General features: G+C 70.1%; 97 protein-coding genes, 1 tRNA gene and 1 pseudogene. 53 read left to right on the forward strand and 46 right to left on the reverse strand.

Annotated elements, in window-relative coordinates:
• Positions 1–105: 105 nt before the first annotated feature.
• The 5 genes from ACFVYE_RS11270 to ACFVYE_RS11290 all read right to left on the reverse strand — a co-directional run bounded on the left by ACFVYE_RS11270 (position 106) and on the right by ACFVYE_RS11290 (position 6,096).
• Positions 106–1,281, reverse strand: a complete 1,176-nt coding sequence (locus ACFVYE_RS11270) for an NlpC/P60 family protein (protein WP_389605153.1) — start codon at positions 1,279–1,281, stop codon at positions 106–108.
• Between the two features lie 164 nt (positions 1,282–1,445).
• On the reverse strand, positions 1,446–3,992 hold the full coding sequence (locus ACFVYE_RS11275; RefSeq protein ID WP_389605155.1) for a PQQ-binding-like beta-propeller repeat protein: 2,547 nt from the start codon (positions 3,990–3,992) through the stop codon (positions 1,446–1,448).
• Positions 3,993–4,073: 81 nt separating this feature from the next.
• On the reverse strand, positions 4,074–4,340 hold the full coding sequence (locus ACFVYE_RS11280) for a hypothetical protein (protein ID WP_351202691.1): 267 nt from the start codon (positions 4,338–4,340) through the stop codon (positions 4,074–4,076).
• Between the two features lie 17 nt (positions 4,341–4,357).
• The gene (locus ACFVYE_RS11285; RefSeq protein ID WP_389605157.1) at positions 4,358–5,113 is read right to left on the reverse strand and encodes a TetR/AcrR family transcriptional regulator; all 756 of its coding nucleotides are present in this window, start codon (positions 5,111–5,113) and stop codon (positions 4,358–4,360) included.
• 47 nt (positions 5,114–5,160) lie between these two features.
• Entirely contained in the window at positions 5,161–6,096 is a 936-nt protein-coding gene (locus ACFVYE_RS11290; RefSeq protein WP_389605159.1) for a diiron oxygenase, read from the reverse strand.
• A gap of 180 nt (positions 6,097–6,276) precedes the next feature.
• On the opposite strand from ACFVYE_RS11290, the gene ACFVYE_RS11295 reads away from it, so the two are divergent.
• Positions 6,277–7,407 (forward strand): ferritin-like domain-containing protein, encoded by a 1,131-nt coding sequence (locus ACFVYE_RS11295; RefSeq protein ID WP_383959730.1) that lies wholly within the window; start codon positions 6,277–6,279, stop codon positions 7,405–7,407.
• A gap of 32 nt (positions 7,408–7,439) precedes the next feature.
• Here the strand turns inward: ACFVYE_RS11295 and ACFVYE_RS11300 are convergent, their stop codons facing one another.
• Complete coding sequence (locus tag ACFVYE_RS11300) at positions 7,440–8,324, reverse strand: alpha/beta fold hydrolase (protein WP_389605161.1); 885 nt, start codon at positions 8,322–8,324, stop codon at positions 7,440–7,442.
• A 118-nt stretch (positions 8,325–8,442) separates the two neighbouring features.
• Here ACFVYE_RS11300 and ACFVYE_RS11305 point away from each other — a divergent pair, with 118 nt between their 5' ends.
• A complete protein-coding gene (locus tag ACFVYE_RS11305; protein ID WP_389605163.1) occupies positions 8,443–9,339 on the forward strand; it encodes an ADP-ribosylglycohydrolase family protein in 897 nt (298 codons plus the stop codon).
• A gap of 4 nt (positions 9,340–9,343) precedes the next feature.
• Here ACFVYE_RS11305 and ACFVYE_RS11310 read toward each other — a convergent pair.
• From ACFVYE_RS11310 to ligD, 9 genes and pseudogenes are all read right to left on the reverse strand, one after another.
• Positions 9,344–9,475, reverse strand: a pseudogene (locus ACFVYE_RS11310) (DUF3291 domain-containing protein); the annotation flags it as partial.
• Positions 9,476–9,505: 30 nt separating this feature from the next.
• Positions 9,506–10,573 (reverse strand): amidase family protein, encoded by a 1,068-nt coding sequence (locus ACFVYE_RS11315; protein WP_389605165.1) that lies wholly within the window; start codon positions 10,571–10,573, stop codon positions 9,506–9,508.
• Between the two features lie 4 nt (positions 10,574–10,577).
• A complete protein-coding gene (locus tag ACFVYE_RS11320) occupies positions 10,578–12,035 on the reverse strand; it encodes a peptidoglycan D,D-transpeptidase FtsI family protein (protein WP_383959722.1) in 1,458 nt (485 codons plus the stop codon).
• Between the two features lie 55 nt (positions 12,036–12,090).
• The gene (locus ACFVYE_RS11325; RefSeq protein ID WP_389605167.1) at positions 12,091–13,470 is read right to left on the reverse strand and encodes an FtsW/RodA/SpoVE family cell cycle protein; all 1,380 of its coding nucleotides are present in this window, start codon (positions 13,468–13,470) and stop codon (positions 12,091–12,093) included.
• Between the two features lie 121 nt (positions 13,471–13,591).
• The gene (locus ACFVYE_RS11330) at positions 13,592–14,959 is read right to left on the reverse strand and encodes an ATP-binding protein (RefSeq protein WP_389605169.1); all 1,368 of its coding nucleotides are present in this window, start codon (positions 14,957–14,959) and stop codon (positions 13,592–13,594) included.
• Positions 14,956–15,732 (reverse strand): hypothetical protein, encoded by a 777-nt coding sequence (locus ACFVYE_RS11335; protein ID WP_389605171.1) that lies wholly within the window; start codon positions 15,730–15,732, stop codon positions 14,956–14,958. The genes ACFVYE_RS11330 and ACFVYE_RS11335 overlap by 4 nt, the downstream gene beginning before the upstream one ends.
• Positions 15,733–15,833: 101 nt before the next feature.
• On the reverse strand, positions 15,834–16,163 hold the full coding sequence (locus ACFVYE_RS11340; RefSeq protein ID WP_383959714.1) for a zinc-ribbon domain-containing protein: 330 nt from the start codon (positions 16,161–16,163) through the stop codon (positions 15,834–15,836).
• Positions 16,160–18,340, reverse strand: coding sequence for a HEAT repeat domain-containing protein (locus tag ACFVYE_RS11345; protein WP_383959712.1), 2,181 nt, complete (start codon positions 18,338–18,340; stop codon positions 16,160–16,162). The genes ACFVYE_RS11340 and ACFVYE_RS11345 overlap by 4 nt, the downstream gene beginning before the upstream one ends.
• Before the next feature lie 240 nt (positions 18,341–18,580).
• On the reverse strand, positions 18,581–19,477 hold the full coding sequence (ligD, locus tag ACFVYE_RS11350) for a non-homologous end-joining DNA ligase (RefSeq protein ID WP_383959710.1): 897 nt from the start codon (positions 19,475–19,477) through the stop codon (positions 18,581–18,583).
• Between the two features lie 61 nt (positions 19,478–19,538).
• Here ligD and ACFVYE_RS11355 point away from each other — a divergent pair, with 61 nt between their 5' ends.
• Entirely contained in the window at positions 19,539–20,606 is a 1,068-nt protein-coding gene (locus ACFVYE_RS11355) for a Ku protein (protein WP_383959708.1), read from the forward strand.
• A gap of 273 nt (positions 20,607–20,879) precedes the next feature.
• Here the strand turns inward: ACFVYE_RS11355 and ACFVYE_RS11360 are convergent, their stop codons facing one another.
• Both ACFVYE_RS11360 and ACFVYE_RS11365 read right to left on the reverse strand, forming a co-directional pair.
• Positions 20,880–22,739, reverse strand: coding sequence for a DUF262 domain-containing protein (locus tag ACFVYE_RS11360; RefSeq protein ID WP_383959706.1), 1,860 nt, complete (start codon positions 22,737–22,739; stop codon positions 20,880–20,882).
• A gap of 222 nt (positions 22,740–22,961) precedes the next feature.
• Positions 22,962–24,911 (reverse strand): protease pro-enzyme activation domain-containing protein, encoded by a 1,950-nt coding sequence (locus ACFVYE_RS11365; protein ID WP_383959704.1) that lies wholly within the window; start codon positions 24,909–24,911, stop codon positions 22,962–22,964.
• A 426-nt stretch (positions 24,912–25,337) separates the two neighbouring features.
• On the opposite strand from ACFVYE_RS11365, the gene glyA (ACFVYE_RS11370) reads away from it, so the two are divergent.
• On the forward strand, positions 25,338–26,621 hold the full coding sequence (gene glyA / locus ACFVYE_RS11370; RefSeq protein WP_383959702.1) for a serine hydroxymethyltransferase: 1,284 nt from the start codon (positions 25,338–25,340) through the stop codon (positions 26,619–26,621).
• Between the two features lie 60 nt (positions 26,622–26,681).
• On the opposite strand, the gene ACFVYE_RS11375 is transcribed toward glyA (ACFVYE_RS11370), so the two are convergent.
• Positions 26,682–27,176, reverse strand: a complete 495-nt coding sequence (locus tag ACFVYE_RS11375; RefSeq protein ID WP_389605176.1) for a hypothetical protein — start codon at positions 27,174–27,176, stop codon at positions 26,682–26,684.
• Between the two features lie 125 nt (positions 27,177–27,301).
• Positions 27,302–27,502 carry a superinfection immunity protein gene (locus tag ACFVYE_RS11380; RefSeq protein ID WP_383959698.1) on the reverse strand — a complete coding sequence of 67 codons (201 nt, stop codon included), beginning with the start codon at positions 27,500–27,502 and terminating at the stop codon, positions 27,302–27,304.
• Between the two features lie 197 nt (positions 27,503–27,699).
• On the opposite strand from ACFVYE_RS11380, the gene ACFVYE_RS11385 reads away from it, so the two are divergent.
• Positions 27,700–28,077, forward strand: coding sequence for a hypothetical protein (locus tag ACFVYE_RS11385; RefSeq protein WP_383959696.1), 378 nt, complete (start codon positions 27,700–27,702; stop codon positions 28,075–28,077).
• A gap of 97 nt (positions 28,078–28,174) precedes the next feature.
• Here the strand turns inward: ACFVYE_RS11385 and ACFVYE_RS11390 are convergent, their stop codons facing one another.
• From ACFVYE_RS11390 to ACFVYE_RS11400, 3 genes are all read right to left on the reverse strand, one after another.
• Entirely contained in the window at positions 28,175–29,899 is a 1,725-nt protein-coding gene (locus ACFVYE_RS11390) for an SWIM zinc finger domain-containing protein (RefSeq protein ID WP_383959694.1), read from the reverse strand.
• A 279-nt stretch (positions 29,900–30,178) separates the two neighbouring features.
• Positions 30,179–30,649 (reverse strand): GNAT family N-acetyltransferase, encoded by a 471-nt coding sequence (locus ACFVYE_RS11395; RefSeq protein WP_383959692.1) that lies wholly within the window; start codon positions 30,647–30,649, stop codon positions 30,179–30,181.
• A 341-nt stretch (positions 30,650–30,990) separates the two neighbouring features.
• Positions 30,991–31,062, reverse strand: a tRNA-Arg gene (locus ACFVYE_RS11400).
• 219 nt (positions 31,063–31,281) lie between these two features.
• Here ACFVYE_RS11400 and ACFVYE_RS11405 point away from each other — a divergent pair.
• The 25 genes from ACFVYE_RS11405 (at position 31,282) to ACFVYE_RS11525 (ending at position 57,235) form a co-directional block, all read left to right on the forward strand.
• Entirely contained in the window at positions 31,282–31,716 is a 435-nt protein-coding gene (locus tag ACFVYE_RS11405) for a response regulator (RefSeq protein ID WP_389605179.1), read from the forward strand.
• Between the two features lie 55 nt (positions 31,717–31,771).
• Positions 31,772–32,767, forward strand: coding sequence for an ArgS-related anticodon-binding protein NrtL (gene nrtL / locus ACFVYE_RS11410; RefSeq protein WP_389605181.1), 996 nt, complete (start codon positions 31,772–31,774; stop codon positions 32,765–32,767).
• 26 nt (positions 32,768–32,793) lie between these two features.
• On the forward strand, positions 32,794–34,185 hold the full coding sequence (lysA, locus tag ACFVYE_RS11415; protein ID WP_383959686.1) for a diaminopimelate decarboxylase: 1,392 nt from the start codon (positions 32,794–32,796) through the stop codon (positions 34,183–34,185).
• A 98-nt stretch (positions 34,186–34,283) separates the two neighbouring features.
• A complete protein-coding gene (locus ACFVYE_RS11420) occupies positions 34,284–35,573 on the forward strand; it encodes a homoserine dehydrogenase (protein WP_383959779.1) in 1,290 nt (429 codons plus the stop codon).
• A 6-nt stretch (positions 35,574–35,579) separates the two neighbouring features.
• Positions 35,580–36,650, forward strand: a complete 1,071-nt coding sequence (gene thrC / locus ACFVYE_RS11425; protein WP_383073059.1) for a threonine synthase — start codon at positions 35,580–35,582, stop codon at positions 36,648–36,650.
• Positions 36,651–37,030: 380 nt separating this feature from the next.
• Positions 37,031–37,948, forward strand: a complete 918-nt coding sequence (gene thrB / locus ACFVYE_RS11430; protein ID WP_383959684.1) for a homoserine kinase — start codon at positions 37,031–37,033, stop codon at positions 37,946–37,948.
• Positions 37,949–38,341: 393 nt separating this feature from the next.
• Positions 38,342–40,375, forward strand: coding sequence for a transcription termination factor Rho (rho, locus tag ACFVYE_RS11435; protein WP_383959682.1), 2,034 nt, complete (start codon positions 38,342–38,344; stop codon positions 40,373–40,375).
• 423 nt (positions 40,376–40,798) lie between these two features.
• Positions 40,799–41,902, forward strand: coding sequence for an LCP family protein (locus tag ACFVYE_RS11440; protein WP_383959680.1), 1,104 nt, complete (start codon positions 40,799–40,801; stop codon positions 41,900–41,902).
• 142 nt (positions 41,903–42,044) lie between these two features.
• Positions 42,045–42,269, forward strand: coding sequence for a 50S ribosomal protein L31 (gene rpmE / locus ACFVYE_RS11445; RefSeq protein ID WP_073214489.1), 225 nt, complete (start codon positions 42,045–42,047; stop codon positions 42,267–42,269).
• 155 nt (positions 42,270–42,424) lie between these two features.
• Positions 42,425–43,501, forward strand: a complete 1,077-nt coding sequence (gene prfA, locus ACFVYE_RS11450; protein WP_383959678.1) for a peptide chain release factor 1 — start codon at positions 42,425–42,427, stop codon at positions 43,499–43,501.
• Positions 43,502–43,543: 42 nt separating this feature from the next.
• The gene (gene prmC / locus ACFVYE_RS11455) at positions 43,544–44,389 is read left to right on the forward strand and encodes a peptide chain release factor N(5)-glutamine methyltransferase (RefSeq protein ID WP_114246669.1); all 846 of its coding nucleotides are present in this window, start codon (positions 43,544–43,546) and stop codon (positions 44,387–44,389) included.
• Positions 44,390–44,453: 64 nt separating this feature from the next.
• Positions 44,454–45,101, forward strand: a complete 648-nt coding sequence (locus tag ACFVYE_RS11460; RefSeq protein ID WP_383959676.1) for an L-threonylcarbamoyladenylate synthase — start codon at positions 44,454–44,456, stop codon at positions 45,099–45,101.
• Positions 45,098–45,739, forward strand: a complete 642-nt coding sequence (locus ACFVYE_RS11465) for a protein-tyrosine-phosphatase (RefSeq protein ID WP_383959674.1) — start codon at positions 45,098–45,100, stop codon at positions 45,737–45,739. Before ACFVYE_RS11460 ends, ACFVYE_RS11465 begins: the two co-directional genes overlap by 4 nt.
• Positions 45,740–45,895: 156 nt before the next feature.
• Positions 45,896–47,161, forward strand: coding sequence for a serine hydroxymethyltransferase (gene glyA, locus ACFVYE_RS11470; RefSeq protein WP_383959672.1), 1,266 nt, complete (start codon positions 45,896–45,898; stop codon positions 47,159–47,161).
• Positions 47,162–47,253: 92 nt separating this feature from the next.
• On the forward strand, positions 47,254–48,639 hold the full coding sequence (locus ACFVYE_RS11475) for an MraY family glycosyltransferase (RefSeq protein WP_389605186.1): 1,386 nt from the start codon (positions 47,254–47,256) through the stop codon (positions 48,637–48,639).
• A gap of 262 nt (positions 48,640–48,901) precedes the next feature.
• Positions 48,902–49,339: a hypothetical protein gene (locus tag ACFVYE_RS11480; protein WP_383959668.1), complete on the forward strand. Its 438-nt coding sequence runs from the start codon at positions 48,902–48,904 to the stop codon at positions 49,337–49,339.
• A gap of 210 nt (positions 49,340–49,549) precedes the next feature.
• Positions 49,550–50,386 carry a F0F1 ATP synthase subunit A gene (gene atpB, locus ACFVYE_RS11485; protein ID WP_383959777.1) on the forward strand — a complete coding sequence of 279 codons (837 nt, stop codon included), beginning with the start codon at positions 49,550–49,552 and terminating at the stop codon, positions 50,384–50,386.
• A 71-nt stretch (positions 50,387–50,457) separates the two neighbouring features.
• Positions 50,458–50,697 (forward strand): F0F1 ATP synthase subunit C, encoded by a 240-nt coding sequence (locus ACFVYE_RS11490; protein WP_383959666.1) that lies wholly within the window; start codon positions 50,458–50,460, stop codon positions 50,695–50,697.
• Positions 50,698–50,740: 43 nt separating this feature from the next.
• A complete protein-coding gene (locus ACFVYE_RS11495) occupies positions 50,741–51,286 on the forward strand; it encodes a F0F1 ATP synthase subunit B (RefSeq protein WP_383959664.1) in 546 nt (181 codons plus the stop codon).
• Entirely contained in the window at positions 51,283–52,098 is an 816-nt protein-coding gene (locus ACFVYE_RS11500) for a F0F1 ATP synthase subunit delta (RefSeq protein WP_383959662.1), read from the forward strand. Before ACFVYE_RS11495 ends, ACFVYE_RS11500 begins: the two co-directional genes overlap by 4 nt.
• Before the next feature lie 138 nt (positions 52,099–52,236).
• Entirely contained in the window at positions 52,237–53,808 is a 1,572-nt protein-coding gene (atpA, locus tag ACFVYE_RS11505) for a F0F1 ATP synthase subunit alpha (protein ID WP_383959660.1), read from the forward strand.
• Between the two features lie 3 nt (positions 53,809–53,811).
• Positions 53,812–54,726: a F0F1 ATP synthase subunit gamma gene (locus ACFVYE_RS11510; protein WP_388734444.1), complete on the forward strand. Its 915-nt coding sequence runs from the start codon at positions 53,812–53,814 to the stop codon at positions 54,724–54,726.
• On the forward strand, positions 54,726–56,168 hold the full coding sequence (gene atpD, locus ACFVYE_RS11515; protein ID WP_383959656.1) for a F0F1 ATP synthase subunit beta: 1,443 nt from the start codon (positions 54,726–54,728) through the stop codon (positions 56,166–56,168). Before ACFVYE_RS11510 ends, atpD begins: the two co-directional genes overlap by 1 nt.
• Positions 56,169–56,278: 110 nt before the next feature.
• Positions 56,279–56,653 carry a F0F1 ATP synthase subunit epsilon gene (locus ACFVYE_RS11520; RefSeq protein ID WP_093898532.1) on the forward strand — a complete coding sequence of 125 codons (375 nt, stop codon included), beginning with the start codon at positions 56,279–56,281 and terminating at the stop codon, positions 56,651–56,653.
• 135 nt (positions 56,654–56,788) lie between these two features.
• A complete protein-coding gene (locus tag ACFVYE_RS11525; protein ID WP_383959775.1) occupies positions 56,789–57,235 on the forward strand; it encodes a DUF2550 domain-containing protein in 447 nt (148 codons plus the stop codon).
• 122 nt (positions 57,236–57,357) lie between these two features.
• Here the strand turns inward: ACFVYE_RS11525 and ACFVYE_RS11530 are convergent, their stop codons facing one another.
• The 3 genes from ACFVYE_RS11530 to ACFVYE_RS11540 form a co-directional block, all read right to left on the reverse strand.
• Positions 57,358–59,235 carry a glycosyl hydrolase family 18 protein gene (locus tag ACFVYE_RS11530; RefSeq protein WP_389605190.1) on the reverse strand — a complete coding sequence of 626 codons (1,878 nt, stop codon included), beginning with the start codon at positions 59,233–59,235 and terminating at the stop codon, positions 57,358–57,360.
• 169 nt (positions 59,236–59,404) lie between these two features.
• Positions 59,405–60,055: a response regulator gene (locus ACFVYE_RS11535; protein WP_383959652.1), complete on the reverse strand. Its 651-nt coding sequence runs from the start codon at positions 60,053–60,055 to the stop codon at positions 59,405–59,407.
• Entirely contained in the window at positions 60,052–61,248 is a 1,197-nt protein-coding gene (locus ACFVYE_RS11540) for a sensor histidine kinase (protein WP_389605304.1), read from the reverse strand. Before ACFVYE_RS11540 ends, ACFVYE_RS11535 begins: the two co-directional genes overlap by 4 nt.
• A 151-nt stretch (positions 61,249–61,399) precedes the next feature.
• Between ACFVYE_RS11540 and ACFVYE_RS11545 the strand changes: the two genes are divergently transcribed.
• Positions 61,400–61,942, forward strand: coding sequence for a hypothetical protein (locus ACFVYE_RS11545; RefSeq protein WP_389605193.1), 543 nt, complete (start codon positions 61,400–61,402; stop codon positions 61,940–61,942).
• Between the two features lie 55 nt (positions 61,943–61,997).
• Here ACFVYE_RS11545 and ACFVYE_RS11550 read toward each other — a convergent pair whose 3' ends face one another.
• Genes ACFVYE_RS11550 through ACFVYE_RS11560 form a run of 3 tightly spaced genes read right to left on the reverse strand, consistent with a single transcriptional unit; the run spans position 61,998 to position 64,129 of the window.
• Positions 61,998–62,570 carry a cob(I)yrinic acid a,c-diamide adenosyltransferase gene (locus tag ACFVYE_RS11550; protein WP_114246685.1) on the reverse strand — a complete coding sequence of 191 codons (573 nt, stop codon included), beginning with the start codon at positions 62,568–62,570 and terminating at the stop codon, positions 61,998–62,000.
• 13 nt (positions 62,571–62,583) lie between these two features.
• A complete protein-coding gene (locus ACFVYE_RS11555; protein ID WP_383959648.1) occupies positions 62,584–63,333 on the reverse strand; it encodes an ABC transporter permease in 750 nt (249 codons plus the stop codon).
• A 13-nt stretch (positions 63,334–63,346) separates the two neighbouring features.
• Positions 63,347–64,129, reverse strand: a complete 783-nt coding sequence (locus tag ACFVYE_RS11560) for an ABC transporter ATP-binding protein (RefSeq protein WP_389605195.1) — start codon at positions 64,127–64,129, stop codon at positions 63,347–63,349.
• 90 nt (positions 64,130–64,219) lie between these two features.
• Between ACFVYE_RS11560 and ACFVYE_RS11565 the strand changes: the two genes are divergently transcribed.
• The 4 genes from ACFVYE_RS11565 to ACFVYE_RS11580 all read left to right on the forward strand — a co-directional run bounded on the left by ACFVYE_RS11565 (position 64,220) and on the right by ACFVYE_RS11580 (position 69,267).
• Positions 64,220–64,861 (forward strand): TetR/AcrR family transcriptional regulator, encoded by a 642-nt coding sequence (locus ACFVYE_RS11565; RefSeq protein ID WP_383959644.1) that lies wholly within the window; start codon positions 64,220–64,222, stop codon positions 64,859–64,861.
• A gap of 185 nt (positions 64,862–65,046) precedes the next feature.
• Complete coding sequence (locus ACFVYE_RS11570) at positions 65,047–65,895, forward strand: 3-hydroxyacyl-CoA dehydrogenase family protein (protein ID WP_389605197.1); 849 nt, start codon at positions 65,047–65,049, stop codon at positions 65,893–65,895.
• 236 nt (positions 65,896–66,131) lie between these two features.
• Positions 66,132–66,455 (forward strand): STAS domain-containing protein, encoded by a 324-nt coding sequence (locus ACFVYE_RS11575; protein ID WP_093898542.1) that lies wholly within the window; start codon positions 66,132–66,134, stop codon positions 66,453–66,455.
• 250 nt (positions 66,456–66,705) lie between these two features.
• Positions 66,706–69,267, forward strand: coding sequence for an ATP-binding protein (locus tag ACFVYE_RS11580; RefSeq protein ID WP_389605199.1), 2,562 nt, complete (start codon positions 66,706–66,708; stop codon positions 69,265–69,267).
• 53 nt (positions 69,268–69,320) lie between these two features.
• On the opposite strand, the gene nucS is transcribed toward ACFVYE_RS11580, so the two are convergent.
• A complete protein-coding gene (gene nucS, locus ACFVYE_RS11585) occupies positions 69,321–69,992 on the reverse strand; it encodes an endonuclease NucS (RefSeq protein WP_093898543.1) in 672 nt (223 codons plus the stop codon).
• Positions 69,993–70,254: 262 nt separating this feature from the next.
• Here nucS and ACFVYE_RS11590 point away from each other — a divergent pair, with 262 nt between their 5' ends.
• Positions 70,255–70,647, forward strand: coding sequence for an SCO5389 family protein (locus tag ACFVYE_RS11590; protein WP_030971516.1), 393 nt, complete (start codon positions 70,255–70,257; stop codon positions 70,645–70,647).
• A 77-nt stretch (positions 70,648–70,724) separates the two neighbouring features.
• Here ACFVYE_RS11590 and ACFVYE_RS11595 read toward each other — a convergent pair whose 3' ends face one another.
• Positions 70,725–71,768: an LLM class flavin-dependent oxidoreductase gene (locus ACFVYE_RS11595; RefSeq protein WP_383968180.1), complete on the reverse strand. Its 1,044-nt coding sequence runs from the start codon at positions 71,766–71,768 to the stop codon at positions 70,725–70,727.
• Between the two features lie 210 nt (positions 71,769–71,978).
• Here ACFVYE_RS11595 and ACFVYE_RS11600 point away from each other — a divergent pair, with 210 nt between their 5' ends.
• A complete protein-coding gene (locus tag ACFVYE_RS11600; RefSeq protein ID WP_383968177.1) occupies positions 71,979–72,308 on the forward strand; it encodes an ATP/GTP-binding protein in 330 nt (109 codons plus the stop codon).
• A 42-nt stretch (positions 72,309–72,350) separates the two neighbouring features.
• Here the strand turns inward: ACFVYE_RS11600 and ACFVYE_RS11605 are convergent, their stop codons facing one another.
• The 7 genes from ACFVYE_RS11605 to mce all read right to left on the reverse strand — a co-directional run bounded on the left by ACFVYE_RS11605 (position 72,351) and on the right by mce (position 82,021).
• Positions 72,351–73,223 carry an ABC transporter permease subunit gene (locus ACFVYE_RS11605; RefSeq protein WP_383968174.1) on the reverse strand — a complete coding sequence of 291 codons (873 nt, stop codon included), beginning with the start codon at positions 73,221–73,223 and terminating at the stop codon, positions 72,351–72,353.
• Complete coding sequence (locus tag ACFVYE_RS11610) at positions 73,220–74,392, reverse strand: ATP-binding cassette domain-containing protein (RefSeq protein ID WP_383968170.1); 1,173 nt, start codon at positions 74,390–74,392, stop codon at positions 73,220–73,222. The genes ACFVYE_RS11605 and ACFVYE_RS11610 overlap by 4 nt, the downstream gene beginning before the upstream one ends.
• 185 nt (positions 74,393–74,577) lie before the next feature.
• On the reverse strand, positions 74,578–75,357 hold the full coding sequence (locus tag ACFVYE_RS11615; RefSeq protein ID WP_389605202.1) for an ABC transporter permease subunit: 780 nt from the start codon (positions 75,355–75,357) through the stop codon (positions 74,578–74,580).
• Between the two features lie 5 nt (positions 75,358–75,362).
• On the reverse strand, positions 75,363–76,388 hold the full coding sequence (locus tag ACFVYE_RS11620; protein WP_383968165.1) for an ABC transporter ATP-binding protein: 1,026 nt from the start codon (positions 76,386–76,388) through the stop codon (positions 75,363–75,365).
• An 86-nt stretch (positions 76,389–76,474) separates the two neighbouring features.
• Complete coding sequence (locus tag ACFVYE_RS11625; RefSeq protein WP_383968162.1) at positions 76,475–77,413, reverse strand: cellulose-binding protein; 939 nt, start codon at positions 77,411–77,413, stop codon at positions 76,475–76,477.
• 184 nt (positions 77,414–77,597) lie between these two features.
• Complete coding sequence (gene scy, locus ACFVYE_RS11630; protein ID WP_389605205.1) at positions 77,598–81,428, reverse strand: polarized growth protein Scy; 3,831 nt, start codon at positions 81,426–81,428, stop codon at positions 77,598–77,600.
• A 164-nt stretch (positions 81,429–81,592) separates the two neighbouring features.
• Positions 81,593–82,021, reverse strand: coding sequence for a methylmalonyl-CoA epimerase (mce, locus tag ACFVYE_RS11635; RefSeq protein ID WP_114246697.1), 429 nt, complete (start codon positions 82,019–82,021; stop codon positions 81,593–81,595).
• A gap of 135 nt (positions 82,022–82,156) precedes the next feature.
• Here mce and ACFVYE_RS11640 point away from each other — a divergent pair, with 135 nt between their 5' ends.
• The 4 genes from ACFVYE_RS11640 to ACFVYE_RS11655 all read left to right on the forward strand — a co-directional run bounded on the left by ACFVYE_RS11640 (position 82,157) and on the right by ACFVYE_RS11655 (position 89,436).
• Entirely contained in the window at positions 82,157–83,356 is a 1,200-nt protein-coding gene (locus ACFVYE_RS11640) for an acetyl-CoA C-acetyltransferase (protein ID WP_389605207.1), read from the forward strand.
• Positions 83,357–83,417: 61 nt separating this feature from the next.
• Entirely contained in the window at positions 83,418–84,374 is a 957-nt protein-coding gene (meaB, locus tag ACFVYE_RS11645; protein ID WP_383968152.1) for a methylmalonyl Co-A mutase-associated GTPase MeaB, read from the forward strand.
• Between the two features lie 255 nt (positions 84,375–84,629).
• A complete protein-coding gene (locus tag ACFVYE_RS11650) occupies positions 84,630–87,104 on the forward strand; it encodes a protein kinase (protein WP_389605209.1) in 2,475 nt (824 codons plus the stop codon).
• A gap of 31 nt (positions 87,105–87,135) precedes the next feature.
• Positions 87,136–89,436 carry a protein kinase gene (locus ACFVYE_RS11655; RefSeq protein ID WP_383968145.1) on the forward strand — a complete coding sequence of 767 codons (2,301 nt, stop codon included), beginning with the start codon at positions 87,136–87,138 and terminating at the stop codon, positions 89,434–89,436.
• A gap of 21 nt (positions 89,437–89,457) precedes the next feature.
• On the opposite strand, the gene ACFVYE_RS11660 is transcribed toward ACFVYE_RS11655, so the two are convergent.
• Positions 89,458–90,078, reverse strand: a complete 621-nt coding sequence (locus tag ACFVYE_RS11660) for a PepSY domain-containing protein (RefSeq protein WP_389605211.1) — start codon at positions 90,076–90,078, stop codon at positions 89,458–89,460.
• Positions 90,079–90,197: 119 nt separating this feature from the next.
• On the opposite strand from ACFVYE_RS11660, the gene ACFVYE_RS11665 reads away from it, so the two are divergent.
• Both ACFVYE_RS11665 and ACFVYE_RS11670 read left to right on the forward strand, forming a co-directional pair.
• Complete coding sequence (locus tag ACFVYE_RS11665; RefSeq protein ID WP_383968139.1) at positions 90,198–90,860, forward strand: response regulator transcription factor; 663 nt, start codon at positions 90,198–90,200, stop codon at positions 90,858–90,860.
• The gene (locus ACFVYE_RS11670; RefSeq protein WP_389605213.1) at positions 90,857–92,326 is read left to right on the forward strand and encodes a sensor histidine kinase; all 1,470 of its coding nucleotides are present in this window, start codon (positions 90,857–90,859) and stop codon (positions 92,324–92,326) included. Before ACFVYE_RS11665 ends, ACFVYE_RS11670 begins: the two co-directional genes overlap by 4 nt.
• 21 nt (positions 92,327–92,347) lie before the next feature.
• Here ACFVYE_RS11670 and ACFVYE_RS11675 read toward each other — a convergent pair whose 3' ends face one another.
• The 4 genes from ACFVYE_RS11675 to ACFVYE_RS11690 form a co-directional block, all read right to left on the reverse strand.
• Positions 92,348–92,824 carry a MarR family winged helix-turn-helix transcriptional regulator gene (locus ACFVYE_RS11675; protein WP_383968134.1) on the reverse strand — a complete coding sequence of 159 codons (477 nt, stop codon included), beginning with the start codon at positions 92,822–92,824 and terminating at the stop codon, positions 92,348–92,350.
• A gap of 126 nt (positions 92,825–92,950) precedes the next feature.
• Complete coding sequence (locus ACFVYE_RS11680; RefSeq protein ID WP_093898561.1) at positions 92,951–93,715, reverse strand: AIM24 family protein; 765 nt, start codon at positions 93,713–93,715, stop codon at positions 92,951–92,953.
• Positions 93,712–94,362, reverse strand: coding sequence for an AIM24 family protein (locus ACFVYE_RS11685; protein WP_383968131.1), 651 nt, complete (start codon positions 94,360–94,362; stop codon positions 93,712–93,714). The genes ACFVYE_RS11680 and ACFVYE_RS11685 overlap by 4 nt, the downstream gene beginning before the upstream one ends.
• A complete protein-coding gene (locus tag ACFVYE_RS11690) occupies positions 94,362–94,994 on the reverse strand; it encodes an AIM24 family protein (RefSeq protein WP_383968183.1) in 633 nt (210 codons plus the stop codon). The genes ACFVYE_RS11685 and ACFVYE_RS11690 overlap by 1 nt, the downstream gene beginning before the upstream one ends.
• Before the next feature lie 305 nt (positions 94,995–95,299).
• Between ACFVYE_RS11690 and ACFVYE_RS11695 the strand changes: the two genes are divergently transcribed.
• Positions 95,300–95,650, forward strand: coding sequence for a DUF3817 domain-containing protein (locus tag ACFVYE_RS11695; protein WP_093898564.1), 351 nt, complete (start codon positions 95,300–95,302; stop codon positions 95,648–95,650).
• On the forward strand, positions 95,647–95,940 hold the full coding sequence (locus tag ACFVYE_RS11700) for an MTH1187 family thiamine-binding protein (protein ID WP_389605216.1): 294 nt from the start codon (positions 95,647–95,649) through the stop codon (positions 95,938–95,940). The genes ACFVYE_RS11695 and ACFVYE_RS11700 overlap by 4 nt, the downstream gene beginning before the upstream one ends.
• A gap of 59 nt (positions 95,941–95,999) precedes the next feature.
• On the opposite strand, the gene ACFVYE_RS11705 is transcribed toward ACFVYE_RS11700, so the two are convergent.
• Positions 96,000–96,998, reverse strand: a complete 999-nt coding sequence (locus ACFVYE_RS11705) for a DUF5937 family protein (protein WP_389605218.1) — start codon at positions 96,996–96,998, stop codon at positions 96,000–96,002.
• Between the two features lie 77 nt (positions 96,999–97,075).
• Here ACFVYE_RS11705 and ACFVYE_RS11710 point away from each other — a divergent pair, with 77 nt between their 5' ends.
• The 5 genes from ACFVYE_RS11710 (at position 97,076) to ACFVYE_RS11730 (ending at position 101,376) form a co-directional block, all read left to right on the forward strand.
• On the forward strand, positions 97,076–98,416 hold the full coding sequence (locus tag ACFVYE_RS11710) for an MFS transporter (protein WP_389605220.1): 1,341 nt from the start codon (positions 97,076–97,078) through the stop codon (positions 98,414–98,416).
• A 10-nt stretch (positions 98,417–98,426) separates the two neighbouring features.
• Positions 98,427–98,936: a MarR family winged helix-turn-helix transcriptional regulator gene (locus ACFVYE_RS11715; protein WP_383968120.1), complete on the forward strand. Its 510-nt coding sequence runs from the start codon at positions 98,427–98,429 to the stop codon at positions 98,934–98,936.
• A 64-nt stretch (positions 98,937–99,000) separates the two neighbouring features.
• On the forward strand, positions 99,001–99,333 hold the full coding sequence (locus ACFVYE_RS11720; RefSeq protein WP_383968117.1) for a DUF3817 domain-containing protein: 333 nt from the start codon (positions 99,001–99,003) through the stop codon (positions 99,331–99,333).
• Positions 99,334–99,440: 107 nt separating this feature from the next.
• A complete protein-coding gene (locus ACFVYE_RS11725) occupies positions 99,441–101,141 on the forward strand; it encodes a methylmalonyl-CoA mutase (RefSeq protein WP_383968113.1) in 1,701 nt (566 codons plus the stop codon).
• Positions 101,142–101,232: 91 nt separating this feature from the next.
• Entirely contained in the window at positions 101,233–101,376 is a 144-nt protein-coding gene (locus tag ACFVYE_RS11730; protein WP_383968110.1) for a hypothetical protein, read from the forward strand.
• 129 nt (positions 101,377–101,505) lie between these two features.
• On the opposite strand, the gene ACFVYE_RS11735 is transcribed toward ACFVYE_RS11730, so the two are convergent.
• Together ACFVYE_RS11735 and ACFVYE_RS11740 are read right to left on the reverse strand one after the other, a co-directional pair.
• The gene (locus ACFVYE_RS11735) at positions 101,506–102,933 is read right to left on the reverse strand and encodes a sensor histidine kinase (RefSeq protein WP_389605223.1); all 1,428 of its coding nucleotides are present in this window, start codon (positions 102,931–102,933) and stop codon (positions 101,506–101,508) included.
• A complete protein-coding gene (locus ACFVYE_RS11740; RefSeq protein ID WP_389605225.1) occupies positions 102,930–103,607 on the reverse strand; it encodes a response regulator transcription factor in 678 nt (225 codons plus the stop codon). Before ACFVYE_RS11740 ends, ACFVYE_RS11735 begins: the two co-directional genes overlap by 4 nt.
• A gap of 64 nt (positions 103,608–103,671) precedes the next feature.
• Here ACFVYE_RS11740 and ACFVYE_RS11745 point away from each other — a divergent pair, with 64 nt between their 5' ends.
• Entirely contained in the window at positions 103,672–104,820 is a 1,149-nt protein-coding gene (locus ACFVYE_RS11745; RefSeq protein WP_383968104.1) for a glycosyltransferase, read from the forward strand.
• Entirely contained in the window at positions 104,817–105,815 is a 999-nt protein-coding gene (locus tag ACFVYE_RS11750) for an SDR family NAD(P)-dependent oxidoreductase (protein ID WP_383968101.1), read from the forward strand. The genes ACFVYE_RS11745 and ACFVYE_RS11750 overlap by 4 nt, the downstream gene beginning before the upstream one ends.
• Before the next feature lie 40 nt (positions 105,816–105,855).
• Here ACFVYE_RS11750 and ACFVYE_RS11755 read toward each other — a convergent pair whose 3' ends face one another.
• Positions 105,856–106,482, reverse strand: a complete 627-nt coding sequence (locus ACFVYE_RS11755) for a TetR/AcrR family transcriptional regulator (protein WP_389605228.1) — start codon at positions 106,480–106,482, stop codon at positions 105,856–105,858.
• A gap of 317 nt (positions 106,483–106,799) precedes the next feature.
• Here ACFVYE_RS11755 and ACFVYE_RS11760 point away from each other — a divergent pair, with 317 nt between their 5' ends.
• Positions 106,800–107,780 (forward strand): tetratricopeptide repeat protein, encoded by a 981-nt coding sequence (locus tag ACFVYE_RS11760; protein WP_383968095.1) that lies wholly within the window; start codon positions 106,800–106,802, stop codon positions 107,778–107,780.
• Positions 107,781–107,871: the final 91 nt, after the last annotated feature.

A 107,871-nucleotide genomic window follows, 5' to 3' on the forward strand; every position in this document is an offset into this window, starting at 1 on the left:
GGGGCGGCGCCGGCCCCCGCCCCCCCGCTGGGGCCCGCCGCCGCGGGCGCCCCCCCCGGCCCCCCCCCCCGACTGTCATGTGCGGACGTCACGGCCCCCGGCTGCCTACCCCTCGGGCGCCGACGACGAGCTGTATCCCGCGTCCGAGCCCGAGGACGCCCCCTGCGGGAGCTGCGGCGGCTTGAACGCGGACAACGGCGCGCCCTGCGGATCCGGCCGTACGGCACCCAGCAACGGATTCGATGCCACCGGCGAGACCTTCACCTGCGAGCCCGGCCGGGGCGCCTGCACCACCTGGCCGTTGCCGATGTACAGCGCCACATGAGTGGCCTTCGGGAAGTAGATCACCAGGTCGCCCGGGCGCAGTGCGTTGAGCGGCACCTTCGGCAGCTGCCGCCACTGCTCCTGCGAGGTCCGCGGAATGACGCGGCCGGCCTTCGCCCAGGCCTGCGAGGTGAGCCCCGAGCAGTCGAACGAGTCCGGCCCCTCCGCGCCCCACACATACGGCTTGCCGACCTGCCCGATCGCGTACTTCACCGCCTCGCCGCCCGCCCGGGACGGCGACCTGGTCGAGGACAGGGCGCCCGAGGCGGCCAGGGCGCCCTGAGCCTTCGCCATGCCCTGCTGTTCCAGCCGGGACAGTTCGGCGAGCTGTGAGCCGGAGAGCGTGGCCAGTCTCGCCTCGACGGCCTTGAGCCGCGACTGCACCGCGTCCCGCTGCTTCTTCTGCTTCGTGGCCAGGACCTGCTGCCGGTCCAGCACCTTGCGGGACTCGGCCGCCAGGTCGTCGGCGCGCTTCTCGGCGCCGGTCAGCCGCTTCACGGTGGCCGCCCGCCCGGCCGCCGCACGCCGGACCACATGCTCCTGGTCCAGGAAGTGCTCGGGATCACGGGCCAGCAGGAGCTGCATGTACGAGGAGATGTCGGACTGCCCCTGGTACTGCTCACGGGCCAGCTGCCCCGCCTCGTCGCGGCTGTCGGACAGCGCCATCCGGGCGGCGACGAGGGAGGCGTGGAGCTTTTTCGCCTGCGCCTTGCGCTTCTTCAGCTCCGCCGCGGTCCCGTTGTACGTCTCGGTGGCCTCCTCGGCCTGCTGGTACAGCTTCTGCAGCTCGGTCAGCAGCTGGGCGACGCTCTTGTTCGTGGCCGCGGGGGCGGCGGGCGACTTCGCGGTGGGGCCCGCGGCGGGGCTCGGGTCCACGGGTGCGGCGGCTGCCGGCGAGGTTGCGACTAGCGTGGTCAGGGTCGCGGTGCAGACCGCACGCAGGATTCCGCCTGACACGACATCACCTCCGGTGACGGGGCGAGTCATGGGACTTCCCCATGAGTGAGCGCAGGAACCAAGTACGGTCACTCGGTGTCACGAGATGCAAGAACCGCGCGGTGTGGCGGCAGGCGGGTTCGCCCGGAAGGCGGCGGGCGGGTGGGGGGCTCCTGGGCCTTCGCTCAGGCGACCGGGAAGGCGTAGAAGATCCGGTCGCGCTGGACGACGGCGGTCTTTCCGGCGGCCAGCACCCGGTACGGAGCGGTGACCGTGGGCCCCTTCGGATCCTGCGACCCGATGTCCTGGAACTTCCACAGCCGTCGCCCGTCCTCCGCCGCGAACGCGGTGACCTGGGCGCCGTCCGCGGCCAACAGCGTCCTGCCGGTCGTGCTGAGCGTCACCGCGGGGGCGGCGGTGCCGGGTGCCGCCTCCGTCGAGCGCCGCCAGCGCAGCCGCCCCGTCTCCCGCTCGACCGCGCCCACTTCCTGGTTGCGGTTGGTGGTGTGCAGAAGCGTTCCGGTGGCGACGGGGCTCCCGTACGGGGTCCCGGTGGTGCCGTTCAGCGTCCACTTCGGCTTGCCTGCGGGGATCTCGAAGGCCTGGAGATCGTCGCCCACCGCCGCGTACAGCAGGCCCCGGTCGTCACCCATGGCCGCTCCGTCCGGTGCGATCGTCCCGAACGACCTGCTCCAGAGCAGCTTTCCGGCCTTCTGGTCGAAGCCCCGGAAGACGGCTTTGCCCTTGGCGGCCTTCACGTCGCCGGGTGTCAATGTGCCTGTGCTCTGACGTACGACGAAGTCGTCCTGCCCGACAGCGACCAGCCGGTAGACGGGGGCGGCCGGTCCGCGCCCGGTGGGTACGGGGGTCCGCCACAGCTCCTTGCGCTGCATGACGTCGTAGGCGAAGAGGTACGACTTGACGACCTGGGTGTCCTTGCCGCGCTTCTTGCCCTTCTTCGGAGCCGGGGCCTTGACTGTGACCTTGTTGGAGCCGGTGAACCAGACCACCGGTCCGAACGAGCCGACGACCCCCGACACCGCGAGGTTCGGCGCCCCGGTGAATCCGTCCGCGTATCCCGCCCGGTGCGCGACCTTGCCGTCCTTCGGCGACAGCCACAGGAACTCGGACGGACCGGCGACGAAACAGAGATCCTCCCCGGCCGGCAGCGCGGCCCGCCCCTTGGCGGCGTCCTTGTTCTCCCAGACCCGGCGCCCGGTACGCAGATCGATGCCGGCCGCCCCGCTCTCGCTGGTCAGCACCAGCAGCCGGTCGTTCCAGAGGGCGGCGGTGAGCGGCGGCGGTTCGGTCGCCGGGTGCGTGTACACCCAACGCGGCTGAGGCGGCAGTCCCGCGACGGTGGGGCCGCTGCGGCTCGGCGCGGGCTTGGGATCGTCCGTCGTCCCCCCGTCACCGGACCCGAGTGCGAGCCCCCCGCCCCCGCCGATCACCAGCCCGGCGGCTCCGGCGGCGAGTCCGATGAAGAGGCTGCGCCGGCCGACGTCGGGGGAGGAGGGGGCGGCCGGGGAGGGGGCGGGAGCCGCGGGGACCGGCAGCGGACGGGGCGGCAGCGCAGCGACGGGCGGGAGCACGGCAGGAAGCCCGGCGGCGGGCGCGGCAGGGGGCGCGGTGAGTTCGCGCGGTACGGACAGCTGGGTCGTGGGCCGGTCGGTCCTCGGGACTTGACGCCCGATGTTCCCCAGCTGAGTGGTACTGGTGTCCCCGGCAGGGGCGAGTTCGCTGCCGGGCGCGTCCGGTGCGCCCGGCGGTGTGGCGTCCACAGGTTCGTCGGCGGGCCCGTCGACCGGCACATCCACCGAATGACCCGCCGAGACCAACTCCTGGACCCTCACGCCCTGTTCCGTCACCGCAGCCGCCAACTGCTCCGGCAGCCAATCGCCCTTTGCCAGGCCCGCCGCCCCCTCGAGGGCCAGCTCCGCCGCCACCGTTCCCGCACTCGGCCGGTCGGCCGGGTCCTTCGCGAGGCAGCGGGCGATCAGGTCACGCAACATTTCCGGGACCGCGTCGAGTTCGGGGTCCGTGCGGGCGATCCGTTCGGCGCCCTCGGCGGCCGGGCCGTCGGCGAGCGGGGTCGTGCCGGTCGCCGCGTATGCCAGCAGCAGGCCCAGCACGAAGAGATCCGAGGCCGGTCCGGGCTCCTCTCCCGCAACTTGTTCCGGGGTGAGATAGCCGAGCCGTACGGACAGCTGCCCGCCGGGCCGGGCCTCGGCGGCGGCAGCAGCGCCCAGCGGGCCGAACGCGGTGAGCCGTGGCCCGTCCTCGGCCAGCAGCACCGTCCCGGGAGCCAGGCCCTGGAGCACGGCCCCGGTGGCATGCACGCGGGAGAGGGTCTCGGCGATGCCCGCGCCCAGTATCCGCACGGCACGCTCGGGAAGCGGCCCCATGACGTCGATCGCCTCGGAGAGCGTCATCGCGGGTACGTAGGGGCCGGCTGTCCACGGCAGGTCGTCGTCCGTGTCGTCGGCCGGGGTGTCGAGCTGCGGCTGGACCCAGCCGCCGGCCAGCCGGTCCGCGGTGCGGGCCTCCGCCTGGAAGCGGCGCCGGAAGGCGGGGAGCGCGGCGAGTTCGGGGCGGGCGGCGGTGACCATCACGGCTCTGTCCGCGGCCGTGTCGTGCGCGAGGTACTGCACGGCGCTCGCGGTCTCGCGGCACCGCGCCAGCACGGCGTACGGACCGATGCGGCGTGGATCGTCCTGACGCAGCGCCTCCATGGCGCACCCCCTTGCTGACCGTGCCCGGCACCAGAGCGTCGATCTTAGACCGATCCCTCCGGCCCGGCGGGTGCCGCACCCTCAGTCCGGCTTCGACCAGGGCCACTTGGGGCTGTGCCGCTCACGGCCCTCGGGGGCGTACTCGTACACCCAGCCCCGCGGAATCCCCAGCCGCTTGGAGTGACCGGCCGGCACCCGGCGGTACGCGTACACGGTGGCGGGCCCGCCGTCGGCGGCCGGCACCGGGACCTCGTACCACTTGGGCGGATGGCCGGTCGGGCCGACGAGTACGGGCAGGACCCGCCCGTCCAGGGGTCCGCCGGTGAAGGGGGTGTTCTCGCTTCTCACCGCCCCAGTCTGACCGATCAGCCCTCGGGCAGCAGATGGGCCGCCCCGCCGATCACCGGGATCAGCCGTTCCGCCAGCCGCCCGGCCGGACCTGCGGCGTTCTCCAGAGGCAGCAGCTCCGCCACCGCCGACGCGGTCGCCGGGTCCGTCGCCGCCGTCGCGGCCAGCAGCGCGATCAGCTGGTCGACCAGCCAGTCGCGCAGATCGGCCGCGGCGGGCTGCTTCCCCTCGTCCAGCCATATCAGGGACGCCGCTTCGACGGCCGCGATCCAGGTGCGCACCATCATCCGCAGCCGTGGCCCGGGCTCGGCCCCCGCATCCGCGCCGCCCCGGCCCAGGTGCAGCAGGATCTGCTCGGCCGCCGCCCGCCGCACCTCGTCGACGATCGCGGTCGTACGGGAGGTCTCGACGACGCTCCCGCCGCGCAGCAGCGCGCTGAAGCCGGCGTCGTGCTCGTCCACGAAGGCGAGATAACGGTCGAGCACCCGCAGCACCCGCTCGGTGGGCGGCCCGACGGGCGGCTCGCTGAAGCACAGGATCAGTTTCTCGGCGGCCGACCTCAGCGCCGCCTCGTACAACTGCTGGCGCCCGCCCGGGAAGTAGCGGTACACGAGCGGGCGGGAGACCCCGGCGACCGTCGCCACCTCGTCGAGCGAGACCTCGTCGGGAGCCCGGTGCGCGAACAGGGTGAGCGCCGCGCCGAGGAGCTGGGTGCGGCGCTCCTCGACGCTGAGCCTTCGGTACGCACGGGTCGGCGGCGCGGCAGCGGTCATGCCATGAAGCCTAAGCGCTCCGCCCGAACGGGCAACGGGGCGTCGGCTCAGGCGAGCAGGCCGGAGCTCTTCCACAGCCTGCGTCCCACCCCGTTGAGCACCCCGATGTCGTCCAGGAAGTCCGTCAGCCGCTTCGCGCCACTCTGCATGATCTCCGCCCGGTGGCCGCTCGCCTTCACCTGGGCGACGGCCTCACGGCGGTCCAGGCCGACGTTCTCGTACACCAGCGGGTTGATGAAGCAGACGGAGAAGACACGGGCCGCCTCGCCGCAGCTCACCCGGGTGAACTCGCGCTCCCAGCGCGGGGCGGTCACCATCTGGCGGCGCAGTTCCTCGCGGGCGTACCGGACGTGCCGTGCCTCCTCGACGACATGGATGCGGGTCACACCGCGCACCAGCGTCTGGACGCGCTCGTCCGGGAACGTCAGCCGCTGCATCCAGTCGAGGATCTCCTCGCCGAGCAGGGTCGCGGCGAACGAACCAGGTGTGGTGGAAACGGTCTTCAGTACGCGTGCGAGGTTGTGATAGACGCGCGGTACCGGGTAGTCGGGCGAACCGCTCCACTTGATCATGCGGGCGAACATCATCGAGTGCCGGCACTCGTCGGCTATCTCGGTGAGCGCGTAGCGGACGTGGTTGCTGGTCACCCGCTTGTCGTAGATGTGCCGGACGAGCAGCTGCATGAGGATGATCTCGAACCAGATGCCCAGTGAGGCCAGCGAGGCCGCCTCGTGCCTGGCCAGGTCCATTCGCTGCTCCTCGGACATCCTCCGCCAGAGCGGGGTGTCGTAGAGCGAGACGAGTTCGGGCGGCCAGAACCACTTGCCGTCCTCGATCGCCGAGTCCCAGTCGAGTTCCTTGTCCGGATCGAAGGAGTGCTTGGCCGAGGATTCGAGCAGCCGCTCGGCGATCTGCTCGCGGTCCCGGAGCGGGCCGAGTGCATCGCGAAGCAACTGCACATCGCGTTCGGTCACTGTCGTCATGGCTGGAGGCACCTCACACATGGGTTACCGGCGGTCACTTCTTATGAGACTCCCTGTCAGCAAGGCCGTCAATCCCTTGCGCACGACTTGTTGACCCGGCGTCTACCAACGTGTGAACCTGCCAATTGGCGCAACCACCACGGAACTTACCGGAGCACGCAAGGCGAGAAGGAGCCGTCCGTGTCGACACACGACCTCTACACCACCGCCCCCGACGCACCGCTGTGGCAGGTGCCCGCCTCCGGCGCCGCCCGCTTCAGCTGGGACTACGACGACGGCCGCGAACGCCTGCTCGCCCTCTACCAGAAGGGCAAGGACAAGCAGTGGGACGGCAACAAGCGCATCGACTGGTCCCTGGAGGTCGACCCCGCCGACCCGCTCGGCACCCCGGACGACGTCCTCACCCTGTACGACACGCCGCACTGGGCGAAGATGACCGACAAGGACCGGGGCGAGCTGCGCAAGCACTACACCGCCTGGCAGTTCAGTCAGTTCCTCCACGGTGAGCAGGGCGCCATGGTCTGCGCCGCCAGAATCGTGGAGTCCGTCCCCGACCTGGACGCGAAGTTCTACTCCGCGACCCAGACCATGGACGAGGCCCGGCATGCGGAGATTTACAGCCGGTTCCTGCACGAGAAGGTCGGGATGCTCTACCCGATCAACGACAACCTCCAGGGCCTGCTCGGCGACACCCTGCGCGACTCCCGCTGGGACATGCCCTACCTCGGCATGCAGGTCCTCATAGAGGGCCTCGCCCTGGCCGCGTTCGGCATGATCCGCGACACGACGACCAAGCCGCTGCCCAAGCAGATCCTCGCGTACGTCATGCAGGACGAGGCCCGGCACGTCGCCTTCGGGCGGATGGCGCTTCGCGACTACTACAAGCAGCTGAGCGACGCCGAACTGCGCGAACGTGAGGAGTTCGTCATCGAGGGCTGCTACCTGATGCGCGACCGGCTCAGGGGCGTCGAGGTGCTGGAGAACTTCGGCATCGGCAAGCAGGAGGCCGAGAAACTCTCCGAGCAGTCACCGTTCCTGCAGCTCTTCCGCAAGCTGCTGTTCAGCCGGATAGTGCCGTGCGTCAAGGACATCGGCCTGTGGGGCGAACGGCTCCAGAAGGCATACGTCGACATGGGCGTCTTCGAGCTCGGCGACTCCAGCCTCGACCTGCTGATGGCCCAGGACGAGGAGCTGGCCGAGCAGCTGGACCGGGACCGTTTCGCGGCGGAGGAACAGGCCAGGGTCGCCGAGGTCGAAGAGGCGATAACGCAGGGCGAATCGAGCCGGTCCGGGGACACGGACGGGGGCTGAGGACGAACGGCAGTCCGACGGGGACCCGGAACTCAGAGCCTTGAGACGAATCCCCGCACCAGCCCGGCCACCTGCTCCGGCACTTCCAGCAGCATCGCGTGTGTCGCCCCGATGCCCTGGGCCGTGATGCCCGCCCGCTCCTCTGCCAGCTCCGCCAGATCCCGGGCCAGGCCCTGCCCGTAAGCCTCCAACAGCTCGTCCAGCCACTCCGGGCCGGGCGTCGGCGCCACCCGGTGCAGGGCCCGGACCAGCAGCAACGGGCAGGGGACACGGCGGAACAGCGCGAACAGATCGAGGGCGTCCAGAGCATCCAGCATCTCCAGTGCGCACTCCCGCTCCGGCAACAACTGCCAACCGCCGTCGACGAGTCCCCGCGCACTGGCGCGGAACGACGCCGCGGCCCGCTCGTAGGGGATGCCCAGCCCCATGCTGTACGTCGCCTGCTGCTCCACGTACTCCGCAGGCATCCGCTGCCCCGCCGACGCCCGGGCCAGGCCCCCGATCTCGGCCAGCCGCCGCGCCACCTCGTCCGGGTCCAGCCCCGGGTACTGCGCGGGCGTGCCCCACCAGAAACCGTCCAGGTTCACCGCCCCCGACACCCGGTCCGGCCGCTCGGCGGCGTACAGCGCGGCGACCATCCCGCCCAGCGAATGCCCGACGGGCAGCACGGCGCCGGAGACCCCCAGGGCGGCGAGGGTCTCGTCCAGGTCGCTCAGCACCACGTCGAACGACCATGACGCGGCGGCGCTGCGGCCGTGTCCGGGCAGGTCCACGGCGAGCACCCGGTGGCCCGCGGTGAGGTGCGGGGCGACGGCGTCCCAGTCGGCGAGGGAACGCGAGGCCGCATGGAGCAGAAGAAGGACCGGCCGGCCACCGTCGTCGGGGCCGCCGTGGTCGCGTACATGAAGAACGGTCATGCAGTCACGGTAGGGCGCGAAAAGCGGCTCAAGATCGTTCGACAGCACGACGCAACGGGGCACTTTCCAGGGCCATAATGGATGTACGCCGTCCGCCGGTCCCGGAAGGATGGCGCGTATGACGACTCCGCCCCCGCGCCTCACCGCAGGCTCCGCAGCCGCCCGCCGAAGCCTTGAAGGACTGGCCCTGGGCGATGCGTTCGGCGAGCGGTGGTTCCCGCTCTTCCGCGAGCCCCGGCAGGCATTCGACGAGATCAAGGCGCGTCGTACCCCCGAGGAACCGGTCTGGCACTGGACCGACGACACCGCCCTGGCCCGCGCCCTGCTGCGCGTCATCGACGAGTACGGCCGGGTCGAACAGGACCGCCTCGCACTCTGTTTCGCGCTCGCCTTCGAGGCCGACCCGGCCCGCGGCTACGGCCACGGCATGCACATCCTGCTGCCCGAACTGCTGACCTCACCGGCCGACTGGCGCACGCTGGCGCCCGAACTCTTCGAGGGCGGCAGCCTCGGCAACGGTGCCGCGATGAGGGTCGCACCGCTCGGCGCGCACTTCCACGAGGACATCCCGCACGCCGCCGAGCAGGCCGCGCTGCAGGCGGCCGTCACCCACGCACACCCGGAGGGCATCGCGGGCGCGGTGGCCGTCGCGGTTGCGGCGGCGCTGTCGGTCCGCGGCGAGTTCACCCTGGCCGCGGTCGCCGACCGTACCCCCGAAGGGCTCGTACGCGACGGCCTGTGCCGAGCCATGGACGTGCCCTTCGCCACCGAGCCGTGGAAGGCTGCCGATCTGCTGGGCAACGGACAGCGCATCCGCGCCGACGACACGGTCCCGTTCGCCCTGTGGACCGCGGCCCGGCACCCGGACGACCTGGAAGCGGCGCTCTGGGCAACGGCCGAGGGCTTCGGTGACGTCGACACGACCTGTGCCATCACCGGCGGCGTCGTCGGCGCGGCCACGGGGGTAGACGGAGTGCCCGCACGGTGGCTGCAATGCCGGGAGCCGCTGAACTGAGCCGTCAGCCCTGCGCGGCCGGCGCCGGGAAGGGCTTCCGCAGAGTGAACGCCTGCTCCGTGGGCCCGTGTTCACGCAGATGGAGCAGGAGCTCCTCGGCGTCCCGCACCGTCGGGCGCACGCCCGCCGGCACCCATCACGGGGCCGGCCCGTCGGTCGCTGGGTGTCATGGCCGCACGGTGATCAGCGCATTCTCCACCGCAAGGGCCATTCCGAGCAGTGGGACGTCCGCCCCGCGCTCAGCGGCCAACTGCAGCCCGACCGGGCAGCCGTCCGCCGTGAACCCGGCGGGCACACTTGCGGCGGGATGCCCGCTGAGATTGAACGCCCAGGTCAGCGCGGTCGAGTAGAGATCGCCCGGACCGTCGTGGCCGTGCGGGCGGTTGGGGGTGGTCGGGGTGAGCAGCAGAGGGGTTCGGGAGAACAGGGCGTCGAGCCGGAGGTCGTTCTCGCGGCGGATCTCCGTGGCGGCCGGGGACGGCTCCCCGCTCCGGACCGCCTGCCATGCCTCTCGCGGGTCGAGCAGCTCGCACGTACGGTCCACGAGCCGCACCACCCCGCCTGCCACGAGCCGGCCCACCGCGCGTCGGACGACCGACTCGACTTCCGGGTCGACCTCCGCGTACCCCAGACCGGGGCTGAAGACAGCGGGGATCGGAAGGTCCGCCGTCGTCGGTTCGCAGCTGTCCAGGACACAGCGCAGATAGGTCTGGGCCTGGGCCGCCGAACGGGTCAGCACCCCGGCGGAAGCGAGCCCGGACCGGTCGGGGGAGGGCAGCAGGCCGTTCGTCGTCTTCAGGCCGAACACCCCGCACCACGCCGCCGGAATCCGTACCGACCCCGCCCCGTCGCTGCCGGTCGCCAGCCCCACCAGATCCGCAGCGACCGCCACCGCCGAGCCCGCCGAGGAGCCGCCGGGCGTGCGCTCGGGGTGCCACGGGTTGACCGTACGGCCGTGGGCGCCCAGCCCCCAGGTCTGCCAGGGCGTGCCGGGGCCGGGCACCGAGGTCGCGCCGACCGGGACGCCACCGGCGGCGACCAGTCGCCGGGCCGCGTACGAGCGGATGCCGGCCGGCCCCTTGACCGCGAACGGCATACCGGCCAGCGGTAGCTGACGGGCCTGCTCCTCGACGGCGAGCGCCCTCTCGGGCCACACCTCGATGAACGCGCACAGGCGCGGATCCTCCCGCCCGATCCGTTCCAGCGCCCGGCCCACCTCGCCCGCATCCGTCACGCGGTCAGTTTCCCAGAGCCGCCTGCATGACGGAACGGGCGATCGGGGCCGCGCTGCCGCCGCCGCTGATGTCGGCCCGGTTCGCGGCGGCGTCCTCGACGACCACGGCGACCGCGACGGCCGGCTGCGCCGAGTCCGGCGCCTGCGCCCAGGAGATGAACCAGGCGTAGGGCCTGCCCGAGTTGTCGATGCCGTGCTGTGCGGTGCCGGTCTTGCCACCGACCTTCACCCCGTCGATCGCGGCGTTGGACCCCGTGCCCTGCTCCACGACGTCGACCATCATCCGCCGCAACTGCACGGCCGTCCGAGGGCTCATCGCCTGGTGGTAGGTGTGCGAGCCGTTCCGGTGGACGGTCGAGCCGCTTCTCGTGGTCGTACGGTCCACCAGATACGGGTACTTGAGGTCGCCGCCGTTCGCCACGGCCGAAGCCACCATCGCCATCTGGAGCGGTGTCGCCGTCGTGTCGAACTGCCCGATCGACGAGAGCGCCAGCTGGTCGTCGGACATCTCGGTGTCGAAATTGCTCTTCGCCACCCCCGACGGGATCTTCAGCCCGGTGTCGTTGAAGCCGAACTTCCGCACCGCGTCCACCATGCCCTTCAGCCCGACCCGTACCCCCAGCTCCGCCATCACGGTGTTGCAGGAGACCCGGATCGCCTCGGCGAGCGAGGCGTTCTCGCAGCCTTCCGCCTCATTGGGGAGCGTGGTCGACGTACCCGGCAGAACATAGGGGGACGGGGTGTCGGTCTCGTCGTCGGGGTCGGTGACGACGCCGGAGTCGAGGGCGGCCGCCGCCGTCACGATCTTGAAGGCGGAGCCCGGCGGATAGGTCTGCCGGATCGCCCGGTTGAGCATCGGCTGGCTCTTCGCCGCGTTCAGCTGCTGCCAGGCGTCGGTGACCGACGAACCGGTGCCGGAGAGCCGCCCGGGATCGTACGAAGGAGTCGATACCAGCGCCAGGATCCTGCCGGTCGACGGCTCGACGGCGGCGACCGCGCCCCGCCGCCCGCCGAGCCCGTCGTAGGCGGCGCGCTGCATCGAGTCCTTGATGGTCGTGACGACATTGCCGCCGGGCTGCCGGCTGCGGGTGATCTCGTTCCACAGGGGGAACGGGGAGAGCATCGAGTCGGTGCCGGAGAGGATTCCGTCCTCGGCGTTCTCGATCAGGGTCGTGCCGTACGTCTGCGAGGCGTAGCCGGTCACCGGTGCGTACAGCGGGCCGTTCTTGTACGTGCGCTCGTACTTGAGCTGCTCGCCGGTGTCCTCGGTGCCGGTGACGGACTTGCCGCCGACCAGGATGTTGCCGCGCGGCTGGCTGTAACGGGCGATCGTGGTGCGGCGGTTGGCGGGATTGTTGTCCAGGCTGTCGGCATCGAGGACCTGGATGCGGGCGGCGTTCAGCAGCAGCGCCACCAGCAGCAGCAGACAGAGCGCGGCGGCCCGGCGGATGTAGCGGATCACGGCCTGGCCTCCGGGGTTCGCGGCGGGTGAGGGATCACGGTTCGCGGGGACGGGATCACAGCTCGTCCTCCGCCATCGGCGCGATGACTCCGGTCTCCACATGGTCGGGACGGGGCCTGCGGGCCTGGTCGCTGACCCGGATCAGCAGCGCCACGATGATCCAGTTGGTGACGACGGACGAGCCGCCCTGGGCGAGGAACGGCATCGCCATGCCCGTCAGCGGGATCAGTCCCATCACCCCGCCCGCGATCACGAACACCTGGAGCGCCAGGATCGAGGCGAGACCGATCGAAAGCAGCCGCCCGAAGGGGTCGCGCAGGGCGAGGCCGGCCCGGTAGCCGCGGGCGACGAGCAGTGCGTACAGCAGGAAGACCGCGGTCAGTCCGGTCAGGCCGAGCTCCTCGCCCGCGGTCGCCAGGATGAAGTCGGACTTGGCGGCGAAGCCGATGAGGATGGAGTGGCCGAGTCCGAGCCCGGTGCCGAGCATCCCGCCCGCGGCGAACGCGAACAGCGACTGTGCCAGCTGGCTGGGGCCCCGGCCGGCGTCGATGGACGCGAACGGGTCGAGCCAGTCCTGGACCCGGCTGTGCACATGCGGTTCGAAGGAGCCGACGACGAACGCGCCGACGGCGGCGAGCAGCAGACCCACCGCGATCCAGCCGGTCCGGCCGGTCGCCACGTACAGCATGATCACGAAGAGGCCGAAGAAGAGCAGCGAGGTGCCCAGATCGCGTTCCAGGACCAGCACACCGACGCTGAGCAGCCAGATCGCCACGATCGGGCCGAGTACCCGGCCGGTGGGGAGCTGGAGCTTCCAGATTTCGCGGCCGGTGTAGGCGAGGGCGTTGCGGTTCGCGGCGAGATACGCGGCGAAGAACACAGCGAGCAGGATCTTGGCGAACTCGCCCGGCTGGAAGGAGAATCCGCCGACCCGGATCCAGATCTTGGCGCCGTTCACCGCGGGGAAGAAGATCGGCACGATCATCAGGACCAGGGCGGCGGCGACCGAGAGATAGGCGTACCGCTGGAGCACCCGGTGGTCGCGCAGGAAGACGACCACCGCGATGAAGAGCGCCACGCCGAGCGTGGACCAGATCAGCTGGGTGGGGGCCGCCTGGTCCTTCGGGGTCTCCAGGTCGAGCCGGTAGATCAGCACCAGGCCGAGCCCGTTGAGCAGTACGGCGATGGGCAGCAGCAGCGGATCGGCGTACGGGGCACGGAAGCGGACCGCGAGATGGGCGAGGAGGGCGAGCAGCCCCAGGCCCGCGCCGTAACCGGCCACATCGGGCGGGACCGCGTCGTTCCTGGCCAGGCCGACGGCGGCGTAGCCGTAGACGGGGATGAGGACGGCCCCGACGAGGAGCAGCAGCTCGACTCCGCGCCGCTTGGGCAGACGTAGATCGGGCGGGGGTGCGTCCGCCGTCGTTGCGGTCATGCCACGCAACGTAGCAAGAGGTGGTGTCTATTTCCCTTATGTCATAGCGGGTATGTCCACAGACGTGTTCATCAGGGTCTGCCCGGCGGCAGGCGTCGGCGCGTGTCTGGCTGACGCCCCCTCACTCCTCGTGATGCGGTCCGGATTCCGGATCGCCCCGGCTCTCCGTCACCTCGCCGTCCAGCCGTACGTACTCGGGGAGCGTCAGCCGGGCCACCGCCCCGCCGTCCTGGGCGTTGGAGAAGGTGAGGTCGGCGCCGATCACCTCGGCCTGCCCGACGGCGATGGTCAGCCCGAGACCGTGTCCCTTGCCGCTGCCCTCGGTACGGAACCGCTGCGGGCCGTCGGCCAGCAGATAGTCCGGAAAACCGGGCCCGTGATCGCGTACGGTCACCACCGGCCCGTCGACCGTCAGTACCACCGGGGGGCGGCCGTGCTTGTGCGCATTGGTGATCAGATTGCCCAGCACCCGCTCCAGGCGTCGCTTGTCGGTCTCGACCTGTACATGCCCCTGCCGTCGCCCTGCGGCGGTTCTTCCGGAACGGATCTCGGTCTCCGTTCCGGATACGCGCACCACGCGTTCGACGAGCGGCGCCAGTTCGTGGACATCGAGATCGACCTGCTCCGTACGGGCGTCCAGCCGGGAGATCTCCAGCAGATCCTCCGTCAGCCCCCTCATCGTCCGGACCCGGTCCCGTACCAGTTCGGACGGCCGCCCCGGTGGCAGCAGTTCGGCGGCGGCCGAGAGGCCGGTCAGCGGGGTGCGGAGCTCGTGCGCCACATCGGCGGTGAACCGCTGCTCGGTCAGCAGCTTGCGCTGCAGCGTGGACGCCATCGTGTCCAGCGCACCGGCGACGATCGCCACCTCGTCCTGCGGGCGCGAAGGGTCCGTCGTGCGCGGATCGCCGACGCGGGCGTCGAGGTCGCCCGCACTGATCCGGCCGGCCACCCGGGCCGTCTGGTGCAGTCGCCGGGTGACCCGGGTGACGGCGAACGCGCCGACGAGCAGGGTGGCGCCGGTGGCCAGCAGGGAGGAGCCGACGATCGCCCCGTCGAGATCGTTGATCGTGCGGGCGCTCTGGCTGTAGTCCACCTCCGTGGCCAGCGCACGGCCGTCGGCCGGAGCCGCCGCCCACATGACCGGACGCCCGTTGTGACGGGCGACGAGTGTGCCGCGGTCGCCGCCCGCGGCCAGTGCGCGCAGGGAGGCGGGCAGCCCCGGCGGATCGATGCCGGAACCCGGCGGGAGCGCCTCGCCCGTCTCGTACGCGGCGGTGACGTCCTCCAGCCGGGACAGCGCCTTGTCGCGGGCCTGGTCGACGGTCTGACGGGTCACCGCGCTGTGGACCAGCACGCTCAGCAGCGCGGCGAGGGCGCAGCACATCACGGTGATGAAGACGGCCGACTTCCAGGTGAGCGTCGCGGTCCAGGCGGGCGCGCGCAGCCCGCGCCGCCTCGTTCCGTGCCGGCCGGCCCCGCGCCGCCTCATCGGCGCTCCGCGGAGACGCCGACGGACGGTGTGGCGGTGGGGCCGGCGGTGGTGGATCCGGTAGTCGGCCGGGCGGTCGTGGGGTGCGGCTGCGGGACCCGGGACGCAGGAATCCGCAGGATCTCGTCCTGGGTGGGCAGCATCGCGCGCTGCCTGCCGTCCCAGGACCAGGCGGTGCGGTACTCGTATCCGGTGATGGCCGACGGCACCCGCATGATCAGATCCCGCCCGGCCAGCTCGACGCTGATCACGGCGTCCGCGGTGGACAGGATCCGGGTCAGCCCGCCCGCCTCCGGCATGTAGACCCGCACGGAGAGCTGCCGGCCGGGCAACCGGACGCCGATCACCATCTCGTCCTTGCCGTCGCCCGTCAGATCGCGGAAGTACGGCTGCAGCACCGGACAGGAAGCCGGCTCGGTATGGCACGCGACGATGTGGCGGACCGTGTCGGCGGGGAGGTCGGCCGCGCCGCTGGACCGGTTGGGCCGGGCTTTCAGGCCCGCCTGCACCACCGCCACCGGATCCAGACGGTGCACGTCGCCGTCCGGCACCTCGATCCCCGGGATGCGTGCGGTCTCGCCCTCGCCGTAGTCGTACGGAGCGGCGGAGGCGGGCGGCAGCTCGGGCCAGAGCCGGGCGGGCCCGATGGCGGTCTGGGTCGCTCCGGCGCTCCGCAGCCCGCCGCCGGTGCCGCAGCCGGCCAGCAGCACTGCGCCGACGACGGCCCCGAGGGCCGCCGCCGTGCGGTACTGCACCCGGCGATGCGGACGCATGGCACCCTCCCTTCCCGCGGTCCATGCCTCATAGACCTTATTAGGAAGGAGGTCCTTTTTGCTTATTTAGTACCGGTTGGTGCGTTGTCTGGAATGCTGCTTCAGTGCTGGTAGGGGTTCTGTCCCTGTCCACCCGGTGCGTATCCCGGCTGTCCCTGTCCCTGCACCTGTCCGAACGGATTGCCGTCCTGCGAGGCGGCATGCTGCGCCAGCAGCTGTTCGGCCTGCTCCTTCGGGATCTGCTGCTCCCCGCCGCAGAACGTGCACTGCGTCGCAAACTTCGTCGAGAACGGGAACAGCGGCACGAAGAACAGCGTGAACTTCGTGACCCGCTTGCGCAGCGTGTGCGCGGCGGGATTGCCGCACCAGCCGCAGACCATCGTCAGGATGGCCAGTTGGTACAGATAACCCCGCGTACCAAAAATGATCATGTTGTGGGTCCCTTCCCCGTATTACCCAGAAGCGCCTGCCGGCAGAGCGCCAGCAGCTTTTCGTCCTCGTATGTGTCGTGGCTGCCGTATCCACCGTCCATCGCGTTGTGACGGCGTACGGAGGCGAGTTCTGCGCGCAGCACATGTGCCACGTCCGACCCTGCACCAGCGACACCCGTCCGCGCCAGACATTCCGCCACCCGGACCCGGACATGACGGTTCTTCTCCCAGGCCGCCAGGAGCACCGGCACGGACTCGTCGGCCCGCCCGGTCACGTCCCACAGCGCGATCGCCCCGTCCACCCGAAGCCACAGCTCCTCGTGCCCGAGCAGTGCGCGCAGCCGGGGCGCGGTCACCGCCGCCCGCGTTCCGAGCCTGCCCAGCGCGTTCACTGCGGAGCGCCGTTCGTGGGCCCGTTCCGCCTGCAGGCCCTCGATCAGTACCGGCAGCACGGCGTCGGCGTCCCCGTCGACCGCCCACAGGGCCTCCGCGGCCTCCGTCGCCGAGGCGTTCCCGGGGCGGCGCAGCAGAACACGCAGCTCCGGTACGGCACTGTGCGCCGCGGGCCCGAACGAACCGAGCGCCCGCAGCGCCGCCGTACGCAGCCACTCGCCCCGGTACTCCGGCGCGCCGCGCAGCACCCGAAGCACCTCCGGCATCGCCTCGTCCGCCCGCAGCGCGGTCAGCCCCGTGAGCAGCGGGCTCGCTTGGTCGTACGCCCTCTCGTCGAGACGGACCTCGTCGAGCCTGCGGCGCAGCAGAGTGGTCAGCGGGGCCGCGGCCGCCCCCAGACAGCCGATGGCGAACCCCACATCGTGCGGCACCTCGGGCCGCTCCAGCGCGGCGGCCAGCGCGGGCACGGCACGGGCATCGCCCAGCCTGGCCAGCGCCTTCACTGCGCTGCCGAGCCCCGGAGGCCCGCTCGGCCAGTCCTGAACCCAGGCGTCGGGGTCCGCCGCCACCCGAGCCGCCAACGCATCGGCGGCGGGCGCGGCGAGACCGAAGAGCTCCTCCAGCACATGCGCGGCGGCCTCGGCCAGCCGTGGCTCGGGGGTGGCGAGCTGCTCGCCCACCAGCCGGACCAGCTCCTCGTACGAGCCGCGCCAGGCCCGGATCAGCCCGCTGCTCATCCGGAGCGCGTCGATCCGTTGGTGGTGGTCGGGGCTGCGCAGCTGATACGTGAGCAGCGCCGTCCGCTCGGCGACCCGGTCGTCGAGCCCGACGTGCAGCGTCCGCAGCAGGTCCGCCGTCCAGGGGGTGGCGCGACCCGAAGTCTCCTCGTCGGACAGCGCGCGCAACTGCCCCACCAGGGTCACAGGTGCGGCCCGCTCCTCGACGGGCGGCTCCCCGGTCCCGGCCGCCTCCGAGTGCGCGTCGACGGCCGCGACGGCCTCTCCCGGACCGGCCTGCGCATCGGCCGCGGGCGCCGCCCCGGCCCGACGCACGGGCACCGGGCGCAGCTGCCGCAGCAGCCCCGTCACCACTCGTACGACATCGCCCGGCAGCGCATCCGGCGCGCACCGCGCCAGCTGGGCCAGCGCGGCGAGCCGCAACCCCGGCGGGAACCCCTCACCGGCCAGCCGGGTCAGCCAGCCGGCCGCCTGCCCGGCCAGCGCACGATGCCGCAGAGCGACCCGCCCCGCGGCCTCGACCAGGGCGAGCTGCACCTCCTCGGCCGGCTCCACCGGCAACCGCTCCCGCAGCAGCGCGAGGACCCGCACGGGGTGGCTGTGGAGCGTGGCGAGCGCCAGGGGCGCGGAGAGCCGCGCGCCCGGGTCCTCGTCGGCCATCAGCTCGAAGAACACCCCGGCACCCGCGGTGACGGCGGTCGCCGCCATCGCATAGTTCGCCGCGCCCTCGATCTCGTCCTCGTCGATCTCGTCCTCGTCGTCCTCGTCCAGATCGATGCCGCCGATGCTGGTGAGCAGTTCGACGATGCTGCCCCGGTCCTGAACGCCCGGATCCACGACGAGCTCGAAGAGAAACGGAATGCAGGCCAGTGTGCAGGCGTACACATCACCCTGGTGGTGAACGGCCCCGTACATGCCGTCCAGCGCCGCCTCGCGCTCCGCCGGATCGGCGGACGCGAGACCCCGCAGCATCGCCGGCACATCATCGGCAGGCCCGTAGGCATGCTCCATCGAGGCCCAGTCGACCTCGTCGATTCCTGCGAACACGCCATCGCCTCCCCACGCAATTCCACGAAGCAGTGTCTGCGAGGAGTGTGCACCACGGCTCGGACGCTCCGCCCTCCACATGCGGTCTTTTCCTGACGGACATGACAAGATCGTCCGCCGTGCGCTATGGGCTCCGGGGGCGAATTCCGGACGTGCCGATCGACCGATGAAAGCAGCCCGTCCCGCGATCGGGGGCAGGACGGCGGCCGTCCCCACCCGGTCCCGGAACCCTGCCCGCCCCTACCGCGCGGCCGGCAACCGCCCTGCCCGGTCCGGATTGATGAGCGGCCCCAGCAGATCCCCGTACCGCTCCAGCCGCGCCCCCATGTCACCGGCCAGAAAGACCAGCTTCCCCGGTGCCCGGCACTCCTCGATCTCCGCCCAGGTGACGGGCGCCGAGACGGTCGGTTCGGGCCGGGCGCGCAGCGTATAGGGCGTGGCGGTCGTCTTCGCCGCCGCGTTCTGGCTGAAGTCGACAAACACCTTTCCCGGCCGCAGGGCCCGCGTCATCCGGTGCACGACCAGCTCCGGAAGCTCCTGTTCCGCCTCGACGGCCAGCCCTTTCGCGTACGCCGACACCCGATCGGCGGGGGTGGGCTCCAGCGGTACGAGCAGATGCAGCCCCTTCGACCCCGAGGTCTTCCCGTACGCGAGCAACCCGTCCGCCGCCAGCCGCTCGCGCAGCCACAGTGCCACCGCGCAGCACTCCACCACGGTCGCCGGCGCACCGGGATCCAGATCGAACACCATCCGGTCGGCGATCCCGGGCGCGTCGGCCTGCCACTGCGGAGTGTGGAATTCCACCACCAGATTGGCCGCCCACATCAGCGAGGCCAGATCCTGCACGACCACCTGTCTGGCCTGTCTGTCCTCACGGTGCGGCACGGCGGTGGTCCGTACCCAGGACGGCGTACCCGGCGGCGGATTCTTGGTGAAGAAGCGCTGCCCGTCCGGTCCGTCCGGATAGCGCAGGAAAGACACGGGCCGGTTGCACAGATGCGCGAGCAGGGCCCCCGCCGCAGTGGCCGCGTAGTAGTGGAGCACCTCGCCCTTGGTGGTTCCGGTGGCCGGATACAGCACCTTGTCGAGATTGCTGAGCGCCAGCCGCCGCCCCTCCACCTCTGTGATCGGCGTCATACGATAAGAATCACACGTTTACCGGATCTATAGGTATCTATACGAACACAAGGGGTGAACAGTGCGGTCCATTTGGAACGGCGCCATCTCCTTCGGGTTGGTCAGCATCCCGATCAAGCTGGTCAACGCCACCGAGAGCCACTCGGTCTCCTTCCGCCAGATCCACCTCGCCGACGGCGGCCGGATCCGATACCGGAAGGTCTGCGAGATCGACGAGCAGGAGGTCACCGCCGCCGACATCGGCAAGGCGTACGAGGACGCCGACGGCTCGATGATCCCGATCACCGACGAGGACCTCAGCTCCCTCCCGCTCCCCACCGCCAAAACGATCGAGATCGTCGCCTTCGTGCCGGCCGCCTCGATCGACCCGCTCCAGATGGACGCGGCGTACTACCTCTCCGCCAACGGAGTCCCGGCGGCCAAGCCGTACACCCTGCTGCGTGAGGCGCTGAAGCGGAGCCAGAAGGTCGCCGTGGCGAAATATGCGCTGCGCGGCCGCGAACGGCTCGGCATGCTGCGGGTGGTCGACGATGTGATCGCCATGCACGGCCTGCTCTGGCCGGACGAGATCCGCAGCCCCGAGGGCGTCGCCCCGGAGACCGAGGTCACGGTCCGCGACGCCGAACTCGACCTGGCCGACGCGCTGATGGCCACCCTCGGTGAGGTCGACATGGACTCGCTCCACGACGACTACCGCGAGGCGGTCGAGGAACTCATCGCGGCGAAGGCGGACGGCCGGACCCTGGAGCCGGCGGAGGCCGACGCCTCGGGCGGCGGCAAGGTCATCGACCTGATCGCAGCGCTGGAGAACAGCGTCCGGGCCGCGAAGGAGGCTCGTGGCGAGGAGCCGGAGACCGCCGGGGAATCGGCGAACGCGCCCGTCGCCGGGGTCACCTCGCTCACCGGCCGCAAGAAGTCGGGCGGAACCGGAGCGAAGAAGAAGGCCACGGCGTCGACGAAGAAGACGGCCACGAAGAAGTCGACGCCGAGCAGGGCACCCGCCAAGAAGACCGCCGCGCGGTCGACGGCCAAGTCGTCCGCCAAGACGACGGCGAAGAAGACCACCGCGAAGTCGGACACGAAGTCGACGACGAAGAAGGCGGCCCCTCGCAAGCGCGCCTCGGCCTGAGATACGGGTTCCCCGGTTGCCGGCCCCGCCCGGCTGGACGCGCCCCTCGCCGATCAGACGGCGGAACCTCTTGCCGGACTGTTGCCCGCGTCCTGGTCGAACTCCCCGTTGCGGTCCGTGACCAGCGCGGTCCGCTCACCCGCCCGATTCACCGCAGGGATCGTCATCGATCCACAATGGATTCCACCGCTCACCGAGTGCGGTCGATACGTTGTGGAGTCGTTCGGGCCCCTCTGACGGCCGGAGATGCCTCTGAGCCGGGGCCACCCCCGCTCATGCCCCCTCCGAGGGGTCGAGCACCGCAATGGCCCGGAGTTCTGCCTCCGACGGCCAGATCCCCACAGCCAAGGAGGCGAGGTAAGCCCCGCGGGTGTGGATCCGGTGCTCGTCCCACGAGGAGCTCCAGTCGCCGAAAGCGCTGATGTCGGCCCCCGCGGGGGCGTTGAGCAGGGTGCCGTGAGTGAGCCGGAGGAGGCTGTGCTCACCGAGCCATTTCCGCTTGTCGTCCCATGCCATGTTTCCCAGCGTGGGGTTGAGGCGGGTGGTCACCAACGTCAGATTGCCGAGTGAATGGACCAGCTCGTCACGACCGGACCCCTCGTCGGGATCATCCTCCAGGGGCGGCCAGTTGTCGCGCCAGCTCTGTGGCATGACGTGTTCGATCGTCAGCTTGGATCCGAGATCCGCGCCGACCGGCATGGTGAGCTGCTCGGTGTGGTCGGTGCGCAGCGCATCTTCCAGGGCCTCCAGCAGGATCCGTACCCGATGCCTGTAGAGGCGCGTGTAAAGCGGGTCCTGCTCCAGAACGGTCGTGAAGTCGATGTCGGTGGGCCACTGACGATGATGGCCCTGCATCCCCGACAGCGCTGTGATGACTGCTTCGTCAGCGGTTTCCGGCTGCTTGGACGCGGCTGCGACAAGGTCGCGGAAGACATGGTTGTAGTCGCGGTTGCTGAGATTGAGGATTGCCCGGCGGACGAGGTAACTGTCCATGGCGCGGATGGCCCGCCGACGCCGCAGAGGCGGCAGTACGTCGTCGCCCAGGCCGTAGAGGAACAGAAGCAGGGGCATGGGGGTGGAGGTCTGCATGACCTTCAGCCGGTACAGGAACCTGCCCTCGCTGCCGTTGAGCGGGTGCTTGTCGATGCGGTCATAGATCTCTGCGTAGCGTGCCAGCTCGGCGAAGACGTCCTCAGTGGGTGCGTCCTCCGCCCGCAGCCATCGCTCGAACTCCTTGAACAGGGCGGATGCGGTGAACTCACGCCGTGTTCGCATGGTGAGCCAGTAGGTCAGGAAGACATCGAGCCGGCTCCGGGTGATGCGGCCAGTCGTCTGCTCAGTGCGCCATTGGGGCTGGTCGAAGGGGGCCCAGTACGTCAGATAGAGCCGCTCGACGTCCGCGCCGGCGTGTTCGGCCTCGCGGAAGAGCAGGTTCTTCACCAGGTCCGCGTGCTCCAGCGGTGTACCGCGGCTGTTGAGCGTTTCGAACACGACCTGAGCGTCGTCGTGCTCCTCCAGATCGATGATGACCAGCCGCAACTGCTCTCTGAGTGTCTGTACCAAGGCGTCGAGGCGGTTCTCGGGGGCGGGCGCCTCCGACAGCCAGTTGTCGAGCTCCTGCCGGAAGTACACGACCGCTTCGCCGAGCCGGCCGTTGCCGTCCTGGCCGAGCATCACGGACCGGAACTCCTCACGGTCCGCATTGGTCGGCCACACCTTGTACAGATGGTCGGGATACCTGTCCGCGTCGAACAGGTCCTTGTCGTTCTCCAGGAACTTGCTGAGCAGTCGCACCGACTTCACGTGGTTCAACGCTGTCGCCGACAGCCGGGCGGCGTACAGGAACAGCTGCAGTGTCGTCAGCCGCTGCTGCCCGTCGATGACCTGCCGCGTCTCCAGGTTCGATGACAGATAGGGCGTCTGGTCGAAGACCACCGCGCCGAGGAAGTGCGGGGGCACCGTCTCGCCGCTGTCCTGCGCTCGCTCGAACTGCTCGACCGTCCGGCGGATGTCCTCCCACAGTGCGGCCCAGTTCTCGCCCATGGTCCATACGTAGGGTCGTTGGAACAGCGGCACCGTGTACCGGACGTCTTTCCCGAAGATCCGTCGCAGGTCGACAGTGTCCGCTCTCATCCTGGTCCCTCCCTCGTGTCCTGGCCCCGCCACCGTAGCGATCACGGGGCAGTCGATCAGGGCGAACGTGGGAATCGTCCGCGAACGAGGGGCGTGCACAAGCTGATTGGGGAGGGTGGTCCAGGGCGTATCCCCGAGGTGGGTCCGGCCGGGGGCCGGCACATACGACAAGACTGCCCCGGAGCCGTAGTCCCGGGGCAGTCACGACATCGAGCTCGTCCGTCAGTGCCGGCGGTACGAGTTCACGTAACCGGCCGCCGGAGTCCCGACACCCGTCACGTCGTCATACCCCTTGACCGCCTTGAGCGAGGCGTCCTTGCCGAGGCTCCGTACTGACGTCAGCACGCCGTCCGCCGCGTCGAAGCCGTTGGCGAAGTCGATCCGGGCCACCGCGAGGTCGCGGTTCGGGCCCAGCGGGTGGTCGGTGACGTCGTGATACGCCTTCGAGCCGTACCGCGCGTAGATCGCCGGGTTGGCGAAACCGATCGGCAGACCGTGCCGGGCCTGCTGCGCGAGTGCCTGGACACCGGCGATGACCGGCGCGGCCAGTGACGTACCACCGATGCGGTACTCGTCGTAGCCGAGCGATCCATCGGGCAGCGTCTGGGTCTGGCCGACCAGGAAGCCGGTGTTCGGGTCGGCGACTGCCGCGATGTCCGGGGCCGTGCGCATCCGCTTCTTCCCGTTCGCCTGCGCGAGCGAGTCCGGGACGACTCCGCGCTGGTAGAACGGCTGCTTCACGGACGAGCTGGTGCCGCCGCCCGCGCCGGAGGTGTACGCGCCCGGGAAGCCGGTCCAGCTCTTGCCGTCGTCGGAGAGGTTCGCCTTCAGCGTGCCCCAGCCGGTCTCCCACTGGTACGTGTCGTTCTTGCCGACGGCCAGCGCGGTGCCGCCGACCGAGGTCACCCAGGCGGAGTTGGACGGGACGTCGATCTGCTTCGTACCCGTGGACGCGACGTTGTCGCCGTCGTCGCCGGACGAGAAGTAGAAGCCGATGCCCTCGATCGCGCCCATCTTGAAGACCTGGTCGTACGCGGCCGCGACGTCCGGGGTCTCATTGGCCTCGATGTCGCCCCAGGAGTTGGAGACGATGTCCGCGAGCCGGTGGTCGACGACCTTGTTCAGCGAGTCCAGCAGATCGGCGTCGTAGCAGGAGGCGCCACCCACGTACACGATGTCGGCGGCGGGCGCGACCGCGTGCACGGCCTCGACGTCGAGGGTCTCCTCGCCGTACCAGCCGGAGGCCCCGCACTCCTCGGTCTTCGTGTAGTCGGCCGGCAGCACCTGGCTGAGCTGCCCGTTCCGGTACGGGGCGTCGCCGTTGCGCCTGGCATACTCGGCGGCGTCCTTCGCGATGGTCGGCGAGGCGTACGCATCGGTGATAGCGACGGTGACGCCCTTGCCGGTCCAGTCGCCCGCACCGTACGCGGCGCGCAACTGCTTGCCTGTGTAGCCCCTGACCGCGTACGGCACCTTGGACCCGTAGGCGCTCGGCAGCGTCGACGCGCTCTTCGAGCCGTAGTACGAGGAGAAGGGGCCGGAGTTGCGGAACACCGCGTCGGGCGGCGGCAGCGTCTCGTCGTGGCTCGACTTGTGCGGCGCGTTGTCCAGGCCGGAGACGGCGAGAACGGCATCGCTCAGCCCGGCGGGCACGGAGGCGGTGGAGGCCGGGGCCCGGTAGGTCCGGCTGCCCTTGCGGTAGTTGCGCAGCTGGGTGCCGAACGCCTTCTCGGCGGCGGCCACATCACCGGTGGCCGAGACGTAGTGCCGGTTGGCGCCGGTGACGGTCAGCCCGTTCGACTTCAGCCACTGGCCGACCTGGTCGATCTGCTGCTGAGTGGCCCCGAACCGGGCCTGCGCCTGCTCGGCGCTGAGGTACTTCCCGTACGAAGCGGACTGCGGGTCGGACACGGCAGCGGCGTAGGCGGCCAGCCCCTTCGCGTCCCGTCCGGCCAGATGGACCCGGACGCTGACCTTGCCGCTGTCGGACGTGGCCCCCTGGTCGGCCTTGGCGGTCGCCCAGACAGGCTTGGTGCCCTGCAGCGCGTCCCGCCCGCCCGGCGCGGAGTCCGCGCTGGCGTTCGGTATCCCGAGGGCGAGCGCACCGGCAAGCAGCGGCAGTGTCGCTGCCATGCTCAGCGCGGCGCGACTTCTCGCGCGGCTGGTTCTCATGTAACCCCCTGCGATGTGGTTCTTCGCGTGTGGAGCATGTGCCGGATGATGTGCACATGTAATGCGCCACTCTGGCGAGGAACGCCTCATGCAGGGGGCATGCATTCACCAAGAATCGACCAAGTAGCCCTGGTGGCGGGGTAGTTCATGGAGAATCTACGGAAATGTTCCCTCAGGTGTTCGAAATCGAGTCCGCCGCCCGACGACTCGCTACCGGCATCGAACCGGTACCGAGGCGGCTCGCCCCCGCACCCGATAAAGTGACCGATGCCGCGACTGGCGCGCACCCCGGCAGGGGGGCTCTGTGGAATCGACCACGAGGGAGCGGCACACCCCGGGCACGCCCGGGGGCGTCATCACCGGAGAGCCGTCCGCCTGGGCATCCGGGTCCACGCCGCAGCAATGCGGCCGACCCGGGAGGATCCCGTGACCGTATCCGTGACCCCGCACACCCGCCATGACGCGCTGACAGCGGCCGACCCGGAGATCGCCGCACTGGTGGCGTCCGAGGAACAGCTCCAGGCGGACACCCTGCGCCTGATCCCCAGCGAGAACTACGTCTCCGCCGCCGTGCTGGAGGCATCCGGCACCGTCCTCCAGAACAAGTACTCCGAGGGCTACCCCGGCAAGCGGTACTACGAGGGCCAGCAGAACATCGACCAGGTCGAGACGCTCGCCGCCGAACGGGCCAAGGCGCTCTTCCGGATGGACCACGCCAATGTGCAGCCGTACTCCGGCTCACCGGCCAACCTCGCCGTGTACCTGGCGTTCCTGAAGCCGGGCGACACCGTGCTCGGCATGTCGCTGCCGATGGGCGGCCACCTCACACACGGCTGGGGTGTCTCCGCCACCGGCGCCTGGTTCCGCGGGGTGCAGTACGGAGTACGGCGTGACACCGGCCGTATCGACCTGGACGAGGTACGCGACCTGGCCCTCGCCGAACGCCCCGAGCTGATCTTCTGCGGCGGTACGGCCGTGCCCAGGACGATCGACTTCGCGGGCTTCGCCGAGATCGCCCAGGAGGTCGGCGCGGTCCTGGTCGCCGACGTCGCCCATATCGCCGGCCTGATCGCAGGAGGCGCACACCCCTCGCCCGCCCCGTATGCCGACGTGGTCTCCACCACCACCCACAAGACCCTGCGAGGCCCGCGCGGCGCGATGCTGCTGAGCAGGGCGGAACACGCACGCGCCATCGACCGCGCCGTCTTCCCCGGCCTCCAGGGCGGCCCCCACAACCAGACGACGGCAGCGATCGCGGTCGCCCTGAAGGAAGCCGCGCGCCCCGACTTCAGTGCCTACGCCCACCAGGTGGTCGCCAACGCCCGGGCTCTGGGTGAGGAGTTGGCCTCCCGCGGCTTCGACCTGGTATCCGGCGGCACGGACAACCACCTCCTGCTGATCGACCTGACCTCTCGCGGCGTCCCGGGCAAGACCGCGGCGAAAGCCCTGGACCGGGCCGGAATCGTCGTCAACTACAACACCGTCCCCTACGACCCCCGCAAGCCCTTCGACCCCTCCGGCATCCGCATCGGCACCCCGGCCCTGACCTCCCGCGGAATCCCGGCCTCGGAGATGGGCACGGTCGCGGAATGGATCACCCGCGTGGTCGAGGCGGCCCGCACCGACGACGAATCCGCGGTCGCGAAGGTGCGCGCGGAGGTGAAGGGCCTGATGGACGGTTATCCGGCACCGGGGTTGCCGGTGGGCTGACGCGGAGGGCCGGAAGGGCGGCCGGGCTCCCTGACGTCGTCGTCACCGCCGCAGGTACTGCTACGCCGGCTCGCGCTCGACAGATCCGATGGCTCGGTCTTCGGCGGGCTGAGCCGACGTGGAGGAGAGCGATCCCGGATTCACTCGTTCCTGCGGCCGGAGGACGGCAGAGGACAGGGCGGTGACGGTGATGAACAGCGCCAGGGGCCCGAGCGGCATCACCGTGCTCGGCCGGACGCTGAGCTGGTCGACGTAGTTTCCGACGGTGACGAACCAGCCGATGGTGCCGACGGCCACGGTCAGATACACGCGACGCTCCCGCAACAGCCGCATCCCCGCCCACAGCACGGCGGGCATGACCAGCAGGGTGTTGACGATCGCCGCCGAGAACGCGGTGTCCCCGGAGCCTCCGAGATCACCACCCACATTCGTCGCGGCCTGCTGCCACTGGGACAGTGACAGGCCGTCGGACAGCAGCAGATGGGACAGGGCGGCGGCGATCACAGTCACGACCAGCGCCTTGCCGATCCGTGATGCTAAATGCGTCATATGCATGGCGTCACGATAGGGCGCGTACGAATCGGGGCCGGAGAGGGCCTCAAGGTATCTGCCCCCGGACACTCTCGACTTCACCGGCGGCTGAGCCGCCGGGCCCGCCATACGGCTCGCGAGCACGGACATCACGCCGCGGCGGACACCCTGGGCTTTCGCAGAGCCAGATAGAGGGCCAGAACCCAGCCCACGAGAGTCGCGCCGAAGACAACATTGATGACCAGGACCAACCACCGATCCCCGCTGCTCCGGTTGAAGGCGATCAGCGATGGCAGCAGGAAGAACGCTGCGCCGATCACACCGACTATTACGGTCAACACCGTGTCCATGAGGGTTCTTTGATCGAATTACCGGGGCCGGTCACCGTACCTGACCGAGGTGCCCAGCAGCCGCGTCACCTGCCTGTACGAGAGCACGCTCGGCCGCCCCCTGCGGTTCCCCGGTCCGACCCCGGCCCGGCGGAGGCGCGACGGCACGAAAGACCGACCGGCCGCAGGTCGCAGTGGACCGCGCCTATGCTCACTGGATGGAGCAGAGCGAAGTGGTGAAGCGTGTCGTGGGAATCCTCACGGAGGCGGGCGAGATCCGCCGGCTCCTCGAAGAGAACGTGGACCGCGACGATGTGGAAACCGATCCGAGCGTGGTGACCGCGCTCCTGAACGAGACGATGCCCCGGATCACGATCCCCGAGGACGCCTCGATCGAAGAGGTCGCGGTCCTTGTCGGCCGGGAGGTCGGCGGCGCGGTGGAGCAATTGGTCGGCGCCTTCACCCTGGCCTTCGCGATGCTGGCCCAGGTGCACGACTCCGGGCAGACGGACGTGACCTCCGCCGACGTATTGCAGGACCTGGCACTGCGAGCGGAGCAGATCGGTTCCGGCGGCTCGGAGGACATGGACCCGTAGACCGCCTGGCCCGAGCCGACCGGCAGTCGCTCGTCCGTCGCATCAGACTGAGGTATTCCGTCCTCCGTGCCCACAGGTGTTCGTGCGGCCGGCGGGGTCACAGGCCGTGCTGGTCGAGGAGCCGCATGAGATTCCGCTTGCGCCTCTGGGCGGCTCGCAGGGCAGCGACGTACGACGTGAACTCGTCCTCGGTGCCCAGGTGGCGGTGGCAGTCGCGGATGCTCAACAGCAGGCCGGTCAGTTGCTCGTAGACCGTGTTGCCGGTCTGCTTCGTAAGAGGTTCGGCCAGGCGCAGGTAGACGCGGAGCGCATCGGAGGGACGAGAGGCGCGTGCCTGGTCGGCGAGGGCGAGCCACTGCCGGTCGTGGGCACCGGTCTCGGCCGCGGCCTGCCAGGCGGTGGCGATGTCTTCGTCGTCGAGCAGGGCGTCGATCAGGACAGGCCCGCCGTACCAGGACTGCTGCCGCTGTTGTGCATCGGCCCGCAGCAGCGCGAGAGCCGGCTCGCGCTCCATCTGCCAACAGCCGGCCGCCTGTGCCACCGTACGCAACTGCTGGTACGCGGCCAGGGAACGGTGCGCGGCGAGGACGACGCGGCGCAGGGCGACGGCGTCGGAGAGCCGATCCGCGCGGGCGTAACGGTCGCAGAGGTAGTCCACCAAGGCGATCTTGGGAGTGACGGGGCCGGACGCTTCCTCGACGCCGCGCTCCGCCCACCGGAGGGACTCGTCGGGCCGGCCCGCGGTGTCCAGTTCGCGGGCGATGACCAAGTGGGTGCTGCCGTCGGGTGCGAGGTCTGCCGCGTGAACGGCGACCACGGTGTCCACATCATTGCCCGCCCTGGCCAGCCGCTCCATCAGGTACTTCTCCGCCCACCCGGTGCGGTTGCCGCGCCACGCCTCGACAGCCAGCTGCCGTACGGTGACCATGCCTTGCTCTCCGAGGACATCCGCGTAGTCGAGCGGGTCGATGCCGGTCAGGTCGTCCAGGTCACTGAGCACATGCCGGACCAGCCACCGCCCGGTCTCGTCCGGGTCCGGACGAGCCGTACGGCACGCTTCGAGATGGGCTTCGGCGAGAGCGGCCCCGACCTCGCTCAGCTGCCCGTCGGAGTCGTCGATGCCGTCCTGCGCCTCGCTCAGCAGTTGCAGCGCCTCCCGCGACAGGTGGATCGCGTCCTCGGCCCGCCCGGTGGAGATCAGCGCGGTGATCGCGGACACCGCCTGCGCGGCTTGTTCGCCATACGCGCGGGCATCGGCGTACTCGACGTATCCGTACCGCGCGAAGGGGGTGACATCGAGGAGTTCACGGATCCGGGTACGGACCTCCTCCAGGTCTCCGCCGGCGCTCGCCGCCCGCAGTTCCAGGCGGCGGCGAACCTGCCGGTCCTCCGCGATCTGTTCCCGGACAAGGGCGAGGAGTTCGTCCCTGGACAGTCCGGCCAGCCACACGTCCAGCTTCCGCGCCCGACTCCGGGCTCGGCTGCGCTGCCGCGGCAGCTCAGCCGCCTCGCCGAGCGCGGTCAGGCCGAGTGCGACCAGGTGCTTGCAGAAGTTGCCTTCCATGCCGTACGGGCAGTCGCACTCCCCACCCAGCCTGCCGGGTCCACCGAGGGACAGCTCCACCGCGTACGCGTCCGTCCCATGAACCGTGGCCGTGATCCAGCCGTCGCCCACTTCCATGGCAGTCACCGCATCCACGTATCCCTGGCCTCGCTCGAAGGAGCGCGAACCGGCCAGCGCACGCAGGTCGTTCTCGTCGAATCCTGTCTTCCGTGACACACGGTCATTCAACCGCAGGGCGGGAGCATCGCTCTGCGGCATCCAGGAATCTCGGTGGTGTTGCCGAGACACAGACATGGCAGGGCGCCGTAGGGGAGTTGTGGGCCGTGTCCGTGGTGCTGCTGCGCTTCGAGGTCATGGGTAATGGGGAAGTGGCGGCGGAGCTCCGGGGTACGGCGGATCCCCTGGTTCGCATGCACTACGCCGTTGACCGGGGGGCTTCGTCGTGTTTCAGTCGCGCGTCATCGGCCGTTGGTCGCCAGCCGCACCTGCCGCGTCGCGTTCCGTGTTCACCTGGGGGCGATCGCTTTCCGTATGAGCTCACCGAGTGGGGAAGGTGAGCCGCAGAACGATCTCGCCGTCGTCGATCTCCCCGGTGGGCTCGAACCCGAACTTCTGATAGAAGGGCCACGGTTCGCCGTCGCCGGGCTCGTAGCTGGTCAGCAGCTCGGTGGCGCCGTCCGCGCGAACCAGGGCGGTGATCTGCGTGAGCGCCTCTCGGCCGATCCCTCGCCCCTGGTACCGCTTGTCGACGAGGAGGCGCCAGATGAAGTGCCGCCCTTTGTAAGGACCAGCCGGCGGTTTCCACGACAGCATCACGAAGCCGACTGGCTCGTCGTCGCGGTACAGGGCGCGGTACCAGGGATTGGCCTCTGGTTTCTTCGTCGCCTCCTTGAGCGACTTGGACACGGAGGCGACGAACTGCTTCTGGCCATGTCGGACGCGGAGGGCACGAACGGCATCCCGGTTGTCGTCGGTGATCTCCCGCAGCTGCACGCCTGGGGACCTCATGCCACACCCCTTCCCGCATTCGGCAGTTGCGACATCCGGGCCGACGCGAAGAGCCGCCGCCGCGCGGTAGTCCGTTGTGTGTACGCAATATCAAGGACGTCGGGTTGGACGTCCTCGCAGCGTATTCGACGCAGCGGATCTGGAGCGGGACTGGCACGCCGGGCGGTGCCCGCGTCCGAGGCAGCCGCTTCGACCTGGGCAGACACTCCAAGATCCTGTCCGCGAATAGTCCACAGACCTCGCCCCAGGGCCGCTCGGCGTTGCACACGCCTGCGCATACGCGAAGACCCCGGCCTCAGCGTTTCCGCTGGTGACGGGGTCTTCAGGCACTTCAATCGAAGTGCCCCCGGCAGGATTCGAACCTGCGCACACGGCTCCGGAGGCCGATGCTCTATCCCCTGAGCTACGGGGGCGTATCGCTGCGTTACGCGGCGACGGAGGAAACACTACCAGCTTCCGCAGGGTGTCCGTGAACAGGTATTTCCGTGCTGTCGGAGGCGGCGGTACGGGCCGCGCAGAGGGGGCCGTAGGGGTGGTCCTGGGTGTATTCGGCCACCCCCTGCGCCACTCGTCCGGGGTCGGAAATAGGCAAAACCCGGACGCAGCCCCTACGCCCCGCCTACTCTCGGAGTGTGTCAGGGGCTTGTGGCCGCGTGCTTGTTGTCGACGACAACAAGGTCATCCGGCAGTTGATCAGGGTCAATCTTGAGCTTGAGGGCTTCGAGGTCGTGACCGCGGCCGATGGTGTCGAGTGTCTGGATCTGGTGCATCAGGTCTGTCCCGACGTGATCACACTCGATGTCGTCATGCCCCGGCTGGACGGTCTGCAGACCGCCACCAGATTGCGTTCCGATCCGCGGACCAGACATCTGCCCGTGGCGGTCATCAGTGCGTGTACGCCTTACGAGGTGGACAGCGGGGTCGCCGCAGGCGTCGATGCGTTCCTGGCGAAGCCCTTCGAGCCGAGCGAGCTGGTGCGGCTCGTACGGCAGTTGATGGACAGGGAGGACCCGCCGTCGGTCGACGGCAGACACGGTGCCGGGAGGGCGGAGAGCGCCGCAGGGTGACCGCATGGCGAAACCGGGTCGCGGGGTGCCCCCCTTCCTCCCATACGCTTGTCCTGTGACCCCCGCCGATCTCTCCAGGACCGTGCTGCACGCCGTGCGTCGCGCGGTCGACGAGGACGCCTTGCGCGCGCCCGTGCCCGCGCGCGTGCGAGTGGAGCGGACACGGCCGGGCGGGCACGGGGACTACGCCACTGCCGTCGCCCTCCAGCTGGCCGGGCCCGCCGCGCTGTCGGCCAGGGAAGTGGCCGAGATTCTTCGGGAGCGGGTGCAGGGGGCACCGGGGATCAGTGGTGTCGAGGTCACCGGGCCCGGGTTCCTGAACTTCATCCTGGACGGTGACGACGGCCTGGCCGTCCTTGTCGGCGCCATTGAGGCGAGCGGTACCGAGTACGGGCACGGGGACGCCCTCGCCGGTGTATCCGCCTCGTTCGTACCCGTCGAGGAGCTGCGCGCCCGTGTCGTCACCGGGACCGTCGAGCGGCTGCTCCGGTCTCAGGGGGCGGAAGTCGGGGCGCGGGCGGCCGGCGGGGAGGCGCTGCATGTGGTGCCCGTGCCCGCCGCGGACCGCGATCTCTTCGCGCGGCTCGGGAGCGACGCCGCGCGCTGGGCACTGCTGCGGGCCGCCCCGCACGACCGGGCCCGGTGCACAGGGAGCGATGAGCTCCTCGTGCAGCAGGAGAGCAATCCGTTGTTCCGGGTGCGGTACGCGTACGCCCGGACCCGGGCCTTGAGCCGGAACGCTCAGCAGCTCGGGTTCTGTGGCGCCTACGAGGAGAGCGTGGACGCGCCCGTGCTCGGTGCACTCCTCGCAGACCATCCCGGTGTGCTCGCCGCCGCCGCCCGCCACCGTGAGCCCGACCGGCTCGCCCGGCAGCTGGAAGCGCTCGCGCAGGCTTTCTTCGACTTCCACGACTGCGCCGCCCCGCTCCCCGTCGGTGACGAGAAACCCTCGGCCGCCCACCGCTCCCGGCTCGCCCTCGCCGAAGCCGCCGGGACGGTGCTGGCAGGCGGCCTGTCCCTGCTCGGCATCAGCGCACCCGAAGTCCTCTGAGAGACCCGAGAGAGCAGAGCATCACGATGAGCCGATCCGCACACCCCGCCGGGCCCCGCCACGCCGATGTCATGACGGAGGGGCACTACACGGCCCCGCCCGCCGATCTCAATGTCCTGGACGAGAAGGTCTGGGCCCGTACCGTCGCCCGCAACGAGGACGGTGCGGTCACCGTCGGCGGGATCGAAGTGACGCGACTGGCCGAGGAGTTCGGCACCCCCGCCTACTTCCTCGACGAGAGCGACTTCCGGGCCCGCTGCCGGGCCTGGGCCGACGCCTTCGGACGCGACGCCGATGTGTTCTACGCAGGGAAGGCGTTCCTGTCGCGGGCGATCGTGCGCTGGCTCAAGGAAGAGGGGCTCAACCTCGACGTCTGCTCCGGGGGAGAGCTGACCTGCGCACTGGACGCCGGTATGCCCGCCGAACGCATCGCCTTCCACGGCAACAACAAGACCGTCGCGGAGATCGAGCGGGCGGTCACCGTCGGCGTCGGGCGGATCGTGCTCGACTCCTTCCAGGAGATCGCCCGGGTCGCGCACATCGCGCAGCGGCTCGGCAAGCGGCAGCGCGTACAGATCCGGGTGACCGTCGGCGTCGAGGCGCACACCCACGAGTTCATCGCCACCGCACACGAGGACCAGAAGTTCGGGATCGCGCTGGCCGGGGGACAGGCCGCCGAGGCGGTGCGCCGGGCGCTCACCCTCGACGGGCTCGAACTCATCGGCATCCACTCGCACATCGGCTCGCAGATCTTCGACATGGCCGGCTTCGAGGTCTCCGCCCGGCGCGTGGTGCAGCTGCTCGCCGAGGTGCGCGACGAGCACGGCATCGAGTTGCCCGAGATCGACCTGGGCGGCGGTCTCGGCATCGCCTACACCTCCGAGGACGACCCGCGCGAGCCGCACGAGATCGCCAAGGCGCTCGGCGACATCGTCACCCGTGAGTGTGAGGCGGCCGGGCTCGCCACCCCGCGGATCTCCGTCGAGCCGGGGCGCGCCATCGTCGGCCCCACCGCGTTCACGCTGTACGAGGTCGGCACCATCAAGCCCCTGGAGGGGCTGCGTACGTATGTCAGCGTCGACGGCGGCATGTCGGACAACATCCGCACCGCGCTGTACGACGCCGAGTACAGCGTCGCGCTCGTGTCGCGCACCTCCGACGCCGAGCCGATGCTCGTGCGTGTCGTCGGCAAGCACTGCGAGAGCGGCGACATCGTGGTCAAGGACGCCTTCCTGCCGTCCGACCTGGCGCCCGGCGATCTGATCGCCGTGCCCGCCACCGGTGCGTACTGCCGCTCCATGGCGAGCAACTACAACCATGCCCTGCGCCCGCCCGTCGTCGCCGTGCGCGACGGGGAGGCGCGAGTGATCGTCCGGCGCGAGACGGAGGAAGATCTCCTGCGTCTCGATGTCGGCTGATGAAATAGATGTCTCAGGATCCGGACGAGTGGCAGAAACTCCCGTCCGGTGAGTGAGACTGGTCCACACATCAGATGTAAAGGAAACGAGGTCGGATGATGCGTACGCGTCCGCTGAAGGTGGCGCTGCTGGGCTGTGGAGTGGTCGGCTCAGAGGTGGCGCGCATCATGACGACGCACGCCGACGACCTCGCCGCGCGCATCGGCGCGCCCATCGAGCTCGCCGGTGTCGCCGTCCGCCGGCCCTCCAAGGTGCGGGAGGGGATCGACCCCGCACTGATCACCACCGATGCGACCGCCCTGGTCAAACGGGGCGACATCGACGTCGTCATCGAGGTCATCGGCGGCATCGAGCCCGCCCGTAACCTCATCACCACCGCCTTCGAGCACGGCGCGAGCGTCGTCTCCGCCAACAAGGCGCTGCTTGCCGAGGACGGCGCCGCTCTGCACGCCGCCGCCGAGCAGTACGGCCGGGACCTCTACTACGAGGCCGCCGTCGCCGGCGCCATCCCGCTCGTACGGCCGCTGCGCGAATCCCTCGCCGGCGACAAGGTCAACCGGGTCCTCGGCATCGTCAATGGCACCACCAACTTCATCCTCGACCGGATGGACACGAGCGGAGCCGGATACTCCGAGGCGCTCGACGAGGCCACCGCCCTCGGATACGCCGAGGCCGACCCGACCGCCGACGTCGAAGGCTTCGACGCCGCCGCCAAGGCCGCGATCCTCGCCGGTATCGCCTTCCACACCCGGGTCAGAATCGGTGATGTGCACCGCGAGGGCATCACCGAGGTCACCGCCGCCGACATCGCCTCCGCCCGCCGCATGAACTGCACCGTCAAGCTCCTCGCCATCTGCGAGCGTGCCGCCGACGGACAGTCCGTCACCGCGCGCGTGCATCCGGCGATGATCCCGCTGAGCCACCCGCTGGCCTCTGTCCGTGAGGCGTACAACGCGGTCTTCGTCGAGGCCGAGGCGGCCGGACAGCTCATGTTCTACGGTCCCGGCGCCGGTGGCTCGCCGACCGCCTCCGCGGTCCTCGGCGACCTCGTCGCGGTCTGCCGCAACAAACTCAACGAGGCCACAGGTCCCGGCGAGTCCGCGTACACGCGCCTGCCGGTCAGCCCCATGGGCGACGTCGTCACGCGGTACCACATCAGCCTCGACGTGGCCGACAAGCCTGGCGTACTCGCCCAGGTCGCGACGGTCTTCGCCGAACAGGGCGTATCGATCGATACGGTCCGTCAGCAGGGCAAGGATGGCGAGGCCTCCCTCGTCGTCGTCACCCACCGCGCGCCCGACGCCGCCCTCTCGGCGACCGTCGAAGCGCTGCGCAAGCTCGACACCGTGCGCGGTGTCGCCAGCATCATGCGTGTTGAAGGGGAGTAAGGACCCATGACCAGCAAGGGCACCCACCAGTGGCGCGGCATCATCGAGGAGTACCGGGACCGTCTTCCGGTCACGAGCACGACGCCGGTCGTCACGCTCCGTGAGGGCGGTACTCCGCTCGTCCCCGCTCAGGTCCTCTCCGAGCGCACGGGCTGCGAGGTGCACCTCAAGGTCGAGGGCGCCAACCCCACCGGGTCCTTCAAGGACCGCGGTATGACGATGGCGATCACCCGGGCCAAGGAGGAGGGCGCACAGGCCGTCATCTGTGCCTCCACCGGCAACACCTCCGCCTCCGCCGCCGCGTACGCGGTGCGGGCCGGCATGGTCTGCGCGGTCCTCGTGCCGCAGGGCAAGATCGCGCTCGGCAAGATGGGCCAGGCGCTCGTGCACGGCGCCAAGATCCTCCAGGTCGACGGCAATTTCGACGACTGCCTGACGCTGGCCCGCTCACTCTCGGACAACTACCCGGTGGCGCTGGTCAATTCGGTCAACCCGGTCCGTATCGAGGGACAGAAGACCGCCGCGTTCGAGATCGTCGACGCACTCGGCGACGCCCCGGACATCCACGTCCTCCCGGTCGGCAACGCGGGCAACATCACCGCGTACTGGAAGGGTTACAAGGAGTACGCGGGCGACAGCATGTCCACGCACACCCCGCGCATGTGGGGCTTCCAGGCCTCCGGCTCCGCGCCCATCGTCCGCGGCGAGATCGTCAAGGACCCGTCGACCATCGCCACCGCGATCCGGATCGGCAACCCGGCCTCCTGGCAGTACGCGCTGGACGCCCGGGACGAATCGGGCGGTTTCATCGACGAGGTGACGGACCGCCAGATCCTGGCCGCCTACCGGCTGTTGGCCTCCCGGGAGGGCGTCTTCGTCGAGCCCGCCTCGGCCGCGTCCGTCGCCGGTCTGCTGAAGGCCGCCGAAGAGGGCAAGGTCGACCCGGGGCAGAAGATCGTCTGCACGGTCACCGGCAACGGGCTCAAGGACCCCGACTGGGCCGTCGCGGGCGCTCCGCAGCCGGTCACGGTCCCGGTGGACGCGGCCACCGCCGCCGAGAAGCTGGGCCTCGCGTAAGCCCTGGGGCCGGTCGGCGGGAGCCGGGCCGATCGGCTGTCGGTGAGAGCCCGGCACCCCTGCCCGCGGGGCCCGGCCCACCGCCGGCAGGAGCCCCGTTCATCTGTCGGTAGGAACCCAGCTCAACCGCCCCTTTTCGGGGCGGAGAGCGCATAGGAGGCGGGCGACACGCATCGTGCGCCTCCTGTGCGCCCTATGTCGCCACAGAACCTTCCTTCGATAAGCTGTACCCAACCCGCCCCGCCGCATCTGCCGCGGTGCAAGGGCCGTTGTGGCCGTCGGCTTCCCCGGAACCCCACTCCCCGCCGCCACGACCTCCCGCCAGCATCGAGAAAACGCTTCACCACCCCCGCTGTCTCACAAGGAGAGTCGTCTAAGCGATGGCCGGTCCCGCCTTCCGAGCCGCCGCCGTCCGGGTGCGCGTCCCTGCGACCAGCGCCAACCTGGGCCCGGGTTTCGACGCCTTCGGCCTGTCGCTGGGGCTGTACGACGACGTCGTCGTCCGCGTGGCCGACTCCGGACTGCACATCGACATCGCGGGTGAGGGTGCGGACACGCTGCCCCGCGACGAGAGCCACCTCCTCGTACGCTCCTTGCGCACGGCCTTCGACCTGCTCGGCGGGCAGCCCCGCGGCCTGGAGATCGTCTGTGCCAACCGCATCCCGCACGGGCGCGGCCTCGGCTCCTCCTCCGCCGCCATCTGTGCCGGCATCGTCGCCGCCCGCGCCGTGACGACCGGCGGTGACGCCCGGCTCGACGACGCCGCGCTGCTGGAGCTCGCCACCGAGATCGAGGGCCACCCCGACAATGTCGCGGCCTGCCTGCTCGGCGGGTTCACACTTGCCTGGATGGACGGCGGATCGGCCCGCGCCATCAGGATGGATCCCGCAGATTCCATCGTTCCGGTGGTTTTCGTCCCGAGTAAGCCGGTCCTGACCGAGACCGCCCGCGGACTGCTGCCGCGCATGGTCCCGCATGTCGACGCCGCCTTCAACGCAGGCCGTTCCGCGCTCCTCGTCGAGGCCCTGACCAGACACCCCGAGCTGCTGCTCACCGCCACCGAGGACCGGCTGCACCAGGAGTACCGAGCCCCGGCGATGCCGCAGAGTGTGGAACTCGTGAACCGACTGCGCGCCGACGGCGTCCCCGCAGTCATCTCCGGTGCCGGGCCGACGGTGCTCGCACTGGCCGAGGACGGTGCGGCCGACAAGGTCGCACAGCTGGCGGGCGAGGGATGGGCGGCCAATCGGCTCACTCTCGACGCCCCGGGTGCGAGTGTGCTGCCGCTCGCCCCGTAGCCGAGAAGTGATTGCCGGTGAGTGAGAGGGGGAATGTTTGTTGGAGCCGGTAGTGTTAACCTCAAGTCTGCAACCGACGTCTATGTGGCGCGTTGCTTCGTGTCCCTTTCCGGGACCACCATTTCTTCCGGGAGCCTCCCCAACTGCCTGAGCAGCCTGCCTGAGCAGTTTCGTGCACGCTCCGGAACCGGCACGACACCCCTCGCTTGTCCAGGAGTGGGCCGAGCAGGGGGATGCTCGCGCCGGACCTTTGCACACCTTCATCTCTCCGCCGTACCCGGCGGACCACCGCCCCGGCACGGTCCGCGATCCGCAAGATCACAGACCGCAGTCGGACAGCACAACCGGTCGCCGAGCCAGAAGGCCGACGTCCGCTCCAGGGAAGGACCCTTCGTGAGCGACACCACCGATCTGATGGGCGTGACTGCCGACAAGACCGTCGACAGCGCCGCGCCCGCCGAAGGTGCTGCCACTGGCACCACCGCACGGCGCCGCCGCTCCGGCACCGGCCTTGACGGCATGGTCCTGGCCGAGCTGCAGCAGGTCGCGTCCGGCCTCGGCATCAAGGGCACTGCGCGGATGCGCAAGGGCCAGCTGATCGAGGTCATCAAGGAGGCGCAGGCCGGTAGCTCCGCCGCGCCCAAGGCCGCCGCGCCCGCCGCGGATGCCGAGACCAAGCCGAAGCGCCGTGCCACCTCCAAGGCGCGCACCGGGGACGAGTCCGCGGCCGCCGCGCCCGCCGAGAAGGCTGCCGCGCAGCAGCAGATCGACATCCCCGGCCAGCCGGCCAGCGACGACCAGCCCACGGGTGAGCGTCGTCGGCGCCGTGCGACCGCTCAGGCGGGCAGCCCGGAGAGCAAGGCGGAGAGCAAGCCGGCCGCCGAGGCCAAGGCGGAGACGCAGGCCGAGCCGAAGGGCGACGACCGCACCGACGCCAAGGCCGAAGCCGCCGCCGACACGGCCGAGGGCCGCCGGGGCGACCGCCAGGACCGGGGCCAGCGGGGCGACCGTCAGGAGCGCGGCGAGCGCGGGGAGCGCCGCGACCGTCAGCGCGATCGCCGCGGCAAGGGCGACGAGCAGGGCGGTGGCCAGGGCCAGCAGGGCGGCCAGCGCCAGCAGCGCCAGGGCCAGGGCCAGAGCCAGGGTCAGCAGGGCGGCGGCCCGCAGGACGACGGTTACGACGACGAGGCAGGCGGTCGTCGCGGTCGTCGCGGCCGCTACCGCGACCGCCGTGGCCGCCGTGGCCGCGAGGACTTCGCCAGCGAGGTTCCCGTCTCCGACGACGACGTCCTGATCCCCGTCGCGGGCATCCTGGACATCCTCGACAACTACGCGTTCATCCGGACCTCCGGCTACCTGCCGGGCCCGAACGACGTGTACGTCTCGCTCGCCCAGGTCCGCAAGAACGGCCTGCGCAAGGGTGACCACGTCACCGGTGCGGTGCGCCAGCCCAAGGACGGCGAGCGTCGCGAGAAGTTCAACGCGCTGGTCCGCCTCGACTCGGTCAACGGCATGGCGCCCGAAACCGGCCGAGGCCGCCCGGAGTTCCAGAAGCTGACCCCGCTCTACCCGCAGGACCGGCTCCGTCTGGAGACGGACTCCAACGTCCTGACGACGCGGATCATCGACCTGGTCGCACCGATCGGCAAGGGCCAGCGAGGCCTGATCGTGGCCCCGCCGAAGACCGGCAAGACCATGATCCTGCAGGCGATCGCCAACGCGATCACGGTCAACAGCCCCGAGTGCCACCTGATGGTCGTCCTGGTCGACGAGCGTCCGGAAGAGGTCACCGACATGCAGCGGTCGGTGAAGGGCGAGGTCATCTCCTCGACCTTCGACCGTCCCGCCGAGGACCACACCACCGTCGCCGAGCTGGCCATCGAGCGCGCCAAGCGTCTCGTCGAGCTGGGTCACGACGTGGTCGTCCTGCTGGACTCGATCACCCGCCTCGGCCGTGCGTACAACCTCGCGGCCCCGGCATCCGGCCGCATCCTGTCCGGTGGTGTCGACTCGACCGCGCTGTACCCGCCGAAGCGCTTCTTCGGTGCCGCGCGCAACATCGAGGACGGCGGTTCGCTGACCATCCTGGCCACCGCGCTCGTCGAGACCGGCTCGCGCATGGACGAGGTGATCTTCGAGGAGTTCAAGGGCACCGGCAACATGGAGCTCAAGCTCGACCGGAAGCTCTCGGACAAGCGCATCTTCCCGGCGGTGGACGTCGACGCGTCCAGCACCCGTAAGGAAGAAATCCTGCTCGGCAGTGACGAGTTGGCCATTGTCTGGAAGCTGCGCCGGGTGCTGCACGCGCTCGACCAGCAGCAGGCGATCGAGCTCCTCCTGGACCGGATGAAGAAGACCCAGTCCAACGCGGAGTTCCTGCTCCAGATCCAGAAGACGACGCCGGCTCCGGGCAACGGCAACGACTGACGTCGTACCCGGATCGGCTGAATCACAGGGCCGCCCTCGTCACTCCGGTGGCGGGGGCGGCCCTGCGTCGTAGGGCCCGCGAATGTGACGCAGTCGATTCGACCCTTTCGACCGATCCGAGACCTTCGCCACACAACCGCCATGACGACAGAGGTCACCACGATGTCTGTACCTGGCAAGAAACCGCAGGTGAGCGCGGGATCACCAGCTGTTCATCGAGGTCGCACGTCCCTTTTGTTCTCACGTGGACGTGACAGGTCGCTGTGCAACCCTTCTTCGTGCCGCGACGTCGTACGAAGTGACAACAAGTCGCCAAAGCCGACAAAACCAGTGCCCGAACACCGCTGCAGGGGCCAGGGCCTGCCCGGCGGATCAGGGCAGAACAGGCCCTGGCCGGGAGAAGCTGACGACAGAAGGAGACGGATGACCGAGCAGAGCGGGAGCGGCGGCCGAATACGCCCCACCGGCAAACGCCGGAAGAGGCCTTCCCGTCGCCGCAGGGCGACGGTGATCGCCGCCTGGACCCTGGCCGGTGCCGTGGTCGTGGGTGGCGGCGGGCTCGGATACGCCTACTTCAAGCTCAACGGCAATCTCAAGGCCGTCGACATCAACGCGGCGCTCGGAAAGAACCGCCCCGACAACGTCGACAACGGCTCCGAGGACATCCTCGTGCTCGGTTCGGACTCCCGCTCCGGCGCGAACTCGAAGTACGGCGCCGACGAGGGCACGGCCCGTTCCGACACCGCGATGGTCGTGCACATCAACGAGGGCCACAAGAGCGCCTCCGTCGTCTCCATCCCGCGCGACACCCTCATCACCCGCCCCGACTGCACCAGTGACACCACGGGGCAGAGCGTCGCGGGCGAGCAGCGCGCGATGTTCAACACGGCGTACGAGGTCGGCGGACCGGCCTGTGCGGTCAAGACCGTCGAGTCCATGTCCGGCATCCGCATGGACCACTACCTCGAAGTCGACTTCACCGGCTTCAAGAAGCTCATCGACGAGCTCGGCGGCGTGGAGATCACCACCACCAAGGCGATCAACGACTCCAAGAGCCATCTGAATCTCGAACCCGGCACCCACACGCTCGACGGCGAGCAGTCGCTGGGCCTCGTCCGCACCCGCAAGAGCGTCGGCGACGGCAGCGACCTCGGCCGCATCCAGCTCCAGCAGGCGTTCATCAAGGCGCTGATGGAACAGGCCAAGAGCGTCGGGGTGTTCTCGAATCCGAAGACTCTCTTCGACCTCGCGGACACGGCGACAAAGGCCGTCACCACCGACTCGGACCTGGGTTCGGTCAAGCAGCTCACCGGCTTCGCGAACGGCCTCAAGGGGCTCGGCTCGAACAACGTCCACATGGTCACCCTGCCCGTGCAGTACGACCCGGCCGACCCGAACCGCGTCGTACCGCTGGAGGAATCCGCCCAGCAGGTGTGGGCGGCGCTCAAGCACGACAAGGCCATCCCCGCCTCCGCCACCGAGAAGTCGGCGGGCGACAAGGGCGTCGCGGGCAGCGTCGTCCAGTGACAGGGCGGGCCGGGAATAGTTGCGGCCCGCCCCCGGTTTTGGGAGATACGGCCGGTCCTGGCAGACTGGTACGTCGGCCCCGGTTCACGGACGCGCAATCCGCGCGTACGACCCGGCGCCCTCCCGAACCTAGGAGAAACCCTTGAAGCGCGACATCCACCCCGAGTACGTCGAGACGCAGGTCAGCTGCACCTGTGGCGCGTCGTTCACGACCCGGAGCACCATCGACGGCGGCAGCATCCGCGCCGACGTCTGCTCCGAGTGCCACCCGTTCTACACGGGCAAGCAGAAGATCCTCGACACCGGTGGCCGCGTGGCCCGCTTCGAGGCCCGCTTCGGCAAGGCTGCCGGCTCCGCCAGCAAGTAGCGAGCCACTGCGCCGGTTTTCGGCGCCCTCTTCCCGGGGGCGCCGAGACCGGCGTTTTTTTCCGGCCCGGGGTGCGGGCCGTCCGCGTACCCGGGCCCGGACAGCATCACGCCGTCCAGCAGGCACGTTTGAGTGAAGAAACCAGGAGCCCGAAGATGTTCGAGGCGGTCGAGGAACTGATCGGCGAACAGGCCGATCTTGAGAAGAAGCTCGCGGACCCGGCGGTCCACGCCGACCAGGCCAACGCGCGCAGGCTCAACAAGCGCTACGCCGAGCTGGCCCCGATCGTCGGCACGTACCGCTCCTGGAAGCAGGCCGGGGACGACATCGAGACGGCGCGCGAGTTCGCCGCCGACGACCCCGACTTCGCCGCCGAGGTAAAGGATCTGGAGAAGCAGCGCGAAGAGCTCACCGAGAAGCTCCGCCTCCTCCTGGTCCCGCGCGACCCCAGCGACGACAAGGACGTGCTCCTGGAGATCAAGGCGGGCGCGGGCGGCGACGAGTCCGCGCTGTTCGCCGGCGATCTGCTGCGGATGTATCTGCGCTACGCCGAGCGTGTCGGCTGGAAGACCGAGATCATCGACTCCACCGAGTCCGAGCTCGGCGGCTACAAGGACGTCCAGGTCGCCGTGAAGACCAAGGGCGGCAACGGCGCCACCGAGCCCGGCCAGGGAGTGTGGGCCCGGCTGAAGTACGAGGGCGGGGTGCACCGCGTGCAGCGGGTGCCGTCCACCGAGTCCCAGGGCCGTATCCACACCTCGGCCGCCGGTGTGCTCGTCACACCCGAGGCCGAGGAGGTCGACGTCGAGATCCACGCCAATGACCTCCGTATCGACGTCTACCGCTCCTCGGGCCCCGGCGGCCAGTCCGTCAACACCACGGACTCGGCGGTCCGCATCACCCACCTGCCGACCGGCGTCGTCGCCTCCTGCCAGAACGAGAAGAGCCAGCTCCAGAACAAGGAGCAGGCCATGCGCATCCTGCGTTCGCGACTGCTCGCGGCCGCCCAGGAAGCCGCCGAGCAGGAAGCTTCGGACGTACGACGCAGCCAGGTGCGTACGGTCGATCGTTCCGAGAAGATCCGTACGTACAACTTCCCGGAAAACCGGATCTCGGACCACCGCGTCGGCTTCAAGGCGTACAACTTGGACCAGGTGCTCGACGGCGACCTGGATTCCGTGATCCAGGCATGTGTCGACGCCGACTCCGCCGCCAAGCTCGCCGCCGCATAAGCCCAAGCCCGCCCCGCCCGTAACCCCGTACGGAGAACCGCGATGAACCTGCTGCTCGCCGAGGTGGCCCAGGCCACCCAGCGGCTGGCCGACGCCGGTGTGCCTTCACCGCGATTCGACGCGGAGGAGCTCGCCGCTTTCGTGCACGGCGTCAAGCGGGGCGAGCTGCACCATGTGCCGGACGCCGACTTCGACGCCCGCTACTGGGAGGCCATCGCCCGCCGCGAGGCCCGCGAACCGCTGCAGCACATCACCGGACGCGCCTTCTTCCGCTACCTGGAGCTCCAGGTCGGACCCGGTGTCTTCGTCCCCCGCCCGGAGACCGAATCGGTCGTCGGCTGGGCGATAGACGCCGTCCGCGCGATGGATGTCGTCGAGCCGCTCATCGTCGACCTCTGCAGTGGATCGGGCGCCATCGCCCTGGCCATGGCGCAGGAGGTTCCCCGCTCGCGCGTGCACGCCGTCGAGCTCTCCGACGACGCCGTGAAGTGGACCAGGAAGAACGCCGAGGGGTCGCGGGTCACCGTCCACCACCAAGACGCGCTCACGGCCCTTCCCGAGCTGGACGGCCAGGTCGACCTGGTCATCTCCAACCCGCCGTACATCCCGCTCACCGAATGGGAGTACGTGGCACCCGAGGCCCGTGACCACGACCCGGAGATGGCCCTCTTCTCCGGCGAGGACGGCCTCGACACCATCCGCGGCATCGAACGCACCGCGCACCGCCTGCTGCGCCCCGGTGGCCTCGTCGTCATCGAGCACGCCGACACCCAGGGCGGCCAGGTGCCGTGGATCTTCACGGAGGAACGCGGCTGGGCCGATGCGGCCGACCATCCCGACCTGAACAACCGGCCGCGGTTCGCCACGGCCCGCAAGGCCATGCCGTGACCGGCGGCCACCACCCGCACGACCCGTACCCGCCATACCCGTACACGCTTGAGGAGGCCGGCTGATGGCACGGCGATACGACTGCAACGACGCGACCGACCGTACGACGGGTCTGCGTGAGGCCGCGTCGGCCGTCCGCCGCGGCGAACTGGTCGTGCTGCCCACCGACACCGTGTACGGGATCGGTGCGGACGCCTTCAGTACCGAGGGCGTCACCGACCTGCTGGACGCCAAGGGCCGCGGCCGCAACATGCCGACGCCCGTCCTGATCGGATCCCCGAACACCCTGCACGGACTGGTCACCGACTTCTCCGAGCAGGCCTGGGAACTCGTCGACGCCTTCTGGCCCGGCGCCCTCACGCTCGTCGCCAAGCACCAGCCGTCGCTGCAGTGGGACCTCGGGGACACCCGCGGCACCGTCGCGATCCGGATGCCGCTGCACCCGGTCGCCATCGAGCTGCTCACCGAGGTCGGCCCGATGGCCGTCTCCAGCGCCAACCTCACCGGACACCCGGCCCCCGAGGACTGCGACGCCGCCCAGGAGATGCTCGGCGACTCCGTCTCCGTCTACCTCGACGGCGGGGCGACGCCCGGCATCGTGCCCTCGTCGATCGTCGATGTGACCGGCAAGGTCCCCGTACTGCTGCGCGCCGGTGCGCTCTCCGTCGAGGAACTCCGCAAGGTGGTACCCGACCTCGAGGTGGCCAATTGACCGCCCCTGAGGGGCGTGGCATAGCGGGGCAGGCCGACACTTTCCGCATCCTCCACGTCAGCACCGGCAATGTCTGCCGCTCACCGATCACCGAGCGGCTGACCCGGCACGCCCTGGTGGACCGCCTCGGCGATCAGCTCAGCGGCGGACTGATCGTGGAGAGTGCGGGCACCTGGGGCCACGAAGGCGCCCCCATGGAGGCCAACGCCGAGATCGTCCTCGCCGACTTCGGCGCCGACACCACCGGCTTCGTCGGCCGGGAACTGCTCGACGAGCATGTGATCCGTGCCGACCTGGTGCTCACCGCCACCCGCGACCACCGGGCACAAGTGATCTCGATGGGTCACTCGGCCGGCCTGCGGACCTTCACCCTCAAGGAATTCACCCGGCTGGTCCGCGCCATAGACCCCGCCACGCTGCCCGACCCGCGCGACGAGGGTGTGGTCGAGCGCGCCCGCGCACTGGTCCGTGCCGCGGCCGCGCTGCGCGGCTGGCTGCTGGCCCCCACCGCCGACGCCGACGAGGTGTACGACCCGTACGGTGCCCCGATCACGTTCTTCCGGTCCATCGGCGACGAGATCAACCAGGCCCTCGACCCGGTCGTCACCGCACTGACCGGCGTACCCGCCCCGCACTGACGCCTGCGCCTGCGCCACTCTGACGGCCGCACACACGAGCCCGGTACAGGGGGCCCAACGGGTGTACGGTGTCGCCGCACAGCAGGCAGGGGGCCCGTCACGGGCCTACATTGGAGCTGACGCCAGCGCACCCCTCCCCAGGCCCGGAGCCGTCAGATGCCGGTCACCACTCCTGCCGCACCCACCTTCGCCGCCCAGGCCGCCCTGCCGCAGGATTTCGGCGCCCTGCTCCGGGAGGACCCGGAGATCGCCGCCGTGCTGCTGGAGGAGCTGCACCGGCAGTCGAGCACCCTGCAGCTGATCGCCGCCGAGAACTTCACCTCGCCCGCGGTCCTCGCCGCCCTCGGCTCACCGCTCGCCAACAAGTACGCCGAGGGCTACCCCGGCGCCCGCTACCACGGCGGCTGCGAGCAGGCCGACGCCGCCGAACGCATCGCCTGCCGGCGGGCCACCTCGCTCTTCGGCGCCGAACACGCCAACGTCCAGGCGCACTCCGGATCCTCCGCCGTCCTCGCCGCATACGCGGCCCTGCTGCGCCCCGGCGACACGGTGCTCGCGATGGGACTCCCGTACGGCGGGCATCTCACCCATGGCTCGCCCGCCAACTTCTCCGGCCGCTGGTTCGAGTTCATCGGCTACGGAGTGGACTCCGAGAGCGGCCTGATCGACTACGAACAGGTGCGCACCCTGGCCCGTGCGCACCGCCCCAAGGCGATCGTCAGCGGCTCGATCTCGTACCCCCGCCATCCCGACTACGAACTGTTCCGGGAGATCGCCGACGAGGTGGGCGCGTATCTCATCGCCGACGCCGCGCATCCGATGGGGCTGATCGCCGGGGGAGCGGCGCCGAGTCCCGTCCCGTACGCCGACGTGGTCTGCGCGACCACGCACAAGGTGCTGCGCGGTCCGCGCGGCGGGATGATCCTGTGCGGTGCGGAGCTGGCCGAGCGGATCGACCGGGCGGTCTTCCCGTTCACCCAGGGCGGCGCGCAGATGCACACGGTCGCCGCGAAGGCCGTCGCGTTCGGGGAGGCGGCCACTCCGGCGTTCACGGCGTACGCCCATCGTGTGGTGGCCCATGCCCGGGTGCTGGCCGCGGGTCTGGAGGCCGAGGGCTTCGAGGTCACCACGGGCGGTACGGACACCCACCTGATCGTCGCGGACCCGGGTCCGCTGGGCGTCGACGGACCCACTGCCCGCACGCGGCTGGCCGGGGCGGGCCTGGTGCTGGACACCTGCGCGCTTCCGTACGGGGACGCCCGGGGCATCAGACTCGGTACCGCGGCGGTCACCACCCAGGGCATGGACGACGCCGACATGGCACGGCTGGCCGTGCTCTTCGGAGCCGCGGTGCGTGAGGAGGGCGACATTCGCGCGGAGGTTCAGGAACTGGCCCGGAAATATCCGCCCTATCCGGGGTAGACGTGATCCGTGCAACCATCGGTCCGGCCTTCGTGTCCTCAACCATGAGCCCGACGTAGTTAAGGTGTGGGCTGAGATGGCCGGCGAAATCTATGGGGCAGCCCGTGCGTGATTATCTGCTGACGCTCTGTGTCACGGCTGCGGTTACCTATCTGCTGACCGGCCCGGTGCGCAAGTTCGCCATCGCGGTCGGGGCGATGCCCGCGATCCGTGCGCGTGACGTCCACCGAGAACCGACACCGAGGCTCGGTGGCATCGCCATGTTCGGCGGACTGTGCGCCGGACTGATCGTCGCGGACCATCTGTACAACCTCGACGGCGTCTTCCAGCTCTCCAACGAACCGCGGGCGCTGCTCTCCGGGGCCGCGCTGATCTGGCTGATCGGTGTTCTGGACGACAAGTTCGAGATCGACGCACTGATCAAGCTCGGCGGGCAGATGATCGCCGCCGCGGTCATGGTCATCCAGGGCCTGACGATTCTGTGGCTGCCGATCCCCGGTGTCGGCACCGTCGCGCTCACCCAGTGGCAGGGAACGCTGCTCACGGTCGCCCTGGTCGTCATCACCATCAACGCGGTCAACTTCGTCGACGGCCTGGACGGTCTCGCGGCGGGCATGGTGTGCATCGCCTCCGCCGCGTTCTTCCTGTACACGTACCGCCTCTGGTACGGGCACATGATCGAGGCGGCGGCCCCCGCGACGCTCTTCACGGCGATCCTGATGGGCATGTGCCTGGGCTTTCTGCCGCACAACATGCATCCGGCCCGGATCTTCATGGGCGACTCGGGGTCGATGCTGATCGGGCTGGTGCTGGCGGCCGGTGCGATCTCGGTCACCGGGCAGGTCGACCCGGACACGATGAAGCTCTTCGCCGGCAGTGAGCGCGAGGCCACCCACGCGATGCTGCCGGTCTTCATCCCGCTGCTGCTGCCGCTGACCATCATCGCGATCCCGGCCGCCGACCTGGTGCTGGCGATCGTGCGGCGTACGTGGAATGGGCAGTCGCCGTTCGCGGCGGACCGGGGCCATCTGCACCACCGGCTGCTGGAGATCGGCCATTCGCACAGCAGGTCCGTGCTGATCATGTACTTCTGGTCGGCCCTGATCGCCTTCGGCGCGGTCGGCTACTCCGTGCACTCGGCGTCCCTGTGGATCGTGCTGGTGGTCATGGGGCTGAGCGCGCTGGGCCTTGTACTGCTGCTGATGCCCCGCTTCACCCCGCGGGCGCCGTACTGGGCGGAACGCTTCGTACCGCCCCGCTACCGTCGTCGCAGCAGCAAGGGCGAGGTGCCCGAGGCGGAACCTTCATCTGCGCACGAGGCCCAACAGGGGCTACTGGAAACGCAGATGGGGCAGGAGGGGCACGAGCTCCAGGAGCGGGTCCCGATCGTCGTGGGAGTCTCCGGCGTCAACGGGGCGACTGCCATCGGCCCCCGTTCGCGTTTTTCGGACAGAGATAAGGCCGATTCCTCGCACTGACGATTCGGTCATCGAGGGGCATTACCAGACAATGTATTGAGTTGTCTTGCTCACACGCGCAGATTCACTCTCATGTGTGACGGCAAGCACACTTTCTTGGTAAAGACCTCATCAAATAGTTTGTGATACCGTTCACGAAGCCCGGTGACAGAGCCGAAGGATCTGAGTAGCACGGTCCCTCGGCCCGAGGCATCGACTCGGACCGGGCCTACGCTCGTCCATGACGACACACTGCCCACCCCCTGCAAGCGGAGCTGCCGCCATGCCGTCCAACGACGCCCGGACTCTCCTCCAGACCGCCGTACCCACCGCTGTCGCCGGCGCTGTTGCCGCCGCCATCAGCGGTGGCGTTGCCGGTGGCAAGGGAGCCCTGGGTGCGGTCGTTGCGACGATCGTGGTGATCCTCTTCATGGGGATCGGACTCATGGTCCTGCAACGGACCGCGAGGTCCCTGCCTCACCTGTTCCAGGCGATGGGGCTGATGTTGTATACGGCTCAGCTTCTCCTGCTGTTCATTTTTGTCGCCGCATTCAAGAACACCACGCTGTTCAACCCGAAGGCCTTCGCGATCACGCTGGTCGTGACGACCCTCGTGTGGATCGGCGCACAGGCGCGTGCGCACATGAAGGCCAAGATCCTTTACGTCGAACCCGAGTCCGACAAGGGCGAAAAGCCCAAGAACACGGGGTCGAAGACGTGAAGGGTAGGGGCGGAATAAGTGCAAGTCCAGGACCCTGCTATCGTCCGGTTCCAACTGCGGCACTGCGGGCGCGGGCATGTGAGCTGACGCCTGCTCGATCGCGAGGCTCAATGCCTGACTGCCGCTCACACATCCGTAACACCAGTCCAGTGCCGAACCGCGGCTGCGCGCCGCGCCGACACAACGAGGTTGCCGTACCTATGCGCCACGCTGAAGGAGCCCGCGGTGAGTGCTGACCCGACACAGGTGCTCGCCTTCGAGACCGATTGCCACATCTTCGACGGTTGTGGTTTCCCGGCACCCGGCCTGCACTCGTTCCTGTTCGAGCCCCTCTGGGGCGACGCGGACAGCAACCTGTACTTCAACAAGCCGATGCTGCTGGCCCTGCTCGGCTCGATCATCATCGTCGGTTTCTTCTGGGCCGCCTTCCGTAAGCCGAAGGTCGTCCCGGGCAAGCTGCAGATGGTTGCCGAGAGCGGCTACGACTTCATCCGTCGCGGCATCGTCTACGAGACGATCGGCAAGCGTGAGGGCGAGAAGTACGTCCCGCTCGTTGTCTCGCTGTTCTTCTTCGTCTGGATGATGAACCTCTGGTCGATCATCCCGGTCGCTCAGTTCCCGGTGACGTCGATCATTTCGTACCCGATCGTGCTGGCCGTGATCGTGTACATCCTGTGGGTCAGCCTGACCTTCAAGCGGCACGGATTCGTGGGCGCCCTCAAGAACATCACCGGCTACGACAAGTCGCTCGGCGCGGTGCTCCCGCTGGCCATGCTCATCGAGTTCTTCTCGAACCTGCTGGTCCGCCCCTTCACCCACGCGGTGCGACTCTTCGCGAACATGTTCGCCGGTCACACCCTCCTGCTGCTGTTCACGATCGCCAGCTGGTACCTGCTCAACGGCATCGGTATCGCTTACGCCGGCGTCTCGTTCGTGATGGTCATCGTGATGACCGCGTTCGAGCTCTTTGTCCAGGCGCTTCAGGCGTACGTCTTCGTACTCCTGACCTGCACCTTCATCCAGGGCGCGCTCGCCAAGCACCACTGAGCATCTCGCGCTCCGCCTTATTCGTCCGGTGGCCAACCCCCACCGGTCCTTGAAAGAGAAGGAAGACTGGCATGTCCCAGACCCTCGCCGCTGTCACCGGCGACCTGAAGGCTCTCGGCTCCATCGGTTACGGCCTCGCCGCCATCGGCCCCGGCGTCGGCGTCGGCATCATCTTCGGTAACGGCACCCAGGCCCTCGCCCGCCAGCCCGAGGCCGCCGGCCTCATCCGCGCCAACCAGATCCTCGGCTTCGCCTTCTGTGAGGCGCTCGCCCTGATCGGTCTGGTCATGCCGTTCGTCTACAGCTCCTGATCTTCAGGCCGACGGACAGTAAACCGAGACGAAAGGCACTGATGTGAACCCCCTGGTTCAGCTCGCGGCCGAAGAGGCGGAAAACCCGCTCATCCCGCCGATCCCTGAGCTCGTCATCGGTCTCATCGCCTTCCTCATCGTCTTCGGCTTCCTCGCCAAGAAGCTCCTCCCGAACATCAACAAGGTTCTGGAAGAGCGCCGCGAGGCCATCGAAGGCGGTATCGAAAAGGCCGATGCGGCCCAGACCGAGGCCCAGAGCGTGCTTGAGCAGTACAAGGCTCAGCTCGCCGAGGCCCGCCACGAGGCCGCGCGCCTGCGCCAGGAGGCGCAGGAGCAGGGCGCCGTGATCCTGCAGGAGATGCGGGCGGAAGGCCAGCGGCAGCGCGAGGAGATCATCGCTGCCGGCCACGCCCAGATCGAGGCCGACCGCAAGGCTGCGGCTTCCGCGCTGCGTCAGGACGTGGGCAAGCTCGCCACCGACCTGGCCGGCAAGCTCGTCGGCGAGTCCCTCGAGGACCACGCCCGGCAGAGCGGCACCGTCGACCGTTTCCTCGACGAGCTCGAGGCGAAGGCCGAGGCTGTCCGATGAACGGCGCGAGCCGCGAGGCACTGGCTGCCGCACGTGAGCGTCTCGACGCGCTGACCGACAACACGTCGGTCGACGCGGCGAAGCTCGCCGAGGAGCTGGCTGCCGTAACGGCGCTGCTCCAGCGCGAGGTCTCACTGCGGCGGGTCCTCACCGACCCGTCGCAGGCCGGCGAGGCCAAGGCCGAGCTGGCCGGACGGCTGCTGCGCGGTCAGGTGGGCGGCGAGACCGTCGACCTGATCTCCGGCATGGTCCGCTCCCGCTGGTCGCAGTCGCGTGACCTGGTCGACTCGGTCGAGGAACTGGCGAACACCGCAGACCTCACCGCCGCCCAGCGCAGCGGGGACCTCGACGACGTCGAGGACGAGCTGTTCCGGTTCGGCCGGATCGTCGCCTCCGACAAGGAGCTGCGCGCCGCGCTCACCAACCGGTCCGCGTCCGTCGCCGCCAAGAGCGAGCTGCTGCACAGCCTGCTCGGCGGCAAGGCACGGCCCACCACCGAGCGCGTCGTCGTGCGGCTTGTCACCCAGCCGCGTGGACGTAGCCTGGAAGCGGGACTCGAGTCCCTCTCCAAGCTTGCCGCGGAGCGCCGGGACCGCATGGTCGCCGTGGTCACCTCGGCAGTGCCGCTGAGCGATCAGCAGAAGCAGCGTCTCGGCGCCGCACTGGCGAAGATCTACGGACGGCCGATGCACCTGAATCTCGATGTGGACCCCACGGTCCTCGGCGGGATCGTGGTGCGGGTCGGTGACGAGGTCATCAACGGCACCATCGCGGAGCGCCTCGACGAGGCAACCCGTCGCATGGCCGGCTGACGAGCGCAGCGCAGCAACAGAACAGAGCAAGACCAGCGGCCCGGTTGGGCCGTGCAGAAATTGCAGAAGATTCCTGGGGGTCGGCCCCCAGACCCCCTTAAGAAACTTCGGGCCCAACAAGGAGAGCAGGGAACCCAGATGGCGGAGCTCACGATCCGGCCGGAGGAGATCCGGGACGCGCTGGAGAACTTTGTCCAGTCGTACAAGCCGGACGCGGCCTCGCGCGAGGAGGTCGGTACGGTCAGCGTTGCCGGCGACGGCATCGCAAAGGTCGAGGGTCTTCCCTCGGCCATGGCGAACGAGCTGCTGAAGTTCGAGGACGGCACCCTCGGTCTCGCCCTCAACCTCGAGGAGCGCGAGATCGGTGCGATCGTCCTCGGCGAGTTCAGCGGCATCGAAGAGGGCCAGCCGGTGCAGCGCACCGGTGAGGTGCTCTCCGTCGGCGTCGGCGAGGGTTACCTCGGCCGCGTCGTCGACCCGCTCGGCAACCCGATCGACGGTCTCGGCGAGATCGCGACCGACAGCCGACGCGCCCTCGAGCTGCAGGCCCCTGGCGTCATGGTCCGTAAGTCGGTGCACGAGCCGATGCAGACCGGCTACAAGGCCGTCGACGCCATGGTGCCGATCGGCCGCGGCCAGCGTCAGCTGATCATTGGCGACCGTCAGACGGGTAAGACCGCTCTGGCCGTCGACACGATCATCAACCAGCGCGACAACTGGCGCTCGGGCGACGTGAACAAGCAGGTGCGCTGCATCTACGTCGCCATCGGTCAGAAGGGTTCCACCATCGCCTCCGTGCGTGGTGCCCTGGAAGAGGCCGGCGCGCTCGAGTACACGACCATCGTCGCCGCCCCGGCGTCCGACCCGGCCGGCTTCAAGTACCTGGCGCCGTACACCGGTTCGGCCATCGGCCAGCACTGGATGTACCAGGGCAAGCACGTCCTGATCATCTTCGACGACCTCTCGAAGCAGGCCGACGCCTACCGCGCCGTGTCGCTTCTGCTGCGCCGTCCGCCGGGCCGCGAGGCCTACCCGGGCGACGTCTTCTACCTGCACTCGCGTCTGCTGGAGCGCTGTGCGAAGCTCTCCGACGAGATGGGCGCCGGTTCGATGACGGGCCTCCCGATCGTCGAGACCAAGGCGAACGACGTGTCGGCGTTCATCCCGACCAACGTCATCTCCATCACCGACGGCCAGTGCTTCCTTGAGTCCGACCTGTTCAACGCCGGCCAGCGTCCGGCCCTGAACGTCGGTATCTCGGTCTCCCGTGTCGGTGGCTCCGCCCAGCACAAGGCGATGCGCCAGGTCTCCGGCCGACTCCGTGTCGACCTCGCCCAGTACCGCGAGCTGGAGGCGTTCGCCGCCTTCGGTTCCGACCTGGACGCGGCTTCGAAGGCGTCGCTGGAGCGCGGTAAGCGCATGGTCGAGCTGCTGAAGCAGCCGCAGTACCAGCCGTACCCGGTCGAGGAGCAGGTCGTCTCCATCTGGGCCGGCACCACCGGCAAGATGGACGACGTCCCGGTCGAGGACATCCGTCGCTTCGAGAGCGAGCTGCTGGAGTACCTGCGCCGTGAGCGCAAGGACCTCCTGACCAGCATCGCCGAGGGCGCCAAGATGTCCGACGACACGCTGCAGTCGGTCGCCGACGCGGTGGCCGCCTTCAAGCAGCAGTTCGAGACCTCGGACGGCAAGCTCCTGGGCGAGGGCTGATCGATGGGCGCTCAGCTTCGCGTTTACAAGCGCCGCATTCGCTCCGTCACCGCCACGAAGAAGATCACCAAGGCGATGGAGATGATCGCCGCTTCGCGCATCGTCAAGGCGCAGCGCCAGGTGGCGGCGTCGACGCCGTACGCGACCGAGCTCACCCGTGCGGTGACCGCGGTGGCGACCGGCTCCACCACCAAGCACCCGCTGACCACCGAGGCAGACGCTCCGGCCCGGGCCGCGATCCTGCTCATCACGAGCGACCGCGGTCTGGCCGGCGGTTACTCCGCCAACGCCATCAAGGCGGCGGAGCGACTGACCGAGCGTCTGCGCGGTGAGGGCAAGGAGGTCGTCACCTATGTGATCGGCCGCAAGGGTGTCGCCTACTACGGCTTCCGTGAGCGCAAGATCGCGGACTCGTGGACCGGCTTCACCGACAGCCCGACGTACGCGGATGCGAAGCGGGCTGCGGCCCCGCTGATCGAAGCGGTCACCCAGGAGACCGCCGAGGGCGGCGTGGACGAGCTGCACATCGTCTTCACGGAGTTCGTGTCGATGATGACGCAGAACCCGGTGGACAACCGGATGCTGCCGCTCAGCCTCGACACGACGAAGGAAGAAGAGGGCAAGGGCGAGATCCTGCCGCTCTTCGACTTCGAGCCGTCGGCGGAGGACGTCCTCGACGCCCTGCTTCCGCGGTACGTCGAGAGCCGGATCTACAACGCACTGCTGCAGGCCGCTGCTTCCGAGCACGCTGCCCGCCGCCGTGCGATGAAGTCGGCCACCGACAACGCCGGAGATCTCATCAAGAGCCTCTCCCGGCTTGCCAACGCGGCCCGCCAGGCCGAAATCACCCAGGAAATCAGCGAGATCGTCGGTGGTGCCAGTGCGCTGGCCGACGCGACCGCGGGGAGTGACAAGTAATGACGACCACAGTTGAGACGGCCGTTGCCACGGGCCGCGTCGCCCGGGTCATCGGCCCGGTCGTCGACGTGGAGTTCCCCGTCGACGCGATGCCGGAGATCTACAACGCGCTGACCGTCGAGGTGGCCGACCCGGCCGAGGACGGCAAGCTCAAGAAGCTGACGCTCGAGGTCGCACAGCACCTCGGCGACGGCGTGATCCGCGCGATCTCGATGCAGCCCACCGACGGTCTGGTCCGCCAGGCCCCGGTGACCGACACGGGCAACGGCATCACGGTCCCGGTCGGCGAGGTCACCAAGGGCAAGGTGTTCAACACCCTCGGTGAGATCCTGAACAAGCCCGAGGCCGAGGCCGAGGTCACCGAGCGCTGGCCGATCCACCGCAAGGCGCCCAACTTCGACCAGCTCGAGTCCAAGACCGAGATGTTCGAGACCGGCGTCAAGGTCATCGACCTTCTCACCCCGTACGTCAAGGGTGGAAAGATCGGTCTGTTCGGTGGTGCCGGTGTCGGCAAGACCGTTCTGATCCAGGAAATGATCTACCGCGTCGCCAACAACCACGACGGTGTGTCGGTGTTCGCGGGCGTCGGTGAGCGTACCCGTGAGGGCAACGACCTCATCGAGGAGATGCAGGAATCGGGCGTCATCGACAAGACGGCGCTTGTCTTCGGTCAGATGGACGAGCCGCCGGGCACGCGTCTTCGTGTGGCGCTGGCCGGTCTGACCATGGCGGAGTACTTCCGCGATGTGCAGAAGCAGGACGTGCTCTTCTTCATCGACAACATCTTCCGGTACACCCAGGCCGGCTCCGAGGTGTCCACCCTGCTCGGCCGTATGCCGTCCGCGGTGGGTTACCAGCCGAACCTGGCCGACGAGATGGGTCTGCTGCAGGAGCGCATCACGTCGACCCGCGGTCACTCGATCACCTCGATGCAGGCGATCTACGTCCCCGCGGACGACCTGACCGACCCGGCCCCGGCCACCACCTTCGCCCACCTCGACGCGACGACGGTTCTCTCCCGTCCGATCTCCGAGAAGGGCATCTACCCGGCCGTGGACCCGCTGGACTCCACGTCCCGGATCCTGGACCCGCGTTACATCGCGCAGGACCACTACGACACCGCCATGCGGGTCAAGGGAATCCTGCAGAAGTACAAGGACCTCCAGGACATCATCGCCATTCTCGGTATGGACGAGCTCGGCGAGGAGGACAAGCTCACGGTCTTCCGCGCCCGTCGCATCGAGCGCTTCCTGTCCCAGAACACCCACGTCGCCAAGCAGTTCACGGGCGTGGACGGTTCGGACGTTCCGCTCGACGAGTCGATCGCCGCGTTCAACGCGATCGCCGACGGTGAGTACGACCACTTCCCGGAGCAGGCGTTCTTCATGTGCGGTGGCATTGAGGACCTCAAGGCCAACGCCAAGGAGCTCGGCGTCTCCTGAGCCCATGGCTCACCGAGGGGGGCGGGTGCGTCTCGCCCCCCTCACCACGCCCCGTAGAATTGACCCAACACCCGGCATGAACGGCCGGGTGGTGACCCGAGGAGCCACCCTTGGCTGCTGAGCTGCACGTCGAGCTGGTCGCCGCGGACCGCAGTGTCTGGTCCGGCGAGGCCACCCTGGTCGTCGCGCGCACCACGTCCGGCGACATCGGCGTCATGCCCGGTCACCAGCCGCTTCTGGGTGTGCTGGAATCGGGCCCGGTGACGATCCGTACGAGCGATGGCGGGACCGTGGTCGCCGCTGTGCACGGCGGTTTCATCTCGTTCGCGGACGACAAGCTCTCGCTGCTCGCGGAGATCGCGGAGCTGGCGGACGAGATCGATGTCCAGCGCGCCGAGCGTGCGCTGGAGCGTGCGAAGTCGGACACGGACGCCGCCTCCGAGCGGCGCGCCGAAGTGCGACTGCGTGCGGTGGCGGTGCGCTAGCGCACCGCGACAACGTAGCTTTACCCTCAGCCGCGGCCCGAGCTGGAGACCACTCCAGACCGTGCCGCGGCTGAGGCGATGCAGGTGCAGTTCTGGCGGTATCCGTTACTCGACGACGCGAGGAGGTCGGTGGAGATGTTCCTCGCGCTGTGGGTGGGCGGGCTGGTCGTCGCACTGATTGCGGTTGGTCTCTTCGTCTTCGGTCTGCGCAGGCGGCTGATTCAGCGCTCCGGTGGGACCTTCGACTGCAGCCTGCGATGGAATGTGCCGGAGGAGCCCGATCTCTCGGGCAAGGGCTGGGTGTACGGGGTCGCCCGGTACAGCGGCGACCGGATCGACTGGTTCCGGGTCTTCTCGTACGCTCCCCGCCCGCGCCGGGTCCTGGAGCGTTCCGCGATCGAGGTGGTCGCCCGTCGGCTGCCCGAGGGCGAGGAGGAACTGGCGCTCCTGTCCGACGCCGTGGTGCTCGGCTGTCTCCATCGTGGGATCCGCCTGGAGCTGGCCATGAGCGAGGACGCGCTGACCGGGTTCCTCGCCTGGCTGGAGGCGGCTCCGCCCGGCCAGAGGGTGAATGTGGCCTGAGTCCGAGGTCCGAACGACGTGGCCGCGAGGCCCGTACGGCAGGCGACGAAAAACCGGGGAGACAGGGGGCGGACCTGTCTCCCCGGCTGCTTTCCGGGGTTGTGCGCGGTACTGAGTGGGGGTTACTTCAGACCGTTGTTGATCGCGCCGACGAGTTCACCATTGGCGGTGTCACCGCTGAACTCCCAGAAGAACGCACCTCCCAGGCCCTGGCCCTTCGCCCAGGTCATCTTGGACGCGATGGTGGCCGGGGTGTCGTAGCTCCACCAGTTGGTGCCGCAGTGTGCGTACGCCGTACCGGCGATCGTGCCGGTGGCCGGGCAACTGGTCTTCAGGACCTTGTAGTCCTCGATGCCCGCTTCGTACGTACCGGGGGCTGCTCCGGTGGCGGTGCCGCCGGGCGCGTCCTGGGTGACACCGGTCCAGCCGCGGCCGTAGAAGCCGATGCCGAGCAACAGCTTCGAGGCCGGGACGCCCTGGGCCTTCAGCTTGGCGATGGCGTCGGCGGAGTTGAAGCCGGCCTGCGGGATGCCGCTGTAGGAGGTGAGCGGGGAGTGCGGGGCGGTCGGGCCCTTCGCCTCCCAGGCGCCGAAGAAGTCGTATGTCATCACGTTGTACCAGTCCAGGGACTGGGCGGCGCCTGCGTAGTCGGTGGCGTCGATCTTGCCACCGGTGGAGGCGTCGGCGGTGATGGCGGCCGTCACCAGGTTGTTGCTGCCGAACTTCGTGCGCAGCGCCGAGGTGATGCCCTTCAGGGCGGCCGGACCGCTGGTGTCGCAGGTCAGACCGCAGGCGTTGGGGTACTCCCAGTCGATGTCGATGCCGTCGAAGACATCGGCCCAGCGGGGGTCCTCGACCAGGTCGTAGCAGGACTGGGCGAACGCGGCCGGGTTCTTCGCGGCCTCACCGAAGCCTCCGGACCAGGTCCAGCCGCCGAAGGACCACAGGACCTTGATGTTCGGGTACTTCGCCTTGAGCTTGCGCAGCTGGTTGAAGCTGCCGCGCAGCGGCTGGTCCCAGGTGTCGGCGACGCCGTCGACGGACTTGTCGGCGGTGTACGCCATGTCGTAGTCGGCGTAGGCGTCACCGATTGCGCACTTGCCGCCGGTCACATTGCCGAAGGCGTAGTTGATGTGTGTGATCTTCGCGGCCGAACCCGAGGTGTCCAGGTTCTTGACGTGGTAATTCCGGCCGTAGACACCCCAGTCGGTGAAGTAACCGAGGTTGACCTTGCCGCCGGTGCCGGGGTCGGGGTTGCCGCCGCCACCGGTGGTGTGGACCTTGACCGCGCCGCTGACCGGACCGGTCTGGTCGGCGGTGTCACGGGCCTGCACGGTGTACGAGTAGTCGGTGCCCGCGGTGAGACCGGTGTTGGTGTACGTCGTACCGGTGACCGTGGCGACGACGGCGCCGTCGCGCAGGACGTCGTAGTTCTTGATGCCGTTGTCGTCGGTCGCGGCGGTCCAGCTCAGCTTGGCCGAGGTGTCGGTGATGGAGCTCGCGGTGGGGGTGCCCGGCGCCGAGGGGGCGTTGTCGCCGGGGACGCTGCCGCCGTCGCAGGAGGCGCCGTTCAGCTTGCAGCCGGTGGGGGCGCCGGATCCGGTGCCGTTGAAGCCGAAGGACACGCTGGCGCCCGGTGCGACCGAGCCGTTCCAGTCGACGTTCTTGGCGGTCCAGTGGGTTCCGGAGCTGGTGACGGTGGCGTCCCAGGCGGAACCGACCGCGGTGCCCGAGGGGAAGTCCCACTCGATGGTCCAGGAGGAGAGGGCGGTGGTGCCGGTGTTCTTCACCGTCCACTGGCCCTCGAAGCCGCTGCCCCAGTCGGACTTCTTGAGATACGTGGCCGTTGCCGAGGTGGCGGCTTCGGCGGGGGAGGCCAGGCCGACCATCGCGGCGAGCGGGAGAAGCAGTGCGGTGAGGCCCGCGACCGCTCTGGATCTGGTGGCTCTTCCGGCCCCGAGTCTGAATCGGGTCCGGCGTAGGGGGGTTTGAGTGCTCAACGGTGCTCCTCGGGTGAGGTCCGGACAAACGGGGGTGGTCCGTGGACTGCAAACCCTGCGCCGCCCTGAGCGCGCCTTGTCATGGCGCACTCACCGCAGTGTGCTCGGTGAGATTAGGAAGGTCTGGACCAATCGTCAAGAGGTCCAGACCAAAGTTCGTAGCTAAACCTCAGATGCCCAACTCCTGTGCCAGTACCGCCGCCTGGACGCGGCTGCGCAGCCCCAGCTTGCCCAGCAGCCTGCTGACGTGTGTCTTCACGGTCGCCTCGGCCATCGAGAGGCGGACCGCGATCTCGGCATTCGACAGCCCCGCGCCGAGACAGCCCAGCACCTCCCGCTCCCGCCGGGTGAGTGCATGGAGCACCGCGGGGTCGGGCGCGTTCGCAGGCCGTACGGGGGTGGTCCCGGCGAACTCCGCGATCAGGCGGCGCGTCACGGCCGGGGCGATCATTCCCTCGCCGCGCGCCACCGTGCGCACCGCTTCGAGCAGATCGTGCGCATCGGCGTTCTTCAGCAGAAAGCCCGCCGCTCCCGCCCGCAGTGCCCCGAAGACGTACTCGTCCAGATCGAACGTCGTCAGCACCAGCACATCCGCGAGGTGCTCGGCGACCACCTGCCCGGTCGCCGACACCCCGTCGAGGCGCGGCATCTGAATGTCCATCAGCACCAGATCCGGCCGTAGTTCGCGGGCCAGGCGCACCGCCTCCTCGCCGTCCCCGGCCTCGCCGACGACCTCGATGTCCGGCGCGCTGCGCAGAATGAGCACCAGCCCCGCACGGACGGCCGACTGGTCCTCGGCGACGACAACCCGGATCGTCATGGCCTCACGGTCCCTTCCTCCACGGGCAGTTCGGCCCGTACCCGCCAGATCTTCGTCCCGCCGTCCGCACTCACCGGACCCGCCTCGATCGCTCCGCCCAGCAGCGCCACCCGCTCCCGCATCCCCACCAGGCCGGCCCCCGACCCGGGTGCGCGCGGCCCCGGACGGTCGCCGAGCACACTGCTGACCTCCACCGTGAGCAGTTGCCCGGCCCGCCCGAGCCGTACCACGACCGGGCCGGGCGCGGCATGCTTGAGCGCGTTCGTCAGGGACTCCTGGACGATCCGGTAGGTGGCCAGCTCGACCGGCGCGGGCAGCGGGCCCTGATCGTCGCGGGTGTCCTCGAAGGTGCAGGTCAGTCCGCTCGACGCGGCGTTCGTGCGGGTCTGCCCGACCAACGCGTCCAGCGAGGCGAGCGTCGGCGAGGCGCTCGGCTCCGGGTTGGCGCCGCCGGTGCGGAGCAGCCCGATCAGCCGGCGCATCTCGGCGAGACCGTCGACGCTGTTCTCCCGGATCACCCCCAGCGCGTCGCGCGAGGTGCCGGGGTCGTCGATGGAGAGGGCGGCGGTGGAGTGGATGGCGATCGCGGAGAGATGGTTCGCCACCATGTCGTGCAGCTCGCGGGCCATCCGGGTGCGCTCGGCGGTCACCGCCTGGGTGCGGTCCATCTCGGCCAGCAGCGCGGTCTGATCGGCGCGCAGCCTGGCGGTCTCGGCGGCGTCGCGGTGGTTGCGGACGCTGACCCCGGTGATGGCGGGCAGGAACGAGATCATGCCGCTGACCACGCCGATGAGCAGCGCCTGGGGATTGCGGAACCACGCCAGGAATCCGATCGTGACCGCGACCGTGATCAGGAACGTGGTCACCGGGATTCGGCGGGCGGCGGCCGGTGACCCGTACAGGACGGCCGCGTACATCAGATCGGTGAACATCAGGACCGTCGCCAGATTGCCGACCGTGAACTGGTCCGCGACCAGTGCGAGCGTGCCGATGACCAGCGCCGTCTGCGGGGCGGTCCTGCGTACCAGTTCGAGCGCGGAGACGACGGCGAGCGGCAGCAGGGAGATCCAGGGGGCGACGAAGGTCCGGTTGCCCTGCATGTGCAGTCCGAGCATCCACAGGAACAGACCGCCGCAGAGACCGCTGGCAGCGATGAGCACGTCGTGGCGGTGCGGGCGGGCGTAGGGGAGCACCCTCCTATCCAACACGGCGGCTTCCCCGCGGACCTCCGTACCGAGGGTGAGGTGGGAATACATCGAAGTATGCAGTCACGGTTCGTCACTGCCGACGACGATTCCGGACACCTCGGCCGGAAGGCTGGAGGGAACGGGAAGGAGAAGTGACGTGATCGTCACGCTGATCGTGCTCTGCGAAGTCGCCTTCTGGGTGCTGCTGGCTGCGGGGCTCGCACTGCGGTACCCGGCGAAGAAGCCGCGGCTGGGCGCGGCCGTGCTGCTGTGCGAGCCGCTGCTGGAGGTCGTGCTGCTGGTGGTGACGGCCATCGACCTGAAGAACGGGGCCGAGCCCGACTGGAAGCACGGGCTCGCCGCGGTCTACATCGGCTTCACGGTGGGGCTCGGCCACTCCACGATCCGCTGGGCCGACGCCCGGTTCGCCCACCGCTTCGCGGGCGGGCCGCCGCCGGTGAAGCCGCCGAAGTACGGCATGGAGCGCGCGGCGCACGAGTGGCGGGTCGCGGCGCGGTGGACGGTCGCGGCCGTGACGGCGATGGCGCTGCTGCAGGCGGCGATCTGGTACGTGGGCGGGGACGGGGATGTGACGTCGCTGCAGTCGTGGCAGCAGAGGATGCTGTTCGTGATCGGGATCAACGTGGTCGTCGCGGGGAGCTACACGGTGTTCCCGAAGCGGGAGGGGGCGGGGCGCTGAGAGATCCGGACGGGCTTGATCCTCAAGCCCGTCCGGCGCTTGACGACAACGACCGCTACCGCTCGCCGCCAGGTACCCACAGCACGTCGCCGACCTCCTTGTTCGCCGTCCTCGCGAGGATGAACAGCAGGTCGGAGAGGCGGTTGAGATACGTCGCCGTCAGCGCGTTCATCACCTCACCGTGCACTTCCAGGGCCGCCCACGTGGACCGCTCCGCACGCCGGACCACCGTGCACGCCTGGTGCAGCAGCGCCGCCCCCGGCGTACCGCCCGGAAGGATGAAGCTGCGCAGCTTCTCCAGCTGCTCCAGGAAGTGGTCGCAGTCCGCCTCCAGCTTGTCGACGTAACTCTGCTCGACCCGCAGTGGTGGATACTTCGGGTCCTCGACGACCGGCGTCGACAGATCCGCGCCCACGTCGAACAGGTCGTTCTGCACACGGACGAGGACCTTCACGACATCCTCGGAGAGCTGCCCGAGCGCGATCGCCGTACCGATGACGGCATTGGCCTCATTGGTGTCGGCGTATGCGGAGATCCGCAGATCGGTCTTGGCGGTCCGGCTCATGTCGCCGAGGGCGGTGGTGCCCTGATCGCCGGTGCGGGTGTAGATACGTGTCAGATTGACCATGCGGCCAGCCTAGTTACGCACCGGCTCTGCGGAAGACACGTGTGCCCACCGTCACGGCGAGTGCCGCGAAGCCGAGGGCGACCAGGACGCCGTACAGCATGGAGGCGGTGGCGTACTGACCGATGTACGCGTCCCGGATCGCGTCCACCGGATAGCGCAGCGGCATGAAGTGGGAGAGGACGTCCAGCCAGCCGGGCGCGAGGGCCATCGGCAGCATCAGGCCCGACAGCAGCATCGACGGCATGGAGACCGAATTCACGATCGGGCCGAACTCCTGCGGCCTGTCGACCTTCAGCGCCACCGCGTACGACAGGGAGCCGAGGGAGACGGTCAGCAGGGCGACGAACGCGAACCCGACGAGCACCCCGGCAAGCGGCGCCCGCAGGCCCATGAGCAACGCGGCGAGAACCAGCAGCACCGCCTGGAAGACGAACAGAGCGGCATCCCGCAGCACCCGGCCCAGCAGCAGCGCGAGACGGCTGACGGGCGTGACGCGCATCCGTTCAACGACCCCGTAGTTCTTCTCGACGATGATCGAGAAACCCGAGAACAGGGCGCCGAACAAGCTGAGTTGGAGCAACAGTCCCGGCACGAGCACCTGCCAGGAACTGCCGCGCGACCCCAGAGGCAGGTTGGTCAGCAGCGGTCCGAACAGAAGAAGGTAGAGCAGCGGCATCAGCACGCCGAAGAGGATCTGGAACTTGGAGCGCAGGGTCTGGCGGGCGTAGCGCCCGAAGATCAGCGCGGTGTCCTGCAAGAGCATGTCTCTCAACGTCCTATACGGCTACGGGGGTGGAGTCGGCCGGCGCCGGGCCGCGGCCGGTGATGGCGAGGAACGTGTCCTGGAGGGTCGCGTCGATCGAGCCGCCGTGTGCCAGCTTCAGCGCGCCCGGCGTGCCCTCGGCCGCCACGACGCCCTTGTCGACGATCACGAGCCGGTCGGAGAGAGCGTCCGCCTCGTCGAGGTAGTGCGTGGTCAGGAAGACCGTGGTGCCGTGCTCGTCGCGCAGTCGGCGGACCAGGTCCCAGAGGTCCGCGCGGCTCGCCGGGTCCAGACCCGTCGTCGGCTCGTCCAGGAACAGGACCCGGGGGCGGTGCGTGAGCCCCATGGCGATGTCGAGGCGGCGCCGCTGGCCGCCGGAGAGCGCCGCGGTCCTGCGGTCCAGCAGGTCCACCAGATCCAGGTCGTGTGCCAACTCCTCGGCACGCTCGATCGCTCGGGGCTTCGGCAGGCGGTAGAGCCGTCCTTGGGTGACCAGTTCCTCCCGCACGGTCACATTCGGGTCGACACCGCCGGACTGGGCCACGTAGCCGACGGCTCGGCGCACTCCGACGGGGTCGGCGGCCAGATCGCAGCCGGCCACGGTGGCCGCGCCGCCGGTGGGCGGCAGCAGGGTCGTGAGCATGCGCAGGGTCGTGGTCTTTCCGGCCCCGTTCGGGCCGAGGAAGCCGAGGATCTCGCCCGGCGCGACGGTCAGGTCGATGCCGCGCACCGCCTCGACCGGGCCGCGTTTCGTCTGGAAGGTACGGGCCAGACCGGCCGTACTGATGATGGTCATGAGCCCAGAAAAACAGAGTCACTGAAATTTTGCAATGACACCAAAAATTCAGTGAGCCCAAAACGACCCTGTGCCGCCTACGATGTGGCCATGGCAGAGGGGCTCAGGGAGCGAAAGAAGCGGCAGGCCAGACAGCACATCTCGGATGTGGCCACGGGGCTGTTCCTGGAGCGCGGGTTCGACGCGGTGACGATCGCCGAGGTCGCCGAGGCGGCCGATGTCTCCGTCAACACGGTCTACAACTACTTCCAGGCCAAGGAGGACCTCTTTCTTGACCGGGCCAAGGGCAGTGTCGCCCGCCTCTCGCGCTTCGTGCGCGCCCGCGACAAGGGCGAATCCGCGGCCGTCGCGGTGCTGCGCGAGTTGCGGGGCGAGGTGGAGGCGGTGTCGCCCCAGGTGGGCCTCATCGACGGCTACGACCGCTTCATGAAGGTCGTGGAGGGGGCGGCCGGGCTCCGGGCCCGCCTGTGGCACATGCAGCAGGAGAGCCTGGTGCTCCTTGAGGAGACCCTGCGCGAGGAGACCGGCGCGCGGCCGGACGACCCGCTGCCGTCGCTGATGGCCGGGCAGATCAACTGGGTGCACACCACCCTTCTGGCGCTCATCGGGCGCGAGGTGATGGCCGGCCGTCCCCTCGACGAGGTCTCCCGCGAGGCCCTCGGTCTACTCGACGACATGGAGGACCTCTTGAGTGAGAAGGTCCTCAACTACGCCGTGCGCGGCGACGGGTGAGTCGTACGGGTACGCGAGTGCTGCTGCCGGTGTGATGTCCGTCATGTGAGACGTGACGCGCATCTCTTCGCGGTCACAGGGCCCCTCACGGGTACTAATCTCCGCCGGAGAGCATGTGAACAACCGTTAGGACCGGCCGTGCAGGGACCAGCTGCAGAGGCGAACAGAAACCAAGGGGTGCAGACGTGGCCAGGAAGCTCGCCGTCATCGGAGCCGGACTCATGGGATCCGGCATTGCGCAGGTCTCCGCCCAGGCGGGCTGGGACGTCGTGCTGCGTGATGTCACCGACGAGGCCCTGACCCGTGGTCGTGACGGCATCAAGGCCTCGTACGAAAAGTTCGTCTCCAAGGGGAAGCTGGAGGCGGCCGACGCCGATGCCGCGCTGGCCCGCATCACCGCCACCACCGACCTCGACGCGGTCGCCGACGCGGATGTCGTCGTCGAGGCCGTCTTCGAGAAGCTCGAGGTCAAGCACGAGATCTTCCGGGCCCTCGACAAGATCGTCCGGGACGACGCCGTCCTCGCCTCCAACACCTCCGCGATCCCGATCACCAAGATCGCGGCCGTGACGGAGCGCCCCGAGCGCGTCGTCGGTGTGCACTTCTTCTCGCCGGTTCCGATGATGCAGCTCTGCGAACTCGTACGCGGCTACAAGACCAGCGACGAAACCCTCGCCACCGCGCGGGAGTTCGCCGAGTCCGTCGGCAAGACCTGCATCGTCGTCAACCGTGACGTGGCCGGCTTCGTCACCACCCGGCTGATCTCCGCGCTCGTCGTGGAGGCTGCCAAGCTGTACGAGTCGGGCGTCGCCTCGGCCGAGGACATCGACATCGCCTGCAAGCTGGGCTTCGGCCACGCCATGGGCCCCCTGGCCACGGCGGACCTGACCGGCGTCGACATCCTGCTGCACGCCACGAGCAACATCTACACCGAGTCCCAGGACGAGAAGTTCGCCGCGCCGGAGCTGATGCGCCGGATGGTGGATGCAGGTGACATCGGCCGCAAGAGCGGGCAGGGCTTCTACACGTACTGATCGTTTTCGGTCCTCCGGTTGCTCGATCTGCCGTCGATCAGGCCCGGAGGTCCGGGGGGCGTCTCCCGGAATCGGTGGATCCGTGTGGGTCCTCGCCGGGCCTTAGTCACTCCACGGGGTGAATTCGGTATCGGTTCGCTTACAGACGGCAACTTCCCTGTCGGTGTCGCAGTCAGTTGTGGCAGAGACAGAACAGACAGACGAACCTTGCTACGGGGCAATTCCGGGGAGCGCATATGCACATCAGGGGCGACCACGCCGAGCTGGTCGTCGGGGGCCGCCTCGACGTCCGAAGCGCGGCGGACGCCCGTACGGCCCTGCACGCGGCCCTCGACAACGGAGTCGGCGACCTGGTGCTCGACCTGACCGAGCTGGATTCCTGGGACGCCACCGGCCTCGGCGTCATCATGGGCGCACACCGCCGGGCCGGTCGGGCCGGGCGACGGCTGGTGCTCCGTGGCGTGCCGCCGCAGATGCAGCGCCTGCTGGTGGCGACCCGGCTGCACCGCATTCTGGCCATCGAGGGCGGAATCGCCGCAGACTCCCTGCCGCGCGTGTAGGACCTGTCCGACCCCCGGCCCGGTGGACGGGCCCTGACCGTGCGGCGCGGCCGAAGGTGCACAATCCGCACGAGAATGTGCGCTTCGGACGGCGTGGCCCCCCGACTGTGCGCGGACACTGTGCGACGGTCTAGGGTTCGGCCGTCCGCCGATTGACGAACCCACCAGGCGGACACCGGACCAGAAGCGACAGCGGGGCGTGCGAGGCCGGGAGGGGCAATCGTGCGCGACGCGTCTGGGGGCTTTGGCGATGGACCCGACACACCGGGGGCCGGAAGAGTACGGCCGGGACAACGACAGCTTCGGTGAGGGAACCGGCCGGCGACTGCCGTCCCGCGATCCTTCCCCAAGCTCTCAGCTCCGTTCGAGCAGGGGAGACCCCATACCGAGCTCTCAGCTCCGTTCGGGCAGGGGAGGCCCCATTACTCCGGAATTCGGTCAGCAGACGCCACAACAGGCGCGCGTCGTCCGGCTCATATCGGGTGACTACCTCCTCACCGTCAACCCGGTCGACGGCAGCGAGGTCGAACTGTGCCCGCCGGGGGAGCAGCCCGATCCGCCGGTCCGGCGCACCGCGGCCGAGCGCGCCGACCGCGAACGCGCCACCGCACCGCCCGTGCCCCCGGGGCCGCCCGCACCCCAGCTGCCCCTCCTGGAGCGTGCGGAAGAGCGCGAACGGCTGGCACGCCTGCTGGCCCGAGGCCGCTCGGTGCGGCTCACCGGACCGGCCGGATCCGGCCGTACGGCACTGCTGAACGCCGTCGCCGCCGACTGCGCGGACCTCGCACCGGACGGAGTCGTACGGCTCTCCGGCTGCAAGCGGACCGTCACCGACCTGCTGTACGGGCTCTTCGAGGCCGTCCATGACGCGCAGTTGCACCGGCCCGACCGCGCCGGTCTTCTCGAAAAGGTCCGGAGCATCGGCGCCGTCGTCGTACTCGACGACCTGGAATTCGGCGGGGCCGCCCTGGAGGAGTTGCTCGACGCCACTCCGGAGTGCGCCTTCCTGTTCGCGACGACTCCGGATGTCGCCGCACCCACCCCGGACTCGCACCTCGAAGAGGTCTTCCTCGCGGGCCTCGGCCGCAGCTCCTCGGTCGAGCTGCTGGAGCGGGTCGTCGAGCGTCCGCTCACCGAGGAGGAGTCGAACTGGGCGGGAGACCTCTGGTTCGAGTCCGAGGGGCTGCCGCTGCGCTTCGTCCAGGCGGGCGCCCTGCTGCGCCAGCGCGACATGCTGCGCACCGACCCCGACGCGTACAGCGGCCTCGACGGCAGGTCCTTCGACGCACCCTTCGGGTACGACGAGGACGTCGACGGCGTCCACATACCGCTGCCCAGCCTCGGCGAGGGCGCGGCGCCCGCCGCACTGCTCGCCGCACGGCTGAGCGGGCCCGCCCGCGACACCCTGCGCTTCGCGGTCGCACTCGGCGGCGAGGTGCCGCACCAGGCGCATCTGCCGGCGCTCGTCGGGGACACCCACGCCGATGCCGCGCTCGGTGAACTGGCCGGCTGCGGACTGCTCTCCCCGGCCGGTCCCCGCTACCGGCTGGCCGCCGGAGTCCTTGCCCAGCTGGAGGCCGCCGGATACGGCGAGGACAGCATCGACCGGGCCCGGGCGGCGGCCCAGCACTACGCATGGTGGGCCGGGCATCCCTCGGTCACCCCCGCACGGGCGACCGCCGAGGCCGATGCGGTCGTCGCGGCGATGGCACAGCTCGTCCCCGGCGACGGGGCGGGGCAGACCAGCGTGGCCGTGCTGCTGGCCCGCAGCGCATCCCCGGCCTTCGCGGCAGGACTGCACTGGGGCGCCTGGGAGAGGGCCCTGAGGATCGGCCAGGAGGCGGCCAGGCTCGCCGGAGAGGTCGCCGAAGAGGCGTACTTCCACCATGAGTTGGGCGTCCTCGCGCTCTGCACCGGCAATCCGGACCGGGCCAGGGCGGAGCTGGAGACCTCGATCAGCATGCGCGGGGCGCTCGCCGACAAGTCGGGCGCGGTGGCCGGACGACGCGCGCTCGCCCTGGTCGAGGACCGTTCCGGCGGCCCGCTGCCCGGCGGACCTGTTCCGGTGGGCGATGACGTGCCGGCCCCACGGTACGAGGAGCCGGTGCCGCCGCCGGTCGGTCCGACGGCAGCCGTGACGCAGACATTGTCGGGGCCGTACGAGGACGCCACCGCGGTGATGTCCCGGCAGAGCGCCCCCGCAGCCGCCTCAGGCGCGCGGGGAGGCCGTTTCGGAGCGCTGGGCGGAGCCCGGCGCAATCTGGTCGCGGCGGGTGCGGGCGTCCTCCTGGCCGGTGTGCTCGGCACGGTGGTGGCGCTGGGGATGACGTCCGGTGGCGACGATGCCCAGGGGAATCCGGGTGTCACGACCGAGGAGTCGGCGGGCCGGGACGACAGCGGGGACGGAGTCCCGGCCGACGGGCCGACGGACGGCTCGGCCCCCGGGGACACGGCATCCAGCGGCAGCGCGGTGACGCCGGGTCCGTCGGGCAGCCAGGCCACGCCCGGCGCGAGCGGTACGCCGTCCACGGACTCGACGGGATCGAGCGACACCCCGTCGTCGGACACACCGTCCAGCGACAAGCCGTCGTCGGGCAAGCCCACCAAGTCGTCCAGCCCGACGAAGTCGTCCACGCCGACGAAGTCGAACAGCCCGAGCCCGAGTCCGACGGAGACCGAGTCCCCGGACCCGACGGACTCGGCAACCGAGACCCCGCCGACGTCGCCGGACACCTCCGACTCGGCGAGCGGGCCTTCTTCTTCGTCGTCGTCAGCGGCGGCCGGTACGGACAGCAGCCCGACCGTGGCCTGAGCGGAGCTCCGCGGACGCCGGACGGGCCATGCACGTCCGGCGTCCGCGGAACGTCAGAACAGGCGCAGCTTGTCGTCCTCGATGCCGCGCAGCGCGTCGTAGTCGAGCACCACACAGCCGATGCCGCGGTCCGTCGCCAGCACCCGCGCCTGCGGCTTGATCTCCTGCGCCGCGAAGATGCCCTTCACGGGGGCGAGGTGGGGATCGCGGTTGAGCAGCTCCAGATAGCGGGTCAGCTGCTCCACGCCGTCGATGTCGCCGCGCCGCTTCAGCTCGACGGCCACGGTCTGGCCGTCGGCGTCCCTGCACAGGATGTCGACCGGTCCGATGGCGGTGAAGTACTCACGGCGGATCAGGGTGTAGCCCTCGCCGAGTGTCTCGATCCGGTCAGCGAGGAGTTCCTGCAGATGTGCTTCGACGCCGTCCTTGATGAGGCCCGGGTCGACACCCAGCTCATGGGACGAGTCATGGAGGATTTCCTCCATCGTGATGATCAGTTTCTCGCCCGCTTTGTTGACCACGGTCCAGACGCCCGCGGTGTCGTCGGCGCCCTCCTTGAGGGTGCAGGGCGGTGACATCCAGTTGAGGGGTTTGTACGCCCTGTCGTCGGCGTGGATCGACACGCTCCCGTCCGCCTTCACCAGGATCAGACGGGGAGCGGAGGGCAGGTGGGCCGTGAGCCGGCCGGCGTAGTCCACGGAGCAGCGGGCGATGACGAGACGCATGGTCGGCAACGCTACTCGACGACGGGTGCTCCACGCGATTCTCCCTCCGCCGCCCCTCTCCGCCCCGGACCGGGGCCCCAAGGGCTTGCCCCTCTTTGCTCCCCTTCGTTATTGGCCGGTTGTGTTCCCAATCTCCTGGTGCGGCCAGGACTGCACCCTTAACGTGGAAGCAGGAGGTCGCCGTCCGTGCACGCTGCGTCGCCGTCCTCCTTCCCTGCCCGTAAGGCCCCGGCCCGGCGTCGGGGTCGCGAGAGGAGAACCCATGTCGCTCGACGTCTCACCGGCGCTGTTGGAACAGGCCGAGCGAGGCGAGGTCGACGAAGCCGACTTCGTCGACTGCGTCCGGACCTCCCTGCCCTACGCATGGGAGATGATCAGCTCTCTGGTGGCTCAGCTGAAGGTCGACGGCGGAGAGTTCGCCGACAACCAGACGCCCCCGCCGGACGAGCAGGCACGTGGTCAGCTGCTGCGCGCGCTCGCGAGTGATGCGATACGTGGCGCTCTGCAGCGGCACTTCGGGGTGCGTCTGGCATTCCAGAACTGCCACCGCGTCGCGGTGTTCCCGCTGGACGCCTCGGTCGACGAGCGTCTGGCCCGCTTCACCTCGGTGAGGGGCCAGTTGCTCAATCAGTCGCCCGAACTACGGGACTGCTAAACGCTTCTGCTGCCGTTCCGGGCCGCGGGAGGTGCAACTGGCTCCGGGGCGGCAGCCCCCGTACCTCTTACGACTGCTTATGAGAGCAGCGGCAGTACTTCAGTGCCCAGCCGCGCTACGTTCTCCTCCGTGGCCGCCAGATCTCCCGAACCCTCCACCAGGAGCGCGAAGCGGGTGATGCCTGTGCGCTCGGCGGTGGCGGCGAGGCGGTCGGCCGCGAGCCGGGGCGGGCCCACCGGATGAAGGCCGCACAGCAGCTCCGTATAGGCGACCGGGTCGCGCATCACCCGGTGCCGGCCGTCGACCGTCACATGGGCGTCCAGGCCCTGTCGCAGCCAGCCCGGCATCGCCTTCACGAGCGTCTCCACGGCGTCCTCGGCACGGTCGGCGATCTGGGCCACCCCTGCGGACACATGTCCGGCCTCCCGGACGCTGTCGGGCGAGCGGCCCGCGGCGAGGGCGGCGGAGCGCCACAGGGCGACCATCTCGGCTTTCTCCTCGTCCCCGCAGTGCATACCGAGCAGCATCGGCAGACCGTTCTCCGCGGCGAGCCTCACCGTCTTCGGCGAGGTGCACGCGACGATCACCTCGGGACCGCCGGGGCTGTCGCCGCCGTCCACGTCGAGCAGCTCGTCGGCCCGGGGGACCACCGCCACCTCGCGGAAGCCGTACCGCTCCCCGCTCCCCGCCACGCGGGGTTTGCCCAGCCAGTCGAGCAGCAGCTCCAGGGACTCCGGGAAGCCCTTCTCGTACGCCTCCAGGCCTCCTCCGAACACCTCCAGATCCACCCAGGGGCCGCCCCGGCCGACGCCGAGCGTGAACCTGCCGCCGCTGGTGAGATGGAGCAGCGCGGCCTGTTCGCCCAGCGCGACCGGGTGCTGGGTCGGCAGCACGCTCACCGCCGTGCCCACCCGGATTCTCCGGGTGCGGCCGAGCAGCAGCGCGGCCAGGGTGACGGCGGACGGGCAGACCCCGTACGGCACGAAATGATGTTCTGCCAGCCAGACCGAGTCGAGCCCGGACTCCTCCGCGACCTCGGTGGACCGGATCGCGCGATGCAGCGCTTCCCCCGGTCCCTGTCCCGGAAACTGGGCTGCCAGTACGAACGTTCCCACACGCATCGCCAATTACCTCCTTGCGGCCGACGCGGCTCTCCCCTACTGGCAACAACGTCTGACACGTGCCAAAGGCACGGTCCGTAGGCAAGTTGTTGCGATTTTCCGCTAACTCACCCCGTCTCGTGCGCCGTCCTGTGCCGTGCGGGACACCTCGCTCCGCCGAATGGCCCTACGCTTGACGGGAACTGCCCAGCCTGCCCCGTGAGGTGTCACGTGTCCCCGCGCCGCAACCGCCCCCGAGGCGGCGAGAGTCCCCACGACAGCACAGCGGAGCCGGGGGCCCGGTACGGCGGCGGCGGACGCACCGAACAGTGGCAGGGCGAGGAGTGGTCGGTCCGCCCGGTGAGCGGCGCGAGCGCGGCCGGCAAGCGTTACCGCTGCCCCGGCTGCGACCAGGAGATCCCGTCCGGTGTCCCGCACCTGGTGACCTGGTCCGAGTACGGCGGGATCGACGACCGCCGGCACTGGCACAAGGCCTGCTGGAACGCGAAGGACCGCCGCACCACGCAGGTGCAGCGGTCCAGGAACGCGCCTCGCTACTGATCTCCGGCGGCAGGCGAACGGTGTCCGGCAGCCGGTGGCCGGTCAGACGTCGCGCTTCTCCAGCGACACATAGGCACCGGCCATGGCCACCGCCGTGACGCCGAGCATGATCCACAGTGGATCCCAGCCGGACGGCCCGGACCCGGTGACCGAGGTGTCGTAGAACGCGCTGAGCTGGCTGGGGATCGAGTACTCGAAGAGCGCCTGCCGCAGGTCGCCGAGCGACTCCGCGAACATGAACATGGCCAGCACGAGCGGTAGCAGCACCACCCCGATCATGATCGTGATCGCACCCGCGGAATGCCGGATGAGAGAGCCGACCGCGAGCGAGAGCAGGCCCAGCGTCGCGATGTAGAGGCCGACGCCGACAGTGGCGCGCAGCCAGTCGTCACCGGTGGGTGCCTCGCCGCCGAGTATGGCCATCTGCAACGCGCCGACCAGCGCGGTCGTCACGGTCGTGATGACGAAGGTGAGCAGGAAGAAGACGATCGCCTTCGCGGTCAGCACCCGCGCACGGTCGGGGCAGGCCGTCAGCGTCGTACGGATCATGCCGGTGCCGTACTCGGAGGCGATGGTCATCACGCCGAGCGTGATCACACAGATCGAACCGAGCAGCACCCCGAAGAAACCGAAGCTGAGCACCGGGGTGTCGCCGATGTTGGCGTCGGCGGCACTGACCCCGATCGCGACGAGCAGTCCGAGGCCGAGGAGCAACACGATCATGACGCCGAGCGTCCACATGGTGGAGCGCACCGAACGGATCTTGGTCCACTCGGAGGCGAGCGCGTCGCCGAGGGTGGCGCGGCGCACCGGGATCGGTGAGGCGTAGAACCCGGCCGGTGCGCCCTGCCAGTTCTGCTGCGGGACCGGGGCCTGCTGCTGGTGCGGCGCCTGCGGGGTCGGCGGTGTGGTCATCGGGCGTCCTCGCTGGTCTCGCGCTTGGTCAGGTCCGCAGGGGCTGCGGCGGGCGCAGCCGGGGCTGCAGGGGCTGCAGGGGCCGCGGCGGCGGGTGCCGCCGGAGCTCCCGCGTACGGGTTCTGCCCGGGCGGCGGCGGGGCGTACCAGCCCTGCTGCGGCATCTCCGGGACCGGCGGCTGCGGCGCCCCGTAACCGGGCTGCTGTCCGTATTCGCCGTGCACCGGCTGCTGCAGCCCGGCCTTCTGGTCCACCGTCGAGCGGTAGTCCACGACGCCCTGCGTCATCCGCATGTACGCCTCCTCGAGCGAGGCCTGGTGCGGCGAGAGCTCCCACAGCCGGACGTCCGACTCGTGCGCCAGATCGCTGATCCGCGGCAGCCGCAGACCGGTGATCCGCAGGGCCCCGTCCGGCTCCGACATGACCTGGCCGCCCGCCTCGGTGAGCGAGGCGGTCAGCTTCTCCCGCTGCTCCTGCACACCGTCCGCGACCCGCACCCGGGCGAAGTCGGCCGAATTGGCGGAGATGAAGTCCTTGACGCTCATGTCGGCGAGCAGCTGCCCGCGGCCGATCACGATCAGATGGTCGGCGGTGAGTGCCATTTCGCTCATCAGATGGCTGGACACGAAGACCGTACGGCCCTCCGACGCCAGCATCTTCATCAGATTGCGGACCCAGAGGATGCCCTCGGGGTCGAGACCGTTGACGGGCTCGTCGAAGAGCAGCACCTGTGGGTCGCCGAGCAGCGCCGCCGCGATGCCGAGCCGCTGGCCCATACCGAGCGAGAAGCCCTTGGACCGCTTCCGTGCGACGTCGTGGAGGCCGACGACACCGAGCACCTCGTCGACCCGGGCGGCCGGGATGCCGGCGAGCTGGGCGAGCGAGAGGAGGTGGTTACGGGCGCTGCGCCCGCCGTGCACCGCCTTCGCGTCCAGCAGAGCACCCACCTGCCGCGGAGCGTTCGGCAGACTGCGGAAGGGGTGGCCGCCGATCGTGACGTGGCCGGAAGTCGGTCGGTCCAGGCCCAGCATCATGCGCATGGTGGTGGACTTGCCCGACCCATTGGGACCGAGGAATCCGGTGACGGCCCCCGGCCGCACCTGGAAGGAAAGGTTGTACACGGCCGTCTTCGCGCCATAGCGCTTGGTCAGGCCGACTGCCTCGATCATGCTCCAGCCCCATCGACTTCGTCTGTCGTCGGGGCCCAGGCCGTCAGGCCGCACGCCCCCCGTAAGAGTTAGGAGGATATCCAGGCCTTGACGGTTCCGACCAAGTCGTTACGAGAGCGCGTCGCCTCCCGACAGGAGCGGACGGAGTGCTTCCGGGCCGGTCGGGTCTTGCGTCCTCCCACCGGTCATGCGTCCCGCTTCTTCAGTACGAGATAGCCGCCGACCAGCGCGGCCGCCACCCAAGCGACCAGAATGCCGAGCCCGCCCCACGGCCCGTACGGAGCGGGGTTGCTGTTCATGGCGTCCGGAACAACCTGCATGATCTTGGATCCGGCCTGGTCGGGGAAGTAGCGGGCGACCTTCTTCGTACCCGGGACCGCCGACAGGATCTGGGAGACCAGGAAGAAGAACGGCATCAGGATGCCGAGCGACAGCATGGAACTGCGCAGCATCGTCGCCACACCCATGGAGAAGATCCCGATCAGGCCCATGTAGAGGCCGCCGCCGACCACCGCGCGCAGGACATTCTCCGCACCGATGTCCGTGTGGTGGTCGCCGAGGAGGGACTGCCCGAGGAAGAACGAGACGAAGCTGGTGGCGATGCCGACCACCAGGGCCAGCACACCGGCCACCGCGACCTTGCTGAAGAGGAAGGAACCGCGCTGGGGCACGGCCGCCAGCGAGGTGCGGATCATGCCCGAGCTGTACTCCGTACCGACCACCAGCACACCGAATACGACCATGGCCAGCTGGCCGAGAACCATGCCGGAGAAGCTGATGAGGGTGGGGTCGAAGGTGGCCCTCTCGGCCGCGGGAAGGTCGTCGAACTGGGCGTTCATCAGGGCACAGAGCGCCGCGCTCATCGCGACGGTGACGACGAACGCGGAGACCAGGGTCCAGACGGTCGACGAAACCGTACGGATCTTGGTCCACTCGGAGGTCAGGACCGCGGGTACCGATGCCATCGTCGTCACGCCCCCTTGCCGGTGCCGGCTACGCCCGGCGTGCCGTTCCCGGCCGTGCCGGCGGCGGTCTGCTGGTTCCACTCGTCACCCCAGTGCGGGCCCACGGGCGGTGGTGCCTCACCGAGCTCCGAGTGTGCGTGGTACTCCACGGAGTCCGCCGTCATCTGCATGAACGCTTCCTCCAGGGAGGCCCGCTGGGAGCTCAGTTCATGCAGCACGATCTGATGCCGGGCGGCGAGCTCTCCCAGTGACTCGGTGGTGGCGCCGTCGATCTCCAGCGTGCCGCTGCCCGTCTCGACCACGATCAGGCCCTCCTCGTGCAGCACATCGCGCAGCCGCTCCTGCTGCGGGGAGCGCAGACGTACATAACTGCGGGAGTTCTGGTGGATGAAGTCGGCCATCGAGGTGTCGGCGAGCAGCCGGCCCTGACCGATCACGATCAAATGGTCCGCGGTGAGTGCCATCTCGCTCATCAGATGCGACGAGACGAAGATCGTCCGGCCTTCCGCGGCGAGCGCCTTCATCAGATTGCGGATCCAGTGAATGCCCTCGGGGTCGAGACCGTTGACGGGCTCGTCGAAGAGCAGCACCTGTGGGTCGCCGAGCAGCGCCGCCGCGATGCCGAGCCGCTGGCCCATACCGAGGGAGAAGCCCTTCGACTTCTTCCTCGCCACCGCGCTCAGACCGACGGTGTCCAGCACCTCGGCGACCCGGCTCTCCGGGATGCGATTGCTCTGCGCGAGGCAGAGCAGATTGTTGTACGCGCTGCGCCCGCCGTGCATCGACTTCGCGTCGAGCAGCGCCCCGATGTACTTGAGGGGTTCTTCCAGGTCGCGGTAGTGCTTGCCGTCGATGCGCACCGAACCGCTGGTCGGGTTGTCGAGATCGAGCATCATCCGCATCGTCGTGGATTTGCCCGCACCGTTGGGGCCCAGAAAGCCCGTCACCATGCCAGGTCTGACACGGCACGAAAGCCGGTCGACGGCAACCTTGTTGCCGAAGCGCTTGGTGAGACCATCAAGCTCGATCATGCGTTCACGCTAGAACGGCCGCGCGCCCGGCGCCACCACAAGGGCGGAACCGGGCGCGCAAGGGGTACAGCTGAGGTACTGCGGGGTCAGCGGGTCTGCTGAGCCGGGACGCCGCGGGTGACCGGCTCGTCGTCGGCGGGGGAGCCGGCGGCGGCCACCGCGGCACCGGTCAGCGTCGCCAGCATCTCGCGGACGTTGGTCAGCTGAGCGTTGATCGAGTCGCGGCGGTTGGTGAGCGCCGCCAGCTCGCGCTCCGACTCGCTGCGGATCCGGTCGGCCTTCGCGTTCGCGTCGGCCACGATGTCCTCGGACTGGCGCTGCGCGGTCTCCACCGTCTGACGGGCCCGGCGCTCGGCGTCCGTACGGAGCTTCTCGGCCTCCAGGCGGAGCTGCTCGGCGCGGTGCTCGATCTCGGCGAGGCGCTTCTCGGCCTTGGCCTGACGGGACGCGAGGTCGCGCTCCGACTGGTCGCGGCGCTTGGCGAGGTTGGTCTCGAAGTCCGCGGCGGCCTGGGCGGCCTTGGCGCGGGTCTCCTCGAAGAGGGCGTCCGCCTCCTCGCGCTTCTGAGCGGCGTCCTTCTGGGCCTCCGTACGCAGCGAGCCGGCCTCACTCTTGGCCTTCTCGACGATACGAACGCCCTCGTCCTCGGCCTTCGCCTTGCGCTCGGCGGCGAACGACTCGGCGTCGTTGCGCACCTGCTGGGCGGCCGACTCGGCGAGCTCACGGTGCTGCTCGGCGGCGCGACGGGCCTCCTCGCGCAGGTCCTTCGCCTCCTCCTCGGCCAGGCGGAGAATCTTCTCCACGCGCGCGCCGAGACCGGCGTACGACGGCTCCGCGTCGTTCACCTGGGCCTGGGCGTTCTGCGTTTCGAGGTGGAGCTCCTCGATGCGCTTTTCCAGAGACGTGATGCGGGCGAGAGCACTATCACGGTCGGCGACGAGCTTGGTAATGCGGTCATCCACCTGACCGCGGTCGTATCCACGTCGCACGAGCTCGAAGCCGAAGGGGGAGGAAGGGTCGCTCATGAGGTTCCTGTCGAATGAGACCGGTGAGGTGTTAGAGGGAATCCTAGGGGCCCGAGCGGCGTGTCATCGAGTGGATGCCCGTTTGATCTGGAGAATGACACCCCTTTTGAGTGGCTAACCCCCGCAACTCTTGCCACTCGGAGGGTTGAACGTCCTTGACGAAGCACGGGAGATGACAGGGCGACTACCCCTCGGACGACTTGCCACTCGATCGAGTGCCCGCTGATGCACCGGCTTTGACGCCACCGGCGGAGCCGCCCCCCGCGCCCTTGCCGCCGCCCGTCGGTGTCTCGAACGACTCCAACGCCTCCAGCACGTCCTGGACACGGGAGATTTCGGTGTTGATGTCCTCGCGCCGACGCACCAGCAGATCGAGCTCGCGCTTGCCCTCGTCCACCGTACGCTTCGCCTCGACCTCGGCGTCGGCCCGCAGCTTCTCGGCCTCACGGACCAGCGTGGCCTTCTTCTGCTCGGCCTCCTTCAGCAGCGCCTCGGCCCGCTTCACCGCCGCGATCCGGACCTTGCTCGCCTCCGAATTGGCGTCCGCCAGCAGCTCCTTGGCCTTGGACGCCGCCTCGTCGCGCTGCTCGGTCGCCGCCTTCATCAGGTTGTCGACGCGCTCGCCCGCCGTCTTCATCTGCTCGGAGGTCTCCCGCCGGGCCCGGTCGTGCAGCTCCTCGATCTCGCTCTCGATCCGGGTCCTGAGTTCCTCGGCACGCTCCCGGATGGCTGTGGCGTCCCGGCGCGCGCCGACCAGCAGCTCGTCCGCGTCCGTACGGGCGCGCTCCACCAGGGAGTTGCCCTCGACGGTCGCCTCCGAGGTGATCCGCACGGCCTCCTTGCGGGCCACGCCGACCATCGTGTCGGCCTGCTCCTCGGCCTCGGTGGCGGCGCGCAACGCCTCCTCCTGGGCCTTGTTGATGAGCTGGTCCGCCTGCTCGGCGGCATCGGCACGGCGCTTCGACGCGGCCTCCCGCGCCTCGTCGAGCAGCCGGTCGGCCTCCTGACGGGCCTCGGCACGCATCTGCTCGGCCGCCGCCTCCGCGTCGGCGCTTACCCGCTCCGACTCCTCGCGGGTGCGGGCCGCGTGCTCCTGTGCCGAGCCGACGGTGGCCGCTGCCTCCGCACGCAGCCGCTCGGCCTCGTCCGTGGCCTCGTCCGCCACCCGGACCGCCTGCTGTGTCGCCTCGTCGACGAGCTGGGTGGCCTGTTGCGTCGACTCCGTACGGATGCGCTCGGCCTCGCCCGTCGCCTCGCCCACCAGCCGGTCGGCCTGGGCCGCGGCATCGGAACGCATCCGGTTGGCGTCCTCGCGGGCCTCGGCCCGGCTGCGAGTCGCGTCCTGCTCGGCCGAGGCCAGCGCGTCGGAGGCCTCGGTACGCATCCGCTGGCTGTACTCCGCGGTGTCCGCGCGCAGCCGCTCGGCCTCGGTGATCGCATCGGAGACGGTCCGCTCGGCCATCGCCTTCGCGGCCTCGGACTCCTCCTGCGCCTCCCGGCGGATCCGCGCCGCGTCCTCACCGGCCCGCTCCCGCTCCGCGTACGCATCGGAGCGGACCCGGTCCGCCTCCTCCTGCGCCTCGGACTTCGTCCGTTCCGCGACATGCTCGGCGGTGGAGCGCAGCCCGGCGATCTCCGCCTCGGCCTGCTCCTGCAGCCCGTTGACCGAATCCCGTACCTGCTGGGCTGTCTGCTCGGCCGCGGAGACCAGCTCGGTCGCCCGGCGGTCCGCCTCCTCGACCAGACGCTGCGCCTCGGCCTGCGCCTGCTCGACCCGCTTGCGGGCGGATGCGAGAAGCTCCTCGCTCTGCTCGCGGGCCCGCTCGCGCTCCTGGTTCGCCTCGGTGCGTGCCGCGTCGAGGGTCTCCTCGGCCTCCCGGCGGCGCCGGTTCGCCTCCTCCTGGGCGGCGGCCAGCGCCTCGGCGGCCTCCGTGCCCACCCGCTCCGCGGCGGCAGCGGCCTCGGAACGCACCCGGTCGGCGCTCTCCTGCGCCTCGGACTTGAGCCGCTCCGCCTCGGCGGCCGCCTCGCTTCGCAGCCGTACGGCGACGGCCTCGCCCTCCGCACGCGACTGCGACGCATCCGCCGCGGCCTCGTCGCGCAGCCGCTCCGCCTCGGTCTCCGCCTGCTCCCGCAACGCCCGCAGCCGCTCGGCGGCCTCCACGCGCAGCCGCTCGGACTCCTCGTTCGTCTCACGCCGGATGCGCTCCGCCTCGGCGCGCGCGTCCGTGAGCGCCTGCTCGGCGGTGGTGACCCTGGTCTCGGCCTCGGTGTGCAGCCGGGTCAGCTCGTCGGCCGCCTCCGTCTGCCGGGCCGCGACCGCACGCTCGGTCTCCTCGCGCAGCTCCGCCGCCGCCTGCTCGGCCGCGGTGGTGGTGGACCGGGCCTGCTCCTCGGACTCGGTACGCAGCTGCTCGGCCTCGGTACGGGCGCGCTCCAGGGCCTCCTCGGCCTGCTTGCGCAGCGCGGTGGCGCGCTCGGTCGCTTCTGTACGGACCCGCTCGCTCTCCGTGCCCGCGGTGGTGCGCAGCTCCTCCGCGTCCGACTTCGCCTTGGACAGCAGTTCCTCGGCGGTCTTCGCGCCTTCCTCGATCTGCTGGACGGCCTCACGGCGGGCCTCGCCACGGATCCGCTCGCCCTCGGCGACCGCCTCGGAACGCAGCTGCTCGGCCTCGCCGCGCAGCCTGCGCGCCTCCTCCTGCAGCTCGACCGTCTTGGCCCGGTACTCCTTGGTGTCGTCCTTGGCCGCGCCCTTGAGCTGATCGGCCTGTTCGGCGGCCTCGCCGCGCAGCCGGTCCGCCTCGGCCTCCGCCTCGTGGCGGATCCGATCGGCCTCCTCGCTCGCCGCCCTGGTGGTGGACTTCGCGTCCTCGGATGCCTTGGTCAGCACCTCCTCGGCGGCCCTGGCGGCCTTGGCGAGCTGGGCAGCGGCGTCCTCGGCGGCCGCCGTGCGGGCCTTCTCGGACGCCTCGGACTTCAGCCGGTCCGCATCGGCGCGCGCATCGGCGAGCGCCTGCTCGGCCTCTGCCTTGAGCGACTCGGCGTCCTTGGTGGCCTCGCCGACCAGCCGGGCGATCTCCGACTTGGCCGTACGGGTGCGCTGCTCGTTCTGCGACTCGGCGGCGGCCAGCCGCTTGACGGCGGCCTCCTTCGCCTCGCTGGTGACCTTCTCGGCCGCCAGACGGGCCTCGCGCAGCTGGGTCTCGGCCTCCTGCATGCGCTGCTCGGCGGCCCGGTTCAGCTCGGCGGTCTGCTGCCGGGTCTGCTCGGTCTCGGCCGTCGTCGACGTACGCAGCTGCTCGGCGTGGCTGGTGGCCTCCTGCGCCTGGCTGGAGGCGGCGTTCAGCAGCCGCTCGGCGTCCTTGCGGGCGCGCAGCAGGATCGCCTCGGCCTCGGTACGGGCAGACTCCGCCTCGGAGCCGAGCCGCTGCCGGGTCTCGTCCGCCAGCCGGCCCGTCTCGGCGCGCGCGGCCGCCAGGGACTGCTCGGCCTCGGCCCTGGACTCCTCCAGCAGCCGGCGCGCCTGGGACTCGGTCCTGGCTCTGAGCTGCTCGGCCCAGGCGACGTTCTCGTTGACATGGGACTCGACGGTCTGACGGCGCTCGGCCAGCTCCTGGTCGAGCTGCTGGCGCCGCTGCACGGCCTCGTTGTGCAGTTCGGCCTGGAGCCGCGCCTGGTGCTCGGCGTGCTCCTGCAGGATCCGCTGCGTCTGCGCACGGGCGTCGCGGAGCTCCCGCTCGGCGTCGGTCCGCAGCTGCTCGGCCTGGATCTGGGCATTACGGAGCAGCTGCTCGGCCTGGTAGCCGATGTCCGCGCTGTCGTATGCGGGACGGGTCGCGAGATTGCGCCGAGCCTCGTGCAGCTTGGCGCGCAAGACCTCGACCTGGTAACCGAGGTCCTCGGCGTGCTGGACGGCCTTCTCCCGGTCGGTCTTCAGCCGGTCCATCTCGGCTTCGAACCGCGAGAGATGGTCGTCTTCAGCTCGGTGGCTCTCCTGGCGTTCGTAGCCCCGCACTGCGCGGTCCCATCCGTCCCCTGGTCGCAACTCTCCAACGAGTACCGTTCGCCGGTGAACGGTCCCCCGGGGAATGGTGACAGATCAACGGCTGGGGACGCGGCGCGGCCCCGACCCGGCCCCGGCCCGGAATCGCCCACTCTACCGGGCCAGGTATCCGGAGGTCAGTGCTCCGCTGCGGACGTGACCAGTTCGGTGAGGACGCCGTGGCAGTCCTTGGGGTGCAGGAAGGTGATCCTGGAGCCCATCGAACCGGTCCTGGGCTCGTCGTACAGCACCCTGACCCCCTTCTCCCGGATGTCCGCCGCGTCGGCGTCGACGTCCGCGGTGCCGAAGGCGATGTGATGGACACCTTCCCCGTTCTTTGCCAGCCACTTGCCCACGGCCGAGTCCTCCCGGGTCGGCTCCAGCAGCTGGAGGTAGGAAGCACCGCCGTCGGACGTATCGTTGATCTTGAGCATGGCCTCCCGCACGCCCTGCTCCTCATTGATCTCGGAGTGGAACACCTCGAACCCGTAGGTCGAGCGGTAGAACTCGACGGTCTTGTCGAGGTCGAAACAGGCGATCCCGATGTGGTCGATTCGCGTCAGCATGCAACCAGTGCAGCGCTCCGGCGATGGTTACGCAACGTGCGCGCGATCACACCCGCTGCTGGATGACGGGCGAGGTACCGCTCAGTACATTCATGTAAACCCTCGTTCACTTCTAATCCCAAGGGGCTGCGCCTCATGTCAGGAACGACCGGTACCACCTCAGTGATCGTCGCGGGCGCGCGTACGCCCATGGGCCGCCTCCTCGGCTCGCTGAAGAGCTTCTCCGGGGCCGATCTCGGCGGCTTCGCCATCAAGGCCGCGCTGGACCGGGCCGGCATCGGCGGCGACCAGGTCGAGTACGTGATCATGGGCCAGGTCCTGCAGGCCGGTGCGGGCCAGATCCCGGCCCGCCAGGCCGCGGTCAAGGCGGGCATCCCGATGAACGTCCCCGCGCTCACCGTCAACAAGGTGTGTCTGTCCGGGCTCGACGCGATCGCGCTCGCCGACCAGCTGATCCGCGCCGGTGAGTTCGACGTCGTCGTCGCCGGTGGACAGGAGTCCATGACGAACGCCCCGCACCTGCTCCCGAAGTCCCGCGAGGGCTACAAGTACGGCGCGATCGAGATGCTCGACTCGATGGCGTACGACGGTCTGACCGACGCCTACGAGAACATCCCGATGGGTGAGTCCACCGAGAAGCACAACACCCGCCTCGGCCTGAACCGTGCCGACCAGGACGAGATCGGCGCCCTGTCCCACCAGCGCGCCGCCGCCGCCCAGAAGAACGGCATCTTCGAGGCCGAGATCACCCCGGTCGAGATCCCGCAGCGCAAGGGCGACCCGGTCCTCTTCTCCAAGGACGAGGGCATCCGCCCGGAGACGACCGCGGAGTCCCTCGGCAAGCTGCGCCCGGCCTTCACCAAGGACGGCACGATCACCGCGGGCACTTCCTCGCAGATCTCCGACGGCGCCGCCGCGGTCGTCGTCATGAGCAAGACCAAGGCCGAGGAACTGGGCCTGGACTGGATCGCCGAGATCGGCGCCCACGGCAACGTGGCGGGCCCGGACAACTCGCTCCAGTCGCAGCCGTCCAACGCCATCAAGCACGCCCTGAAGAAGGCCGGCCTGGAGGTCGCGGACCTCGACCTCGTCGAGATCAACGAGGCGTTCGCCGCGGTCGCCGTCCAGTCGATGAAGGACCTCGGCATCACCCCGGAAAAGGTGAACGTCAACGGCGGCGCCATCGCGCTGGGTCACCCGATCGGCATGTCCGGCGCCCGTGTGGTGCTGCACCTGGCGCTGGAGCTGAAGCGGCGCGGCGGCGGCACCGGTGCGGCGGCACTGTGCGGCGGCGGCGGCCAGGGCGACGCGCTGATCATCCGCGTTCCCAAGTAGGAACGGCCCGGGCAGGCAGCACGTAGTACACGTAGAGCACGAGCGAGTGAACGGAGCGGTGATGGTGGACGTCCCCACCCTGGTCGAGCAGGCCCGTGCGGGCCGCCCGCGGGCCGTGGCCCGGCTCATCTCCCTGGTGGAGGGGGCGTCGCCGCAGCTGCGCGAGGTGATGGCGGCCCTGGCGCCGCTGACGGGCAACGCGTACGTCGTCGGTCTGACCGGCTCACCCGGTGTCGGCAAATCGACATCGACGTCGGCGCTGGTCTCGGCGTACCGGCGGGCAGGCAAGCGGGTCGGCGTCCTGGCCGTCGACCCGTCCTCGCCGTTCTCCGGCGGGGCGCTCCTCGGCGACCGGGTCCGGATGTCGGAGCACGCCTCCGACCCGGGCGTCTACATCCGCTCCATGGCCACCCGCGGACATCTGGGCGGCCTCGCCTGGTCGGCACCGCAGGCGATCCGGGTGCTGGACGCGGCGGGCTGCGAAGTGATCCTGGTGGAGACGGTCGGCGTCGGCCAGTCGGAGGTGGAGATCGCCTCCCAGGCCGACACCTCCGTCGTCCTGCTGGCGCCCGGCATGGGCGACGGCATCCAGGCGGCGAAGGCCGGAATCCTGGAGATCGGCGATGTGTACGTCGTCAACAAGGCCGACCGGGACGGCGCGGACGCCACCGCGCGCGAGCTCAACCACATGCTGGGCCTCGGCGAGTCCCGCGGTCCCGGCGACTGGCGGCCGCCGATCGTGAAGACGGTCGCCGCCCGGGGCGAGGGCATCGACGAGGTCGTCGAGGCGCTGGAGAAGCACCGGGCGTGGATGGAGGAGCACGGAGTGCTCGCCGAGCGGCGCATGGCCCGTGCGGCCCGCGAAGTCGAGACGATCGCCGTCACGCGACTGCGTGAGCGCATCGGCGATCTGCACGGCGACCGTCACATCGGCGCGCTCGCCGAACGCATCGTGGCGGGGAGCCTCGACCCGTACGCGGCGGCGGACGAGCTCGTGGCAGGACTCACCGGGGCCTGATCCCGTCCGGACGGGTCCGGGAGCGGCGTGCGGGCCGCTCCCGGGACCGTCCGCAGACGTCTGTACGTCGCCACCGCGGAACCATCGCGCCGCGCATCCCCGCCCCTGACTCCTGAAGATGCGTCAGTTGTGGTCCGGAGGCGTGCTTTCCGCGCTGACCTGCGCTGCGGCCGGTGACGTGTCCGTGGCAGGATTACGGCCGATACGTGAACCGGGTGTCCGGCGTTTCATGCGTACCGACGGGGGGAGTGGCGCATGCTGGGTCCACTGCGGGAGGACTCGCCCAGACGGATCGGTCCCTACGGGATACGGGCCCGGCTCGGCGCGGGCGGCATGGGAGAGGTCTTCCTCGGTACCCGGGACGGAGGCGGCGAACCGGTCGCCGTCAAGACGGTCCGCCGCGACGTGGCCCAGGACCCCGGCTTCCGCAACCGCTTCCGCCGGGAGATCACCGTCGCCCGGTCTGTCGCCGGCCCTCATCTCGCCCTGCTGCTCGACGGGGACGCCGACGCCGAAGTGCCCTGGCTCGCCACCGGATACGTGGCAGGACCGACTCTGTCCGCAGCCGTCCGCAGGGCGGGCGCGATGGACGAGGCCGAAGTTCGGATGCTCGGCGCCGGACTGGCCCGCGCCCTGGCGGCCGTCCACGCGGCAGGGATCGTCCACCGCGATGTGAAGCCCGGCAATGTGATGCTCGCGTCGGACGGTCCGCGGCTCATCGACTTCGGCATCGCCCGGGACGCCGGCGCGACCCCGCTCACCACCACCAGTCGCATGGTCGGCAGCCCCGCCTTCATGTCCCCGGAGCATGTGGCGGGCAGCGGACGCGTCGTCCCCGCCTCCGACGTCTTCTGCCTCGCCTCCGTGCTCTGTTACGCGGCCACCGGACGCGATCCCTTCGGGGACGGTCCGGTCGCAGCCGTGCTCTACCGGGTCAAGTACGTCGAGGCCGATCTCGGCGATGTGCCCGAGGCGCTCCGTGCCGTCCTGGAGGACTGCCTGGCCGTCGACCCCGCCTCCCGCCCCACCGCTGCGGAACTCGCACAGCGGCTCGCCCCCGACGCGGCCGCACGGTGGCCGGAGCCGGTGGAGCAGCACATCGCCGAGTACGAGCGCGAACTGGCCCGGGTCATGGCGCTGGGCGGGCCGCTTCTGCCCGGGTACACACCGACCGAAGCGGCCATCGGAAGCCATGGCGCACCCCATCAACTGCCCACCCGGGGAACCGACTTCACTCCGGGCCTGCACATCGCACCCACCCAGGGCCCCGGTCTCGCACAGCCACCGCGCCGCTCGCGGCGCGCCCTGGGCGCCGCCCTTGCCGCGCTGATCGTGCTGGGTGCGGCCACCGGGGGCGTCCTGGCCTGGCGCCACCACCGCAATGTCCCCAACGAGGCTTCACCCCGGGGAGGTTCACCCGCAGCTGCCAGGATCGTGGCCGGTGTGGACGAGAACGGCGGCCCGGACGGCTCCGGCACGGTTTCGTACGGCCGCAATGTCCGTCCTGCGGGGTGGACGAAGTCCTGGAAGGGCAAGTTCTCGGGGTCGCCGATCGGCTGCTCCGCGGGCCGGGACGTCGTGGTCTGCCGGAAGACGGACGGTACGTACGAGGCGTTGTCGGCGGCGGACGGGCACCGGATGTGGACGCTGGACACGGGAGAGACCTCGCAGGCGGCGGGCTGGGGGCCGAGCGGTCAGTTCTTCATGCCGGCCAGTGCCACCCGCCCCACCGTGTACGACGACACCGTGCTGCTCGCCGCGGGCGACCGGCTGCACTCGCTGGACGCCCGTACGGGGGAAGTCCGTTGGGAGACCCGGTCCGGGGGTGCGCACAACCTGGAAAGCGCACCGCTGGTCGTCGACGGTCTGGTCTTCGCCGCCACCACATGGTCGCCCGAGGGCGCGGAGCTCGCCGCCTACGACCTGAGGTCCGGCGCCGAGAAGTGGCACAAGCCGCTGGCTCCGCAGGACATCTCCGATGCCCAGAAGGGCAACTTCTGGCCGGTCGCCACCGATGGCAAGGTGGTGTACGCGATCGGTGAGGACGCGCCGAAGTCATTCCGGCCGAAGGACGGCACGCTGCTCGGCACGGCCGGCGGCGAAGCCGTTCAGGGGACCGGCGAGGGGTCGAACACGGGGTGCGGGAACCTCCGGGTGCGCGGTGCTTCCGCCTTCTGTACGGCCTACGTCATCAACGACGACCCCTCGGGCTTCGGTACTGACGCGATCCTGCTGCGGTTCTCGGCGGGGACGCTCAAGTCGCAGGGGCGGGTGCCGGTGGACCCCGCGCTCGTTGCCGGGGCGACGCTCGCCGCGCTCGACGACCGGGTGATGGTGTGGCGCCGGAGCAGCGACGACATTCCGGATGAGCTTGTCGTGGTGAGCCGTGACGACGGCCGGGCACTCGGCCGGTTCCCCCTCCGCGGGAAGGTGGCACAGGGCATGAGCAACCCGGTCTCCGACCCCATGATCGTCGCCGACACCGTGGTCTGGGCGGACAGCACGACGCTGTACACCGTCCCGATCCGCCCCGATGGCACCCTGGGTTCACCGGCCAGGACCCGGCTTCCGGGCGCCCCGGGCCCGAGCAGGACACCGACGTACGACTCCGTCACCGATGGCGTCGAGCTGGACAGGGAACTGCTCGACCCGCAGGTGCTGCCGGTCGGCGGTGTCGTGCATGTCGTGTACGACGACGGCACCACGGTCTCCGTACCGCTGCCCGAGTGAACCGTCCGGCGAACGGCAGAGGAGCCGCACAGTGATCGAGCCGCTTCCGCCCGGCCGTGCCCGGCTGATCGGCCCCTACCAGCTGCTCGGACTGCTGGGAGCGGGCGGCATGGGCGAGGTGTATCTGGCCCGGCCCGCCGGTGGGCCGGACCCGCTCGGAGGGCTGGTCGCGCTGAAGACCGTGCGCGCCGATCTCGACCTCGACGACGGCTTCCGGATCCGCTTCCGGCGCGAGATCGACGCGGCGGGCGCCGTGCGCAGTCCGCACACCGCGGCTCTCGTCGGTGGCGATGCGAGCGGCCGGTTGCCCTGGCTGGCGACCGAGTACGTCCCCGGCCCTTCGCTCGCCGAGGCGGTGATCCGCGGCGGGCCGATGCCCGAGCAGGTGGTGCGCGAGATGGGCGCCGGTCTCGCCCGCGCGCTCGCCGACATGCACGCGGTACGCGTACTCCACCGCGACCTCAAGCCGGGCAACGTGCTGCTCGGCGCCGATGGGCCGAAGGTGATCGACTTCGGGATCGCCCAGGCCTTCGACGCCACCCAACTGACCCGGACCGGGGTGGTCGTGGGCAGCCCCGGCTACATCTCGCCCGAGCACGTCAACGGCTCACGGTCACTCGTACCGGCGTCGGACATCTTCTGCCTCGGTGCGGTGCTCGCCTTCGCGGCGACCGGGCGGGGACCGTTCGACGACTCCGACATGGCCGCCGTGATCTTCCGGATCGCCCGGGGCGAGGCCGAACTGTCCGGTGTGCCACCGCGGTTGCGTGCGGTGATCGAGGAATGTCTGCGCAGCGACGCCGCTGTCCGGCCGACCCCTCAACAACTGGCCGGCATGCTGCTGCCGGGAGACCGCGCGGGCGCGGTGGCCGGTGGACCGTTCCCCTGGACCGAAGCGGTACGCGGGCAGCTCGCCGCGCACGCGGCGGGGGCGCGCGCCGTCGTGGAGGCGGCTGCGCCGTCGGCTGCCGCACCGCCGGTCCCGTCCGGCGCCCCGCACCCCGGCGGGCCCGCCCTCGCCCCGACGCCCGTCGTGCCCGTGTCCGTGCCCGGCGACAGCAAGGGCAACAAGGGACTGTGGATCGGGCCGGCGGCAGCGGCCACGGCGGTGTGCGTGGTCTTGGGGGCGGTGCTGCTGCCGGGGCTCTTCAAGGGCGACGGCGATGACAACGCGGGCGGTGGCGCGCGACCGACCGCCTCGGCCGCGGACTCCGTGCGGACCGAGGCAGGACCCGCCGTCGTGCCCGACGCCGACGCCGGCCGTACAGGGGATTTCGGTGCCGCCGCCGCGGACGCCTCCAGGAAACCGGCGGGCTGGAAGACATGGAAGGCCAAGATCGCGGACGGTCCGGTGGAGTGTGTACTCGCGGGTGCGTCCTTGGTCTGCGGCGGCCCGCAGCGCATCACCGTGCTGGACGCCGCGAACGGCAGGCGCAAGTGGCAGACACCGCCGGGAAAGACGGCCGCCGGCCCCGCATCGGTGGCCGCGGTCCTCGGCACCACCGTGTACGCCTTCGAGGACGGTGCCCTGGTGGCGCTCGGTCTGGCCGACGGTGCGGAGAAGTGGCGGGAGCCGCTGCCCGGCGGCACTCGGGTGGCCGACTCCGTCCAGTCGGGCGGAGTTCTGTACTACGCCACGAGGGCCACCGGCACGGGTGCGGACCGCATCCTTGCCCACCAACTCACCGGCAAGCACTCCCGCAAGTGGGACAAGCCGTGGGACGACCCGGCCCCCGAAGCCGAACTGCTCCTCGCCGAGGGCCGGCTCGTCGCGGTCGGCGACGGCATCACCATCCTGAAGAGCGGCGACGGCACCCGGCTGGGGGACATCGGGGCCGGTGACATCACCTGCCGTACGCCCGTCCTGAAGGGCAAGGAACTCCTCTGCTCGGATTCGAACGGCCTGACGGTCGTCGACGTGACGGCCCCGCAGAACCGACGGTCGATCGCCGCGGGGGTGGACATCGCCTACCGGCCCGCCGTGTCACATGACGGCAAGGTCGTGGTGAGCAGCCGGACACGGGTGTACGCGTTCGGCCTGGCCGACGGGAGGCAGTACTGGGCGACGTACGACGGTGGCGAGGGGCTGGATGTCGCGGGCCGGGTGGCCGTGGCCGGTGACAATGCCGTTGTCGTGGGCGGGTACGGGATCAACGCCTTCGCCATGGCTTCCACAGGGGAGGCGGACGACACGGGTTCGCGCCTGCCCGCCGGGTGGCCCGGCGAGCCAGGAGACCCGCTCGACCCGGCGTCGATCTCGTTCGTCGGTCTGGGCGACGCGGTGTTCCTGAGCTTCGGCGACGGGACGGTCATCTCCCTCTACGCGCCCTGACGGTCCGCCGGGAAGGCGCCGTCAGCCGTCGTCCCGGTCGTCCCCGTGGTCGTCGTCATGACGGTCATGGCCGTCGTCCGACCGGTCCGCCGTGACCTCGGCCGTCCTGGCGTCGACGTTCAGCTCGTGCTGCTTGCCGTCCTTGCCCCGGACGTCGACCTCCCAGTGCAGCGCCCCGCCGCTCCGGCCGTCGCTGTCGTCCAGTTCGATCGACATCACGGTCCCGGGCGTCGCCTTGAGCGCGGCGTCGACCGCCGCGTCCAGCGAGACGGGGGCCGACCTGGGCGCATGCCGGTCGCGATCGTCGTCGTTGTCGTCGGAGACGTGCTTGCCGAGCACCTTTCCGTTGCCCGCGTCCACCGTCACGTCGTGCCAGACCTTGTCGGAGCCGAACACATCGAGCTCCCAGACCGGCCCGCCGTCCTCGTCGTCCAGCTCGGCCTCGGTGACCGTGCCCGGGACGGCCCCGACGGCGGCCGCGGTCGCGTCCCCGACGTCGACGCGGGCGGTGCTGCCGCTTGCCGCGCTGCTCCTGGTGGTGCGGTCGTGGCTGTCGTCGTCCGTGAAGGCGACGGCCGTGGCGGCTCCGCCGCCGACGAGCACGGCCGCGGTGACGGCGGCAATGGCGATCTTGCGCTTCATGAGGGTTCCTCCCTGATCGGGTGGCCGGTTTCGACACGGCCCACACTGCCGGGGTGATGCTGAACGCAGCCTGAAGCCACCTGAAGCCGTCTTCAGGTTCGGTTTGCGACCCTGTGCGTATGCGCCTGTTGATCGTGGAGGACGAGAAGCGGCTGGCGATGTCCCTGGCCGGGGGACTCACCGCCGAGGGCTTCGCCGTGGATGTCGTGCACGACGGTCTCGAAGGACTGCACCGGGCCGCCGAGGGGGTGTACGACCTCGTCGTCCTCGACATCATGCTGCCCGGGATGAACGGCTACCGGGTCTGTGCCGCCCTGCGCGCCGCCGGCCATGAGATGCCGATCCTGATGCTGACGGCGAAGGACGGGGAGTACGACGAGGCGGAGGGCCTCGACACGGGGGCCGACGACTACCTGACCAAGCCGTTCTCGTACGTCGTTCTGGTAGCCAGGATCCGGGCGCTGCTGCGGCGCCGGGGCGGCGGCTCCGGCTCGCCGGTGGTCACCGTCGGCTCCTTGCGCATGGACACCGCCGCACGTCGGGTGCACCTCGGTCCGGCCGAAATCACCCTCACCACCAAGGAGTTCGCGGTGCTGGAACAGCTTGCGCTGCGGTCCGGGCAGGTGGTGAGCAAGGCGGACATCCTGGAACACGTCTGGGATTTCGCCTACGACGGCGACCCGAACATCGTCGAGGTGTACGTCAGTGCGCTGCGGCGCAAGCTCGGCGCGGCCGCCATCCGTACGGTGCGCGGCGCCGGATACCGGCTGGAGGCGCTGTGAGATCGGTACGGGCCAGGGCCGCACTCGGTGCCACGGTCGTGGTCGCGGTTGCGCTGGTCGGCGCCGGGCTCGCCGTACTCCTCGTCCTGCGCGCCAACCTCACCGACCAGGCGGGGCTGCAGGCCGAGGTGGCGGCCCGTGAGGTGGCCGGGCAACTGGCCCTCGATGTGCCGTACGACCGGCTGGAGATGCGCAAGGAGGAGGACCATCCGGTCCAGGTGACCGACGAGGACGGGCGCGTGGTGGCCGTCTCCAAGGACCTGGAGGCGATCTCCGGCACCGGTACGGAACAGGTCGAGCCGGTCCCGTCACCGGCCGCGGAAAGCTCCACCGGTTCCGGCGGAGACGGAAGCGACGACGACGGACACGATGACGACGACGGCGACGACCACGGCGGTCGCAGCATCCCCGGCCGCGGTGAAGTCGACGCCGGTGACCCGGACTTCAGCAACGGCACCGCCACCGTCGACGGGGACACAGCCGACTACCGCTTCGCGTCCGTGCGGGCGACCACATCGGCCGGGGTGACCCTGACCGTCCACGCGGGCGCCCCGCTGGCCGCCGAGCAGGAGGCCGTGGGCACGGTGCGCAGGGCGATGCTGATCGGGCTGCCGGTGCTGCTGCTCGTCGTCGCCGGGGTCACCTGGCTGGTGACCCGGCGGGCACTGCGCCCGGTCGAGGGAATCCGGCGCGAGATGGCCGCGATCACCGCGTCCGAGGATCTGAGCCGACGGGTGCCGGAGCCCGGTTCGCGCGACGAGATCGCCCGGCTGGCCCGTACCACCAACGAGACCCTGACGGCCCTTGAGGCATCGGTGGACCGGCAGCGGCGCTTCGTGGCGGACGCCTCGCACGAACTGCGCAGCCCGATCGCCTCCCTGCGCACCCAGCTGGAGGTGGGCGCCGCGCATCCGGAGCTGCTGGACGTGCCGGGCGCGGTCGCCGACACCGTACGACTGCAGGCGCTGGCGGCCGATCTGCTGCTGCTGGCCCGGCTGGACGCGGGGGAGCGGCCGGGCCGTACGACGCTGGACCTGGGCGCGCTGGTCCATGAGGAGGTCTCGCAGCGCACCGGCGACCGGATTCCGGTGGCGGTGTCCGTGCCGGAATCCGGTGCGTTCGAAGTGGCCGGTTCGCGTGGGCAGTTGGCGCGGGTGATCGGCAATCTGCTGGACAATGCCGAGCGTCATGCGGAGCGCACGGTGGTGGTCTCGCTGCGTGCGCAGCGGGGCGGCGTGGTCGTCGCGGTCACCGACGACGGGACGGGGGTGCCACCTGACGAGCGCGAGCGGATCTTCGAACGTTTCGTACGCCTCGACGACGCCCGTACGCGGGACGAGGGCGGCGCCGGTCTAGGCCTGGCCATCGCCCGTGACGTCGCGGCCCGGCACGGCGGCCGGCTGACGGTGGACGGTGCGCCGGAGGGCGGCGCGCGGTTCGAGCTGTGGCTGCCGAGCGCCGGTTGAACACCGCCCCCGCCCCGCGGGTCACACCTTGCCGCGGCGCCCCCGCAGGTGGTCCGCGACCGGTGCCAGGGCCGCGTGCAGGTCCGTCAGTGCCTCCGGCGTCAGCAGGTCCATGAAGTGCTTGCGCACCGACGCCACGTGGTGCGGCGCCACCTTCCGCATCATCTCCGCGCCCTCATCGGTGAGGACCGCGAACAGTCCGCGCCGGTCCGACTCGCAGTTCTCCCTGCGGACCAGTCCCGCGTTCTCCATGCGGGTGATCTGGTGCGAGAGCCTGCTCTTGGACTGCAGCGTCGCGGCGGCGAGGTCGCTCATCCGCATGCGCTGGTCGTCCGACTCCGAGAGGTTGACCAGGATCTCGTAGTCGTTGTTGGTCAGGCCGAACGGCTGGAGGTCCTTCTCCAGCTGGTGCATCAGCAGCCTGCTGACGTCCAGGTGGGTGCGCCAGGCGCACTGCTCCGCGTCGTTCAGCCAGCGAGTGGCCGTCTCGGTCTCCATATATGGATTCTACCTAAGAAGTTGAAAGCCGGACGAAGGTGGGGGAGTGTGACGCCCGGCACTCGCCCGGAGACGGGCTCGGGTGCGGGGTGCAGACGTTCGACGTCACACTCCGCAGACTACCGTTCACAAACCGAAGCGGCGTTGGAGGTCCCCGAGCTGACCGGGCAGACGGGGTGCGGAGCCAGGTTGACCCGCACCACCCGGCACGCCGGCCTGCGCCGGCGTCGCCCCCGTCGGCTGCTCGGGCATCAGGATCTCGGTCGACTGGAGCAGCACCGTACCCGCCCCGACGAACTCGAACTGGTGCTCCTCGCCCGACGTCCCGCCGATCCCGGTCAGCGACCTGAGCCCGCCCATCACGCCCGTCATATAGCCGTGGTCGTAGTGGTGGCACGGCGAGGGGCAGTCCGCCCAGCCCACCAGCGCCTGCGGATCGACCCGCAGCGGCGGCTCCATGAAGACCACCGGACCGTTGGACGCGGCCACGAACTTTCCCGTACCGATCAGTGTCAGAAAGCCCGGCACGATGGACTGCTTGAGTGCCAGGGTCGGCTGGTACGCGAGGAGGTTGCCGGACCGGATCGTCAGATTCCCGTCCTCCAGGTCGTACGAGTTCACATCGAAGGCGCGGTCGGCGAGGAGCATCTTGCCGCTGCCTTCGGCCACCACCCAGTCGCTCGCGTGCAGCGGCGAGTGGAAGCTCGTACGGATCAGCCGCTCGAAGCGGCCGTGGCCGATGCCGTTGAACTCGATCCGTCCGTAATAGGCGATCATCTTGCCCTTCTGCAGGAACCACTGGCTCCCCTTGAGCTCCACGCAGAAGGTGTACGAGTTGACGTTGTCGTCCGACGGCAGCGTCATCGGGTCGAAGACCACGGGCGTGCTCACAGCTTCTCCTCCGAGGCCTGGACGTACACCGCGCCACTGCCGCTCAGCTCCAGCTGGAACGCCTCGCCGGAGCCGCGCCCCACCATGTCGCGCCAGCCGAGCGCGGTGGAGAGCTTGTTGCGTACGTCGCCGTGGTGGGCGACGTACGCCTGCGGGTCCACGTGCACCTCGCGGCCCGGGGTGATCGGCAGCTCGATCACCCCGCCGTGGGCCATCACCGCGACCGCGCCATGACCCTTGAGAGTGGTGGTGAACAGGCCCTGCCCGGTCACCTGGCCGCGCACCATGCCCATCACTCCGCCCTGCGAACCCATGAACATCGTGCCCTGCTGCAGCGTCCCGTCGAAGGCGAGCAGCCGATCGGCCTCCACGTAGAGGGTGTCGCCGGCCAGGTTGATCACCTGGATGTGATGGCCCCCGTGGCCGAACATCACCGTGCCGCTGCCCTCGACCGTCATCAGCGGCGTCGTCTCATTGGCCACCCGGCGGCCGATCATCGACATGACGCCCCCCTGGCCGCCCTGGATGTTCGGCGTGAACGACACCTCGCCGCGGTAGGCGAGCATCGCGCCGCGCTGGCTGTACATCTTCTGGCCGGGGAGCACCGTCGCCTCGACCATTTTCGAGTTGATCTCACGGAACGGCATCAGACATCGCCTCCGATGGTGTTCCGCTCGCTCGGCTGCACGTAGACGAGTCCCTCGCCCTCGAACCGGATCTGGAAGGACTCGCCCGAGCCCTCGCCCATCAGCGTCCGGAAGTTCACCCCGGACTGGAAGTGCTGTTGCAGATTGCCCTGATGCGCGATGTAGGCGCCGGGGTCGACGAACAGCGGGTACTGGGCCGAGACCCGCAGTGCCACGGCCGAACCGTCCGACATGATCGCCACCTGCCCGGTGCCCTCGACGGTGGTGGTGAACAGGCCGTTGCCCGTCGCCCCGCCGCGCAGGCCGGTGAAGGTGGTTCCGGTGCGCAGCCCGGCGTCGGTGCAGAGCAGATTGCTCGCCTCGACACAGAGCTTGTCGCCGTGCAGCGAGACGAGGCTGATCTCGCTCGCGCGGTCGGCGAAGTAACAGGTGCCCTGCCCGGTCACCTCCATCACGGTCATCTGCTCGCCGGTCAGCCGGCGGGTCACCATGCCGCGCAGGCCGTCGCCGCCGCCGGTCATCTTCTTGAACGTCATCCGGCCGTCGTACGCGACCATCGAGCCGTTCTTCGCCTTGACGGCGTCGCCGGCCAGGTCGACGGCGAGCGTTCTGCTGCCTTGGAGTCGGAACATTGCCACGGAGCGACGGTATCGGCAGGACCCCGGCCGGGACAGGGCCCCGGGAAGGAACCGGCACCCTGAACCGCCCCTGATACGCATCCGGTACGGGACCTGTACGCAATCGGGACGTATCCCGTACGGGGCGACGACGGAACGGACCGGGGCCCGGCGGCGGCACGTGACCGGATACATGCGGTGGCACGTGACCGGACACATACGGGCCCCGGCACCGAGCGCGGCCCGTACCGATGCCACAATGGGTTGCGCTTGTGCCTGTATTCACAAGCTGTCACGATCCTCCCACCGAAGGTGCCCTCGTGGACATCAAGACCGCTACCGCCCTGCACCGGCTGCGCCTCATCTCGATTCCCGAGGCGCTCTCCTTCCCTGCGCTGATCATCTTTGGCTCGATTCTCAGCCGGGTCTCCGACATCGACTTCCTGATGATGCCGCTCGGCATCATCCACGGTGTGCTCTTCGTGATCTACGCCGTCCTGCTGCTCGACGTCTGGTCCAAGACCAAGTGGCCGCTGAAGCGCGTCGCGTTCTTCTTCCTGCTCGCGCTGCTGCCGTTCGGCGGGCTCTACGGCGACAAGGTGCTCAAGCGCTACGAGGCCGACGGCGTCATCGCCGCCCGCGCCCGCCGGGAAGGCGTGGTCAGCGCATGATCGTCGCGTTCTCGGTCAGTCCGCTGGGTGTCGGTGAGGACGTCGGCGAGTACGTCGCCGACGCCGTCCGGGTCGTCCGCGAGTCCGGGCTGCCCAACCGCACGGACGCCATGTTCACCTCCATCGAGGGTGAGTGGGACGAGGTCATGGGCGTCGTCAAGCGGGCCGTCGCCGCCGTCGAGGCCCGTGCCGGACGCGTCTCCCTCGTGCTGAAGGCCGACATCCGCCCCGGTGTCACCGACGGCCTGACCTCCAAGGTCGAGACGGTCGAGCGGTACCTCGCGGACTGACGCCCCGTCCGTTTCCGTGACCCGACGAGCCCCTGGCCCCACCCGGCCGGGGGCTCGTCTCACTCCTGCGCGCGGTGCTCCGGCACGGCGAGGGCGATCCCGAGCGGCGTCCGCTCGTACAGCACCTGATGGCCGTACCGCCGCGAAGTGAGCAGCCCCGCCGCGCGCAGCACCGACAGATGCTCCGACACGGAGGAGAGCGCGAGGCCCAGCCGGTGCGCGAGGGCGCTCGTCCCGGCCGGTTCGTCGAGCGCGCACAGGACATCGGCCCGGCCCCGGCCGAGCAGCCGCGCGAGCACCTGCGGGGTGCGGTCGGCGGGCTCCGTCCACAGCCCGCCGATCCCGCGCGCCGGATAGATGATCGCCGGCTGCCACGGCGGTTCGAAGCCGCTGACCGCGTCCGGCCAGCAGAAGACGCTGGGTGTCAGGACGAGCCCCTGCCCGCCGAGCACCCGGGTGTGCCGACCGCGCGTCCCGACGATGGTGAGCGTCGACTCCGACCAGCTCAGCTGGGGGCTCAGCTCACCCAGCAAGCGCTCGAAGCCGACCGCGGCGAGCCGCCGCGAGTGGTAGGCGATGTCGGCCTCCAGCAGGGCGCGCAGCCTCGGCCAGTGCGGCTCGATCAGCACCCGCCAGGCCTGCTCCAGCAGGTCGGCCAGGTTCCGGGCGGTCCGGGCCGGATCGGCGAGCATCGCCTGCCCGGTGGGGGAGTGCAGCACCTCCGGCCGGTCCGCCAGTGCCAGCGCGAGGTCCTGGCGGGCGAGTTCGGGATCGACGGACCGCACGCCCGCGATCTCCTCCTCGAAGGTGGTGACCGGCCCGGGCGGCGGGGGGCTGAAGAAATCAGGACTGTGCCCGCGCCGCGCCATCAGCAGCCACAACGGCCCGAGATCGAGCCCGGCGGCCGCGTCCCGGATCAGCCGGAGCCACGGCAGGTGATACCCGTGCCGCTCGGGCTGGGCCAGCACACGGACGGCGGCCTGGGTCTCCCCGAGCGGCGAGAGCGCGAACCGGCAGCGGAGCAGGTCGCTCTCGTCGAGATGCAGATGGAACGGCATGCGCGGCCCCTGCTCGCGGAGTTTCGGCGTGTGCCGAAAGTCTACGGAGAGCCGCTGCGGCCCCGCAGGCTGCGTCCATGCCGTCAGACACCGAAACCCCGGCGGAGCCTCCCCGCGACGCGCAGGCCCCGCACCGGGAGGAACCCGCCTCCCCCGACATTCCCACCTCCCGTGGCTACGGTCCCGTCTTCGCCGTGCGGGAGTTCAGGGCGGTCTTCATCGCCCATCTGCTCTCCCTGCTCGGCGTCATCGTCAGCGAGCTCGCCCTCACCGTCCTCGTGTACGGCCTCACCGGCTCGCCCCTGCTCAGCGCCCTCACCTTCGCGCTCGGCTTACTGCCGTATCTCGTCGGAGGCACGCTCTTCGCGGGGGTCGCCGACCGGTATCCCGCCCGCCGGGTCCTCGTCATCTGCGATCTCATCTGCGCGGGCTGCGTCACCGTGATGGTGCTGCCGGGCACCCCGGTCGGCGGACTCCTCGCGCTGCGCTGTGTGGTCGCCGCCGTGTCACCCGTCTTCACAGGGACCCGGATGGCCGCGCTCGCCGACATCCTGGGCGAGGGCGATCTCTACGTACTCGGCCGCTCGCTGCTCCGGATCGTCTCGCAGAGTGCGCTGCTCGCCGGCTTCGGTGTGGGCGGTGTGCTGCTCGCCGCGCTGTCCCCGCGCGGCGCGATCACGATCACCGCAGTGACCTTCCTCTGCTCGGCGGCCCTGCTCCGCTTCGGCACCCGTGACCGGCCGGCCAGGTCCGACGGGGACGGCGGTGGCGCCCTGCTCAAGGAGTCGCTCGCCGGAGCCCGTACCGTCCTTGCCGACCGCCGGATCCGCGGGCTGATGCTGCTGTTCTGGCTGCCCCCGATGTTCGTCGTCGCACCGGAGGCGCTCGCCGCGCCGTACGCGGACGAGATCGGGGTGGGGCCGGTCGCGCTCGGACTCCTGATGTGCGCGATGCCGGTGGGGCAGATCGCCGCCGAACTGTACGTGGGCACCGCGCTGACCCCCCGCCTGCGCTCCCTGGTCGTGCTCCCGGCCGCCGCCGCGGGAATGCTGCCCCTGGTGGTGTACGGATTCCGTCCCGGCATGGTCGCGACCGTGCTGGCGCTGGCGCTGGTCGGGGTGGGTTCGGCGTACGTCATCGGCCTCGACCAGTGGCTCGTCGCCGCCGTACCGCAAGCGCTGCGCGGCCGGGCCATGACCCTGCTCACCGCCGGACTGATGACGCTCCAGGGCGTCGGCATGGCCCTCGCCGGGCTCGCCGCGGAATTCCTCCCCGTACATCAGGTGATCGCCGGAGCCGGAGCGACCGGCACTCTCTGCGTGCTGCTGCTCGTCCTGGAAGTCAGGAGAGCAGCACCCGCCGACCGCATTCGGACCGAAGTTCGAGACGGGGCTGACCGGCATATGACCAGTGGGTAAGGTCGGTGCCGTGCCGAAGCCGCTCAGTCTCCCCTTCGATCCCATCGCCCGCGCCGACGAACTCTGGCAGCAGCGCTGGGGCCCGGTGCCCTCGATGGGGGCGATCACCTCGATCATGCGCGCGCAGCAGATCCTGCTCGCCGAGGTCGACGCGGTCGTCAAACCGTACGGCCTGACCTTCGCGCGGTACGAGGCTCTGGTGCTGCTCACCTTCTCCAAGGCCGGTGAGCTGCCGATGTCCAAGATCGGTGAGCGGCTCATGGTCCACCCCACATCCGTCACGAACACGGTGGACCGGCTGGTGCGCTCCGGCCTGGTCGCCAAGCGCCCCAACCCGAACGACGGCCGCGGAACCCTCGCCTCCATCACCGACAAGGGCCGTGAGGTCGTCGAGGCCGCCACCGAGGACCTGGTCGACATGGAGTTCGGACTCGGGGTGTACGACGCCGAGGAGTGCGCGGAGATCTTCGCCATGCTGCGGCCACTGCGGATCGCGGCCAAGGATTTCGAAGAGGCATAGGACGACATTTCGAGGGTCCGGCCCGCTGCAAGATCGCCCCGGGTGTCCGGTTACGCTCGATGCCATGAAACGCAGTGTGCTGACCCGGTACCGGGTGATGGCCTACGTCACCGCAGTCATGTTGCTGGTGCTCTGCACCTGCATGGTCTTCAAGTACGGCTTCGAGACGGGCGAGGATCTGACCCTCGTCGTCTCCCAGATCCATGGCGTGCTCTACATCATCTACCTCGTCTTCGCCTTCGATCTGGGCTCCAAGGCGAAGTGGCCGGTGGGCAAACTGCTCTGGGTGCTGATCTCCGGCACCATCCCGACGGCCGCGTTCTTCGTCGAGCGCAAGGTCGTCCGCGAGGTCGAGCCGCTGGTCGCCGACGGTTCTCCCGCCGCCGTCAAGGTCTGAGCCGCCCGGCGGGCCCGGCCCGCCCCGCACCACCCGAACCGCCCCGTGCAAAGCACCGGGCGGTTTGCCATCGACATTTACTAGGACGTCCTAGTAAATTCGATGGTATGGACGCTGACGCGATCGAGGAAGGCCGCCGCCGCTGGCAGGCCCGTTACGACAAGGCCCGCAAGCGTGACGCGGACTTCACCACACTCTCCGGGGATCCCGTGGAACCCGCGTACGGTCCCCGCCCCGGGGACACGTACGAGGGATTCGAGCGGATCGGCTGGCCCGGCGAGTACCCCTTCACCCGGGGGCTCTACCCGACCGGCTACCGCGGCCGGACCTGGACCATCCGCCAGTTCGCCGGCTTCGGCAACGCCGAGCAGACCAACGAGCGCTACAAGATGATCCTGGCCGCGGGCGGCGGCGGGCTCAGCGTCGCCTTCGACATGCCGACACTGATGGGCCGCGACTCCGACGACCCCCGCTCGCTCGGCGAGGTCGGGCACTGCGGCGTGGCCATCGACTCCGCCGCCGACATGGAGATCCTCTTCAAGGACATCCCGCTCGGCGACGTCACGACGTCCATGACGATCAGCGGACCCGCCGTCCCCGTCTTCTGCATGTATCTGGTCGCCGCCGAGCGCCAGGGCGTCGACCCGGGCGTGCTCAACGGCACGCTCCAGACCGACATCTTCAAGGAGTACATCGCGCAGAAGGAGTGGCTCTTCCAGCCCGAGCCCCATCTGCGCCTCATCGGCGACCTGATGGAGCACTGCGCCCGCGACATCCCCGCCTACAAGCCGCTCTCCGTCTCCGGCTACCACATCCGCGAGGCCGGGGCGACGGCCGCGCAGGAGCTCGCGTACACCCTCGCCGACGGCTTCGGTTACGTGGAGCTCGGCCTCTCCCGCGGGCTGGACGTCGACACCTTCGCGCCCGGTCTCTCCTTCTTCTTCGACGCACACCTCGACTTCTTCGAGGAGATCGCCAAGTTCCGCGCGGCCCGCCGCATCTGGGCCCGCTGGATGAAGGAGACGTACGGCGCCAGGACGGACAAGGCGCAGTGGCTCCGCTTCCACACCCAGACCGCCGGTGTCTCGCTCACCGCCCAGCAGCCGTACAACAACGTCGTACGGACGGCGGTCGAGGCGCTCTCCGCGGTCCTCGGCGGCACCAACTCGCTGCACACCAACGCCCTCGACGAGACCCTCGCGCTCCCCTCCGCGCAGGCCGCCGAGATCGCGCTGCGCACCCAGCAGGTGCTGATGGAGGAGACCGGCGTCGCCAATGTGGCCGACCCGCTGGGCGGTTCCTGGTACGTCGAGCAGCTCACCGACCGGATCGAGGCCGACGCCGAGAAGATCTTCGACCAGATCAAGGAACGCGGCACCCGGGCCCACCCGGACGGGCAGCACCCCATCGGGCCCATCACCTCCGGCATCCTGCGCGGCATCGAGGACGGCTGGTTCACCGGCGAGATCGCCGAGTCCGCCTTCCAGTACCAGCAGTCGCTGGAGAAGGGCGACAAGCGCGTCGTCGGCGTCAACGTCCACCACGGCTCGGTCACCGGCGACCTGGAGATCCTGCGGGTCAGCCACGAGGTCGAGCGCGAGCAGGTCCGGGTGCTCGGCAGCCGCAAGGACGCCCGCGACGACGCGCGGGTCAAGTCGGCGCTGGACGCGATGCTGGCCGCCGCCCGCGACGGCTCCAACATGATCGGGCCGATGCTCGACGCGGTACGGGCCGAGGCGACGCTCGGTGAGATCTGCGGGGTTCTGCGCGACGAGTGGGGCACCTACACGGAGCCGCCCGGCTTCTGACGAACCAGCGGCACCGACAGGTGTCACCTCCAGGGGGCCGGGTAGCCGCAGCCGCGATACCCGCACCACCTCCTGGAGGGACATCGAGCGCATGTCCGGGAGAATCACCGAGGCCACGGGCGCCGCACTCGCCGTACTGGGAACACCGCTGGTCAGTGGATCCGCCGCGGTGAGCGCCGCACCGGCACCGGCACCGAGGGTGCAGGACACCTTCGGCCCGCTCGGGCGGACGTGACGGCGGCGAAGCTCTCCACCAGGGCCCGGATGCGTCCGGGGGCGCGGCTCGCGATCCTGCCCCGCCCGCGTGGCCCGGTCCGATCCGCCAGCAGGGACCTGAGTCCCTCCGGCCCCGTACCGCGCAGTCTCACTCGCCGACCGGGTGTGCCCCGGCCGGCGGCACCGGACCGAACGTCAGCCGGAACAGCGCCCCGCCGCCCGGCGCGGTCTCGGCCGTGAGGTCCGCGCCGTGCGCGCGGGCGATCTGACGGGCCATCGCCAGGCCGAGCCCCGAGCCCGGCAGCGCGCGGGCCGCATCGGCGCGGTAGAACCGGTCGAAGACGTACGGGAGATCCTCCGGGGCGATCCCCGGCCCATGGTCCCGGACCGTCAGCTCCAGGCCGTCCGCCAGGGCCTGAAGGCCGACCTCGACCGGGGCTCCGGGCGGGCTGAACTTCGCCGCGTTGTCCAGCAGGTTGGTCAGCAGCCGGGTGAGCCGGGCCGGTACCCCGGGACGCACCGCGCGCGCTGCCTCCCCGTCGATGTGCAGCGGGAACGGGGTCGACGGCCAGTGCGCGGCCGCCGCCCCGACCGTGTGCTCGGTCAGCGGCGCGATGCGCACCTGCTCCAGCAGCGGCCGGGGCTCCTCGTCCCTGGCCAGCTCGATCAGGTCGTTCACCAGACCGGTGACCTCACGGATCTGGCGCCCCAGCGCGGCGGACGCCCGGTCTCGCTGGGCGTCGGTCAGGCGGTCGGCCCGGGACAGCAGTTCCGCGTTGGTGCGCAGCGCGGTGAGCGGCGTCCGCAGCTCGTGCGAGGCGTCGGCGACCAGGCGGCGCTGGGCGGTGACCGACTGCTCCAGTTCGCCGAGCATCGTGTTGAAGCTGGCGGCGAGCCGCGTGACCTCGTCCTGTCGGCCCGGCGGGCCCGACGGCAGCTCGATACGGTGGCGCGGGTCTCGGGTCGCGGCGATGCGCTCCGCGGTCGCGGTGAGCCGGGAGACGGGGGCCAGGCCGGTCCGCGAGACCCAGTAGCCGAGCCCGCCCGCCACCAGGACGCCCGCCCCGCCGACCGCCGCCAGCAGCCAGGCCGCCTGCCGGACCCCCTTCTCCACCGGATCCGAGCGCAGCGCCACCTGAAGCGCCCGGCCCTTCCCGAGCGGCGTCGTCAGCATGCGCATCGGGCGGCCGAAGAGGGTGATGTTGCTGACGTACGGGGCTCGTTCGCCCGCCGCGACCTCCCGGACCGCCGCGGAGACCGGGAGCAGATATGGCTCGGCGGGATCGTCCGAGGCCGACGCCGGAACGATCTGGGCGCACGCCGGGGACGACAGATAGCGGCACTCGCCCGCCAGTACGTCCGGCCCGCTGTCCCGCTCCGCCTGCACGGTCCGGGTCGCGGACTGGGTGAGACTCAGATCCAGCTGGTGGAACAGCTCGTACCGGATCACCACGAACGCCGCCGCGCACACCCCGAGCGCGACGAGCGCCACCGCGGCCGAGGCCGCCGTCGCGAGTCTGGTCCGCAGTGGACGGCGGCGCCGCCAGCGTGCGCCCAGCCGGCGCACCCCGCTCACGCCACGTCCAGCCGGTAGCCCAGGCCGTGCACGGTGTGTACCAGCCGCGGCTCGCCGCCCGCCTCCAGCTTCCGGCGCAGATAGCCGACATACACCGCGAGTGAGTTGGAGTCCGGTCCGAAGTCGCGGCCCCAGACCCGCTCCAGGATCAGCTCGCGGGGCAGCACCTGCCCGGGATGGCGGAGCAACAGTTCGAGCAGGGCGAACTCTGTGCGGCTGAACTCCAGCGGCCGTCCCGCCCGGCGACCGCTGCGCGTCGCCGGGTCCAGCGTCAGATCCGCGAAGGACAGCTCCTCGTCCGAGGGCGCCGGTGCGGCCCGCCGCAGCAGCGCCCGGACCCGCGCCACCAGCTCGTCCAGCGCGAACGGCTTCACGAGGTAGTCGTCGGCCCCCGCGTCCAGGCCGTCCACCCGCTCGCTCACCGAGTCCCGTGCGGTGAGCACGAGCACCGGCGTGCGGTCGCCCATCGCCCGCAGCCGACGGCAGACGGCCAGCCCGTCCAGGACCGGCATCATCACGTCGAGGACGAGCGCGTCCGGCTGCCATGCCGACACCGCCGACAGCGCGGCGAGGCCGTCGCCGACCCCCCGCACCTCGTACCCCTCGATGGCGAGGCCGTCCTCGACGGCGGCCCTGACTTCCGGCTCGTCGTCGACTACCAAGATCCTGGTCATGCCGTAAAGACTGCCAAACCGAACTCTTAGAACCTTCTTAAGCCACCTCAGCAGGGTGGCCGCCATGCGCACACCACTCTCCGTCGTGATCGGTGCGGGCGGCACCGGCGGCCATATCTACCCCGGGCTCGCGCTCGCCGAAGCACTGCGCCGGGCCGAACCGGACGCGGTCATCTCGTTCGTCGGCACCGAGCGGGGCCTGGAGACCACCCTCGTCCCGGGCGCCGGCTACCCGCTGCACACCGTCGACATGATCCCGTTCGACCCGGCGCTGGGCGCCAGGCGCTATCTGCTGCCCGCCGCCCTGCTCAGATCCGGCGCCCAGTGCCGGACCCTCCTTCGCACCCAGCGCGCCCAGGTCGCCGTCGGCATGGGCGGCTACCCGAGCGCGCCCGTCATCCTCGGCGCGCGGATGGCCGGACTGCCGAGCGTGATCCACGAGTCCAATGCCGTCCCGGGCCGGGCCAACCAGTTCGCCGCCCGGCTCACTCCGCACGTCACGGTCGCCTTCGACCGCAGCCGCGCCCAGTTGTCCGGGGGCGAGGACGCCGAGACCGTCGGCATGCCGGTCTCCGACCGGCTCGCCGCCCTGGACCGGAGCGCGCTGCGGGACGAGGCCCGGCAGGCCTTCGCGATACCCGACGGCGCTCGCGTGGTGCTGTTCAACGGCGGCAGTCTGGGCGCGGCCCGGCTCACCGAGGCCGCCATCGGGCTGGCCGCCCGCTGGCGGCACCGCCGCGACGTCCATCTGCTCATCAAGACCGGCCCGGCGGCGCTGGAGGCGACCCGGCAGCGGCTGTCCGACGCGGGCGTCGGAGAGGTCGCCCGTGCGGTTCCCTACCTCGACCGGATGGACCTCGCGTACGCCGTCGCCGACCTGGTCGTCTGCCGGGCGGGCTCGGCGACCGTCGCCGAACTGGCCACCACAGGCGTGCCGGCCGTCCTTGTGCCCTACCCGCACGCGCCCGGTGACCACCAGACGCACAACGCACGGGTGCTCGCGGACGCGGGAGCCGCGTACCTGGTCCCGGACGCCGAGACCACCGCCGACCGGCTCGCAGCCCTGGTCGATCCACTGCTCGCGGACCCGGCCCGGCTCGCCGTGATGGGCCGCGCCGCCGACCCGGGCACCCACGCCCACGCCGCAGACCTGCTTGCCGCGAAGGTCATCCGCCTCGCCACCTCCGTCCCCGTAAGGGAGTTCAGCTCATGAGCATCAACTGGCACGGCCGTACCGTCCTTGTCACCGGCGCCGAAGGCTTCATCGGCTCGACCCTCGTCGACCTGCTGGTGGAGCGCGGCGCGAAGGTCCGCGCGATGGTGCACTACAAGCCCTACGCCGAGAAGGGCTTCCTCGCCCGCTATCTCAACGACCCGCACAGCCCCGTCGAGATGATCGCGGGCGACGTCCGCGACGCGGGCCGGGTGATGGACGCCGTGGCCGGCTGCGACACCGTCTTCCACCTCGCAGCCCTCATCGGCATCCCGTACAGCTACGACTCACCGGGTGCGTACGTCCAGACGAACGTCGTCGGTACCGAGAACGTCGCCGAGGCCTGCCGCCGCCATGCCGTCCGCCGCCTGCTCCACACCTCCACGAGTGAGGTGTACGGGACCGCGCTGACCGCTCCGATCGACGAGAGCCACCCGCTCCAGCCGCAGTCGCCGTACTCCGCGTCGAAGATCGGCGCCGACATGATGGCCCTGTCCCACTGGCACGCCTTCGAGCTGCCGGTGACGGTGGTCCGGCCGTTCAACACCTATGGTCCGCGGCAGTCCGCACGCGCCGTCATCCCGACAATTCTTGCCCAACTGCACGCCGGAGCAACGGAGATCAGGCTCGGATCGCTGACGCCGACGCGCGACTTCACCTATGTCACGGACACCGCGGCCGGATTCCTGGCGCTGGCGGAGTGCGACCGGGCGCTCGGCGAGTCCGTCAACCTCGGGACCGGACGGGAGATCTCCGTCGGCGACCTCGCGACCGCGCTGATAGCCGCCTCCGGGCGGGAGGCGAGGGTGGTCGTCGACCCCGTGCGGCTGCGGCCCGTCGGCAGCGAGGTGGAGCGCCTGCTGTCCGACAACAGCCGGGCGCGCGAGTGGGCGGGCTGGGAGCCGCAGGTCTCGCTCACGGAAGGGCTGCGGCGGACCTCGCAGTGGGTCGCCGACCACATCCACCTCTTTGCCGCGGAGCGTTACCAGGTCTGAGTGCCCCCATCGGGCAACGGCCGGCAGGACGCCGCGGCTGTCAGGTCTCCACGCCGCCGAGCCCCAGCAGCAGCAGCGAGGTGAAGCTGCGTGCCCACGTCGCGTCCACCGGCTCCGCACTCACCAGCGTCCGGTGCACGACCGCACCGGCGATCACATCGAAGATCAGGTCCGCGTTGCGGGCTGCCGACTCGGGGCTTTTCTCGTACGGCAGCTCGCCGCGGGCCTGCGCCCGTTCCCGCCCGAGGAGCACCAGACGCTTCTGCCGGTCGACGATGGCCGACCTGATCCGCGCCCGCAGCGCCTCGTCGCGGGTCGACTCCGCGACCACAGCCATCAGCGCCGTCTGGGTCTCCGGCCGCTCCAGCAGTGCGGCGAACTGCAGCACCACCGCCTGCACATCGGCCGACAGGCTGCCCAGATCGGGCAGTTCCAGCTCGTCGAACAGGACCGCGACGGCGTCCACGACCAGCTCGTTCTTGCCCGCCCACCGCCGGTACAGGGTCGTCTTGGCGACCCCGGCGCGCGTCGCCACGTCACTCATCGTCAGCTTCGACCAGCCGAGGTCGACCAGAGAGGCTCTGGTGGCCTCCAGGATCGCTTCATCGGCCGCGGCGCTGCGCGGACGTCCCGTTCGAAGGGGTTTGGGGTGGCTGTGGCTCAGCATCCCGCGACCATACCGGTCAGTAAGTAGAACCGACCGGTCGCGTTCGCCGTGAGACAGATCACCGAATGCACCTGTGCGCGAGGGGTGCCGGGAAGTTACGCTACGACCCGTAGCGTAAAGACGATGGTCATGCCGTCGTGACGCCACGACCGAACGACAGCCACAGGCACCGGGTGGGGACCCGGCGCCGAAACGGGTCTTTCAGGGGCCCTCGGACCGTGTCTGTCCGTGCCCCCCGCACACCGGCGGGGACCGCGGACGGGTGCGGTTCCAGTATCGCTTTCCGTATCGGCGTGCCAAGGGGGGAGGATGTACGTATGCAGCCTAGGAACATGTCCATGAGCGGCGTCGTCGACCTCGCCGCGGTGAAGGCGGCCGGCGAGGCCAAGGTGAAGGCGGAGCAGGCCCGCGCCGAGGCCGCCCGGCAGGGTGGTGGCGGTGCCGTGCCACCGTCCGCCCTGGTGATCGATGTCGATGAGGCGGGCTTCGAGAACGACGTCCTCCAGCGCTCCGCCGAGGTCCCGGTCGTCATTGACTTCTGGGCCGAGTGGTGCGAGCCGTGCAAGCAGTTGGGGCCGCTCCTGGAGCGCCTGGCCCATGAGTACAACGGCCGCTTCGTGCTGGCCAAGGTCGATGTCGACGCCAACCAGATGCTGATGCAGCAGTTCGGCATCCAGGGCATCCCGGCGGTCTTCGCCGTCGTCGCCGGGCAGGCCCTCCCGCTCTTCCAGGGCGCGGCTCCCGAGGCCCAGATCCGGCAGACGCTCGACCAGCTGATCCAGGTCGGCGAGGAGCGGTTCGGGCTCACCGGAATCGTGATCGACCAGGACGCGGCCGCCGCCGAGGGAGCCGGCGAGGCTCCTGTCGAGGAGCCCGCCGGGCCGTATGACGCCCTGCTCGAAGCGGCCGTACAGGCCCTGGACGCCAGCGACTTCGCCGGTGCCGTCCAGGCATACAAGAACGTCCTGTCCGACGACCCGGCCAACACGGAGGCCAAGCTCGGTCTCGCCCAGGCCGAACTGCTCGCCCGGGTCAAGGACATGGACCCGCAGCAGATCCGCAAGGACGCGGCGGAGAGCCCGGCCGATGTCACGGCGCAGCTCGCGGCCGCCGATCTGGATCTGGTCGGCGGTCATGTCGAGGACGCCTTCGGGCGGCTCGTCGAGACGGTGCGCCGTACTTTCGGCGACGACCGGGACGCGGCGCGGGTGCGGCTGCTGGAACTGTTCGAGGTGATCGGCCCCGACGATCCGCGGGTCGGCGCCGCGCGTACGGCGCTGGCGCGGGTCTTGTTCTGATGTGACAACGCGGCCGTGGGGGCCCCCCCGGGGGCCGGGGGCGGGTGGGGGGGGGGGGGGTGGGTTGCGGGCCGCGGGGGGCGCTCAGGGG

Origin of the sequence: Streptomyces sp. NPDC058239, from assembly GCF_042882185.1 — a bacterium.
Lineage (GTDB): Bacteria > Actinomycetota > Actinomycetes > Streptomycetales > Streptomycetaceae > Streptomyces.

Bases quoted from the DNA above. Each gene is read 5' to 3' on its own strand.
- ACFVYE_RS11275 (WP_389605155.1), bottom strand. From the start codon at position 3,992: ATGGAGGCGCTGCGTCAGGACGATCCACGCCGCATCGGTCCGTACGCC.
- ACFVYE_RS11285 (WP_389605157.1), bottom strand. From the start codon at position 5,113: ATGACCGCTGCCGCGCCGCCGACCCGTGCGTACCGAAGGCTCAGCGTC.
- ACFVYE_RS11290 (WP_389605159.1), bottom strand. From the start codon at position 6,096: ATGACGACAGTGACCGAACGCGATGTGCAGTTGCTTCGCGATGCACTC.
- ACFVYE_RS11300 (WP_389605161.1), bottom strand. From the start codon at position 8,324: ATGACCGTTCTTCATGTACGCGACCACGGCGGCCCCGACGACGGTGGC.
- ACFVYE_RS11305 (WP_389605163.1), top strand. From the start codon at position 8,443: ATGACGACTCCGCCCCCGCGCCTCACCGCAGGCTCCGCAGCCGCCCGC.
- ACFVYE_RS11325 (WP_389605167.1), bottom strand. From the start codon at position 13,470: ATGACCGCAACGACGGCGGACGCACCCCCGCCCGATCTACGTCTGCCC.
- ACFVYE_RS11330 (WP_389605169.1), bottom strand. From the start codon at position 14,959: ATGAGGCGGCGCGGGGCCGGCCGGCACGGAACGAGGCGGCGCGGGCTG.
- ACFVYE_RS11335 (WP_389605171.1), bottom strand. From the start codon at position 15,732: ATGCGTCCGCATCGCCGGGTGCAGTACCGCACGGCGGCGGCCCTCGGG.
- ACFVYE_RS11340 (WP_383959714.1), bottom strand. From the start codon at position 16,163: ATGATCATTTTTGGTACGCGGGGTTATCTGTACCAACTGGCCATCCTG.
- ligD (WP_383959710.1), bottom strand. From the start codon at position 19,477: ATGACGCCGATCACAGAGGTGGAGGGGCGGCGGCTGGCGCTCAGCAAT.
- ACFVYE_RS11360 (WP_383959706.1), bottom strand. From the start codon at position 22,739: ATGAGAGCGGACACTGTCGACCTGCGACGGATCTTCGGGAAAGACGTC.
- ACFVYE_RS11365 (WP_383959704.1), bottom strand. From the start codon at position 24,911: ATGAGAACCAGCCGCGCGAGAAGTCGCGCCGCGCTGAGCATGGCAGCG.
- ACFVYE_RS11375 (WP_389605176.1), bottom strand. From the start codon at position 27,176: ATGCATATGACGCATTTAGCATCACGGATCGGCAAGGCGCTGGTCGTG.
- ACFVYE_RS11380 (WP_383959698.1), bottom strand. From the start codon at position 27,502: ATGGACACGGTGTTGACCGTAATAGTCGGTGTGATCGGCGCAGCGTTC.
- ACFVYE_RS11385 (WP_383959696.1), top strand. From the start codon at position 27,700: ATGGAGCAGAGCGAAGTGGTGAAGCGTGTCGTGGGAATCCTCACGGAG.
- ACFVYE_RS11390 (WP_383959694.1), bottom strand. From the start codon at position 29,899: ATGCCGCAGAGCGATGCTCCCGCCCTGCGGTTGAATGACCGTGTGTCA.
- ACFVYE_RS11395 (WP_383959692.1), bottom strand. From the start codon at position 30,649: ATGAGGTCCCCAGGCGTGCAGCTGCGGGAGATCACCGACGACAACCGG.
- lysA (WP_383959686.1), top strand. From the start codon at position 32,794: ATGAGCCGATCCGCACACCCCGCCGGGCCCCGCCACGCCGATGTCATG.
- ACFVYE_RS11420 (WP_383959779.1), top strand. From the start codon at position 34,284: ATGCGTACGCGTCCGCTGAAGGTGGCGCTGCTGGGCTGTGGAGTGGTC.
- thrC (WP_383073059.1), top strand. From the start codon at position 35,580: ATGACCAGCAAGGGCACCCACCAGTGGCGCGGCATCATCGAGGAGTAC.
- thrB (WP_383959684.1), top strand. From the start codon at position 37,031: ATGGCCGGTCCCGCCTTCCGAGCCGCCGCCGTCCGGGTGCGCGTCCCT.
- ACFVYE_RS11440 (WP_383959680.1), top strand. From the start codon at position 40,799: ATGACCGAGCAGAGCGGGAGCGGCGGCCGAATACGCCCCACCGGCAAA.
- prfA (WP_383959678.1), top strand. From the start codon at position 42,425: ATGTTCGAGGCGGTCGAGGAACTGATCGGCGAACAGGCCGATCTTGAG.
- prmC (WP_114246669.1), top strand. From the start codon at position 43,544: ATGAACCTGCTGCTCGCCGAGGTGGCCCAGGCCACCCAGCGGCTGGCC.
- ACFVYE_RS11460 (WP_383959676.1), top strand. From the start codon at position 44,454: ATGGCACGGCGATACGACTGCAACGACGCGACCGACCGTACGACGGGT.
- glyA (WP_383959672.1), top strand. From the start codon at position 45,896: ATGCCGGTCACCACTCCTGCCGCACCCACCTTCGCCGCCCAGGCCGCC.
- ACFVYE_RS11475 (WP_389605186.1), top strand. From the start codon at position 47,254: ATGGGGCAGCCCGTGCGTGATTATCTGCTGACGCTCTGTGTCACGGCT.
- ACFVYE_RS11480 (WP_383959668.1), top strand. From the start codon at position 48,902: ATGCCGTCCAACGACGCCCGGACTCTCCTCCAGACCGCCGTACCCACC.
- ACFVYE_RS11490 (WP_383959666.1), top strand. From the start codon at position 50,458: ATGTCCCAGACCCTCGCCGCTGTCACCGGCGACCTGAAGGCTCTCGGC.
- ACFVYE_RS11500 (WP_383959662.1), top strand. From the start codon at position 51,283: ATGAACGGCGCGAGCCGCGAGGCACTGGCTGCCGCACGTGAGCGTCTC.
- atpA (WP_383959660.1), top strand. From the start codon at position 52,237: ATGGCGGAGCTCACGATCCGGCCGGAGGAGATCCGGGACGCGCTGGAG.
- ACFVYE_RS11510 (WP_388734444.1), top strand. From the start codon at position 53,812: ATGGGCGCTCAGCTTCGCGTTTACAAGCGCCGCATTCGCTCCGTCACC.
- atpD (WP_383959656.1), top strand. From the start codon at position 54,726: ATGACGACCACAGTTGAGACGGCCGTTGCCACGGGCCGCGTCGCCCGG.
- ACFVYE_RS11525 (WP_383959775.1), top strand. From the start codon at position 56,789: ATGTTCCTCGCGCTGTGGGTGGGCGGGCTGGTCGTCGCACTGATTGCG.
- ACFVYE_RS11535 (WP_383959652.1), bottom strand. From the start codon at position 60,055: ATGACGATCCGGGTTGTCGTCGCCGAGGACCAGTCGGCCGTCCGTGCG.
- ACFVYE_RS11550 (WP_114246685.1), bottom strand. From the start codon at position 62,570: ATGGTCAATCTGACACGTATCTACACCCGCACCGGCGATCAGGGCACC.
- ACFVYE_RS11555 (WP_383959648.1), bottom strand. From the start codon at position 63,333: ATGCTCTTGCAGGACACCGCGCTGATCTTCGGGCGCTACGCCCGCCAG.
- ACFVYE_RS11560 (WP_389605195.1), bottom strand. From the start codon at position 64,129: ATGACCATCATCAGTACGGCCGGTCTGGCCCGTACCTTCCAGACGAAA.
- ACFVYE_RS11565 (WP_383959644.1), top strand. From the start codon at position 64,220: ATGGCAGAGGGGCTCAGGGAGCGAAAGAAGCGGCAGGCCAGACAGCAC.
- ACFVYE_RS11575 (WP_093898542.1), top strand. From the start codon at position 66,132: ATGCACATCAGGGGCGACCACGCCGAGCTGGTCGTCGGGGGCCGCCTC.
- ACFVYE_RS11580 (WP_389605199.1), top strand. From the start codon at position 66,706: ATGGACCCGACACACCGGGGGCCGGAAGAGTACGGCCGGGACAACGAC.
- nucS (WP_093898543.1), bottom strand. From the start codon at position 69,992: ATGCGTCTCGTCATCGCCCGCTGCTCCGTGGACTACGCCGGCCGGCTC.
- ACFVYE_RS11590 (WP_030971516.1), top strand. From the start codon at position 70,255: ATGTCGCTCGACGTCTCACCGGCGCTGTTGGAACAGGCCGAGCGAGGC.
- ACFVYE_RS11595 (WP_383968180.1), bottom strand. From the start codon at position 71,768: ATGCGTGTGGGAACGTTCGTACTGGCAGCCCAGTTTCCGGGACAGGGA.
- ACFVYE_RS11605 (WP_383968174.1), bottom strand. From the start codon at position 73,223: ATGACCACACCGCCGACCCCGCAGGCGCCGCACCAGCAGCAGGCCCCG.
- ACFVYE_RS11610 (WP_383968170.1), bottom strand. From the start codon at position 74,392: ATGATCGAGGCAGTCGGCCTGACCAAGCGCTATGGCGCGAAGACGGCC.
- ACFVYE_RS11615 (WP_389605202.1), bottom strand. From the start codon at position 75,357: ATGGCATCGGTACCCGCGGTCCTGACCTCCGAGTGGACCAAGATCCGT.
- ACFVYE_RS11620 (WP_383968165.1), bottom strand. From the start codon at position 76,388: ATGATCGAGCTTGATGGTCTCACCAAGCGCTTCGGCAACAAGGTTGCC.
- ACFVYE_RS11625 (WP_383968162.1), bottom strand. From the start codon at position 77,413: ATGAGCGACCCTTCCTCCCCCTTCGGCTTCGAGCTCGTGCGACGTGGA.
- mce (WP_114246697.1), bottom strand. From the start codon at position 82,021: ATGCTGACGCGAATCGACCACATCGGGATCGCCTGTTTCGACCTCGAC.
- ACFVYE_RS11640 (WP_389605207.1), top strand. From the start codon at position 82,157: ATGTCAGGAACGACCGGTACCACCTCAGTGATCGTCGCGGGCGCGCGT.
- meaB (WP_383968152.1), top strand. From the start codon at position 83,418: ATGGTGGACGTCCCCACCCTGGTCGAGCAGGCCCGTGCGGGCCGCCCG.
- ACFVYE_RS11650 (WP_389605209.1), top strand. From the start codon at position 84,630: ATGCTGGGTCCACTGCGGGAGGACTCGCCCAGACGGATCGGTCCCTAC.
- ACFVYE_RS11660 (WP_389605211.1), bottom strand. From the start codon at position 90,078: ATGAAGCGCAAGATCGCCATTGCCGCCGTCACCGCGGCCGTGCTCGTC.
- ACFVYE_RS11665 (WP_383968139.1), top strand. From the start codon at position 90,198: ATGCGCCTGTTGATCGTGGAGGACGAGAAGCGGCTGGCGATGTCCCTG.
- ACFVYE_RS11675 (WP_383968134.1), bottom strand. From the start codon at position 92,824: ATGGAGACCGAGACGGCCACTCGCTGGCTGAACGACGCGGAGCAGTGC.
- ACFVYE_RS11685 (WP_383968131.1), bottom strand. From the start codon at position 94,362: ATGCCGTTCCGTGAGATCAACTCGAAAATGGTCGAGGCGACGGTGCTC.
- ACFVYE_RS11690 (WP_383968183.1), bottom strand. From the start codon at position 94,994: ATGTTCCGACTCCAAGGCAGCAGAACGCTCGCCGTCGACCTGGCCGGC.
- ACFVYE_RS11700 (WP_389605216.1), top strand. From the start codon at position 95,647: ATGATCGTCGCGTTCTCGGTCAGTCCGCTGGGTGTCGGTGAGGACGTC.
- ACFVYE_RS11705 (WP_389605218.1), bottom strand. From the start codon at position 96,998: ATGCCGTTCCATCTGCATCTCGACGAGAGCGACCTGCTCCGCTGCCGG.
- ACFVYE_RS11710 (WP_389605220.1), top strand. From the start codon at position 97,076: ATGCCGTCAGACACCGAAACCCCGGCGGAGCCTCCCCGCGACGCGCAG.
- ACFVYE_RS11720 (WP_383968117.1), top strand. From the start codon at position 99,001: ATGAAACGCAGTGTGCTGACCCGGTACCGGGTGATGGCCTACGTCACC.
- ACFVYE_RS11725 (WP_383968113.1), top strand. From the start codon at position 99,441: ATGGACGCTGACGCGATCGAGGAAGGCCGCCGCCGCTGGCAGGCCCGT.
- ACFVYE_RS11730 (WP_383968110.1), top strand. From the start codon at position 101,233: ATGTCCGGGAGAATCACCGAGGCCACGGGCGCCGCACTCGCCGTACTG.
- ACFVYE_RS11740 (WP_389605225.1), bottom strand. From the start codon at position 103,607: ATGACCAGGATCTTGGTAGTCGACGACGAGCCGGAAGTCAGGGCCGCC.
- ACFVYE_RS11745 (WP_383968104.1), top strand. From the start codon at position 103,672: ATGCGCACACCACTCTCCGTCGTGATCGGTGCGGGCGGCACCGGCGGC.
- ACFVYE_RS11750 (WP_383968101.1), top strand. From the start codon at position 104,817: ATGAGCATCAACTGGCACGGCCGTACCGTCCTTGTCACCGGCGCCGAA.
- ACFVYE_RS11755 (WP_389605228.1), bottom strand. From the start codon at position 106,482: ATGCTGAGCCACAGCCACCCCAAACCCCTTCGAACGGGACGTCCGCGC.
- ACFVYE_RS11760 (WP_383968095.1), top strand. From the start codon at position 106,800: ATGCAGCCTAGGAACATGTCCATGAGCGGCGTCGTCGACCTCGCCGCG.